The 113,388-nt window shown below is 68.9% G+C and carries 105 protein-coding genes and 2 pseudogenes (2 of these 107 running past the window's edge); 71 read left to right on the forward strand and 36 right to left on the reverse strand.

The features are described 5' to 3' along the window. From QF046_RS13965 to QF046_RS14030, 14 genes are all read left to right on the forward strand, one after another. Positions 1-51: the 3' end of an ABC transporter substrate-binding protein gene (locus QF046_RS13965; RefSeq protein WP_307370874.1), read on the forward strand. Its footprint begins 1,245 nt before the window's first position; only the last 51 of its 1,296 coding nucleotides appear in the window; its start codon lies off the left edge, out of view; its stop codon occupies positions 49-51. A gap of 7 nt (positions 52-58) precedes the next feature. Then, positions 59-1,075, forward strand: a complete 1,017-nt coding sequence (locus QF046_RS13970; RefSeq protein ID WP_307370876.1) for a carbohydrate ABC transporter permease — start codon at positions 59-61, stop codon at positions 1,073-1,075. A 29-nt stretch (positions 1,076-1,104) separates the two neighbouring features. After that, positions 1,105-1,968, forward strand: a complete 864-nt coding sequence (locus tag QF046_RS13975) for a carbohydrate ABC transporter permease (RefSeq protein ID WP_307372857.1) — start codon at positions 1,105-1,107, stop codon at positions 1,966-1,968. Beyond that, positions 1,965-4,388: a glycoside hydrolase family 3 N-terminal domain-containing protein gene (locus QF046_RS13980; protein WP_307370878.1), complete on the forward strand. Its 2,424-nt coding sequence runs from the start codon at positions 1,965-1,967 to the stop codon at positions 4,386-4,388. The genes QF046_RS13975 and QF046_RS13980 overlap by 4 nt, the downstream gene beginning before the upstream one ends. Before the next feature lie 66 nt (positions 4,389-4,454). Further along, positions 4,455-5,612, forward strand: a complete 1,158-nt coding sequence (locus tag QF046_RS13985; RefSeq protein ID WP_307370881.1) for an ROK family transcriptional regulator — start codon at positions 4,455-4,457, stop codon at positions 5,610-5,612. A 51-nt stretch (positions 5,613-5,663) separates the two neighbouring features. After that, entirely contained in the window at positions 5,664-6,638 is a 975-nt protein-coding gene (locus QF046_RS13990; protein WP_307370883.1) for an aldose 1-epimerase family protein, read from the forward strand. A 48-nt stretch (positions 6,639-6,686) separates the two neighbouring features. Further along, positions 6,687-7,865, forward strand: coding sequence for a thiolase family protein (locus tag QF046_RS13995; protein ID WP_307370885.1), 1,179 nt, complete (start codon positions 6,687-6,689; stop codon positions 7,863-7,865). Between the two features lie 193 nt (positions 7,866-8,058). Next, positions 8,059-9,150, forward strand: coding sequence for a ScyD/ScyE family protein (locus QF046_RS14000; RefSeq protein WP_307370887.1), 1,092 nt, complete (start codon positions 8,059-8,061; stop codon positions 9,148-9,150). A 298-nt stretch (positions 9,151-9,448) separates the two neighbouring features. Continuing rightward, complete coding sequence (locus QF046_RS14005; protein WP_307370889.1) at positions 9,449-9,892, forward strand: hypothetical protein; 444 nt, start codon at positions 9,449-9,451, stop codon at positions 9,890-9,892. 98 nt (positions 9,893-9,990) lie between these two features. Further along, a complete protein-coding gene (locus QF046_RS14010; protein WP_307370892.1) occupies positions 9,991-11,523 on the forward strand; it encodes a CoA-acylating methylmalonate-semialdehyde dehydrogenase in 1,533 nt (510 codons plus the stop codon). Then, positions 11,523-12,728 (forward strand): acyl-CoA dehydrogenase family protein, encoded by a 1,206-nt coding sequence (locus QF046_RS14015; protein WP_307370895.1) that lies wholly within the window; start codon positions 11,523-11,525, stop codon positions 12,726-12,728. The genes QF046_RS14010 and QF046_RS14015 overlap by 1 nt, the downstream gene beginning before the upstream one ends. Continuing rightward, positions 12,725-13,630 (forward strand): 3-hydroxyisobutyrate dehydrogenase, encoded by a 906-nt coding sequence (mmsB, locus tag QF046_RS14020; RefSeq protein ID WP_307370897.1) that lies wholly within the window; start codon positions 12,725-12,727, stop codon positions 13,628-13,630. Before QF046_RS14015 ends, mmsB begins: the two co-directional genes overlap by 4 nt. An 80-nt stretch (positions 13,631-13,710) precedes the next feature. Further along, a complete protein-coding gene (locus QF046_RS14025) occupies positions 13,711-14,487 on the forward strand; it encodes an enoyl-CoA hydratase-related protein (protein WP_307370898.1) in 777 nt (258 codons plus the stop codon). An 8-nt stretch (positions 14,488-14,495) separates the two neighbouring features. After that, positions 14,496-14,933 (forward strand): putative immunity protein, encoded by a 438-nt coding sequence (locus QF046_RS14030; protein WP_373425760.1) that lies wholly within the window; start codon positions 14,496-14,498, stop codon positions 14,931-14,933. 77 nt (positions 14,934-15,010) lie between these two features. Here the strand turns inward: QF046_RS14030 and QF046_RS14035 are convergent, their stop codons facing one another. Further along, positions 15,011-15,454 (reverse strand): YdeI/OmpD-associated family protein, encoded by a 444-nt coding sequence (locus QF046_RS14035; RefSeq protein WP_307370901.1) that lies wholly within the window; start codon positions 15,452-15,454, stop codon positions 15,011-15,013. A gap of 151 nt (positions 15,455-15,605) precedes the next feature. On the opposite strand from QF046_RS14035, the gene QF046_RS14040 reads away from it, so the two are divergent. Next, the gene (locus QF046_RS14040) at positions 15,606-16,595 is read left to right on the forward strand and encodes a 1-phosphofructokinase family hexose kinase (protein WP_307370903.1); all 990 of its coding nucleotides are present in this window, start codon (positions 15,606-15,608) and stop codon (positions 16,593-16,595) included. Continuing rightward, positions 16,592-17,350 carry a 5'/3'-nucleotidase SurE gene (gene surE / locus QF046_RS14045; protein WP_307370904.1) on the forward strand — a complete coding sequence of 253 codons (759 nt, stop codon included), beginning with the start codon at positions 16,592-16,594 and terminating at the stop codon, positions 17,348-17,350. Before QF046_RS14040 ends, surE begins: the two co-directional genes overlap by 4 nt. Positions 17,351-17,357: 7 nt before the next feature. On the opposite strand, the gene QF046_RS14050 is transcribed toward surE, so the two are convergent. The 4 genes from QF046_RS14050 to QF046_RS14065 form a co-directional block, all read right to left on the reverse strand. Next, entirely contained in the window at positions 17,358-17,804 is a 447-nt protein-coding gene (locus tag QF046_RS14050; RefSeq protein ID WP_307370906.1) for an SRPBCC family protein, read from the reverse strand. Further along, positions 17,804-18,340, reverse strand: a complete 537-nt coding sequence (locus QF046_RS14055) for a MarR family winged helix-turn-helix transcriptional regulator (RefSeq protein WP_307370908.1) — start codon at positions 18,338-18,340, stop codon at positions 17,804-17,806. The genes QF046_RS14050 and QF046_RS14055 overlap by 1 nt, the downstream gene beginning before the upstream one ends. A 69-nt stretch (positions 18,341-18,409) precedes the next feature. Further along, positions 18,410-18,847, reverse strand: a complete 438-nt coding sequence (locus QF046_RS14060) for a cupin domain-containing protein (protein WP_307370910.1) — start codon at positions 18,845-18,847, stop codon at positions 18,410-18,412. A 21-nt stretch (positions 18,848-18,868) separates the two neighbouring features. Further along, complete coding sequence (locus QF046_RS14065; RefSeq protein ID WP_307370913.1) at positions 18,869-19,717, reverse strand: fumarylacetoacetate hydrolase family protein; 849 nt, start codon at positions 19,715-19,717, stop codon at positions 18,869-18,871. A 96-nt stretch (positions 19,718-19,813) separates the two neighbouring features. On the opposite strand from QF046_RS14065, the gene QF046_RS14070 reads away from it, so the two are divergent. From QF046_RS14070 to QF046_RS14115, 10 genes and pseudogenes are all read left to right on the forward strand, one after another. Further along, positions 19,814-20,908: an NADH:flavin oxidoreductase/NADH oxidase gene (locus QF046_RS14070; protein WP_307370917.1), complete on the forward strand. Its 1,095-nt coding sequence runs from the start codon at positions 19,814-19,816 to the stop codon at positions 20,906-20,908. 30 nt (positions 20,909-20,938) lie between these two features. Continuing rightward, positions 20,939-21,622 (forward strand): TetR/AcrR family transcriptional regulator, encoded by a 684-nt coding sequence (locus tag QF046_RS14075; RefSeq protein ID WP_307370920.1) that lies wholly within the window; start codon positions 20,939-20,941, stop codon positions 21,620-21,622. Positions 21,623-21,718: 96 nt separating this feature from the next. Further along, positions 21,719-23,260, forward strand: a complete 1,542-nt coding sequence (locus tag QF046_RS14080; protein WP_307370921.1) for a class I adenylate-forming enzyme family protein — start codon at positions 21,719-21,721, stop codon at positions 23,258-23,260. A 29-nt stretch (positions 23,261-23,289) separates the two neighbouring features. Then, positions 23,290-25,041 carry an acetyl-CoA carboxylase biotin carboxylase subunit gene (locus QF046_RS14085; RefSeq protein ID WP_307370923.1) on the forward strand — a complete coding sequence of 584 codons (1,752 nt, stop codon included), beginning with the start codon at positions 23,290-23,292 and terminating at the stop codon, positions 25,039-25,041. Next, positions 25,041-25,145 (forward strand): annotated as a pseudogene (locus tag QF046_RS14090) (CoA ester lyase); the annotation flags it as partial. The gene QF046_RS14085 and the pseudogene QF046_RS14090, both read left to right, overlap by 1 nt. Next, complete coding sequence (locus tag QF046_RS14095; protein WP_307370925.1) at positions 25,144-25,932, forward strand: CoA ester lyase; 789 nt, start codon at positions 25,144-25,146, stop codon at positions 25,930-25,932. The pseudogene QF046_RS14090 and the gene QF046_RS14095, both read left to right, overlap by 2 nt. A 13-nt stretch (positions 25,933-25,945) precedes the next feature. Then, positions 25,946-26,407 (forward strand): MaoC family dehydratase, encoded by a 462-nt coding sequence (locus tag QF046_RS14100; RefSeq protein WP_307370928.1) that lies wholly within the window; start codon positions 25,946-25,948, stop codon positions 26,405-26,407. Between the two features lie 11 nt (positions 26,408-26,418). After that, positions 26,419-27,594, forward strand: a complete 1,176-nt coding sequence (locus QF046_RS14105) for an acyl-CoA dehydrogenase family protein (RefSeq protein ID WP_307370930.1) — start codon at positions 26,419-26,421, stop codon at positions 27,592-27,594. A 32-nt stretch (positions 27,595-27,626) separates the two neighbouring features. Then, complete coding sequence (locus QF046_RS14110) at positions 27,627-28,376, forward strand: SDR family NAD(P)-dependent oxidoreductase (protein WP_307370932.1); 750 nt, start codon at positions 27,627-27,629, stop codon at positions 28,374-28,376. Then, positions 28,373-29,293: a DMT family transporter gene (locus QF046_RS14115; protein ID WP_307370935.1), complete on the forward strand. Its 921-nt coding sequence runs from the start codon at positions 28,373-28,375 to the stop codon at positions 29,291-29,293. Before QF046_RS14110 ends, QF046_RS14115 begins: the two co-directional genes overlap by 4 nt. 27 nt (positions 29,294-29,320) lie before the next feature. On the opposite strand, the gene QF046_RS14120 is transcribed toward QF046_RS14115, so the two are convergent. Together QF046_RS14120 and QF046_RS14125 are read right to left on the reverse strand one after the other, a co-directional pair. After that, the gene (locus QF046_RS14120; protein WP_307370938.1) at positions 29,321-29,830 is read right to left on the reverse strand and encodes a nuclear transport factor 2 family protein; all 510 of its coding nucleotides are present in this window, start codon (positions 29,828-29,830) and stop codon (positions 29,321-29,323) included. A 73-nt stretch (positions 29,831-29,903) separates the two neighbouring features. Next, positions 29,904-31,154, reverse strand: coding sequence for an ABC transporter substrate-binding protein (locus tag QF046_RS14125; RefSeq protein ID WP_307370940.1), 1,251 nt, complete (start codon positions 31,152-31,154; stop codon positions 29,904-29,906). A gap of 195 nt (positions 31,155-31,349) precedes the next feature. On the opposite strand from QF046_RS14125, the gene QF046_RS14130 reads away from it, so the two are divergent. From QF046_RS14130 to QF046_RS14145, 4 genes are read left to right on the forward strand one after another with little or no spacing between them, the layout of a single operon-like run. Beyond that, positions 31,350-32,219, forward strand: coding sequence for a branched-chain amino acid ABC transporter permease (locus QF046_RS14130; protein WP_307370943.1), 870 nt, complete (start codon positions 31,350-31,352; stop codon positions 32,217-32,219). Then, on the forward strand, positions 32,212-34,167 hold the full coding sequence (locus QF046_RS14135) for a branched-chain amino acid ABC transporter ATP-binding protein/permease (RefSeq protein WP_307370948.1): 1,956 nt from the start codon (positions 32,212-32,214) through the stop codon (positions 34,165-34,167). Before QF046_RS14130 ends, QF046_RS14135 begins: the two co-directional genes overlap by 8 nt. After that, positions 34,164-34,937: an ABC transporter ATP-binding protein gene (locus QF046_RS14140; protein WP_307370950.1), complete on the forward strand. Its 774-nt coding sequence runs from the start codon at positions 34,164-34,166 to the stop codon at positions 34,935-34,937. The genes QF046_RS14135 and QF046_RS14140 overlap by 4 nt, the downstream gene beginning before the upstream one ends. A 2-nt stretch (positions 34,938-34,939) precedes the next feature. After that, entirely contained in the window at positions 34,940-35,941 is a 1,002-nt protein-coding gene (locus tag QF046_RS14145; protein WP_307370952.1) for an MBL fold metallo-hydrolase, read from the forward strand. Between the two features lie 29 nt (positions 35,942-35,970). Here the strand turns inward: QF046_RS14145 and QF046_RS14150 are convergent, their stop codons facing one another. Then, a complete protein-coding gene (locus QF046_RS14150; RefSeq protein WP_307370955.1) occupies positions 35,971-36,456 on the reverse strand; it encodes a MaoC/PaaZ C-terminal domain-containing protein in 486 nt (161 codons plus the stop codon). A gap of 105 nt (positions 36,457-36,561) precedes the next feature. On the opposite strand from QF046_RS14150, the gene QF046_RS14155 reads away from it, so the two are divergent. The 8 genes from QF046_RS14155 (at position 36,562) to pntB (ending at position 45,810) form a co-directional block, all read left to right on the forward strand. Then, positions 36,562-38,142: an acyl-CoA carboxylase subunit beta gene (locus QF046_RS14155; protein WP_307370957.1), complete on the forward strand. Its 1,581-nt coding sequence runs from the start codon at positions 36,562-36,564 to the stop codon at positions 38,140-38,142. Further along, a complete protein-coding gene (locus QF046_RS14160; protein ID WP_307370959.1) occupies positions 38,142-38,486 on the forward strand; it encodes an EthD family reductase in 345 nt (114 codons plus the stop codon). Before QF046_RS14155 ends, QF046_RS14160 begins: the two co-directional genes overlap by 1 nt. A gap of 2 nt (positions 38,487-38,488) precedes the next feature. Then, complete coding sequence (locus QF046_RS14165) at positions 38,489-39,121, forward strand: EthD domain-containing protein (protein WP_307370961.1); 633 nt, start codon at positions 38,489-38,491, stop codon at positions 39,119-39,121. Between the two features lie 84 nt (positions 39,122-39,205). Continuing rightward, positions 39,206-39,982, forward strand: a complete 777-nt coding sequence (locus tag QF046_RS14170; RefSeq protein WP_307370964.1) for an electron transfer flavoprotein subunit beta/FixA family protein — start codon at positions 39,206-39,208, stop codon at positions 39,980-39,982. A gap of 2 nt (positions 39,983-39,984) precedes the next feature. Further along, the gene (locus QF046_RS14175) at positions 39,985-40,968 is read left to right on the forward strand and encodes an electron transfer flavoprotein subunit alpha/FixB family protein (RefSeq protein ID WP_307370966.1); all 984 of its coding nucleotides are present in this window, start codon (positions 39,985-39,987) and stop codon (positions 40,966-40,968) included. Positions 40,969-40,970: 2 nt separating this feature from the next. Beyond that, positions 40,971-42,743, forward strand: a complete 1,773-nt coding sequence (locus QF046_RS14180; RefSeq protein WP_307370968.1) for a cytochrome b/b6 domain-containing protein — start codon at positions 40,971-40,973, stop codon at positions 42,741-42,743. Positions 42,744-42,874: 131 nt separating this feature from the next. Continuing rightward, positions 42,875-44,413, forward strand: coding sequence for a Re/Si-specific NAD(P)(+) transhydrogenase subunit alpha (locus tag QF046_RS14185; protein WP_307370970.1), 1,539 nt, complete (start codon positions 42,875-42,877; stop codon positions 44,411-44,413). Then, positions 44,410-45,810, forward strand: coding sequence for a Re/Si-specific NAD(P)(+) transhydrogenase subunit beta (gene pntB, locus QF046_RS14190; RefSeq protein WP_307370972.1), 1,401 nt, complete (start codon positions 44,410-44,412; stop codon positions 45,808-45,810). The genes QF046_RS14185 and pntB overlap by 4 nt, the downstream gene beginning before the upstream one ends. A 91-nt stretch (positions 45,811-45,901) precedes the next feature. On the opposite strand, the gene QF046_RS14195 is transcribed toward pntB, so the two are convergent. Further along, on the reverse strand, positions 45,902-46,408 hold the full coding sequence (locus QF046_RS14195) for a GNAT family N-acetyltransferase (RefSeq protein ID WP_307370974.1): 507 nt from the start codon (positions 46,406-46,408) through the stop codon (positions 45,902-45,904). A gap of 119 nt (positions 46,409-46,527) precedes the next feature. On the opposite strand from QF046_RS14195, the gene QF046_RS14200 reads away from it, so the two are divergent. Together QF046_RS14200 and QF046_RS14205 are read left to right on the forward strand one after the other, a co-directional pair. Beyond that, positions 46,528-47,088: a thioesterase family protein gene (locus QF046_RS14200; RefSeq protein WP_307370977.1), complete on the forward strand. Its 561-nt coding sequence runs from the start codon at positions 46,528-46,530 to the stop codon at positions 47,086-47,088. Between the two features lie 44 nt (positions 47,089-47,132). Further along, positions 47,133-47,732: a hypothetical protein gene (locus QF046_RS14205; RefSeq protein ID WP_307370979.1), complete on the forward strand. Its 600-nt coding sequence runs from the start codon at positions 47,133-47,135 to the stop codon at positions 47,730-47,732. A 219-nt stretch (positions 47,733-47,951) separates the two neighbouring features. Here the strand turns inward: QF046_RS14205 and QF046_RS14210 are convergent, their stop codons facing one another. From QF046_RS14210 to QF046_RS14230, 5 genes are all read right to left on the reverse strand, one after another. Further along, on the reverse strand, positions 47,952-48,956 hold the full coding sequence (locus QF046_RS14210) for a LacI family DNA-binding transcriptional regulator (protein ID WP_307370981.1): 1,005 nt from the start codon (positions 48,954-48,956) through the stop codon (positions 47,952-47,954). 17 nt (positions 48,957-48,973) lie between these two features. Continuing rightward, entirely contained in the window at positions 48,974-49,510 is a 537-nt protein-coding gene (locus tag QF046_RS14215; protein ID WP_307370983.1) for a 2'-5' RNA ligase family protein, read from the reverse strand. An 89-nt stretch (positions 49,511-49,599) separates the two neighbouring features. Beyond that, entirely contained in the window at positions 49,600-50,754 is a 1,155-nt protein-coding gene (locus tag QF046_RS14220; RefSeq protein WP_307370985.1) for an ABC transporter ATP-binding protein, read from the reverse strand. Continuing rightward, positions 50,751-52,487 carry an iron ABC transporter permease gene (locus QF046_RS14225; protein WP_307370987.1) on the reverse strand — a complete coding sequence of 579 codons (1,737 nt, stop codon included), beginning with the start codon at positions 52,485-52,487 and terminating at the stop codon, positions 50,751-50,753. The genes QF046_RS14220 and QF046_RS14225 overlap by 4 nt, the downstream gene beginning before the upstream one ends. A 59-nt stretch (positions 52,488-52,546) precedes the next feature. Beyond that, on the reverse strand, positions 52,547-53,602 hold the full coding sequence (locus QF046_RS14230) for an ABC transporter substrate-binding protein (protein ID WP_307370988.1): 1,056 nt from the start codon (positions 53,600-53,602) through the stop codon (positions 52,547-52,549). 298 nt (positions 53,603-53,900) lie between these two features. Between QF046_RS14230 and QF046_RS14235 the strand changes: the two genes are divergently transcribed. Beyond that, the gene (locus QF046_RS14235; RefSeq protein WP_307370991.1) at positions 53,901-55,253 is read left to right on the forward strand and encodes a glycerophosphodiester phosphodiesterase family protein; all 1,353 of its coding nucleotides are present in this window, start codon (positions 53,901-53,903) and stop codon (positions 55,251-55,253) included. 261 nt (positions 55,254-55,514) lie between these two features. Further along, positions 55,515-56,963: a hypothetical protein gene (locus QF046_RS14240; protein WP_307370994.1), complete on the forward strand. Its 1,449-nt coding sequence runs from the start codon at positions 55,515-55,517 to the stop codon at positions 56,961-56,963. On the opposite strand, the gene QF046_RS14245 is transcribed toward QF046_RS14240, so the two are convergent. Genes QF046_RS14245 through QF046_RS14255 form a run of 3 tightly spaced genes read right to left on the reverse strand, consistent with a single transcriptional unit; the run spans position 56,852 to position 58,727 of the window. After that, a complete protein-coding gene (locus QF046_RS14245; RefSeq protein WP_307370998.1) occupies positions 56,852-57,457 on the reverse strand; it encodes a hypothetical protein in 606 nt (201 codons plus the stop codon). The two genes, QF046_RS14240 and QF046_RS14245, sit on opposite strands and share 112 nt — an antisense overlap. Continuing rightward, positions 57,454-58,062, reverse strand: a complete 609-nt coding sequence (locus tag QF046_RS14250) for a hypothetical protein (protein WP_307370999.1) — start codon at positions 58,060-58,062, stop codon at positions 57,454-57,456. The genes QF046_RS14245 and QF046_RS14250 overlap by 4 nt, the downstream gene beginning before the upstream one ends. Next, positions 58,059-58,727: a hypothetical protein gene (locus QF046_RS14255; protein ID WP_307371001.1), complete on the reverse strand. Its 669-nt coding sequence runs from the start codon at positions 58,725-58,727 to the stop codon at positions 58,059-58,061. The genes QF046_RS14250 and QF046_RS14255 overlap by 4 nt, the downstream gene beginning before the upstream one ends. A gap of 79 nt (positions 58,728-58,806) precedes the next feature. On the opposite strand from QF046_RS14255, the gene QF046_RS14260 reads away from it, so the two are divergent. The 5 genes from QF046_RS14260 to ddaH all read left to right on the forward strand — a co-directional run bounded on the left by QF046_RS14260 (position 58,807) and on the right by ddaH (position 65,319). Then, a complete protein-coding gene (locus QF046_RS14260) occupies positions 58,807-62,478 on the forward strand; it encodes a bifunctional proline dehydrogenase/L-glutamate gamma-semialdehyde dehydrogenase (protein ID WP_307371004.1) in 3,672 nt (1,223 codons plus the stop codon). 203 nt (positions 62,479-62,681) lie between these two features. Beyond that, a complete protein-coding gene (locus tag QF046_RS14265; protein WP_307371008.1) occupies positions 62,682-63,092 on the forward strand; it encodes a hypothetical protein in 411 nt (136 codons plus the stop codon). Then, on the forward strand, positions 63,092-63,307 hold the full coding sequence (locus QF046_RS14270) for a helix-turn-helix transcriptional regulator (RefSeq protein WP_307371011.1): 216 nt from the start codon (positions 63,092-63,094) through the stop codon (positions 63,305-63,307). Before QF046_RS14265 ends, QF046_RS14270 begins: the two co-directional genes overlap by 1 nt. A gap of 1 nt (position 63,308) precedes the next feature. Beyond that, a complete protein-coding gene (locus tag QF046_RS14275) occupies positions 63,309-64,304 on the forward strand; it encodes an NAD(P)-dependent alcohol dehydrogenase (protein ID WP_307371014.1) in 996 nt (331 codons plus the stop codon). 151 nt (positions 64,305-64,455) lie between these two features. Further along, positions 64,456-65,319 carry a dimethylargininase gene (gene ddaH, locus QF046_RS14280; protein WP_307371017.1) on the forward strand — a complete coding sequence of 288 codons (864 nt, stop codon included), beginning with the start codon at positions 64,456-64,458 and terminating at the stop codon, positions 65,317-65,319. 12 nt (positions 65,320-65,331) lie between these two features. On the opposite strand, the gene QF046_RS14285 is transcribed toward ddaH, so the two are convergent. After that, positions 65,332-65,499 carry a hypothetical protein gene (locus tag QF046_RS14285; protein ID WP_307371019.1) on the reverse strand — a complete coding sequence of 56 codons (168 nt, stop codon included), beginning with the start codon at positions 65,497-65,499 and terminating at the stop codon, positions 65,332-65,334. Between the two features lie 83 nt (positions 65,500-65,582). Next, positions 65,583-67,415, reverse strand: a complete 1,833-nt coding sequence (locus tag QF046_RS14290; RefSeq protein ID WP_307372860.1) for a BCCT family transporter — start codon at positions 67,413-67,415, stop codon at positions 65,583-65,585. A gap of 229 nt (positions 67,416-67,644) precedes the next feature. Between QF046_RS14290 and QF046_RS14295 the strand changes: the two genes are divergently transcribed. Continuing rightward, positions 67,645-68,175 (forward strand): hypothetical protein, encoded by a 531-nt coding sequence (locus QF046_RS14295; RefSeq protein WP_307371021.1) that lies wholly within the window; start codon positions 67,645-67,647, stop codon positions 68,173-68,175. A 12-nt stretch (positions 68,176-68,187) separates the two neighbouring features. On the opposite strand, the gene QF046_RS14300 is transcribed toward QF046_RS14295, so the two are convergent. The 4 genes from QF046_RS14300 to QF046_RS14315 all read right to left on the reverse strand — a co-directional run bounded on the left by QF046_RS14300 (position 68,188) and on the right by QF046_RS14315 (position 72,065). Then, positions 68,188-69,741, reverse strand: a complete 1,554-nt coding sequence (locus tag QF046_RS14300) for a molybdopterin-dependent oxidoreductase (RefSeq protein WP_307371024.1) — start codon at positions 69,739-69,741, stop codon at positions 68,188-68,190. A gap of 189 nt (positions 69,742-69,930) precedes the next feature. Continuing rightward, the gene (locus tag QF046_RS14305) at positions 69,931-70,233 is read right to left on the reverse strand and encodes a hypothetical protein (RefSeq protein WP_307371026.1); all 303 of its coding nucleotides are present in this window, start codon (positions 70,231-70,233) and stop codon (positions 69,931-69,933) included. A 48-nt stretch (positions 70,234-70,281) separates the two neighbouring features. After that, positions 70,282-71,628, reverse strand: a complete 1,347-nt coding sequence (locus QF046_RS14310) for an MFS transporter (RefSeq protein ID WP_307372862.1) — start codon at positions 71,626-71,628, stop codon at positions 70,282-70,284. Positions 71,629-71,633: 5 nt separating this feature from the next. Next, complete coding sequence (locus tag QF046_RS14315) at positions 71,634-72,065, reverse strand: MarR family winged helix-turn-helix transcriptional regulator (protein WP_307371028.1); 432 nt, start codon at positions 72,063-72,065, stop codon at positions 71,634-71,636. A 97-nt stretch (positions 72,066-72,162) separates the two neighbouring features. On the opposite strand from QF046_RS14315, the gene QF046_RS14320 reads away from it, so the two are divergent. The 4 genes and pseudogenes from QF046_RS14320 to QF046_RS14335 all read left to right on the forward strand — a co-directional run bounded on the left by QF046_RS14320 (position 72,163) and on the right by QF046_RS14335 (position 75,904). After that, positions 72,163-72,909, forward strand: a complete 747-nt coding sequence (locus QF046_RS14320; protein WP_307371029.1) for a copper homeostasis protein CutC — start codon at positions 72,163-72,165, stop codon at positions 72,907-72,909. A 33-nt stretch (positions 72,910-72,942) separates the two neighbouring features. Next, positions 72,943-73,816: pseudogene (locus tag QF046_RS14325) on the forward strand (alpha/beta fold hydrolase). Positions 73,817-73,825: 9 nt separating this feature from the next. Continuing rightward, the gene (locus QF046_RS14330) at positions 73,826-74,875 is read left to right on the forward strand and encodes a lipoate--protein ligase family protein (protein ID WP_307371031.1); all 1,050 of its coding nucleotides are present in this window, start codon (positions 73,826-73,828) and stop codon (positions 74,873-74,875) included. Positions 74,876-75,061: 186 nt separating this feature from the next. Continuing rightward, positions 75,062-75,904: a site-specific DNA-methyltransferase gene (locus QF046_RS14335; protein ID WP_373425761.1), complete on the forward strand. Its 843-nt coding sequence runs from the start codon at positions 75,062-75,064 to the stop codon at positions 75,902-75,904. A gap of 89 nt (positions 75,905-75,993) precedes the next feature. Here the strand turns inward: QF046_RS14335 and QF046_RS14340 are convergent, their stop codons facing one another. Continuing rightward, positions 75,994-76,887, reverse strand: coding sequence for a LysR family transcriptional regulator (locus QF046_RS14340; RefSeq protein WP_307371033.1), 894 nt, complete (start codon positions 76,885-76,887; stop codon positions 75,994-75,996). Positions 76,888-76,977: 90 nt separating this feature from the next. Here QF046_RS14340 and QF046_RS14345 point away from each other — a divergent pair, with 90 nt between their 5' ends. Beyond that, a complete protein-coding gene (locus QF046_RS14345) occupies positions 76,978-80,433 on the forward strand; it encodes a bifunctional proline dehydrogenase/L-glutamate gamma-semialdehyde dehydrogenase (RefSeq protein WP_307371036.1) in 3,456 nt (1,151 codons plus the stop codon). A 208-nt stretch (positions 80,434-80,641) separates the two neighbouring features. Here QF046_RS14345 and QF046_RS14350 read toward each other — a convergent pair whose 3' ends face one another. From QF046_RS14350 to galT, 6 genes are all read right to left on the reverse strand, one after another. Then, positions 80,642-82,123: a carboxylesterase/lipase family protein gene (locus QF046_RS14350; RefSeq protein WP_307371038.1), complete on the reverse strand. Its 1,482-nt coding sequence runs from the start codon at positions 82,121-82,123 to the stop codon at positions 80,642-80,644. Between the two features lie 57 nt (positions 82,124-82,180). After that, positions 82,181-82,606, reverse strand: coding sequence for a VOC family protein (locus tag QF046_RS14355; RefSeq protein WP_307371041.1), 426 nt, complete (start codon positions 82,604-82,606; stop codon positions 82,181-82,183). A gap of 182 nt (positions 82,607-82,788) precedes the next feature. Beyond that, a complete protein-coding gene (locus tag QF046_RS14360; protein WP_307371043.1) occupies positions 82,789-83,319 on the reverse strand; it encodes a GNAT family N-acetyltransferase in 531 nt (176 codons plus the stop codon). 4 nt (positions 83,320-83,323) lie between these two features. After that, positions 83,324-84,301: a UDP-glucose 4-epimerase GalE gene (gene galE, locus QF046_RS14365; protein WP_307371045.1), complete on the reverse strand. Its 978-nt coding sequence runs from the start codon at positions 84,299-84,301 to the stop codon at positions 83,324-83,326. A gap of 159 nt (positions 84,302-84,460) precedes the next feature. After that, a complete protein-coding gene (galK, locus tag QF046_RS14370) occupies positions 84,461-85,642 on the reverse strand; it encodes a galactokinase (RefSeq protein ID WP_307371047.1) in 1,182 nt (393 codons plus the stop codon). Positions 85,643-85,756: 114 nt separating this feature from the next. Next, positions 85,757-86,935 carry a galactose-1-phosphate uridylyltransferase gene (gene galT, locus QF046_RS14375; RefSeq protein WP_307372867.1) on the reverse strand — a complete coding sequence of 393 codons (1,179 nt, stop codon included), beginning with the start codon at positions 86,933-86,935 and terminating at the stop codon, positions 85,757-85,759. Positions 86,936-87,068: 133 nt separating this feature from the next. Between galT and QF046_RS14380 the strand changes: the two genes are divergently transcribed. The 6 genes from QF046_RS14380 (at position 87,069) to QF046_RS14405 (ending at position 94,243) form a co-directional block, all read left to right on the forward strand. Further along, positions 87,069-88,049: a LacI family DNA-binding transcriptional regulator gene (locus QF046_RS14380; protein ID WP_307371049.1), complete on the forward strand. Its 981-nt coding sequence runs from the start codon at positions 87,069-87,071 to the stop codon at positions 88,047-88,049. A gap of 270 nt (positions 88,050-88,319) precedes the next feature. Continuing rightward, entirely contained in the window at positions 88,320-90,269 is a 1,950-nt protein-coding gene (locus tag QF046_RS14385; RefSeq protein WP_307371052.1) for a DUF2264 domain-containing protein, read from the forward strand. Positions 90,270-90,350: 81 nt separating this feature from the next. After that, the gene (locus tag QF046_RS14390; protein ID WP_307371055.1) at positions 90,351-91,625 is read left to right on the forward strand and encodes an ABC transporter substrate-binding protein; all 1,275 of its coding nucleotides are present in this window, start codon (positions 90,351-90,353) and stop codon (positions 91,623-91,625) included. Between the two features lie 90 nt (positions 91,626-91,715). Beyond that, the gene (locus QF046_RS14395) at positions 91,716-92,642 is read left to right on the forward strand and encodes a carbohydrate ABC transporter permease (RefSeq protein WP_307371057.1); all 927 of its coding nucleotides are present in this window, start codon (positions 91,716-91,718) and stop codon (positions 92,640-92,642) included. Then, positions 92,642-93,556: a carbohydrate ABC transporter permease gene (locus QF046_RS14400; protein ID WP_307371060.1), complete on the forward strand. Its 915-nt coding sequence runs from the start codon at positions 92,642-92,644 to the stop codon at positions 93,554-93,556. Before QF046_RS14395 ends, QF046_RS14400 begins: the two co-directional genes overlap by 1 nt. A 3-nt stretch (positions 93,557-93,559) precedes the next feature. After that, positions 93,560-94,243: a DUF624 domain-containing protein gene (locus tag QF046_RS14405; RefSeq protein ID WP_307371062.1), complete on the forward strand. Its 684-nt coding sequence runs from the start codon at positions 93,560-93,562 to the stop codon at positions 94,241-94,243. 115 nt (positions 94,244-94,358) lie between these two features. On the opposite strand, the gene QF046_RS14410 is transcribed toward QF046_RS14405, so the two are convergent. Next, positions 94,359-95,342 (reverse strand): hydroxyacid dehydrogenase, encoded by a 984-nt coding sequence (locus tag QF046_RS14410; protein ID WP_307371064.1) that lies wholly within the window; start codon positions 95,340-95,342, stop codon positions 94,359-94,361. A 174-nt stretch (positions 95,343-95,516) separates the two neighbouring features. On the opposite strand from QF046_RS14410, the gene QF046_RS14415 reads away from it, so the two are divergent. The 5 genes from QF046_RS14415 to QF046_RS14435 all read left to right on the forward strand — a co-directional run bounded on the left by QF046_RS14415 (position 95,517) and on the right by QF046_RS14435 (position 101,246). Further along, positions 95,517-97,370 carry a heparinase II/III family protein gene (locus tag QF046_RS14415; RefSeq protein ID WP_307371066.1) on the forward strand — a complete coding sequence of 618 codons (1,854 nt, stop codon included), beginning with the start codon at positions 95,517-95,519 and terminating at the stop codon, positions 97,368-97,370. Beyond that, positions 97,367-98,467 carry a substrate-binding domain-containing protein gene (locus QF046_RS14420; protein WP_307371068.1) on the forward strand — a complete coding sequence of 367 codons (1,101 nt, stop codon included), beginning with the start codon at positions 97,367-97,369 and terminating at the stop codon, positions 98,465-98,467. The genes QF046_RS14415 and QF046_RS14420 overlap by 4 nt, the downstream gene beginning before the upstream one ends. 100 nt (positions 98,468-98,567) lie before the next feature. Further along, entirely contained in the window at positions 98,568-100,247 is a 1,680-nt protein-coding gene (locus QF046_RS14425) for an MDR family MFS transporter (protein ID WP_307371071.1), read from the forward strand. Between the two features lies 1 nt (position 100,248). Next, entirely contained in the window at positions 100,249-100,686 is a 438-nt protein-coding gene (locus QF046_RS14430) for a MarR family winged helix-turn-helix transcriptional regulator (RefSeq protein ID WP_307371073.1), read from the forward strand. A gap of 80 nt (positions 100,687-100,766) precedes the next feature. Further along, a complete protein-coding gene (locus QF046_RS14435) occupies positions 100,767-101,246 on the forward strand; it encodes a MarR family winged helix-turn-helix transcriptional regulator (protein WP_307371077.1) in 480 nt (159 codons plus the stop codon). A 19-nt stretch (positions 101,247-101,265) separates the two neighbouring features. On the opposite strand, the gene QF046_RS14440 is transcribed toward QF046_RS14435, so the two are convergent. Together QF046_RS14440 and QF046_RS14445 are read right to left on the reverse strand one after the other, a co-directional pair. Then, a complete protein-coding gene (locus tag QF046_RS14440; protein WP_307371079.1) occupies positions 101,266-101,661 on the reverse strand; it encodes a type II toxin-antitoxin system VapC family toxin in 396 nt (131 codons plus the stop codon). Between the two features lie 2 nt (positions 101,662-101,663). After that, positions 101,664-101,927: a type II toxin-antitoxin system Phd/YefM family antitoxin gene (locus tag QF046_RS14445; RefSeq protein WP_307371080.1), complete on the reverse strand. Its 264-nt coding sequence runs from the start codon at positions 101,925-101,927 to the stop codon at positions 101,664-101,666. A gap of 125 nt (positions 101,928-102,052) precedes the next feature. Between QF046_RS14445 and QF046_RS14450 the strand changes: the two genes are divergently transcribed. The 6 genes from QF046_RS14450 to QF046_RS14475 all read left to right on the forward strand — a co-directional run bounded on the left by QF046_RS14450 (position 102,053) and on the right by QF046_RS14475 (position 108,458). Then, positions 102,053-103,207: a Gfo/Idh/MocA family protein gene (locus QF046_RS14450; protein WP_307371083.1), complete on the forward strand. Its 1,155-nt coding sequence runs from the start codon at positions 102,053-102,055 to the stop codon at positions 103,205-103,207. Beyond that, a complete protein-coding gene (locus QF046_RS14455; RefSeq protein ID WP_307371085.1) occupies positions 103,204-104,463 on the forward strand; it encodes a dihydrodipicolinate synthase family protein in 1,260 nt (419 codons plus the stop codon). Before QF046_RS14450 ends, QF046_RS14455 begins: the two co-directional genes overlap by 4 nt. Beyond that, positions 104,460-105,341 carry a sugar phosphate isomerase/epimerase gene (locus QF046_RS14460; RefSeq protein WP_307371087.1) on the forward strand — a complete coding sequence of 294 codons (882 nt, stop codon included), beginning with the start codon at positions 104,460-104,462 and terminating at the stop codon, positions 105,339-105,341. The genes QF046_RS14455 and QF046_RS14460 overlap by 4 nt, the downstream gene beginning before the upstream one ends. A 101-nt stretch (positions 105,342-105,442) precedes the next feature. Next, the gene (locus QF046_RS14465; RefSeq protein ID WP_307371089.1) at positions 105,443-106,195 is read left to right on the forward strand and encodes a sugar phosphate isomerase/epimerase; all 753 of its coding nucleotides are present in this window, start codon (positions 105,443-105,445) and stop codon (positions 106,193-106,195) included. 140 nt (positions 106,196-106,335) lie between these two features. Beyond that, the gene (locus tag QF046_RS14470; protein ID WP_307371092.1) at positions 106,336-107,355 is read left to right on the forward strand and encodes a LacI family DNA-binding transcriptional regulator; all 1,020 of its coding nucleotides are present in this window, start codon (positions 106,336-106,338) and stop codon (positions 107,353-107,355) included. Further along, positions 107,355-108,458: a glycerate kinase gene (locus tag QF046_RS14475; protein WP_307372869.1), complete on the forward strand. Its 1,104-nt coding sequence runs from the start codon at positions 107,355-107,357 to the stop codon at positions 108,456-108,458. Before QF046_RS14470 ends, QF046_RS14475 begins: the two co-directional genes overlap by 1 nt. Before the next feature lie 113 nt (positions 108,459-108,571). Here the strand turns inward: QF046_RS14475 and QF046_RS14480 are convergent, their stop codons facing one another. Both QF046_RS14480 and pgm read right to left on the reverse strand, forming a co-directional pair. Beyond that, positions 108,572-109,564: a hypothetical protein gene (locus tag QF046_RS14480; protein ID WP_307371094.1), complete on the reverse strand. Its 993-nt coding sequence runs from the start codon at positions 109,562-109,564 to the stop codon at positions 108,572-108,574. A gap of 135 nt (positions 109,565-109,699) precedes the next feature. Further along, positions 109,700-111,343 carry a phosphoglucomutase (alpha-D-glucose-1,6-bisphosphate-dependent) gene (gene pgm, locus QF046_RS14485; protein WP_307371096.1) on the reverse strand — a complete coding sequence of 548 codons (1,644 nt, stop codon included), beginning with the start codon at positions 111,341-111,343 and terminating at the stop codon, positions 109,700-109,702. 107 nt (positions 111,344-111,450) lie between these two features. Here pgm and pheA point away from each other — a divergent pair, with 107 nt between their 5' ends. Continuing rightward, positions 111,451-112,395 (forward strand): prephenate dehydratase, encoded by a 945-nt coding sequence (gene pheA / locus QF046_RS14490; RefSeq protein WP_307371098.1) that lies wholly within the window; start codon positions 111,451-111,453, stop codon positions 112,393-112,395. Between the two features lie 172 nt (positions 112,396-112,567). Here the strand turns inward: pheA and QF046_RS14495 are convergent, their stop codons facing one another. Then, positions 112,568-113,388, reverse strand: partial view of an endonuclease domain-containing protein gene (locus tag QF046_RS14495; RefSeq protein WP_307371100.1) — the 3' portion only. 106 nt of this gene lie beyond the right edge of the window; the window shows 821 of its 927 coding nt (coding positions 107-927); the start codon falls outside the window, past its right edge; the stop codon is at positions 112,568-112,570.

Consider the following 113,388-nt stretch of genomic DNA (forward strand, 5'->3'; position numbering starts at 1 on the left):
ACCCCTGAGAAGCTCGTCGAGACGGTCACCAAGGCGCAGGCGAGGGGCTGACCGGAACATGCACGACACCCAGGCATTGAACAGCACCTCGGTGCCTGAGAGGGACACCGTCTCCGGGGCGGGCGCACAGCCCGCCCCGGAGCGGCGTTCGCCGCGGCCCGACTGGCGCAAGCGCGGCGAGATCGCGCTCCTCTCGGGACCCGCGCTGATCATGTTCGTCGGCTTCGTCATCTGCCTGCCGGTGGCGATGGCCGCGTTCTACGGCTTCTTCAAATGGAACGGCTTCGGCTGGCCCACCGAGTTCATCGGACTCGACAACTACGTCATGATCTGGGAGGACGAGACCTTCCGCGAGGCCGTCCTGCACAACGGCATGATCGTGGTCCTGTCGCTGCTGCTGCAGGGCCCCGTCGCGATCCTGTTCGCGCTGCTGATGAATCAGAAGATCCGCGGCCGCTCGGTCATCCGCATCCTGATCTTCGTCCCCTACGTCATCTCCGAGGTGATCGTCGGCATCGGGTGGAGCCTGATGCTGCAGGACACCGGGGCGCTGAACTCCCTGCTGGAGAAGTGGGGCATGGGCGCCCTCGCGCAGTCCTGGATCGCCGACCCCGCGTTCGCGATGACCTCGCTGATGATCATCATCACCTGGAAGTACCTCGGCTTCGCCGTGATCCTCATGCTCGCGGGCATGCAGTCGATCCCCGAGGAGCTCTACGAGGCCGCCGCCATCGACGGCGCGGGCTTCTGGAAGATCCAGTGGACGATCACCGTCCCGCTGCTCGGCCCGACCATCCGGATCTGGGCGTTCCTGTCGATCATCGGCTCGCTGCAGCTCTTCGACCTGGTCAACATCATCTGGGGTCAGTACATCGCCGCCACGGCGGGCACCTCCACGATGGCGACCTACATGTACCAGAACGGCCACCTGGCCGGCAGCTACGGATTCGGCAACGCCGTCGCCGTGATGCTGTTCATCATCACCCTCATCGTCGCGCTCTTCTACCAGCGCTTCGTTCTGCGCCGCGACACCGAGGGCGCATTGACCGGCGACGGCGGAAGGAAGCGCAAGTGAGCGTCGAGAGCCTGAACACGCGGGTCGCCATCCAGGCGATCTCCCCCAAGGGCCGGCGCCGTGTGCGCGAGTCGGGGGTCAAGTGGGGCAGCCCCGCGGTGTACCTCGCCGCGGTGGTGCTGATCACCATCTGCATCACGCCGGTGCTCTACATCATCATCGGCGGCTTCCGCACGAACTCGCAGATCACCCTCGACCCGTCCGGATGGCCGGCTCCCTGGCAGCTCGCCAACTACGGCGACGTGCTGGCGAGCTCGCAGTTCTGGGTGGCGATGCTGAACTCGACCATCTCGGCGGTGGGCACCACTGCCGGTGCCGTCATCCTGGGGCTGATGGCCAGTTATGTGATCGCACGCTACGACTTCGGCGGACGCGGCGTGATGTACTCGCTGTTCGCTGCGGGACTGATGTTCCCCGTCACGGTCGCCATCACCCCGCTGTACATCCTGATCCGCAACCTCGGACTGGTGAACAGCCTGGCCGGCATCATCCTGCCGCAGATCGCCTTCGCGCTGCCCATGACGATCATCATCCTCGTGCCCTTCCTGCGAGCGATCCCGAAGGAGCTCGAGGAGGCGGCGTCGATCGACGGGGCCTCCCGGCTCGGCTTCTTCTGGCGCATGGTCCTTCCGCTCAGCCTGCCCGGGGTGATCACGGTCGGCATCCTGGCCTTCGTCGGCGCCTGGAACGGATACATGCTCCCGCTGTTCATCCTGAACGACCAGGACCTGTTCACCCTTCCCCTGGGTGTGCAGAACTTCGCCTCGCAGTACTCGGTCGACACGGCCCGCGTGCTCGCGTACACCTCGCTGTCGATGCTCCCGGCACTCGTCTTCTTCAGCCTGTTCGAGCGTCGCATCGTCGGCGGTCTGACCGGGGCGGTGAAGGGATGACCCTCGACGTCTCCACGACCTCCGACATTCCGGCCTTCCCGATCGCCTCCGATCGCGTCGGTGCGCTGCTCGCGCAGATGACGCTCGAGGAGAAGGCCGCGCAGCTGGTCGGCTACTGGCTGGACCAGGGCGGCGACGTGGTCGCCCCGATGCAGAACGAGATGGGCTCGTCGCGGTCCTCCGGAGCGCTCGCCGAGATCACCAGGCACGGCATCGGGCACTTCACCCGGGTCTACGGCACGCGTCCGGTCGATCCGGTCGAGCGCGCCGCCTGGCTGTGGGGCGAGCAGCGCAGGATCAAGCGCGAGACGCGCCTGGGCATCCCCGCCCTCGTGCACGAGGAGTGCCTCACCGGTCTCGCCGCGTGGAAGGCCGCGACCTTCCCCACGCCGCTGGCATGGGGCGCGTCGTTCGATCCCGCGCTGGTCGCGGAGATGGGCGCGCTGATCGGCGAGTCGATGCGTCAGCTCGGCATCCACCAGGGCCTGGCCCCGGTGCTCGATGTAGTGCGCGATCCCCGTTGGGGCCGGGTCGACGAGTGCATCGGCGAGGACCCCTACCTGGTGGGAACGGTCGGCACCGCCTACGTGCAGGGCCTGCAGTCCGCCGGCGTGCACGCCACGCTCAAGCACTTCCTGGGCTACTCGGGCTCGCGCGCCGGACGCAACCACGCGCCCGTGTCCGCCGGCCCGCGCGAGGTGGCGGACGTGTTCCTGCCGCCGTTCGAGATGGCGATCCGCGACGGCGGCGTGCGCAGCGTGATGAACAGCTACACCGAGATCGACGGGGTGCCGGTGGCATCCGATCCCGCACTGCTGACCGGCATCCTCCGCGAGGATCTCGGATTCGACGGGGTGGTCGTCGCCGACTACTTCGCGGTCGCGTTCCTCGAAGTCATGCACCAGGTGGCCGCCGATCGCGGCGACGCCGCGGCCCAGGCGCTGACGGCCGGAATCGACGTGGAGCTGCCCTCCGGCGACGCCTACCTGGCGCCCCTCATCGAACGCGTGCGCGACGGTCGGTTCGACGAGGGCTATCTGGATCGCGCCGTGATCCGCGTGCTCACGCAGAAGGAGCAGCTCGGGCTGCTCGACGCCGGCGCGTTCGAGGACGAGCCGCCCGCGCAGATCGATCTCGACACCCCGCGTCACCGCGAGGTGGCACGCCGACTGGCGGCCGAGTCGCTCGTACTGCTCTCCAACGACGGGGTGCTGCCGCTGGCGGCGACGGTCGGAAGCGCACAGGCCCCGAGCATCGCGCTGATCGGGCCGAACTCCGACCGCACCGCGGCGCTGCAGGGATGCTATTCGTTCGCCAACCACGTTCTGGCGCACCACCCGGATCACGAGCTGGGCTTCGCGATCCCGACGGTGCGCGAGGCGCTGGAGGCAGCCCTGCCCGACGCGCGGATCGCGCACGTCGTCGGCTGCGAGGTCGAGGGCACCGATCGGTCCGGGTTCGACGCGGCCGTCGCCGCGGCGAAGGATGCCGAGGTCGCGGTCGTCGTGGTCGGTGACCAGGCCGGGCTGTTCGGCCGCGGCACGGTCGGTGAGGGCAATGACGTCGAGTCGCTGGACCTGCCGGGCGTGCAGCGCGAGCTGGTCGAGCAGCTGGTCGCGACGGGAACACCGGTCGTCATGGTGCTCGTCACCGGCCGCCCCTACGCGATCGACTGGGCGCTGGACTCCGAGACGAGCCCTGCGGCCGTGCTGCAGGCGTTCTTCCCCGGTGAGGCCGGCGGCACCGCGATCGCCGAGGTCATCATCGGGGCGGTCTCGCCGTCCGGGCGGATGCCGGTGAGCCTGCCGCGCTCCTCGGGATCGCAGCCGTACAGCTACCTGCATCCGGTGCTCGGCGGCCCGTCGGACGTGACGTCCACGGATCCGACGCCGCTGCGTCCGTTCGGGTTCGGCCTGTCGTACTCGACCTTCGCCTACGAGGATCTCGAGGTGTCGGCGGATGCCCCCACGGACGGTCGCTTCACGGCATCCGTCCTGGTGCGCAACACCGGAGACCGCAAGGCCGCCGAGATCGTGCAGCTGTACGGCCGCGACCCGATCGCCAGCGTCACCAGGCCGGTCGCGCAGCTGCTCGGCTACGCGCGGATCGAGCTCGCCGCGGGCGCCGCGCAACGGGTGCGATTCGACGTACCCGTCGCCCGCTTCGCGTTCAGCGACCGTCGGATGAAGCGCGTCGTCGAGCCCGGCGACGTGCTGGTCTGGGCGGCATCGCACGCCGAGGCGTCGGCGGCGTCTCCGGGGCTCGCCCAGACCACGGGTGGTGCGATCTCGAACGCGAAGTCGCGCGCCGACCGCGTGCTGCCCGGAACGGCCACCGCTCCCGCCACGGTCGTGATCACCGGCGACGTGCACGAGGTCACGGCCGCCGATGACCGCCTCGTGAGGGTCTCGATCAGATGATGGTCTCGACCAGGTGAAGGTGTGGTGTCGGCCGGGTCAGGCCGTCGGGATCGGTAGCCTGGGGCGATGAGCGAACGCGCGACGACCGTGGAGGGTGTTCGGCGCACGAACCTCGGCGAGGTGCTGCGCCTGGTGCACCAGGGCGGGCCTCGGTCGCGCTCGGTGATCACCACCGAGACGGGCCTCAACCGCTCGACGGTCTCCGACCTCGTCTCGCGGCTGGTGGATGCCGACCTCGTGCAGGAGTACGGGCCCGACCCCACCCGACGCGTCGGACGTCCCTCGCCGATCGTCGCCCCGAGCCCGGACGTGGTCGCCATCGGGGTGAACCCCGAGATCGACGCCGTCGAGATCGGTGCGGTATCGCTGGGCGGCGCCGTGCGCGTGCGCGCGCGGATCGACGTGGAGAATCCCGACGTCTCCGAGGTCGTCGACATCGTCGCGCACACGCTGGCCGCTTGGGGTGAGGACGAGCTCAGCGGATGCCGCATCGTCGGCGTCGGCGTGGCCGTGCCGGGCCTGGTCCGCACCGAGGACGGGCTCGTGCGTCTCGCGCCGCACCTGCGCTGGCGCGACGCCGACATCGCCGGTCCGCTGCATGCGGCGCTGGGGCTGCAGATCGTCGTCGGCAATGACGCCTCCTACGGCGCCAGGGCGGAGCGGGTGTTCGGCGCCGCCCGCGAGCACGAGGACATCGTCTACCTCAACGGCGGCGCCAGCGGCATCGGCGGCGGCCTCATCCTGCACGGCATGCTCATCGGCGGTGCGGGCGGGTACGCGGGGGAGTGGGGGCAGACCGCCGCCAGCCTCACGGATGCCGCCGACCGCCGCGCGCACGGCGGGGTTCTCGAGGACGAGGTCAACCGGGCGCGACTGGTGAGTGCCACCACTCTCACCTCCCCCGACGAGGCCATGCTGGCGGAGGCGCTCACCAGCGCCACCCCGGCCGTCACCGAGGAGGTCGCCCGACAGCGGCGCATCCTCGCCGCGACGCTCAGCAATGCCGTCAACGTGCTCAACCCGTCGATGATCGTGCTGGGCGGCTTCCTCGGCGGACTGCGCGACGTCGACCGCGAGGCCTTCGACGACGAGGTGCGCGCGCGCTCGCTCTCGGCATCCGCGGAGGACCTGCAGCTGGCATCCGCCGCTCTCGGCGCCGACCGCCTGCTGATCGGCGCAGCGGATGCCGCGATGGAACGGCTGCTGGCCGACCCGCTGGGCTGAGAACCCGTCACAGAAGAGGCATGCACCGACATGATCCCTAGACTCGAGACGATGTCTGAAAACGATTCCCGCCAGGCTGGGCGGCACGACTCCACTCCCCGTTCCGGACGGCAGCTGCGCATCACGAGCGGCGGCTACGAGGCCGTCGTCGCGAGCATCGGCGCCACGCTGCGGACGCTGCGCCACGACGGCCGCGACCTCGTCGTGCCCTTCGGCGCCGATGAGGTGCGTCCCGGCCACCGCGGCGCCACCCTCGCGCCGTGGCCGAACCGCGTCGTCGACGGCCGCTACTCCTTCGCCGGCGTCGAGCGCCGGCTCGCGCTCACCGAGCCCGCGCGCGGCCACGCCCTGCATGGGCTGCTGGTCTGGGCGGAGTTCGCCGACCGCGTCGTGGAGTCCGATCGCGTCGTGCTCGCCGCGGTCATCGAGCCGAGCCTCGGCTACCCGTTCCGCGTCGAGGTGGAGACCGAGTACCGTCTGAGCGCCGACGGCCTCGAGCAGACCGTCACCGCCCGCAACCTGGGTTCGGACGCCGCCCCGTGGGGCACCGGTCCGCACCCGTACCTCGTGGCAGGGGACCCTTCGACGGGCTCAGGGACCCGGCGTGTGGATGACTGGACGCTGACCCTCCCGGCATCCGAAGTCCTCACCGTCACCGCCGACCGGCTGAGCCCGGTCGCCGTGCACGCGGTGACCGAGCATCCCGAGTGGGATTTCCGGAGCGCTCGCCGCATCGGCGACGTCTTCATCGACCATGCCTTCACCGAGCTGGAGCGCACCGACGGCGTCGCCGAGGTGCGCCTGGTCACAGACTCGGGCACCGGTGTCGCGATGACCTGGGATGAGCGCTGCCCGTGGGTGCAGGTGCACACCGCCGACAACCCGGGTCAGGATGCCATCCACCGCATCGGCCTGGCCGTCGAGCCGATGACCTGCCCGCCCGACGCCTTCAACTCCGGCGTCGACCTGGTCACCCTCGAGCCCGGTGCGGAGCACGCGGCCTCCTGGCGGATCCGCGCGCTCTGAGCCGCCGGTCTTCGCGCCCCATCCGCCGGATGGGGTCATGATGGAGTCATGAGCAGCGAAGCCGTGATCGTCGATGTCGTCCGCACCCCGGTGGGGCGCGGGAAGCCCGGAGGGTCGCTGTCCGGCGTGCATCCGGTCGACCTCGCGGCGGGGATGCTGCAGAGCATCCTGGAACGGAACGGGCTGGAGTCCGGGCAGATCGACGACGTGCTGCTCGGGTGCGTCAGCCAGGTCGGCGACCAGGCCATGAACATCGCCCGTCAGGCGGTGCTCGCCGCCGGCTTCGACGAGCACATCCCCGGCACCACGATCGACCGGCAGTGCGGCTCCAGCCAGCAGGCCGTGCACTTCGCCGCGGCCGGGATCGCCGCGGGGGAGAACGACATCGTCATCGTCGGCGGGGTGGAGTCCATGAGCCGCGTGCCGCTCGGCTCCTCGGCAGCCGGCGGCTCGCCGATGTCGCCCCGGCTGCGCGCCCGCTACCCGCAGGGGCTGGTGAACCAGGGCGTCAGCGCCGAGCTGATCGCGCATCGCTGGGGCTTCGACCGCGCCGCGCTGGACGCCTTCTCCGCCGAATCGCACGCCCGCGCCGCGCAGGCCTGGCACGACGGGTTCTTCGACGGCACGGTCGTCGCGGTGCCCGAAGCCCCGGACGCCACCACCGACGAGACCGTGCGCGAAGGCACCACCGTCGAGAAGCTCGCAGGTCTCCCGGCCGCCTTCCGCACGGACGCCCTCGCAGAGCGCTTCCCCGACCTGGACTGGAGCATCACGCCCGGCAACTCCTCGCCGCTGACCGACGGGGCATCCGCCGCGCTGATGATGAGCGCCGACCGCGCCGAGCAACTCGGGCTCACACCTCGGGCCCGCTTCCGCGCGTTCGACGTGGTCGGCGACGACCCGCTGTTCATGCTCACCGGTCCCATCGCCGCCACCCGGCGCGTGCTCGAGCGGGCGGGCCTGGACATCTCCGACCTGGACGCCTACGAGGTCAACGAGGCGTTCGCCTCGGTTCCGCTGGCCTGGGCCGCGGAGCTCGGTGCGGATGCCGCGAAGCTGAACCCGCGCGGCGGTGCGATCGCCCTGGGACACGCGCTCGGCTCGTCGGGCACGCGACTGCTCGGCACGCTGCTCGACCACCTCGAGGCCACCGGAGGACGTCTGGGTCTGCAGACCATGTGCGAGGGCGGCGGAATGGCGAACGCCCTCATCATCGAGCGGATCTGACGCCGACCGCGCCGCTGGCGCGCTCTACGTGTTGACACGTAATTCCGCCTCGCGCTCTTGTCCTGCGAGATCTTCGGCGAGAGGATGCGCCTGGGCCGCCACTGGGGAGGTTCGTCGCATCCGGGTGCCTGGGGAGGCTCCGCTCGGTCGAACGCGGTCCGACGGGAAGTCGGGGCCGGGAATCGGAGAAGCAATGCGCAGTTCACGTGTGATCATCGCGGCCGGCGCCGCGGTGGCACTGGTCATCTCTCTGCCGACGTCCGCGTCGGCGGCATCCGGCCCTCCTGATCAGCAGGTGTGGTCGAACCAGCTCGCGGCCCCGTTCAGCCTGGCTGTCGACGGGCAGCGCGTCCTCGTCGCCGACGGCGGCACGGGCACAATCGGGCAGCTGCAGCCCGACGGCAGCGTCGCACCTGTCGTCCAGGGCGTTCCGGGTCTGGCCGGTCTCGCGACCCGCGGGGCGTGGATGGCTTACGGCTCCACGGTCAGCGAGGATCCCACGCAGGAGGAATCGCCGATCCTGGAGAGCGGACTGAACATCCGCACCCCGGGAGGCGACACGATCTATGCGGATCTGCACGCCTATGAGGAGGAGCACAACTCCGATGGCGACAACGCCTACGGCATCACTGATCCCGAATCCTGCGTCGCGAGCTTCCCAGGCGCGACCTACACCGGCCTGATCGACTCCCACGCCTACAGCGTGGCCTCGTACCAGGGCGGGTGGCTGGTGGCGGATGCCGGTGCCAACGCGATCATGAAGGTCACCGACAGCGGACAGATCAGCACCCTCGCCGTGCTGCCTCCCGTGCCCGTCACGATCACTCCGCAGGTCGCCGGGCTGCTCGGCGGTCTGCCGGGCTGCGCACTGGGCGGCACGTTCTACTCGGAGCCGGTGCCCACGGGCGTCGCGATCGGGCAGGGCGGCGCGATCTATGTGAGCACCCTTCCCGGATTCCCCGGAATGTTCGCCTCGAAGGGCGCGGTGTGGAAGATCGATTCTGCGACGGGCGCGGCCACGCAGCTGGCCTCGGGTTTCTCGCAGTCGACGAGCATCGCCGTGTCGGGCGACAGCATCTACATCGCGGAGCTCGCCGGTGCCGGAGTCTCGGTACTGAAGGGCGAAGAGGTGTCCTCGTACGCCGCACTGCCGGGGGCGCTCTCGGTCGCGACCGCGCCGAACGGAACGGTGTGGGCTGCGACGATGGCATCCGAGGCGGGGCCAGGCACGATCGTCAGCATCTCGAACGGGAAGGTGAAGGTGCAGGGGCACGTGAACCGCTGAACCGCTGAACGCAGAAGAGACCCCCGCCGACCCGATTCGGCGGGGGTCTCGCGGTCTGAGACCGCGGCGGGAGCAGCAGACGCGCTCACCGCGGCGCGGAGTGGTCGCACCCGATCCGGTCTGATCCACAGGCCACGCAGGGACAGTTGTACGCGTCCCTGGTGACGCACCGGTGAACGGGCCGGGAACATCCGGAGCAGCATCCGATCTCCCTCCACAATCCGGGATCCTCGCGAACTTATGCACATCGGGCCGATCCGGCCCCGCGAGGGTGCGCATGCGGGCCAGGGTGGAGCGCATGAACGATGACACCTCCCTCCGGGACCGCATCCTGCACACCGATGACCAGCTGCGCGATCTGATCGACCTGCTGCTGCAGCATCCGAACCAGAGACAGTTCTGGCTCCTCTTCATCGACGAGCGCGGCTGCCTCGGCGACCCGCTGATGCCGATGGCCGGCTATCCCAACGATCCCCTCGAGACGGTGCGCGTCGACGACCTGGGTGAGGTCACGCATTCCCGCCTGCTGATGCATCGGATCGGCATGGCGCGCGAGATGACCGGCAACGCACAGGTCGTGCTGGTGTGGGAGCAGCCCGGCGTGGAGACGGTGCAGGATGCCGATCGGAGCTGGGCACGGGCGATGGCCGCGCAGGCCGCCGAACTCGATGTCCCGCTGCGCGCGCAGTTCACCCTGTACGAGCGCGGCGTGCGCCAGCTGCACGCGGACGATTACGTGTGAGCCGGCGCTCCGCCAAGTAGTAGGGAGCCCTAGTAATTCGCCTGTGGGCCGACTACCCTGGTCAGTGTGCCAATGACGGCCCAGAGGAGTGTCACACAATGACCCGTTTCATCCCCCATTTCGTAGGCGGAAAGTCGCTCGAGCCGACCGGAGGCCGCGTGGCCGACGTGTTCGACCCCAGCACCGGCGCGGTGCAGGCCCGCGTGCCGCTCGCCACCGCCGCCGAGGTCCGCGCCGTCATCGAGAACGCCGCGGCCGCGCAGCCGGCCTGGGCTGCCACCAGCCCCCAGAAGCGCGCCCGGGTGATGATGCGCTTCGTCGAGCTCGCCCACCAGAACATGGACGAGCTGGCCGGCCTGCTCTCCAGCGAGCACGGGAAGACCATCGAGGATGCCAAGGGTGATGTCATGCGGGGCCTCGACGTGATCGAGTTCTGCATCGGCGCCCCGCACCTGCTCAAGGGCGAGTACGCCAGCGAGGCCGGCAGCGGCATCGACGTGTACTCGATGCGCCAGCCGCTCGGCGTCGTGGCAGGCATCACCCCGTTCAACTTCCCCGCCATGATCCCGCTGTGGAAGGCGGGTCCCGCGCTCGCCAGCGGCAACGCCTTCGTGCTCAAGCCCTCCGAGCGCGACCCCTCCGTGCCGGTGCGCCTGGCCGAGCTGTTCGTCGAGGCGGGCCTGCCCGCCGGCATCCTCAACGTCGTGCACGGTGACAAGGAGGCCGTCGATGCGATCCTCACCGACCCGGACATCCGAGCCGTCGGCTTCGTCGGCTCCACGCCGATCGCCGAGTACATCTACGCCACCGCCACCGCGAACGGCAAGCGCGCCCAGTGCTTCGGCGGCGCGAAGAACCATCTCGTGATCATGCCGGATGCCGACCTCGATCAAGCCGCAGACGCCCTGATCGGCGCGGGCTTCGGCTCGGCCGGCGAGCGCTGCATGGCCATATCGGTCGCTGTCCCGGTCGGTCAGGAGACCGCCGATGCCCTGGTCGCCAAGCTCACCGAGCGCATCGGATCCCTGAAGGTCGGCCCGGGTGCGCAGGACGGCGTCGACTACGGGCCGCTCGTCAGCGCGGCCGCGAAGGCGCGTGTCGAAGGACTCATCCAGGAGGGCGCGGATGCCGGTGCCACCCTCGTCACCGACGGCCGCGGTCTGGTCGTGGAGGGCCACGAGGACGGCTACTACCTCGGCGCCACCCTGTTCGACCACGTCACCACCGACATGTCGATCTACCGCGAGGAGGTCTTCGGGCCGGTGCTCTCGGTCGTGCGCGCCGCCGACTACGAAGAGGCGCTGGCGCTGGCATCCGACAACCCCTACGGCAACGGCGTCGGCATCTTCACCCGCGACGGCGACACCGCGCGCGACTTCGCGGCCCGCGTGAACGTCGGCATGGTCGGCGTGAACATCCCGATCCCGGTGCCGATCGCGTCCTTCACGTTCGGCGGCTGGAAGGCCTCCGGCTTCGGCGACCTCAACCAGCACGGCACCGACGGGTTCCGCTTCTACACGAAGACCAAGACCGTCACGAGCCGCTGGCCCTCGGGCATCCTTCGACAGGCTCAGGGACCCAGTTCCGGACCGAGCTTCGTGATGCCCGCCACGACCGGAGAGGGCCACTGATGACCATGGTCGACCCCACCCCTGTCGTCGCCGCGATCTCCGCCGAGGAGCGCGAGGCGATCCTCGAAGCCGTGCGCGACTTCGCCGACACCGAGCTCGCCCCGTTCGCCGCGGAGCGCGACGAGAAGCACCTCTTCCCCCGCGAGTCGCTGAACAAGGCCGGCGAGCTGGGGCTGGGCGGCATCTACGTGCGCGAGGAGTTCGGCGGCACGGGCCTGGGCCGCGTAGACACCGTCGCGATCTTCGAGGAGCTCGCCAAGGGCGACCCGGCCGTCGCCGCCTACATCTCGATCCACAACATGGTGGTCTGGATGATCGACAGCTACGGCGACGACGCGCAGCGCGGAGCCTGGCTGCCGCAGCTGACCGCCATGTCGGCGTTCGGCGGCTACTGCCTGACCGAGCCGGGCGCCGGCTCGGATGCCGCGAACATCGCCACCAGCGCCGTCCGCGATGGCGACGACTACCTGCTCACGGGTGTCAAGCAGTTCATCTCGGGTGCCGGCGAAGCGGGCGTCTACGTCGTCATGGCGCGTACCGGCGGCACGGGTTCCGGAGCGAAGGGAATCAGCGCGTTCCTGGTCCCCGGCGACGCCGAGGGGCTCAGCTTCGGTGCACCCGAGAAGAAGATGGGCTGGCACGCTCAGCCCACTCGTCAGGTGATCTTCGACGGGCTGCGCGTGCCGGCATCCGCCATGCTCGGCGAGGAGGGCCAGGGCTTCGCCATCGCCATGTCGGCGCTCAACGGCGGGCGGCTGAACATCGCCGCCTGCTCGCTGGGAGGTGCGCAATGGGCGCTGGAGAAGGCCGTGCAGTACGTGCACGAGCGCGTCGCGTTCGGCGAGCCGCTCGCCGAGAAGCAGTCGATCCTGTTCACGATCGCCGACATGCGCACCGAGTTGCAGGCCGCACGACTGATGGTGCAGGACGGTGCGCGCGCCGTCGACGAGAAGGCGCCGGATGCCACGATGCGCTGCGCCATGGCGAAGAGGTTCGCCACGGATGCCGGGTTCGACATCGCGAACCGGGCCCTTCAGCTGCACGGCGGCTACGGGTACCTTCAGGACTACGGGATCGAGAAGGTCGTGCGCGATCTGCGCGTGCATCAGATCCTGGAAGGGACGAACGAGATCATGCGACTCATCGTCGGGCGCGAGATGCTGCGCCCCGCCGGCTCCAGCCAGGCGCGGAGCGCGGCATCATGACTGCGTCGTCCTCCAAAGCGGCCATCGCGTTCCTCGGCCTGGGCCACATGGGCCTGCCGATGGCCGTGAACCTGGTGAAGGCCGGTCACGAGGTGCATGGCTTCGACCTGGTGCCCGCCGCGATCGAGGCGGCCACGGCCGCCGGCATCCCGATCGCCGCGAACGGGGCGGATGCCGTGCGCGACGCCGACGTCGTGATCACCATGTTCCCGGCCGGCCGGCACGTCATCGCGGCCTATCAGGACGAGCTGCTGGCGGCGGCGAAGCCGGGCACCCTGTTCATCGAGTCCTCGACCATCGCCGTCGACGAGGCGCGCACCGCGCACCAGCTGGCGATCGACGCCGGACACCGCAACGTCGACGCGCCCGTCTCGGGCGGAGTCGTCGGCGCCGAGGCCGGCACCCTGGCGTTCATGGTCGGCGGATCGGACGAGGACTTCGAGACCGCCCGGCCGCTGCTGGAGGTCATGGGCAAGCGCATCGTGCACTGCGGAGGACCCGGCCTCGGGCAGGCCGCGAAGGTGTGCAACAACATGATCCTCGGCATCTCGCAGATCGCCGTCGCCGAGGCGTTCGTGCTGGCCGAGCGACTCGGGCTCGAGCATCAGGCCATGTACGACGTGGTGTCGCAGGCGTCCGGTCAGTGCTGGGCGCTGACCACGAACTGCCCCGTGCCCGGCCCCGTGCCGACCAGCCCCGCGAACCGCGACTATCAGCCCGGTTTCGCGGGCGCGCTGATGGCCAAGGACCTCGGGCTCGCGCTGCAGGCGATCGAGGGAACCGGGACGGATGCCAGGATGGGCCGTCTCGCCCAGGAGATCTACGCGGCCTTCGCGGCCGGTGAGGGAGCGGGACGGGACTTCTCGGGCATCATCACCGACATCCGCGCCGGCGAGGTCTGACACCTCCCGTTCAGGAACCGGAAAGGTTCTCACCTGGGATACTGGAGACGTCGCAGAGTCGCGACTGAAGGGGGCGGCACATGGCCGAGTACGAGACGATCCTCGTCGAACAGCGAGGACGGGTGGGCTGGATCACCCTCAACAGGCCGCAGGCGCTCAACGCCCTGAACGCCCAGGTCTCCGTCGAGGTCGCGGCAGCGGCATCGGCCTTCGACGACGACGAGGGCGTGGGCGCGATCGTCGTGACCGGCTCCGAGAAGGCCTTCGCGGCCGGCGCCGACATCAAGGAGATGGAGTCCAAGACCGGCTCCGAGATGCTCGATACCGATCACTTCGGCGCGTGGACGCGCTTCGCGGGCGTGCGCACCCCGGTCATCGCGGCCGTCTCCGGCTACGCGCTGGGCGGCGGATGCGAGCTGGCGATGATGTGCGACATCATCCTCGCCGCCGACAACGCCACATTCGGACAGCCCGAGATCAACCTCGGCGTGATTCCAGGCATGGGCGGCACGCAGCGCCTCATCCGTGCGGTCGGCTACTACAAGGCCGCCGAGCTCGTGCTCTCCGGGCGACTGATCAGGGCCGATGAGGCCGAGCGCATCGGACTCGTCTCGCGCGTCGTCCCGGCATCCGATCTGCTGGATGAGGCCACGAAGCTGGCCGAGACCATCGCATCCAAGTCGCTGCCCTCGCTGTACGCGGCGAAGGCGACACTGGACGCCGCGATGGAGACCACTCTCGCCGACGGCCTGGCCGTCGAGAAGCGCGCATTCGCCGCCCTGTTCGACACCGCCGACCAGAAGGAGGGGATGGCCGCCTTCCGCGAGAAGCGCCCCCCTCACTTCCAGCACCGATGAGCAGCGTGATGGAAGTGCTTCCGGACGACGCCGATCTTCAGCTCTCTGAGACCGACCGCCGCGAGCTCGTGGAATGGACCATCGCCTGTGCGGAGCGGATGCTGCCGCTCTTCCTCGCCGAACGCCCCGACGACGAGCGTCCTCGCGAGGCGCTCGATGCCGCCCAGGCGTTCATGCGCGGCGAGATGGACATCGAGGCCGTGCGCGAGAAGGCGTTCGCCTGCCACGCCGCCGCCCGTGAAGCGAGCGACCCGGCGGCCCTGGCGGCCGCACGCGTGTGCGGTCAGGCCGCGGCCGTCGCGCACATGGCAGGGCATGCACGGCAGGTGCCGCGCTATACGTCGAAGGCGTTCCCCGGCGACCGTTCGCGGCGCGACGAGGAGCTCGCCTGGCAGCGGATGCAGGTGCCCGACCGCTTCGACAGATACGTGTACGAAGGCGACTAGAACCCGTCTATATGGCGCGAACCGCCCCGAATCGTCGCGTCAGAGGGCGCTTTGCGCCAGACAGACGGGTCGTGGGGTCAGCTGTGCAGCTCGTCGAGGGTCTTCGCGACGCGGCGCTCGCGGGTGGCGTCCTGCTTCGCGTCCGCGATCGAGCGGGCCATCTCCTTGCGCCGCGAGTACGAGAGCGCGTCGAACGCCGCACGCGCGACGGGGTCGGATGCGAGCGCCGCGGCCAGGGCCTCCGGGATCTCGACCGTGCGCTCAGCGGTGTCGGCGGAGATGACGGCGTCGAACTCGTCGCCGAGCTCGACGGCCATCTCGGCTCGGACGGCCTTGCTGAACCCGATCAGGTTCTTCCCGCCCATCCGCGCCAGGCGCAGCGGGGCGGAGCGGTCGCCGATGGTCACGACCACGGGGAAGGCCTTTGCCGTGCTCAGCAGCGCCACCTCGTCGTCGTCGAGAACGATCGCCCCCGCGGGACCCATCGGCTCGAGCACGGCGTGCTTCCTCAGTTCGCTCATGGGGTCAGCCTAATTCGGCATCCGTCGGGCCGCGAGACTTCTCGTCCTGCATGAGACAGCCCGCCCGGCGTCCTGTCCCATGCCGCAGCACACGTCTCGACGGAAGGGCAAGGGGGTCGCAGGACGCACGCGCGGCCGTTAGCGTCTCGGCATGAGCGACGTGACGATCTTCGCCCCCTCGCCGACACTGACGGTGACTGTCGAGAACTCGGGCGATGCCGACGAGATCCACATCCACGCCGGCGGGCAGGGCGTATGGCAGGCGCGGATGCTGTGCAGGCTCGGCGTCTCGGTGACCATGTGCTGCACGCTGGCCGGCGAGGTCGGCCAGGTCATCCGTCATCTGCTCGAGGACGACGGTGTGGAAGTAGTCGGCATCGATCGGCCCGGCAGAGCCTCTGCCTATGTGCAGGACCGCAGGGGAGGAGAGCGTGAGGAGATCGGCGCCGAGGTCGGCGATCCGATCGCGCGCCACGAGCTCGACGAACTGTACGGCGCCGTCATCCGGGAGGGGATGCGGTCCCGTGTCGTGATCCTCAGCGGTCCGGCGGCCGACGATGTGCTCCCACCGGACACCTACCGGCGTCTGGCCGCCGATCTGCGCGCCTCCGGATGCACGGTCGTGGTGGATCTCGCCGGCGACCGTCTGGATGCTGCGCTGGAGGGCGGCGTCGACGTGCTGAAGGTGAGCGACGAGGAGATGCGCGCGCACGGTCTCGACGACGAGTCGCCGCAGACGATCGCCGCGGCCATGAGGTCGCTGCGCTCCCGCGGTGCTGGGGTCGTGATCGTGACGCGCGCCGAGGAGCCGCTGCTTCTGCTGGACGGCGAAGGGCTGGCCGAGATCACCCCGCCGAAACTGGAGGTCGCCGACAGCCGCGGCGCGGGTGATTCGCTCACGGCGGGCGTCGTCGCGGGGATGGTCCGCGGTGAGACACCGCGCGGTGCGATCACGCTCGGCGCGGCGGCTGGGGCGATGAACGTCACCCGTCACGGGCTCGGGACGGGGGATGCCGAGGCGATCGCCGAGCTGCGCAAGCGGGTGCGGATCGCCCCCGTGGCCGGAGACGACGGCACCTCGAGCGCTCGAGTCAGCCCGGACGGGCTCGCCTCGCTGGCCGAGACGGAGGAGGAACGATGACCCGGCTGCTGGTCACCAACGACGACGGCATCGACTCCCCGGGTCTGCACGCGCTGGCACTCGCGCTGCAGGGGAGGGGCCTGGACGTCACGATCGCGGCACCCGTCACGCAGTCCAGCGGATCGAGTGCCTCGATCATGGCCGAGAACGCCGATGGGCGCATCCGCGTGGACAAGCGCACCCTCGACGGTCTCGAGGAGATCCCCGCCTTCGCCGTGCACGGCGGGCCCGGGCTCATCGCGCTGATCGCCGCGCGCGGGGCCTTCGGCGACCCCAGCGACCTCGTCGCCTCCGGCGTGAATCACGGCGCCAACGTCGGGCGGGCCATCCTGCACTCCGGGACGGTCGGAGCCGCACTCACCGGCGGACTGAACGGCGCATGGGGCATGGCGGTCTCGTTGGACGTGGGACTGGACCCGACGACGTTCCACTGGGCGGCGGCCGCCGATGCGGCGGCCGACCTCGTGCCGGCTCTGCTGCAGCATCCGCGGGGCACCGTCATCAACGTCAACGTGCCCAATGCGAGCGAGTTCCGGGGAGTGGTGGAAGCCGAGCTCGCCCCGTTCGGAATCGTTCAGACGACGCTCACCCAGCAGGACGAGCACGACGTGCGGCTCGCCGTGGAGGACCTGCCGCGAGACCCGGCACCGGGCAGCGACGCCGCGCATCTCGCCGCAGGCTGGATCACCGTGAGCGGGCTCGACCCCGTGTCGCACGTGCCGCTGGGCATCGTGGCCGATGCCAGGGCGAGCTGACGCGATCTCAGGCGAAGTGTGCGCTGATGGCGTCGTTGCGCTCGGTGATCACGCCGATCAGATGCCGGCGCATGACGACGGCATCCACCAGGCGGCCCAGCGGGCCGAACGGCGAGTGGAACCCGATCGTGTCGCGCATGAGCGTCCCGCCCTCGGTCGGTTCGAACTCGTGCGTGTGCCGGAATGCCCCGAACGGCCCCGTCGTCTGCCGATCGCGGAACAGGCGGGGCCGATCGACGTCGAAGACGATCGACGTCATCCGGAAGCGGATGCCGAAGTGCCGGGCGCTCCAGGTGATCTGATCGCCCTCGCCGAGCGTGCCGGAGGCCACTGCACCGACCGCGCGCTCGCCGCGGGAGCTCTGCGATGCCAGGTGCAGCCCGACGTCGAGGGAGAGATCGAACACCGCCTCGGGGGAGGCCGGGATGATCCGCTCCAGGACGAAGGATGCCATCAGAGTGGATCGGGTACCGGACGCGGGTCCGTGAAGTCGCCCGCGTTCTTGCGCATGCGGGCGACGATGCCGACCAGCGCGTTGGCGTCCTCGGCATCGATCCCCGGGCTGCGGAACACGTCGGTGTTCAGTGCGCGTGTGGCCCGCTCGACCAGGTCGCGGCCCGTCTCGGTGAGCGTGAGCAGAGCGGCCCGACCGTCGTGCGGGTGCGGCTCGCGCAGTACCAGGCCGTCGCGCACGAGGCGCTCGGCGGTGCTCGTCACGCTCGTCGCGTGCACCTGCAGACGTGCCACGACACTGGACAGGGGCAGGGTGCCCGACCGGCTGAAGGCCAGCAGACGCAGCACCTCGTAGCGGGCGAACGTGACTCCGAAAGGCTTCAGCGTGGCATCCACCCTCGCCAGCAGGAGCTGCTGCGCGCGCATCACCGAGGTGACCACGGCCATGCCCTCGGCGGCATCCGGCCAGCCGTGCGCCACCCACTGCCGCTTGGCTTCGGCGAGCGGATCGATCGAGAGAGGGCGTGGGCGTGCCATGCGTCAACGGTATCGGGTGCGGATGCCGTTCAATGGCATCCGCATCCGGGACTTCAGCGGCGGGAGTCGTCAGTCGACGTAGGCGATGTCGATGTCCGCAACATCCTGATCGTGGAGGTTCACCACGATGTTGTCCGGCGTGCGGGTCGTCATCCAGATGAGCTCCTCGGTGTGGCTGAGGTTGCCTTCGATGTGCGGCACGAACGGCGGTACATAGACGAAGTCGCCCTCGGACATGTAGAGGATGTCTTCGTAGCGCTCGCCGAAGCGGATGAAGCCGTTGCCCTTGTACACGTACCCGCCGGTCTCAGCCTCGCCGTGGTGGTGCGGGTCGGAGACCTCTCCCGGGCCGGTGTAGACCTTGCCGAACCAGAGGCCCTCGACCTCGGTGTTCTCGACGGCGACTCCCGAATAGCGACGGGCGTTCGATGTTTGCCCCGGGGCCATGGGTAGCTCGTCCTTGCGCTGAACCGAGAGCTTCTTCAGCTGCTGTGATGCATCAGTCATGGTCGTTCCTTTCTGTGGTGGTCAGGCTTCTTCGATGACGGATGTCGTGAGCGCGCCCAATCCGTCGATGGAGATCTCGATGACGTCCCCGGGGGAGAGCCAGAGCGCCGGGTCGCGGCCGTCTCCCACGCCACCGGGCGTTCCCGTGGCGATGATGTCGCCAGGTCGCAGCGTCGTCCACTCCGAGCAGTACGACACGAGGCTGGCCACGTCGAACACGAGCTGGTCGAGCGTCGAGTCCTGCACGAGCTGCCCGTTGATCCGGGTCCGGATGCGCTGCGACCCGACTGCTCCGAACTCGTCGGCGGTGACGATCGCCGGCCCCAGACTGCCGCTGCGCGGGAAGTTCTTGCCCGGTGCGAACTGGGACGTGTGGCGTTGGTAGTCGCGTATCGAACCGTCGTTCATGATGGTGTAGCCGAGCACATGATCGAGCGCGTCCGCTTCGTCGACGTGCCGCGCTTCGCGCCCGATGACCACGGCGAACTCGCCCTCGTAGTCGAAGGACGTGCTGTTCCCCGGCGCCACGAGGGCTTCGCCGTCCCCCACGAGCGAGTCGGCGAACCGGGTGAAGATCACCGGCTTCTCGGGTGTTGCGCGCTTCATCTCGGCGATGTGGTCGGCGTAGTTCAGGCCGACGCAGATGATCTTCTGCGCGTCGGGCACGGGGGGGAGGAGTTGTACGTCGTCGGAGCGGAGCGGAACGGCATCGCCTGCATGCGCGGCGATGCCGGCGAGGTCGCCATCGCGAAGGACCTCACCGAGTCGACGGCCGGCCGCGATCTCGAGTGCGCCGAGGTCGCGTATGGTGTCGCCGTCCAGCGCCCCCCACGATCCACGTCCTGCATGGGTGAACGACACAAGCTTCACGTTTCCTCCTCGAACAGGTCCCGCGGTCGAGCGCAGGATCGGAATCAGTGTAAACTAACGAGCAACCGTTCGCTAGTTTACGGAGAGGTGACATCGATGCCGAAGTCCCAGGCGCCCCCACGGCTGTTCGAGCCGATCCAGCTCCGCTCGCTCGCCGTCGCGCACCGGCTGTGGGTCGCGGCGATGTGTCAGTACTCAGCGATCCGTGGCGTCGTCCAACCCTGGCACCTCGTGCACCTCGGTTCGTTCGCGATCGGACGAGCCGGCCTGATCGTCACCGAGGCGACCGCAGTGAGTCCCGAGGGCAGGATCAGCTCCGGCGATGCGGGGATCTGGACGGAAGAGCAGGCCAAGGCGTGGGAGCCGGTGGTCGAGTTCGTCCACCAACAGGAGACGCCGATCGCCGTGCAGCTGGCGCATGCGGGGCGCAAGGCGTCGACCCGCCCGCCATTCCAGGGGCGCGGCTATCTCCCCGCCGATGAGGGTGGCTGGGCGACCGTGGGCCCGTCGACCGTCCCGTTCGGAGAATTGCCTGACCCGACGGCGCTGACGACGGCCGACATCGCGGGCGTCATAGACGACTTCGCATGTGCCGCATCCCGCGCGGTCGCGTCGGGATTCGACGCAGTCGAGATACACGCCGCGCACGGCTACCTGCAGCATCAGTTCCTGTCCTCGCTCTCGAACCGACGCGAGGATGACTACGGCGGCAGTTATGAGAATCGCACGCGAATCGTCCGCGAGACCGTGGTTGCGGTGCGTGGGGTCATCCCAGACACGATGCCGCTGTTCATCAGACTGTCCGCCACTGACTGGGTCGAAGGCGGCTGGTCACTGGAGGACACCAAGCGCCTGGTGCCCGTGCTGCGTGCACTCGGAGTCGACTTCGTGTCGATCTCCTCGGCGGGCAATGATCACCGCCAGGAGATCCCGGTTGGTCCGGGCTACCAACTACCTCTCGCTCGCGCGGTCCGGGAGAGCGCGGGCATCCCCGTCGGTGCCGCAGGGCTGATCACGGAGCCGCGACAGGCCGAGACCGCACTCGTGGATGGCGGAGCGGATGTGATCTTCGCCGCGCGTCAGTTCCTCCGCGAACCGGGGTTCGCCCTCCGTGCCGCGGCGGAGCTCGGGGGGTTCCTGGAGTGGCCACGGCAGTACCGGATGGCCCGATTCGAGGGGAGCATTCCGTGATCAGCGCGCCAGCACCTGGTAGAAGTGAAGTTGGGCCGCCCAGCGGGTGGTCATCGTGAGCGCTCGACAGGAGTACGGGTAATGGCGGGAATCACTGCAGGAGGACAGCAGACGGCGGCGGCGATCCGGCGCGAGGCGGCGGCGAGCTTCGTGCAGCACGGGTACGAGGCGACGAGCCTGCGCAACATCGCGGCTGCCGTCGGGATCAAAGTCGGCAGCCTGTACAACCACATCACGAGCAAGGAGGATCTCCTTCTTTCCGTGATGGGCGGCACGATGGATGACCTGAACTCCTTGATGGACGAGGCGCTCGACGGGCCGATCGATCCGGTGGACCGCCTCATCGCCTTCGTCGAGTGTCACATCCGCTTCCACGCCGAGCGGGCGCAGGAAGTGTTCATCGGCAACACGGAACTGCGCTCGCTGCACGCGGAAGCGCGGGCCGAGCTGTCCGAAAAGCGCCGTGAGTATCGCAAGCTCCTCGAATCGCTGATCGTCGCTGTCGGCGAAGCCGACGAAGCCGACATCCTCAATGCCCGTCTGCACGCATTCAGCATCGTCGCGATCGGCACTCACGTCGCCGGCTGGTATCGCGAGGACGGCGGACTGCCGCTGGACGAGATCATCGAGATCTACACAACGATGGTTCTGCGCAGCCTTCGAGTCGATGGCGCAGACGAGCGCGTGCGGACGCAACTGGCCGCCGGCCGCTGACCCGAGACGCGGTATCCGTCGCGTGGTGGGCACATGCGCTACACTCACACATAGACAAACGCTTGTACGTTTGTTTGACGACATGGAGAAGCAAAGATGCGCACCATCGGCGACTGGACTCGACTCAACGCCCGAAGGCATCCCGACCGGGAAGCCTTCGTCGGCGTCGATGGCCGCGTCACCTTCGGCCAGGTCGCCGAGCGCGCGTGGAAGCTGGCGCGAGGTCTGCGAGCAGCCGGTGTGCGCCCGGGCGACACCGTAGGAGTGCTCGCCGGCAACACGGTCTTCAACGCCGAGACGTTCATCGGAACGGCGATCAGCGCGGGGATCTACACGGCCTACAACTGGCGGTGGGCTGCCGAGGAGCTCGCAGCGGGTGTCCGCGAGAGCGGAGCCGCGATCGTCATCGTCGAAGATCGATTCCGCTCGCTTCTGAACGACGCCCTCGACATCATCTCCGCACGCGATGACACAGTCGCGCTGCCCCGCGTGATCGAGCAGGGCGAGGTCGAGACGCTGCGCATCGGCGACGGAGAGGCCCCCGACGTCGTCGCTCCCGACGATCCGCTCTGCCTGATCTACACCGGGGGCAGCACGGGCACGTCGAAGGCCGTGGTGCTGTCGCATCGGGCCGCGACCGCAAACGCGCTCAACGAGTACATCGATCTCGGCATCGGAGCTCTCCCCGAGGAGCGCGGGTTGATGGTGACGCCGATGTTCCACTCGGCCGGGCTGCTCACCTGGCTGGTCACGCACTTCGTGGCGGGCAAGACCACGGTGCTCGTCGACAAGTTCGACGAGCAGGAGTTCGTCGAGTGGGTCGGTCGCGAGCGTGCGACGAACAGCTTCATGATTCCGAACATGATGCGGCGGCTCATGCAGGCCGGCGCATTCGAGGCGCCGGAGGTGCAGCAGCACTTCAAGGCCATGCACACGGGTGCAGGTCTGCTGCGCATGCCGAACAAGGTCGAGTTCATCGAGACCATGCCGAACGCGAAGCTGTTCTTCCGCTATGGACTCTCCGAGGCCGGGCCCATGGTCACGCGCCTGCACCATGACGACATGCTCGACATCGACGTCGACGGATCGATCGGCCAGGAGTACACGCTCGTCGAATCCAAGCTGATGAGTATCGACGGGGAGGATCGCGAGATCGAGCCGGGCGAGCTCGGGGAGATCTGCGTTCGCGGCCCCAGCATCATGACCGGATACCACCGGCGCCCGGAAGCCACCGCTGAGACGATCGTCGACGGGTGGTTGCACACCGGCGACCTCGCGACTCGGGACGAGCGCGGCTACTACTTCTTCAAGGACCGCCTGAAGGAGATGATCAAATCCGGCGGCGAGAACGTGTACTGCGTCGAGATCGAGCAGGCCCTGTACCTGCATCCCGCTGTGCTCGAGGCGGCTGTCGTCGGCGTCGCCAACGAGACCTGGGGCGAGGAGGTGCGCGCGGTCGTATCGCTGCGCGACGGCCGTACCGCCGATGCGCAGGAACTGTCCGCATTCCTGCGCACACAGCTCGCCGGATACAAGATCCCCAAGGAGTTCGCCTTCATGGCGGCGACGGATCTGCCGCGCTCGGGCGCAGGCAAGCTCGTCAAAGAACAGCTGAAGACCAAGCTCGGCTGGAACTGATCCGCCGAAGAACAGCAGGAGAGACTGAGATGTTCGAGAAGATCCTGATCGCCAACCGTGGCGAGATCGCCGTTCGCGTCATGCGCACGGCGAAGCGCCTCGGCATCGCGACTGTCGCGGTGTACTCCGAGGCGGATGCCGACGCGCTGCATGTGCGCGCCGCCGATGAGGCCTTTGCCCTCGGTGACGGGCCGGCGAGCGAGAACTACCTCAACGTCGCGAAGATCGTCGAGGCGGCCAAGCGCACCGGCGCCCAGGCGGTGCACCCGGGCTACGGCTTCCTCGCGGAGAACGCATCCTTCTCCCAGGCGGTCAGCGATGCTGGGATCGCGTTCATCGGACCCTCGGCCGAGGCGATCACCACGATGGGCGAGAAGGTCGCGGCGCGAGCGGTGGCCGTGGCGGCAGAGGTACCCCTCGCACCCGGATCCGACGGTCCGATCACATCCGCAGACGAGGTCATCGCGTTCGGAGACGTGCACGGATACCCGGTCCTGGTCAAAGCCGCTTACGGCGGCGGCGGGCGTGGCATGCGCGAGATCCGTTCCGCCGACGAGGCCCCCGAAGCATTCGCCGCCGCCGTGCGCGAGGCCACGGCGGCGTTCGGCAACGGTCAGGTGTACTGCGAGCGCTATCTGGTCAACGCTCGTCACGTCGAAGTGCAGGTCTTCGGCGACAGCCAGGGGAACATCGTCTACCTGGGCGACCGTGACTGCTCCGTGCAGCGCCGCCACCAGAAGCTCATCGAAGAGGCGCCCGCCCCGGGGCTGAGCGACGAGCTCCGCGCCGCCATGGGGGCCGCGGCAGTACGCCTGGCCGGTCATGTCGGCTACGTGGGTGCGGGCACCGTCGAATTCCTCGTGGAGGACGGTTCGTTCTTCTTCCTCGAGATGAACACGCGCATCCAGGTGGAGCATCCAGTGACCGAGGCGGTCACCGGACTCGATCTGGTCGAGCTTCAGTTGCGCGTCGCCGACGGAGCGCCGCTCGGGATGACGCAGGCCGACGTGCGCGTCGCCGGTGCAGCGATCGAGGCGCGCATCAACGCCGAGGATGCCTCCGGGGGGCTGTTCCGCCCCGATCCCGGTCTCGTCACCGCTCTGGAGGCACCCGCGGGAGACGGCCTGCGGTGGGATGCGGGGTACGAGAGCGGTGATGAGGTGCTGCCCCTCTACGACAGCCTGATCGGAAAGCTGATCGCCACCGCGCCCACGCGAGCCGAGGCGATCGACAGGCTGCGCGACGGCCTGGCCCGGCTGTCGATCGAGGGCATCGCGACGACGGCGCCCGCCGCCAGACACATCATCGGGCTCGACGCCTTCCGGACGATGGGCATCAACACCCTCTGGCTCGAATCCGACGTCGAGTTCCCCGACTTCGATGAGGAGCCGGAGGACCGATTCGAGGTGGAGGTCGGCGGTCGCTGGTACCGCATTCCGTACTTCCCCGAGGGCGTCGTCCCCGGACCGAGCACGGCTGCGCCCGCGACCGAGCCAGCTGCGGCCCGTGCAGCCGGGCCCCGTGCAGCGGGCGGCCGATCCCGCAAGAAGGCGGGAGACGGCACGGTCAAGGCGCCGATGCAGGGCACGATCGTGAAAGTGAATGTGGCCCCGGGAGACGAGGTCGCGACGGGAACCGTGCTGTTCGTGCTCGAGGCCATGAAGATGGAGAATCCGATCCAGGCGCAGCAGGACGGCGTCATCGCCGCAGTCCACGCCGAGGTCGGGCAGTCCACGCCCTCGGGAACCCTGCTCGCCGAGTTCGCCAAGGCGGACGCCTGATGCGTGCGCTCCGCTCGGTGCTGTTCGTCCCCGGCCACAAGGCCGACTGGATCCAGAAGGCACTCGCCTCACCCGCGGACGGCATCATCATCGACCTCGAGGATGCCGTCCCCGAGGCCGACAAGGCGCTCGCGAGAGAGAACGCGCGCGCAGCGATCAGCGAATATCCGGGGGACAAGACCGTCCTCGTCCCGGGTCAACGGCCTCGAGACGCCGCACTTCGGGGAGGATGCGCGCGCGGTCGCTGTCGACGGCATCGGCGGGCTGCTCCTGCCCATGCTCCGTCACCGTGACGACCTCGTGGCGTTCGATGGGGTGATCACCGCCGCCGAGATCTTCAACGGCCTCCCGCGCGGGACCGTCGAGGTGCTGCCGTCCTTCGAGACCGCCGAATCGATCGGGAATGTCGAGAGCATCCTCACCGCCCCGCGCGTGGGAGGCGTCATGGCCGCGGCCGCCAAGGATGCCGACATCTCGCGATCAGTGGGATTCAGCTGGACCGCTCAGGGACTGGAGACGCTTTACCTGCGCAGTCGGATTCTGCTCGCGGCGCGAGCCGCCGGACTGGAGATGATCGTGCTCGGCCTCTGGCAGGACGTGCGCGACCTCGACGGGATGCGGGTCTTCGCCCGCGACAATGCTGCTCTGGGCTACACCGGTCAGGTCATCATCCACCCCACGCACGCAGAGATCGCCAACGAGGAGTACGCGCTCTCCGAAGAGCGCATCGACTACTACCGGCGACTGGTGCTGGCCTTCGAGGCCGGCATTCAGGAGGGCAACGGCGCGGTCAGCTTCGAGGGCGAGCACATCGATCTCGCTCACGCCAACAATGCGCGCGAGTTGCTGCGCCGCGCCGGACATCCCGTCGGTCTCCCGACGGCAGAATGAACAAGGAGCATCCATGTCCATGTACTTCGAGGACTTCGTCGTCGGCGATGTCATCCGCCATGCGGTCACACGCACCGTCACCGAGACGGACAACCTGCTCTTCACGACTCTCACCATGAACGTGCAGCCGCTGCATCTGGATTCCGAGTTCGCGGCGAAGAGCATGTACGGCCAGCGCATCGTGAACAGCGTGTTCACACTCGGCGTGGCCACCGGCATCCCCGTTCAGGAGACGACTCTCGGCACGACGCTGGGCAATCTCGGGTTCCGCGAGATCGAGTTCCCCAAGCCCGTGTTCATCGGCGACACGTTGCGCGTGGAGACCGAGGCACTGGACGCGCGCGTCTCGAAGTCGCGACCCACGACGGGGATCGTCGGCATCGAGCACCGTGCGTACAACCAGCGCGATGAACTGGTCTGCGTGGTCCGTCGCACGGCGCTCATGATGCGTCGCGGTGAGAACGTGGCGAGCTGAGGGCGGCGGTTATGAGCGACTTCACCCCGCTGCCGGTCGAGCAGACCGAGGATCAGGCCGATCTGAGGGCGATGGTGCGCGAGCTCCTTGCCGACCTGGCCACTCCGGAGAGGTTGTCCGACCACGATGAGCGGGAGGCGTTCGACGAGGACCTCTACCGTGCGCTCGCGGAGGCGGGACTGGTCCAGTTGGAGGGTGAGGTCGGCGGCGACGCTCCCAGCCATGCCGGGCAGGCCATCGTTCTGGAGGAGCTGGGCGCGACGGCGACATCCATCGGCGTATCGCTTGTCGTGCAGTTCATGGCGGTGACGCTCCTCTCGCAGCACGGAACCGCCGAGCAACGCGAGCGGTACCTGTCGGCGCTCTACGACGGTTCGCAGCGCGCGGCATTCGCGCTGACCGAGCCGAGCGGCGGCACCGATGTGGCTCGAGCCATGCAGACGAAGGCGGTCCAGCGCCCCGACGGCGGCTGGGTGATCAACGGCGCCAAGATGTGGATCTCCGGAGCGTCGGACTGCGGATTCATGATCGTTCTCGCCCGCACCTCTCCGATCGAGCGGTCGGCCGTCAGTGGCATCACGATGTTCCTCGTTCCGGCGGACACCCCAGGGATGACCGTGAGCGAGATGGACACGGTCGCCATTCACGGGCTCTCGACCTGCGAGGTCGGTTTCGCCGACGTCGTCGTTCCTGAGGAAGCTGTGCTCGGCGATGTGGACCGAGGCTTCCGGCAGGTCATCGCGACCCTCAACGGAGAGCGGCTCAACGCTGCAGCCGTCGCCCTCGGAATCGCCCGGGGGGCACAGGATGCGGCCCTGGACTACGTTCAGAGCCGTCACGCGTTCGGCAGGCCGATCGGTGGATTCCAGATCCTGCAGCATCGGCTGGTCGACGGGGCCGTGAAGATCGAGGCCGCACGAGGACTCCTCCAGCGAGCGGCGCGAGTCGCGGATGAAGGAGGCGACGCCGAGACGCTCTCCGCGATGGCCAAGCTCGCCTCATCTGACGCGGCAACCACGGTGACCGAGCACGGCATGCGGGCGCTGGGCGGGTCGGGCCTCAGCCGGGAGTACTCGATGCAGCGCTTCTGGCGCGATGCGCGGCTGTACACCTTCGCGCCGCTCACCGACGAGATGATGCACAACTTCATCGGCGAGTTCTACCTCAAACTCCCGCGCTCGTTCTGAGCCGCGGATCCGCATCGAAGGAGATCAGGACCATGCAGAAACAGCGGACAGTGCTTGTCACGGGAGCGGCCGGCGGTATGTGCCGCGGGATCAACGCGCGGCTCGGGGCCGGCGGGCATCGCGTGATCTGCACCGACCTCGACCCGGATGCCGCCGAGCGCGCAGCGCAGGCGGTGCGCGACGCGGGCGGGATGGCCGATGCCTTCGCCGTGGACGTGTCGGATCCCGGCAGTGTGAGAGCTCTCGCCGGCGACGTTCGGGAGCGCGTCGGCGAGGTCGATGTGCTGATCAACGCCGCGGGAATCCTCGATCGCAAGTACCTCGCCGATCACGACGACCGCTCGTTCGAGCGGACGATCGACGTGAACCTGGTCGGACCGTTCCGCATGATCCAGACGTTCGCTCCCGCGATGGTCGAACGGGGCTGGGGGCGCATCATCAACGTCTCCTCGATCGCCGGCGTGACCGGCTACCCGTATCCCAGTTACGCCGCGTCCAAAGCAGGGCTGTCGAATCTCGCCCGCTCGCTCGTCATCGACTTCTGGGGCACCGGTGTGACGGTGAACTCGATCTGCCCGGGTGTCGTCGACACTCCGATGGTCATCCAGGAGGTGCGCGACCAGGTGCCGCGGAAGGTTCCCACGGGGAAGATCGTCGACCCCGACGAGATCGGCGGGGTGGCGCTGTTCCTGATCGGGGAGGATGCGAAGAACATCAATGGCGCCGACATCCTCGTCGACGGCGGCGCGACGCGTTACTTCCAGCTCTTCGATCGGCCGTGAATCGATCGGGCGATCGCCGCACGATCGTCATCTTCCTTCTCACGGGGTTCATCTGGGGCTCCGGCTTCCTGTTCATCCGGGTCGCCGTCGCCGAACTCTCACCCGTGGAATTCGTGTTCGCGAGGACCGCGCTCGCCTGCGCGGTTCTCGCCCTCGTGATGCTCGTGACGCGGCGGCACTGGCCGACGGGTTTCGATGTCTGGCGCCGCATCGCCACCCTCGGCATCGTGGGATGCGCGGTGCCGTTCCTCTTCTACGCCTGGGCCGGGCAGCGCATCCCGAGCGGACTGTCGAGCATCTACAACGCCGCCGTGCCCGTCGCCACCGCGCTGGTCACACTGATCGCAATGCGCCAGGAGCGACTGGGCGGGCGCAAGCTTCTCGCGATCGCGGTCGGCGCGATCGGGATCGTCGTGGTCCTGCAGCCCTGGCGACTCGACGCGTCGGATTTCGACCTGGGGGGTCAGCTGGCCTGCATCGGTGCGGTGCTCGGCCTTGGATTCGCCTTCTCGTACACGCGCAAGGCGATCAGCCCGCTCGGCCTCGACCCGATCGGGGTGGCGATGGGGCAGATGCTGGTCTGCGCTGTCGTGGTGGGCGGGGTGGTCCCGTTCACCAGTACGGGCGTTCCCGCGGTGTCTCCGGCAGCCATCGGCAGCGTGCTCGCCAGTGGCGTCTTCGCCACCGGCATCGCCTACATCTGGAACTTCCAGATCATCGAGCGCTGGGGCGCAGCATCCGCCTCCATGGTCACCTACGTGACGACCCTCGTCGGCGTCGCCGCAGGGATCATCGTGCTGCACGAGCCGATGGCCATCCACCATCTGATCGGTGCAGCGATCGTGCTGATCGGGGTGGGGATCGGGGTGCAGGGCTCTCGCGGCACGGTCGGGCTGGGTCCGGCTGCTCCGGGGTGACTTCAGCTCGTCGGCCCGGAGCAGCCGTCAGACGCCGTCGATCCAGTCGAGCGTCGGGGCAGGAGTGTCGTACCGCGGGGTGGGGGTCTTCAGATCGACCAGCGGATCGATGCGCACTCGCGTGAGCCGCATGAAGCCGATGCGCCATCCCGCACCGGTGCGCACGTACTCCTCTTCGTAGTACCCGTATCCGTACAGACCGTACATGCCGGGGATCTCGATCCCGCGGTAGACCTTCGTGTCGGCTTCCCAGGTCAGGTGGTCGGTCATCGACCAGATCCCGCGCACGCGATCGTCGGCGACCTGGCGGAATCGCGGGTTCGTTCCGCGATGCTGCGACACTACGCCGGTGAAGAATGCCCGCAGCCCGGCCACCCAGCCGTCCGGGCCGGCCATCTCGAACGGGAATCCCTCGAAACGCGCCTCCTCGGTGAAGATGCGTCGCAGCGCGTCCCACTGCTTGTTGTCCATCCAGTAGAAGTACTGCGCCTTCAGCTCCTGGATCTCCTGAAGGTCCTGCCAGGTCAGCTCCTGCATCGCTCCTGCTCCTCGTGATACGCCACGGGGGTGTCCGGTCGGAACCGGACACCCCCGTGATCTCTGTGGTCGATCAGTACGTCTTCACGACTTCGAACTTGCCACTGGTGACTCGCAGCACGGCGAGACCCTCGAGAGAGGTCGAACCGTGGAACTCCGGGGTGTAGGTGTAGATGCCGTTGACGCCCACGACAGACTTGGTGTCGTTCTCAAGCGCGTCGCGGATCGCGTCGCGCGTGCCCTGCAGGTCGGACGGGTCGGGGTTGCCGGCATTCTTGATCGCGTTCACGAGGAGAGTCGCGCCGTCCCAGCCGTTGGCGGCGTACTGGCCGGCCGTCTCGCCGTATGCCTTCTGGTAGCCGTCGACCAGTGCGTGGGTGACTTCGTACTGGGGGCTGTCCTTCGTCAGGGATTCAGGAGCCAGCACGACCGAGCCCTGCAGGTACGTGCCGTCTCCGGCCGAACCGGCATTCTCGATGTAGGCCGCGGAGCCGGCGCCGGGGGAGTTGAACAGTGCCGGCTTGAAGCCGATCGATGCCGCACTCTTGGCGACGATCGCGTTCGCGGGGTTCACTGCCCAGACCAGGACTGCGTCGGGGTCGCCCTTCTCGAGGTTCGCCAGCTGGGCGGTGACCTCGGTGGCGGTCGCGTCGAATGCCTCGTTGCCTGTCACCTTGATGCCGTAGTCGGCGGCGACGTCATCGATGCGCTTCGCAGGGTCCTGGCCGTAGCCGTCGTTGGTGTGCAGCAGACCGATCTTGGTCCAGCCTTCGGACTTGGCGAACTCGAACTGAGCCTTCAGCGATTCGTTGGTGCCGGAGTACTGCTTGAAGATGTATTTCGCGTTCTCCGCCGGCTCGACGATCGCGCTCGACGAGGCCAGTGCGATCGTCGGGGTCGTCAGATCCTTCGAGAACGTCTGCAGGGCGATCGACTCGCCGGAGGACGACGGACCGAGGATGGCGTGCACGTTCTCCTCGATCGCGAGCTTGCGGAACTGGTTCACCGCGGTGCTCTCGCTGCTGCCGCTGTCGACCGTGATGAGCTCGACGGGGTGTCCGTCGATGCCGCCGTCGGCGTTGAGCTGCTTGAAGTACAGTTCGATCGCCTTGTTCTCGGGCTCGCCGAGCGCGGCGTAGCTGCCGGTCAGGCCGACGAGCACGCCGACCTTGTACGGCGCGGTGTCGCCGCTCTTGCCGCCGTCGGATCCACTGCCGGGTTCTGCGCCACCGGAGCAGGCGGCGAGGGTGAGCGCGAGAGCAGCAGCGCCCGCCGTGAGTGCGGTGCGGCGCCAGATGCCTGACGCTGTGGAGAGCTTCTTCATTGAGCTGATCCTTCTCTATTCGGGTGACTTCTTCGCTGAACGTCGGAGATCGGAGTCCGCGATCAGCTGGATGCTGACGTTTGACGCGGAGCGACATGGCGTCTACTCTGATTCAAGCGAACGTGCGTTCGTATGTCAATATTGGACCTACGATGTGACGGATTCGTGATCCAGATCTGAATCAAGGAGGCTTCAGTGGACGTGGTCATGCAACTGCTTCTCACGGCCGTAGCCACGGGTGCCCTCTATGGCGCGATTGGCATCGGCTACGTGATCGTGCACAGACTGACGGGGATGGTCAACTTCGCCATGGGCGACATCGCCGTCGCCGGTGCTTTCGGTGCCGTGGTGGCGTCGTCCGTGATGCCGCCCTTCTTCGCGATCCTCACCGGTGCCGTCGTCGGAGCCGCTGTCAGCGTCGCGATGTATCACCTGGCGATCCACCCGCTCCGCAAGGAGAGCCTCATGGTGCAGACGATCGTCACGCTCGGCATCGGCATCGCATTGCGATCGGTGCTGCAGCTGATCTTCGGCAGCGGGCCCCGGCAGTTCGACCCGATCACAGGCGGTGGTTCGATCAAGATCCTGGGCGGATCCATCCCCCCGCAGTCGTTGTGGCTCATCGGCATCGCCGTCGTCGGCTACATCGGACTCGCGCTCTTCTTCGATCGCACACTGGCGGGCAAGGCCCTCAGTGCTTTCTCGATCAACGCGTACGCCGCAGGAATCGTCGGAATCGGCCTGACGGGTATGGCGACGATCGCGTTCGCGCTGTCGGGCGCGATCGCCGGCGGCGTGCTCGCGGCGCAGACGCCGACGTCGTTCATCGCCGCGGGTGCAGGTCTCGCACTCGGCCTCAAGGGTTTCATCGCCGCGATCCTCGGGGGCTTCGACAAGCTGGGGCTCACGCTCCTCGGCGGGATGCTCGTCGCCTTCGTGGAGATCGCGTTCGCCCGATTCGTGGATGCCGCACAGGCGCAGACCGTGATGTTCGCGCTGCTGATCGTGCTGCTCATCGTCCGCCCGCAGGGCCTTACCCGAAAGGTGGCGGCAGATCGTGTCTGAGACAACCGAGCGCTCGCTGCACATGCTCACCTGGAAGCACGCCGTCGGCATCGTGGCGTGGATAGCGGTGGTGGTGCTGTTCGCCACGACATCGAACGCCTATTACGCCGGCCTCGGAGCATCCGTCGGAATCCTGGCCCTGCTGGGACTCGGCATGATCCTGGTCACGGGATACGCCGGGCAGTTCTCCCTCGCCGTAGGAGCGTTCTACGGGATCGGCGCCTACGGCTCCACTATCCTGACCGTGAAGTTCGGGTGGTACGGACTGCTGGCGCTGGTCGTGGCGGCGGCCATCGCGTCCGCGATCGGCTTCGCTCTCGCCCGACCGCTCTTCCGGCTTCGTGGGCACTTCCTCGCGATGGCCACTCTCGCCCTCACCGAGGTGTTCTTCCTGCTGGTGAACAACTCGTCCTACACCGGCGGATCGACGGGGATGGGCGGGCTGCGGCCACTGGATGTGCTCGGCTTCGCCTTCACCTCCAGTCAGAGCCACATGATCCTCAACTGGCTCGTCGTGGGCGCCGTCCTCTGGGGTGCACTGATGCTGCGCAAGGGTCGTGAGGGGCGCGCGCTGCTCGCGATCCGCGGGCACGAGGCTGCGGCGGCTTCGGCGGGCATCAACATCGCATCGTCCAAGGCGCGGGTGTTCACCGCCTCCGCAGTGATCAGTGCGATCGGCGGCTCGCTCTACGCCCACCAGATGCTCTACATCAACCCGCCTCCGTTCGGGCTGGAGATCGCCATCGAGGTTCTGATGATCGCGGTCCTCGGAGGCATGCGAAGCCCTTGGGGCGCGATCATCGGCGCCATCGTTCTGGAGTTCCTGAACCAGGCGATCGAGGCCATCCTGCCGGGCCTGCTCGGAAGCGGCGCCGTGGGCGCGGGGCAGCAGCTGGTCGTCGGACTGCTCCTCGTCGTGATCCTCGTCGTCCGGCCCGACGGTGTGGTGGGTGCGCTGGGTGCGCTGTTCACCGTTCTGCGGCGAGTGATCGATCAGCGTCACCATCCGGATGCCGCGTCCGATCGGGTTCCGGAGAACGCCGAGGAGTCGGACGGCAGTTCGACGGACATGGCCGCCCTGCGTCGGGCAGAGGATGCCGATGCGCCCGAGCGCGAGCCAGGTGACGTCGTGCTCGAAGCAACCGGCCTCGTCAAGCGGTTCGGCGGCGTCAAGGCTGTGAGTGAGGTCTCGCTGCAGCTGCACGCCGGCGAGGTTCTCGCCGTCATCGGTCCGAATGGCGCCGGAAAGTCGACGCTGGTCAATCTGCTCTCAGGCAACCTGTCGCCCACTGCCGGCCGAGTGCACCTCGGCGGAGAGGATACGACCGACCTCAAGGCGTTCCAGGTGGCGCGTCACGGGCTGTCCCGGACGTTCCAGACCCCGTGCCTGTTCGAGGGGATGGATGTCGAGGCCACGGTGAAGGTGGGGGCGCACCTGCGCGGATCGGTCGGGATGCTGCGGTCGTCCGTTCCGACCATCGGTGCCCTCAAGGAGGAGCGTCAGCTCGCGGCGGAGACCACCGAGGTGCTCGCGCGGCTCGGCTTGGCCGAGCTGGCGCACCGTGATGCCAAGGCACTCTCGCTCGGTCAGCAGAAGCAGGTCGAGATCGCGCGTGCTCTCGTCTCGCATCCGAAGGCACTGCTGCTCGACGAACCCTGCGCCGGACTGAACAAGCAGGAGAAGGCATCGCTGATGCAGCTGCTGAGAGCGCTCGGACGGGAGGGGCTCGCCGTACTGGTCATCGAGCACGACATGGAGTTCGTGATGGCCAGCGCCGACCGGGTGCAGGTGTTGAACTTCGGCGCCACGCTCCGCGTGGGAACGCCGGAGGAGGTGCAGAGCGACCAGGCCGTGATCGACGCCTACCTCGGCGTCTCGCACGAGAATGAGCCGGTCACGACCACGACCATGGCGGTCGTCCAGAAGAAGGCGTGGTGGAAGCGATGAGCACAGCACTCGACATCTCCGACGTGAGTTTCTCCTATGGCCGCGCGCAGGTCCTTCGGGATGTCTCCTTCACCGCCGATGCCGGTGAGATCATCACGGTCATCGGACCGAACGGGGCGGGAAAGTCGACTCTGCTCAATGTGATCGCGCGCAGCCACAGGCTGCGTCGTGGATCGGTCACGGTGATGGGCAATGACACCCGATCGATGCGGCAGGCGCAGGTGGTCAAGGCGGGTTGCGTTCTCGTTCCCGAGGGTCGGCAGGTGTTCTCCACGCTGTCGGTGGAGGACAACCTTCAGCTCGGCGGATACACCCGGCGCCGCGACTACAAGCGGCTCCTGGATGAGGTCTACGGCTACTTTCCTCGGCTCCTCGAGCGTCGCGATCAGCTCGCCGGGACGCTGTCCGGTGGCGAGCAGCAGATGCTCGCGGTCGGTCGCGCCTACATGAGCGAACCCAGCGTGATGCTGCTGGATGAGCCCAGCCTCGGGCTGTCGCCGCAGATGACCGCACAGGTGATGGCGGTGCTCGGAAAGCTCCGCCGCGATCGCGGTCTCACGATCGTGCTGGTCGAGCAGAACGCGCATGCCGCCCTCGGGCTCGCCGATCGCGGCTACGTGCTCAGCGGCGGCGAAGTTCTGCTCGAGGGATCCGCTGACGAGTTGCGTGCCAACCCGATGATCCAGCACATCTATCTCGGCGGCGGTGCGTCGGCCGCGGCCCTCGACCCGACGGTCGAGGCGGCGCTCAACGACAAACTCGAGGAGTAGCGGTGGGTGTCGCGACCGTCGTGGCGGCGACGAGTCCGCAGCAGCAGGACGTCTGGTCGCGTCGACAGGTCCCTGCGATCGAGCAGGTCGCCGAGGGAGTGTGGGCGCTGCCGGTGCCCGTGACGCGCAATCCGATCAGGTTCACGTATGCCTATGTGATCCGGGCCGCTTCGGATGTCGTGCTGATCGACCCGGGCGCGACCAGCGCCGAGGGGGAGCAGGCGCTCGTCGACGGCTTCCGAGACATCGGCATCCCGCTTCACTCGCTGACCGGCATCGTCATCACGCACTACCATTTCGACCATTGGGAGGCCGCCGACGCGCTGGCGCGGCGGACCGGCGCCTGGATGGCGATCGGCTTCGAGGAGCAGGCCTGGATCGATCGCCTCACCGATGCGGACGTGAGCTCATCGGCCGCAGCTCAGCGCTTCCGTGCCCACGGTGTGCCGCACTCGCGGGCAGCGGAGTTCGCAGCGGTCGAGGACTACCGGTACACGAGAGAGCATGTTCGGCCGGACATCATGCTGCACGATGGGGACCTGCTGCCGGTGGCGGGCGCTTCCCTTCGCGTGCTGTCCACACCCGGGCACAGTCCGGGTCACGTGTGCATCCACGACGAGGCGCGGGAGCTGGTCTTCAGCGGCGACCACATCCTTCCCGGCATCACTCCTCACATCGCGCTCAATCCGTTCGGGGGCGGGGATCCGCTGAGGCAGTACCTGCAGTCGCTCGATGTCGTGGATCGCCTCGGCGACATCGAAGTGCTGCCGGCGCACGAGTTCCGCTTCTCAGGCCTTGGTGCGAGAACCCGCGAACTGCGTATCGACGTCGCAGATCGCCTGCACGAGGTCGTCGATGCGCTCGAGAGATGCCCCGGCGCCACCGTGTGGGAAGTCGCGTCGACGCTGACCTGGTCGCGCGCCTGGGCGCAGTTCGGTGTGGAGGCGCAGCGGATGGCGGTCGTCGAGACGGCCGCCTACCTCGCACACGTCCGGTCTGTCTGACGATCGTGATCGCAGGTCTGCAGGTCAGGTCACGTGGTGCGTCGTCGCACCAGGAAACTGGACGTGAACGTCATCACGACGTCGCCGTGCTGATTGCGGGTGGAGTAGTCGAGGGTCCAGATGCCGTTCTCAGGCTTCGATGTGGCCCGCGCCTCGCGCACGGTGGCTCGCACCGAGATGGTGTCGCCGATGAGCACCGGCCTGCTGGCCCTGACGCCGTCGAGCCCGAGCCACGCGATCACATTCCCCATGTACCCGAGCTGCGTGACCAGGCCGAGCGAGATCGACAGAGTGAGCGGGCCGTGCGCGATGCGCTCGCCGAACGGCGTGCTCGCCGCGTAGTCGGCGTCGATGTGGAACTGCACGATGTCGCCTGTGAGGCCGGCCCAGTTCACCAGGTGCGCCTCGGTGATCGTGATGCCGGTCGAGCGCAGCTCGTCGCCGGTGACGAGATCTTCCCAAAAGCGCTGGTGCGGCGCTATCACCGTTCCACTCGTCGCTGTCGGCTCGGTCATGAGGGCCTCCTTGCTCTCCGGAAAGCCTGCCAGATGGGCCACGGCTTCCGTTCTCAGTTAGACTAGCGTACGCTCGTTTGTAGTTCCACCCCACTCTGGAGGTCAATGATGACGAACGCTGTGACCACGACGGAGTCCGAGGACGGCGAGGCTCGGGCGACGACGGTGCACGACACCCTGGCGGCGCACACCGCCGCGGCCAAGCTCGGCGGCTCGCAGAAGAATCGCGACAAGATCAAGGCGTCCGGCAAGATGCTCGTGCGCGAGCGCCTCGCCTATCTCTTCGACGACGACGAGTTCATCGAGGATGGGCTGTTCGCGCGGTTCTCCGAGGGTCTCCCGGGTGATGCGGTCGTCTGCGCCTACGGCCGGATCGATGGCCGCGAGGTCTGTGTGATCGCGAACGACTACAGCGTCAAGGCCGGCACGTGGGGCTACCGCACGTTCGAGAAGATCACCTTCGCGCAGGAGACGGCATCCGCTGCCGGTATCCCGATCGTGTACCTCTTCGACTCCGCGGGGGCGCGCATCGACGAGCAGCTCGACAGCTTTGCCGGGCGCCACGCGTGGGGGAACATCTTCTACAACCAGGTGCAGATCTCCGGCCGCGTGCCGCAGGTGTGCGCGCTCTTCGGCCCGTCGCCGGCGGGTTCGGCCTACGTCCCTGCGCTGTGCGATCTGACGATCATGGTGCGCGGCCACGCGACCGCGTACCTGGGCTCCCCGCGTCTTGCCGAGATGGTCACGGGCGAGAAGGTGACGCTCGAGGAGATGGGCGGCGCGGAGATGCACTGCACCGTCTCGGGTCTGGGTGACGTTCTGGTCGAGGACGACATCGAGGCGCTCAACGCGATCCGCGTCTGGCTCGGCTTCCTGCCGGCGAACTGGGAGGCCCCAGCGCCGATGGCGCCGGCCGCGGAACCGCGCGAGGGCCGCAAGCTCAGCGACATCGTTCCGCTGCGCGAGGCCGAGGTCTTCGACATGGAGGAATTCGTCGAATCACTCGTCGACGAGGGCAGCTACTTCCCGTACAAGGAGCTCTTCGCGCCGGAGATGCTCACCGGCTTCGCCCGCATCAACGGTCAGCCCGTCGGCCTGGTCGCGAATCAGCCCAAGCACATGGGCGGCACGATCTTCCCGGACTCGTCCGACAAGGCCGCCCGGTTCATCTGGATCTGCAACGCCTACAACATCCCCATCCTCTTCCTGGTCGACATCGCCGGGTACATGATCGGCTCGGCCGTCGAGCGGCAGGGCATCATCCGTCACGGTGCGAAGATGATCTTCGCCGTGTCGGAATGCCGCGTTCCGCGCATCACCGTGCTCGTGCGCAAGGCCTACGGGGGCGGTTACCTCGCGATGTCCGGCGCCCCGATGCACCCCGATGCGATCATCGCCCTGCCGACGGCGCGTCCCGCGCTGATGGGTCCGGATGCCGCCGTCAACGGCGTCTACTACAACCAGATCCACGCGATCGAGGACCCGCAGGAACGAGCGGAGTTCGTCGCCGAGAAGACCGCAGAGTATGCCGAGGGTATCGACGTGTTCAAGATCGCCGACGCGAACGCGGTCGAGGCTGTCGTGCCCACGGATGAGCTTCGCGGCGAGCTGACCAAACGACTGCGGCTGTACAAGAAGCGGGATGCGGTGCCGGTTTCTCGGCGGCAGGCAGTGACGCCGGTCTGATGTTCCGCGTGATCGTCGTCATCCGCCGCAAGGAGGGGATGAGTCGCGAGGAGTTCTTGCGCCACTGGACGCAGGAGCATCCCGCCTTCGTGCGGAGACTGCCCGGCCTGCGCGGATATCGACAGAGCCCGGCTATCGAGCATCGCAAGGAGTGGCCGTACGACGGCATGGCCGAGCTCTTCTTCGACTCCGTGGCGGCTGTCGCCCGCGCGTTCGATGGCGTGCCGGCGGCCGAGCTCTTCGCCCACGAGGACGACTTCCTCGAGGATGTCACCTGGTTCATCGCCGATGAGCCGGTCGACGTGCCAGTGACGGCTGTCCCGGGCGCCGTGAACGGAGTGTGAGCATGCCCAAGCGAATCACCTATCTCACCAAGCGCGACGATCTCACTCGTGAGCAGTTTCGTGCGCACTGGGCGACACCGCATGCTGCGATCGCCGTCGACCTGCCGGGTGTCGTGTCGTACCGTCAGAACCACGTCGTGTCGGAGGGCGCTTCTCGGTACGACATCGACGGGATAGTCGAGCTGTGGTTCGCCAGCGACGACGCTGTCGGCGCGGGTCTGGACTCCGACGTCGCCGACCGGCTGATCGAAGACGAGCAGAGATTCCTCAGCGGGATCGTGGGAGGCACCGTGCTGTCGGGCGCCCCCACACCGCACTGGCCTTACAAGGTCTGGGTTCTCGTACGCACCCTCGCACCGTGGGCGGGAGACGGCGTTTCCGTCTGGGTGGACGACACTGCGACGTCGGTCGGCGCGCTGGGCCACGCGGTGAACGTCGCCGACGATGACGGACCCCGCCTCGTCCGCGAACGGCTTCGTGTGAGCCCCGAACCGCCCCGGGTGAGCGTGTGCTTCGGGTTCGAGAACATTGCCGCGGCGACCGGCGCCTGCGACGACATCGCCCGCGCGAGTCGTGACCTCGACGGTGTGATCGATGCGGATGTGCTCCTGGCGGAGGAGCTGGTCATCATCTGACCGCTGAAACTGGATATCATCAATACTGAAACCCAATTCCATCGTCGTGCGCGGGTAGGATCGGTACCGGCGCGAGGAGGTTCGATGAAGATCTACGTACTGGTGAAGGAAGTTCCCGACACCTATGGTGACCGCAAGCTCGATCTCGAGACGGGGTTGGCCGATCGTGCGGCCGGTGATGTGGTGCTCGATGAGATCACTGAGCGTGCTCTCGAGGTCGCACTGACATTCGCCGACAAGAACGAGGGCACCGAGGTGGTCGCCCTGTCGATGTCGCCCGAGTCCTCGACGGCATCGGTCCGGCGTTCGTTGGCGATCGGTGCGGGATCTGCCGTGCATGTCGTCGACGAGCAGCTGCGCGGTGCCGACCTCGGCCTCACCGCCGCGACTCTGGCCGCCGCGATCCGACGTGGCGAGCCCGATCTGGTGATCACTGGCAATCTCTCCACTGATGGTTCCGGTGGTGTGATCCCGGCGATGCTGGCCGAGCACCTGGGTTTCGCGCAGGCCACCGCGCTCAGCGCGGTCGAGATCTCCGCGGACGGTGTCTCCGGTACTCGTGCCGCGGATGCCGGGGCGCAGCAGGTGTCGGCATCGTTCCCGGCGGTGATCTCGATCACTGAGGCTCTGCCCGATGCGCGTTTCCCGAACTTCAAGGGCATCATGGCCGCGAAGAAGAAGCCCCTCGAGGTGCTCTCGCTCGCCGATCTCGGCGTCTCCGCCGACCCGGCCGAGGCCCCGCACACGATCATGACGACGGTGTCCGAGAAGCCGCCGCGCGCCGCCGGTGTGAAGATCACCGACGAGGGCGATGCGGCAGCTCAGCTCGTCGAATTCCTCGCGCAGAACAGGCTGGTGTGAGCATGGCTGGTGCAAACGGGGGCTACCCCGAGAACTCGATCCTCGTCGTCGCCGATCTCGGCCCTGACGGGGAGATTCTGACCAGTACTGCCGGGCTCATCGGCGCGGCAGCTGCGATCGGATCACCGGTCGCGCTCCTCGTCGGAGGGCTGCCTGCCGCGGCCAAAGCCGCCTCGGCGATGGGCGCGGAGGTCGTGCTCACGGCCCCCGGCGACGCGGGCTCGCTGACTGTGCCCTCTGTCGACGCGCTGCAGGCCGCGTATGAGCGGGTGCGTCCCGATGCGGTCCTGCTCTCGAACTCGATTGCCGGACGCGACATCGCAGGCCGTTTCGCCGTGCGCGCCAAGCTCGCCCTCTCGGTCGATGCGATCGGTGTCTCGCGCGACGAGGAGGGTGTCGTCGCCCACCACTCCGTATACGGCGGGGCGTACCTCACGCAGTCGGCGCCCACGTTCGGCGCACCCGTGATCACGGTGCGCATCGGCGCGATCGATGCGCGAGCAGATGCTGCCACCGAGGTCATCGAGGAGTTGGCGGTCACGGCATCCGGTGCCGTCGCCGCGACCGCCGGCGAGATCGCGGCGGTCGAGAAGACCTCTTCGCGTCCCGAGCTGCGCGGTGCGGCGAAGGTCGTCTCGGGTGGTCGCGGACTGGGCTCGAAGGAGCAGTTCGCGCTCGTCGAGCAGCTCGCGGATGCGTTGGGTGCCGCGGTTGGCGCCTCGCGTGCAGCCGTCGACGCCGGATACATCCCCTACGCGCATCAGGTCGGTCAGACCGGTGTCTCGGTGTCGCCGCAGTTGTACATCGCGCTGGGCATCTCGGGTGCGATCCAGCATCGTGCCGGTATGCAGACCGCCAAGACGATCGTCGCGATCAACAAGGACGGCGAGGCGCCGATCTTCGACGTCGCCGACTTCGGCATCGTCGGTGACGTGTTCACCATCGTGCCGCAGCTGATCGAGGCGATCGAAGCCCGGAAGAAGTAGCCATGGCCACCAGGATGCTGCGCCGCGGCCTGCCGCGGGTGAAGGGCGGCGAGGCCTGGCCTCCCGCCATCGAGATCGATGGCACCGTCGTGCTTGCTGCCGCGTCGGACGCTGCGGCGTCGAGTGCACGGGATCTCGCCGAGAGCACGGGTACGTCGCGCGAGGAAGCTGTGCGGTCGGCGACGTCCCGTGCTGTCGACGAAACGGCCGGTGCGGTGGCGGAGGCTCCCGCGGTGCAGGACACCGTTGCGCCCGTGGCCGCGGCGTCCGCGCCCGCGGCATCCGGGACGGCACTGCGCCGTGGACTTCCCCGCGTCGCCGGCGGAGACCCCTGGCCTCCCGCTTCCGCTTCCGCTTCCGCTTCCGCTTCCGCTCCTGCGGCGGCGCCGAGTGCACGGGATCTCGCCGAGAGCACGGGCACTTCACGTGAAGAAGCCGTGCCATCGGCGACGTCCCGTGCTGTCGACGCTCAGCCGGTGGCTGCACCCACTGCGGCCCCCGCAGCCCCAGCAGTTGCCGCTGCCGCAACCGCGGACGGCGTCGCGCTGCGGCGCGGGCTGCCGCGTGCGGCCGGCGGTGACCCGTGGCCTCCTGCCGGCACGTCCCGCGTTAGCGCCGCACCCGCGGCATCCGCTGTGCCCGAGCCCACCGTGCTCGAGACTGCACCCGCGGTCGCGACTCCCGCCGCCCAGGCGGGACCGGCGCCCGCCGCCGCATCGACCACGGTCGCGGTGGCATCCGCCCTTCGACAGGCTCAGGGGCCCAGCCCGGATGTCTCCACGCCGCTGCCGTTCGCGCGCACCGTCTGGCAGGGCACGACCCCGCGCCACGCGGCCGAGCCGGAGCGCGAGCCGTCGCGGTTGCGTCCGCCGTGGCCGCAGGCCATCGGCGGGCTGCTGGGCCTGGCCGCTCTGGGGCTGATCGCCGTCGCCGGCGTGTTCCTGATCCGCGCGTTCCTCAGCCTGTCGTTCATGCAGGACTTCCTGACGACCTACCCGGGCGAGTACCACCCGGCCGTCGACGTGAACCCCGGGTTTGCGCCGTGGGTGGGCTGGCAGCATTTCTTCAACATGTTCCTGATGGTGCTGATCATCCGCTCGGGTCTGCGGGTGCGGTCCGAGAAGCGGCCGACCGCATTCTGGACGGCCCGCGGCAAGGCCAAGACCAAGATCAGTCTCACGCTGTGGTTCCACCAGTCGCTGGATCTGCTGTGGATCATCAACGGCGTCATCTTCGTCGTGCTGATCATCACCACCGGCCACTGGGCGCGCATCGTGCCCACCAGCTGGGAGGTGTTCCCGAACGCACTGTCGGCGGGTCTGCAGTACGTCTCCTTCGACTGGCCGCTCGACAACGGCTGGGTGAATTACAACAGCCTGCAGCAGCTGGCCTACTTCACGACCGTGTTCCTCGCCGCCCCGCTGGCGGTGGTGACCGGGTTCCGGATGTCGGGGCTGTGGCCGACGAAGGCCGAGAAGCTGTCGAAGGCGTACCCGGTCGAATGGGCGCGGGCTCTGCACTTCCCGACCATGCTCTACTTCGTCGCGTTCATCATCGTGCACGTCGCGCTCGTGTTCCTCACCGGGGCGCTGCGCAACCTGAACCACATGTTCGCCTCGCTCGGCTCGGTCGACGGCGTGCAGTACGCCGCGAACTGGACCGGCTTCGGGATCTTCGTCCTCGCCATGATCGTGATCGCGGGCGGCTGGTTCGCCGCACGCCCACTCGTCCTCGCCCCCATCGCGAAACTGTTCGGGCAGGTCTCCGGGCGCTGAGCGGCCGGTCTTTCCGTTTCGGCAAGAACCTCGAATGTTGAGACGTCACGGAGCGGAGATCGTGGCGATCCTTCGCACCCGGTCAGTAGTCTGAGCGAGGCCGGCACGGATGCCGGGATGGAAGGATCGCGATGACGCAGATCGGAATCGTACGGGAAGGGCCGGATGAGGCGCGGGTCGCCGCGACCCCGGCCACCGTGCAGACCCTGGTGAAGCTCGGCTATGAAGTGGCCGTGGAAGAGGGCGCTGGAGCGCGCTCGTCGTACCCCGATGAGGAATACCGGCAGGCGGGTGCGCAACTGGTCCCGAGGGCGGATGCCTGGGCCAGCACGGTCGTGCTGAAGGTGATTCCGCCGACGGATGCCGAGATCGCCGCGCTGTCGGACGGGGCGACCCTCATCGCCCTGCTGTCTCCGGCGCTGCGGCCCGACCTGGTCGAGAAGCTCGCGCAGCGCGGCATCACCGCCCTGGCACTGGACGCCGTGCCGCGTATCTCGCGGGCGCAGTCCATGGACGTGCTCAGCTCGATGGCGAACATCGCGGGATACCGTGCCGTGGTCGAGGCCGCCAATGAGTTCGGACGCTTCTTCACCGGGCAGGTGACGGCTGCGGGCAAGGTTCCACCGGCCAAGGTGCTCATCGCCGGCGCCGGTGTCGCTGGCCTCGCCGCGATCGGTGCGGCTTCCAGCCTCGGTGCCATCGTGCGCGCCACCGACCCGCGCGCGGAGGTGGCCGACCAGGTGCATTCCGTCGGCGGCACATATCTGCCCGTCGACGTCGAGGTCGCGGCATCCTCCGACGGCTATGCCAAGGTCACCAGTGCGGACTACGACCGCAGGGCTGCGGAGATCTACTCCGAGCAGGCCGCGGATGTCGACATCATCATCACCACCGCGCTCATCCCCGGGCGCCCGGCGCCCCGGCTGATCACGGCATCCGACGTCGCGGCCATGAAGCCCGGCAGCGTGATCGTCGACATGGCGGCAGCTCAGGGCGGCAACGTCGAGGGCTCGGTCGCGGGGGAGCGGGTGGTCAGCGCCAACGGGGTGATCATCCTCGGCTACACCGACCTCGCCTCGCGGCTGGCGGCACAGGCTTCGCAGCTGTACGGCACGAACGTCGCCAACCTCGTCGCACTGCTGACGCCCGAGAAAGACGGGGTGCTCACGATCGACTTCGACGATGTCGTTCAGCGCTCCGTCACCGTCGTGCGCGACGGCGAGGTCACCTGGCCGCCGCCGGCCGTGCAGGTCGCGGCCGCGCCACCGGCATCCGCACCCGTCGCTGTCGTGCCCGTCGCGGCGAAGCAGCCGATGTCGACGGCCAGGAAGGTCGGCCTGATCGTCGTCGGCATCGCCGCGCTGTTCCTGGTCAACCTCTTCGCGCCCGCTCCGCTGCCCGAGCACTTCACCGTGCTGATGCTGTCGGTCGTGATCGGCTTCTACGTGATCGGCAAGGTGCACCACGCGCTGCACACGCCGCTCATGTCGGTGACCAACGCCATCTCCGGCGTGATCATCGTCGGCGCGATGCTGCAGATCACCGACGCGAACCCGCTCGTGCAGGTGATCGCGGCGGTCGCGGTGCTCCTGGCCAGCATCAACATCTTCGGAGGCTTCGCGGTGACCCGCCGAATGCTCAGCATGTTCACGAAAGGCGGCCGCAAGTGAGCGTCGACGCACTCGCCGGGGCCGCGTACATCGTCGCCGCGCTGCTGTTCATCCTGAGCCTCGCCGGGCTCAGCCGCCACGAATCCGCCCGTGCGGGCGTGATCTACGGCATGGTCGGCATGGCCATCGCGCTGCTGTCCACCCTGACCCTGACCCTCGCGGATGCCTGGGGCGCAGCCGGCTCGACGTTCGGACTCATCCTGCTCGGCGTCGGGGTGCTGATCGGCGCCGCGATCGGTCTGTGGCGGGCCCGGGTCGTGCAGATGACCGAGATGCCCGAGCTGATCGCCCTGCTGCACAGCTTCGTCGGACTCGCCGCCGTGCTGGTCGGCTGGAACGGTCACCTCGCCCACGCTCCGATCGCGGCCGAGCTGGTCGGAATCCACAACGCCGAGGTCTTCATCGGCGTCTTCATCGGCGGTGTGACCTTCACCGGCTCGATCGTGGCGTACCTGAAGCTGTCGGCGAAGATGTCCTCGCGTCCGCTCGTGCTGCCTGGCAAGAACGTGCTGAACGTCGGCGCGCTGGTGGCGTTCGTCGCCCTCACCGTGTGGTTCGTGGCCGACCAGCAGCTCTGGCTGCTGATCGCCGTGACCGTGCTGTCGTTCGCGCTCGGCTGGCACCTGGTGGCATCCATCGGCGGCGGCGACATGCCCGTGGTCGTCTCGATGCTCAACAGCTACTCCGGCTGGGCGGCCGCCGCGGCCGGCTTCCTGCTGAACAACGACCTGCTGATCGTGACCGGTGCGCTGGTGGGATCCTCGGGTGCGTACCTGTCGTACATCATGTGCAAGGCGATGAACCGGTCCTTCCTGTCGGTGATCGCCGGCGGCTTCGGCATCGTCGCATCCTCGTCGGGCGATGAGGAGATGGGCGAGTACCGCGAGACGACGGCGGATGCTGTCGCCACCCGCCTCGCCGAGGCGCAGAGCGTGATCATCACGCCGGGCTACGGCATGGCCGTGGCGCAGGCGCAGTACCCCGTCGCCGACCTGGTCTCCCGGCTCCGCGATCGAGGGGTCGATGTGCGCTTCGGCATCCATCCGGTCGCAGGGCGCCTGCCCGGGCACATGAATGTGCTGTTGGCCGAGGCTAAGGTGCCGTACGACATCGTGCTCGGCATGGACGAGATCAACGACGACTTCGCATCCACGAGCGTCGTGCTGGTGATCGGGGCGAACGACACCGTGAACCCCGCGGCAGCGGAGGACCCCGGCAGCCCCATCGCGGGGATGCCGGTGCTGCACGTCTGGGATGCCGAGAACGTCATCGTGTTCAAGCGCTCGATGGCCGCCGGTTACGCGGGCGTGCAGAACCCGCTGTTCTTCCGCGAGAACACGCAGATGCTGTTCGGGGATGCCAAGGAGCGCGTCGAGGACATCGTGCACGCGCTCTGACCCACGCAGAAGCCCGTCTATTTGTGCCGTACGCACGCTCCGGATGCCGGAAACCGTGCGTTACGCACAAACAGACGGGCTCTGTGGTGTCTCAGCGGACGAAGCGGACCTCGGTCAGAGTCTCTCCGAGGAACGGCTCGGTGTGGCTGGCGCCGTCCAGGGCGAAGCCGTTGCGCACGTAGAAGCGGTGCGCGCGCGGGTTGTCCTCGGCGACCCACAGGTACACCGGCTCGCCGGCGTCGACGGCGGCATCGAACAGCTGCTGGCCGAGACCCGTGCCCTGGTACTGCGCCAGCAGATAGATGAAGTACAGCTCGCGCAGCGACGGGGCGTCCTTGTCGCGGGCAGGACCCGAGCCGACGAAGCCGACGATCTCGCCGTCGACGAGAGCCGCGCTCATACGGAAGTCCTCGCCCTGATGAGCCCAGTTGGTCCACAGCTCGGCCATGCGGCGGGGCGAGATCCGCTCGAGTGCGGCCTTGCTGATCAGGTGGTCGTAGGTCTCGTGCCACGTCTGCGCGTGCACGCGACCCAGAGCCTCCGCGTCCACATCGCGGACCGGACGAACGATGATGTCAGGCTGGGCTTCGGCGCTCATGCCGCGACTCTACGCGCGCTGGCGCGACAGGTGAAATCGACGGACGACGCATGACGGCGTCTGTAGCATCCTGCCAACGAACTTGGGGGATCCGTCGAGGATCACTACTATCGGCGGTTGTGAATGTGATCTGGCGCACCCTCCTCGTGATCTTCCGTGCCCGCCTCCGGAATCGCCGAGGGCGCCGTATGGATGTCACCGACATCGGCCGCATCCGACTCACCACCCTCCCCACGGATCTCGACATCCTGCGGCACATGAACAATGGCCGCTACCTGTCGCTGTTCGACCTCGGACGCTGGGACCTGCTCATCCGCACCGGGCTGTTCGATGTCATGAAGGATCGCGGCTGGTACGCCGTCGTCTCCAGCGAGACGGTCACGTTCCGCAAGTCACTGCAGCTCTGGCAGCGCTTCGACATCGAATCGCGTTTCATCGGGCACGATGACAGGGCACTCTTCCTCGAGCATCGCGCGGTCGTCGACGGCGAGGTCTACGCCCGCGTCATCATGCGGGCACGGATGCTGCGCCGCAACGGCGGACTCGTCCATCACGATGAACTGTTCGCCACCGTCGGCCGGCCGGAGGGCGTGCCCGAGATCGACGACTGGATCCACGACTGGGTGTCCGCATCCGCCCTGCCGTCGACCCGGGTGCCCGCCCCCAGCGTCTGGAGCTGAGCGGCCCCGCCCCCTAGGCTGGATGCGTTCGCAAGGGGGACCACATGACGTACGAACCGCCGAGCGCCGGATCGCAGCCGCCGCGCTTCGACCCGACTGTGCCACCGCAGCCGATCGTGCCTCCGGCTGAACCGGTCGCGGATGCCGTGCCTGCGGCCCCCGGATACGCACCGCCGCCCGCGGCACCCGGGTATGCGCAGCACCCGCCGCCGGCGTACCAGCCGCCCGCGTACCAGCCGCCCGGGGCGTACCGGCAGCCATCGTCTCAGTCGCCGGCGTACCAGCCTCCGCCCCAGCCGCCGTACGCGGCACAGATGCGGCAGCCCGGATACGGCCCGCAGGGGTACCCCGTTGTCGCGTCGTACCCGGGGTACGGCGGAGCCCCCGGACCGTACTCCGCGGCACCGGGCGTCGGTGGTCTCGCGATCGCCGCGATCATCGTGTCCGGCGTCGCGTTCCTCGCCGGATGGATGCCGTTCATCGGCGCGATCCTGGGCATCGCCGGTCTCGTGCTCAGCATCCTGACCATGCGCCGAGGGCGGGGCCGCGTGCTCGGCATCATCGGCACCATCTTGTCGTCCCTCGCCCTGATCACCGGCGTACTGATGACGTTGGGATTCATCGCCTCCGTGCTCGGGGGGTAGGTGCGGAGCCACTGGACGCCGGGGCGACATCGCGCTCCATCATGGCGATCAGCTGCCTTCTGGGCATTCGGCCGAGGGCGTCTGGCGCTGAACTGCATGCCGGCGGTGCCTGACGCAGCCGAGTGAAGCCCCACCATCCGGCGAGCCTGGTTGCCTGCCGTCCGCGCTCGCCCACTGGCGGCGCACTCGCGAGGGCTGGGCTGGACGCGGGCAGAGACGCTAGGAGGGGGAGCGGCCGAGCGTGCGGCCGGGCACGAATCGGCCCGGCACACGCAAATCGACTGCGGGGCCTACGAAGCCGTCAAGTCTCTCTTGCACAAGTTCAACGGCGTGCCGCGCGAGCTCCTCCACAGGCTGCGCCACCGTCGTGAGCCCAAGGACCGACGAGAGATAGGGGCCCACGCCGTCGAAGCCCGTAACTGAGACGTCGTCGGGGCAGCGGATGCCCCATTCTTGTAGGTACTCGAGCACGCGGAGTGCCATCGCGTCGTCACCTGTCATGATCGCGGTCGCACCGGAATCGATCGCCGTGCGGAGTGCGTCACGGATCTGGGTGCCCCAGCGGCTGGGGCCCGCCGTTACCGTCGTCTGCGCACCCCGCACCACGAGTTGTGTAATGAACGAGGCGGTTCGCGCGTGCAAAGTGAACGCGTCGGGGTCCTGGGACGCCGTGACCGCCACGTGCCGGTGGCCCGCATCGGCAACGCGGTCGGCCAGCTCCGTCTCGCTCGCGTGCGCGATGTTGACGGCATCGAACTTCGGTCGAGTCAGCCCGAGCGAGATCGTCACCGTCGGAACGAAGCCAGCGGCGTACTCGACCGCGCGCTCAGAGGCTCGACCGCTCGCTATCAGAATGCCGCCCGCCCCGTGCCCGAGGAGGGTATTGATGGCCTGGATCTGAGCAGTCTCGCCGCCTGCCGCACCCACAATGAGCAGATCGATATCGAGACGTCCGGTCTGGCGTTGGATCGCAGCCGCGAGCTCTCCGTAAAATGAACGCTCGGCGCCACGGATGAGCAGACCCAACGTGGTTCTGCGCGCACTCGCGAGATCGGCGGCGCGTAAGTCGCGCACGTACCCGAGACGCTCTGCGGCAGCCTCGACGGCACGACGGGTCGCTTCGCTCACGCGCGGCGCCCCGCTGAGCGCTCTGCTCGCGGTCGCCTGCGACACACCGGCCGCGCGAGCGACCTCGGTCATGCTGACACGCTCACGGCGTTCCATTTCGGGTCCTCCGGCTCTCACGTGCGGGCCGCCGGCGACCCGACGAGCGTCCAGCGCTCGATTGTTTCAAACGTAAAGATACCGAGGTCCGGGCGTTGATCGACAGCCACGAGTGACACCTCTTTCACGGAACATGTCGTCGATCGGGCCATCTCGGAGAGCACCTTGTCCGCTGAGCCGTCACTGGTTTCAGACACACAGTAGGCCAGAGAGTAGTGGGGCGCATGCTGGGGTGAGGGAACCTCATCCGCCAACCCGGATGCTCGCGACACGTCCCGTATGACCCGCACGAGCTCTCCCCACCCGGCGGACTCCGCACTCGTCGCCTCGATGGCACGCTCACGCACCGCGGCGGGCGCGAACGAGAGCTCGAAGGCCGGTGTGCGAGTGAGCGCCTCGCCGATGCGCGTGAGGGCGTATGCGAAGTCGGTATCCGAGAACTCGTCGGCGTAGCTCTCGAGCCGCTGCACCGTGAGGTGCACGTATTCGAGCGGTTGCACGGCGATCCCCGGGGTGGTGCGCAGCGCATTCGAGAGCTCGGCCGCGTGCGCCATCAGCGCAGCCTCGCCCGTGAGCTCGACATAGAAGTGCAGAGCGCCCGAAAGCCGTCGCCACCTGGTATCGGGGCGATCGAAGAAGGGTTTCACCGTGCGGCCGTTTCACCTGACGCGACAACCCACATCGCCTCGGAGTCGATCGTGAGCGCGACCTCGTCGCCCACGGCCCGCAATACGCTCGACCCCGGTGCCTGGGATCTCATGCGCCCGGCGTCGGTCTCGATGTCGTAGTTCACGATGCTGCCGTCGAACGCCACCGCGACGACCCGGCCGCTGATCTCAGATGGACCGCCCACCGAGATGTCTTCCGCGCGCATCACGATGCTCACGGTGTCGCCCTCAGCGGATCCGGCAACGCCGCGCGAGGTGAAGGTGCCGAAGACGGTCTCTACGCTGTACACCGCGACGCCGTCGCTCTCCTCGCGTACTGACCGCAACGTGCCATCGACGAAGTTGCTCGTGCCGAGGAACGACGCCACGAAGCGGCTGTGCGGGCGCCGGTAGATCTCGGTGGGTGCACCCACTTGCTCGATGCGTCCCGCGTTCATCACGACGATGATGTCGGACATCGTGAGAGCTTCCGACTGGTCGTGCGTCACGAAGACCGCGGTCAGCCCGAGACGCTGCTGCAACGCGCGGATCTCGGCGCGCATCCGCACACGAAGCGATGCATCCAGGTTCGAGAGCGGTTCGTCGAAGAGCACGATCTTCGGCTCCATGACCAGCGCACGCGCAAGGGCGACGCGCTGCTGCTGGCCGCCCGAGAGCTGGTGTGGGTAGCGGTCGGCGTACTGCTCGATGCCCATGAGCTGCAGGCCCTCGTCCACCTTCGCCTGGCGTGCGCGCCGGTCGAGCTGCTTGAGCTTGAGGCCGAACGCCACGTTGTCGCGCACGCTCAAGTGCGGGAACAGCGCGTACGACTGGAACACCATGGACATGGGGCGCTTGTCGGGCGTCGTGCCGAGCATGCTCACGCCATCGAGCAGGATGTCGCCGGATGTCGGCCGCTCGAATCCGGCGATCATGCGCAACGTCGTTGTCTTGCCGCACCCCGAGGGGCCGAGGAGCGTCACGAAACTGCCCGCGGGGATGTCGAGGCTGATGGAGTCGACGGCGGCCTGCGTCGTCTTCTTCGCGTGGAAGAGCTTGGTGACGCCTTCGAGACGCACGGCTCCGCCGGTGGCGGTCGCGGCATCCGGGGTCGTCTGGGTCGTGTCGGTGAGCACGGGCACGGTATTCATCGCCGGACCCCCTTCTGTGAACGGTTGAGCAGTTGGAGGAGCGACGTCGCGATGATGAGGATGACGAACACCATCCCGATGAGGATCGTGCTGTAGGCGAATGCGTTGCCGAACCGGCCAGCGTCGACCTCGTCGAGGATCTGCGACGTCATGACCTTCGTCTGCGGCGTCGTGATGAAGATGATGGCCGTGATCGTGGTCATGGACTTCGTGATTGCGTACGTGATGGCCGTGACGACCGCGCCGCTCACGAGCGGGATGGTCACCTTGCGGAAGGTGGTCACCGCGTTGGCGCCGAGGGATGACGCAGCCTCCTCGACCTGCGGATTGATTTGCGCGAGGGCCGCGATCGAGGCCTGCTGGCCGGTCGGCACACCGCGCGCGACATACACCATAATGATCGCGATCATCCCGGAGCCGACCGCGAGCCCACCGGCGAGGGCCGGCAGAACCTGCACGCCCAGGAACCACGTGGGCTGGGAGTAGGCGAGGGCGAACCCGAGACCGAGGACGGTTCCCGGGATCGCCGCTCCGAGCATCCCGACGAAGTCGAGCACCTTGCCGGCCCGGGGAAGGTGCCTTACGACGAGCCACCCGATGGTGACCGATGTGAGCGCTGCGATGGGCGCCGCGATGAGGGTCATCGTGAGCGTCGTGCCGATCGCCGTCGAACCGAGGCGCTGCACGAACTCGTAGTGCGCGAGCGTCAGCGTGTTGTCGACGCCGAGGATCTTCACGAAGCCGCCGACGATGATCGTCGAGTACACGAGCACGACGAAAACGCTCCATGCTCCCGCGAGGATGCCGATGGGAATGACGATGCGCTTCGACGTGACGGGCTGCACGACGCCCGTGGGCTTGCCCGTGACCGTGATGACTGATTTGCGGCTCGCCCAGTACTTCTGCACGACGAACACCGAGAGTGCGGGCGCGAGCAGCACGAGGGCAATGCCTGCGGCGGATGCGATGTCGCCGCTTCCGGCGACGGCGAAGTAGATCTGGCTCGCGAGCACACGGTAGTCGCCGCCGATCACGAGTGGGTTCGCGAGGTCCGCAATTCCCTCCACGAAGAGCACGAGGAATGACGCGAGAAGGGCGGGCACGACCATCGGGATCGTGACGATGAACAGGGTGCGCAATTGCGTCGCGCCGAGCGTCGACGCCGCCTCGAACAGCGATGGGTCGAGGTTCTGGAACATGCCCTTGATGTTCATGTACGCGACGGGGGCGAAGGTCAGCGACAATACCATCACGAGTCCGGGGAGGCCGTAGACGTTGAGTTCGAGGCCGAACAGTTGGTACGAGACGATGCCGCGCTTGCCGAAGAGTGTGACGATCGCGGTCGCCGCCGCGAACGGCGGCGAGATGGTGGGCAGCAGCGTGATCCAGTGCAGGATGCGCTTGCCCCGGAAGTCGAGGAACACCTGCGCGTATGCGCACACGAAGCCGATCGCGGTGCCGACGACGCCGACGAGCAGGCCGAGCAGGATCGTGTTCCGAAGCGGCACGGAGTTGCCCGTGATCGCGGCGATCATCGCGGCGAGGCCGTCTTCCGAGAATCCGGCGCCGATGAGCTTGGCGACCGGGAGCCCGAGGATGAGCATGAGGCCCGCGATCACGACGAGCAAGACGATCGTGACGGTCGGGTCGTTGCGTGCGCGGCGATCCTGCGTGCGGATACGAATGCGGCCGCGTGCGCGCGTGGCGGTGTCGAAGTTCTGTTGGAGAAGCATGTGTCCCTCGGGTCGGGCAGGCCGGGCTGGGGCTGGGTGACCCAGCCCGGCCTGTGAACTTAGACGGCGTCGTTCGACGAGGCGATGCGCGACTCGAACGCGTCGATGTACGTCGAGCGGCTGTCCGCCGCGACGCGGATGTCCCAATCGACCTGGTTCACAGTGTCCTGGCGCGGCACGTCGGGACCGATGGAGGCCTCAGGGTGCGTGGGCGCGGCGAAGGAGGGAACATCAGCGTAGAGGCCCTGCGCGGCCGGCGTGAGGAGCCAGTCGAAGAACTTCTCGGCGTTGGCTTTGTTGGCTGCGTTCGAGAGGATCGAGACCGCGCCGACCTCGTATCCGGTGCCCTCTTCCGGATAGCTCGTAACGAGATCTGCGAAGCCCGCCTTGATCGCCTTCTCGCAGTCGGAGTCGATCGCGATCGCGACGGCGACCTCACCGCGTCCGGCCTGCTCGGTACCCGTGGCGGCCGATTTGGAGTACTGCATGACGTTCGCGTTGAGCTTCGTGAAGTAGTCGATCGTGGCCTCTTCGTCGCCATCGTTGAGTGTCGCCACAGTGAACATCGCCATGTAGCCGACCCCCGCGGTCGCGGGGTGCGGCATCGCGACGCTGCCCGCGAGTTCGGGTACCAGGAGATCATCCCACGACGTGGGCGCCTCGAGTCCCAAGCTCTCGAGCTCCTTCTGGTTCGAGCAGAAGGCCACCGAGTCGGTGTAGAAGCCCGACCAGACGCCGGACTCGTCGTTGTAGTGGGCCGGCAGCTCGCTTGCGTTCGGCGAGACGTGGAGCTCGACGTGACCGCGGTCGTCGGCGAGAAGATGATTCTCGGCCTGGCCGCCCGACCACACGTCGAACTCGCCGGGGGTCGTGTCGAGACGCGCGAGCACCTCGCCAGCGCCCAGGCGCACGTACGTCGTCGTGATGCCAGTCTCTTCTTCGAAGGCGGCCGTGATCGCCTGGCAGAAGTCTTCCTGTTGGGAACATGCGACGTTGAGCATATCGGTGTCGCCGGTCTGAGGTGCGGGCGATGAGCCCTCGGGAGCAGCACACGCCGTGAGGCCCATTAGCGCTGAGAGGCTTCCGACGAGAAGGAGGGAGGAGCGTTTGCGCATCAGAGATGCCTTCCTGTCTTGGTTTGGGATGGGTGGATACGTATCCACCTTTGGTCGGCTTCGTTGCCACCAACCAGAACTCCAGTAAAGACAGGCAACGCGGCCGATGTCAATACCGCATGGCGACTTCTTGAGCTATGGATGCGTATCCGCTAGTGTCGAATCGGCGCGGACGTACCAACAGGGGTGCATCCTCACGGCCGAACGACCACTGGAGGTCATCTCGATGTTGAGAGCATTCAGCACGGCGAGCATGATCGATGGCTCCGTGCGACGACGCAGCCGTCGGATCATTGGGGTGACCACGGTGCTCGCTCTCCTCGCAGGAGCAGGCGTCGCCACCGGCGCGGCACACGCGGCCCCCGCCGACGACCACCGCGCGTCGCTTCAGCAGAAGGGCTTCGGCCTCGCTGTGATGGCCGTCGCGCACCTCGGCGACTGGCGCAACGCCCCCGAGAACTCGATCCCGGCGATTGAGCAGGCGGCAGACCTCGGTGCAGAGATCGTCGAGATCGACATCCGGCGCACGAGCGACGGACACCTCGTAGTGATGCACGACAACGACCTCTCCCGCACCACCAATGGAACCGGCACTGTCAGCGCACGAACTCTCAGCTACGTCGAGGGCCTCTGGCTGCGTGAATATCGCGGCGGCGCGGCCGCGGAACTCACGAACCATCGGGTGCCGACCTTCACGCAAGCGCTCGCCGCGGCCGGAAACGACGTGCTCATCAACGTCGACAAGGCGTGGGCGCATCGCGAGCAGATCTGGGCGGAAGCCACTGCCGCGGGCATGAACGACCAGGTTCTCTTCAAGAGCAACGGCACGGCATCCGAGGTCAACGACTTCCTCAACGCCCACCCCGACGCGCTCTATTGCCACGTCATCGACGCGACCAACTACACCATCGTGTCGTCGTTCGCGCGTGACCTCGACTGCTACGAGGTCGTGTGGGCGGACGCGGCCGAGCCGCACGTCTCGCCGGCCTTCCTCGCCGACCTCCAGACCAGGGGCCGCGTTTGGATGAACTCGCTGTGGAAGAACCTCGCAGGCACCCACACCGACGAGGGCGCGCTGCGCGATGTCGGGGGATGGGGTGAGCTCGTCGCGATGGGGGCGTCGATCATCCAGACCGACGAACCTGCCGCGCTGCGGTACTGGGCCGAGGGCGGCCGCGCATCCACGTACGGACTTCCCGAGGGCGGCGTGCGTGTTCAGGCCGAGAACTACGCGCTCGGGGGAGCGGGCATCGCGTACCTCGACAATGACGCGACCAACCAGGGTGCGGACGTTCACCGCCCCGATGAGGGCGTGGATGTGTGCGAGAGCGAGAACGCCCTGTACGTGTGTTGGATTCGCGGCGGCGAATGGATCAGTTATACGGTGACGGTTCCCGTCACCGATACATATCGCATCACGGCACGAGTCTCGAGCCCGCACCGGCCCGCTGGTCGCATCTCGCTCGACTTCGGCACGTTTACGGCACCGGCGATCGACATCATGACGACGACCGGTCACAAATACTTCCTCACGCAGGAGATCCACCCGGGGGTGAGCCTCACCGCGGGCACCCACACGTTCACGATGCACGTGCCAACAGGAACCAACCAGAATTTCAACCTTGACTACTGGCAATTCGAACCCGTGTAAGCCATTGAACGACTTAGGTTTGGTGTCGAAATGACCAGCGCGCCTCACCCGCTGCTCCTTATCGCGTCGTCATGCCCCGCTCCGACCACCGGTGGCACTCGCGCCGCCCCTTCGTAGTACCCGGCGGCGCCCGTCGGCGGACTCGCTATCGCCGCGATCATCGTGTCCGACGTCGCGTTCCTCGCCGAATGGATGCCGTTCGGCGTCATCAACGCGATCATGACCGGATAGGCGACGGCGCGTGCGCGGTATTGTGATGCCGTGCTGACGATCCTGCGCACGGTGGGCCGTGTGCTCCTGCGCCACTGGCCTGCGATGCTGGCGTGGTACCTCGGCGGTATCGCGGTGCACTACCTGTTCGTGCAGGTCGCGGGAGTGATCGGCGCGCATTCGGCCACCGTCGGATTCCTCATCCTGCCGGTCGCCATCCTCGCGCGACTGGTCAGCTACGTCGCGATGTTCCTCGTGCTGCGCGACGGTCTGCGTGAGCTGAACGACCTCGCTGCGCTGCCGGAATCGGCGGCCGAACGACGCCGCACCTTCTTGTCGGCGCTGCTCGCCGGCATCCTTCCGTTCTTCGCCGTCTACTGGGGGCAGGGGCTGCTGGGCGAAGACGTGGTCGCCTACTCCGCCCGTGCGCTGCGCGAGCGGACCGACATGATCTGGGCGAACGTGTCCGAGACGGGGACGCCGCTGGCTGACAGCGACAGTGTGCTGAATCTGCCGTTGACCGTGTGGACGGTGCTGATCATCGTCATCGCCTTCGCGGCTCGTTGGGCGTGGACGAAATGGCAGCAGCGCATCCCCGGCTGGGTGTCGCCGATCGCGGTCTACCTCGAGGTGGTCTGGGTGTTCTTCTCGGTGATCGTGATCGGCGATCTCACCGACAGGGCGAAGGGCTGGATCGACTCGCGTGCGGCGATGGCATGGTGGGAGCAGATCCGCGACGGTGTGCTGGCGGCGGTCGCGCCGCTGCGCTGGCTGTGGGACGGCGTCGTCTGGACGCTCGGCGAGGCCGGACCCATCCTCCTGGCGCCCCTCGCCTGGCTCACGGTCGGCGGTGTCGTCTACGGACAGGCGATCGTCGCCGAGAAGCTGCGCATCGAGAATGAGGTGCTCACCTCCCTGCGCGAGCACGCGGCGGTGGTCCCCAATCCGGTCCTGCGCAGGCTGAAGGACCTGCGCGATGAGCTGAGCTCCCGCTTCGTGCCGATCGGGCGTGCGCTGCTGCTGATGTGGCGGGCGGGACCCGTGCTGATCGCGTCGTACGCGCTGCTGCATGTCGCTGTGAAGACGCTCGAAACCTACCTGCAGTTCGGTGCGACTCGGCTGGTCGGCCCGCACGACTTGACCTTCTGGGGCATCGCGCTGCCCCTGGTCTCGCTGATCCCGCTGCTGATCACGGAGCCGCTGCGCATCGCCGTGATCGCCGGCGCGTACGACGCGACGCTCGGCACGCTGCGCACGCGACAGCAGCAGCGTGCCGAGGCGGGCGACATCCCCCGCGGCGAAGCGGACGTGCGGGCGGTGGCGGATGCCGCAGGCGTGATGCCGGATGCCGTGCTCGAGGCCGGTCGGAAGTCTGAGACCACGGGCGGTCAGGGATCGATCGAGAACCTCACGAACCGGTCGTCTCCGACCGGGTCCACCTCGACCCAGAACGGGCCCTCCACGTCCTCGGGGACGACGAAGGCCACGACCAGCGAATAGGGCTGCGCCGAGTTCGGGTCGTTCTCGTCGGCCAGATCGCTGATGCAGGTGGACGGCTCGTCATCGCTGTACGGGATGCCGATCTCGGAGCGCATCGGCGTCCACTCCCGCCCGGTGCTCTGTTGCACGAGCACCGGTGCGGCGCACGCCACGGCCGCGCCGTCGGGCTCGACAGGGATGACCGCCGCCAGCAGGCGCGTTCCCGCGGGCATGTCCATACCACTGACATCGGCGATCTCGCCGCTGCGGACGGGGCCCCAGGTCGCGCCGTTCAGCTCGGTCGTGCCCTTGTCCGGAGCCACGACCGCGTTCACCTTGCGGGCGCCGTACCCGTAGGCGTAGTGCCACTCGTTCCAGCCGACTCCGATGCCGACCACGGGGATCAGCACGAGCAGGGCGAGTAGCGGCAGCCGGTTGGTGCGCCACCAGCCCGCCCGCTGCGGGCTCTGGGTCGGTGCGGGTTCCGGCGTCTGCGGAGGCGTCGGAATCGTCATCCGTGGGTCCATCCCGTCTCCGCGAGGATGATCGATTCTTCGACGGGCAGATCCTCCAACGTGATCAGGGTCTCGATGATCCCGTCGTACCGGACATCGGAGGGGACGCCCAGCCGCAGTGTCGCCGTGCCCTTCAGCGCCTCGCCTTCGATCACATCGTCCGGCAGTTCGAAGGCGAGACTTCCGCTTCGCGGTACGCCTGTGACCAGGCGCTGACGGAAGAAGGTCTCGCCGCGCTCGGTTGCCCCGAATGTGCGATCGCCGATCGTCAGTTCGGCGAAGCTCAGCGACGCCGCGTACTGCGACTGGACCGAGGCCGCGTCCAGGTCGACGACCAGCCAGGTGCCCTGCGTCTTCTCGAACCCGGCCGACCAGCCCTGCGGGTCGGTGATGGTGCGGGCAGCCCGCACATCGGTCACGGTGAGCTCCAGGTTGCGGGTCGCGGCGGGCTCGCCGATCGTGGTGCGCGTGGCGAAGCTCGCCTCCGAGGAGCCGTCGGGCAGCGCAACCGTGTTCAGTGCCCACGCACCCGCGAGCAGCACGACGGTGAGCGTCCAAGGGGTGATCTTCGCGGCCCATCGGCGCTCCGCGGCGACGGAGGTCATGGTGCGCCTCCTTCATCGCCGGCCGGGATCTCGCGGACCGTGGTGGTCAGCACCGCGCCCACGACCACGTCATCCCACATGTCCACTCCGCGCTGCACGTTGGTGCCCACCCTGTGGGTGGAATCGGGCAGGGTGAGCGTCACCTCGTCGCCGTCCTTCAGATCGTCCGGGCCCACGATCCAGGCCAGCACGAGCTGCGCCGGCACGTCGGGCTGCAGGAACGTGCCGCCGCTGCCATCCGCCCGCGACACCTCGGGCTTGGCGTCGAGGCCGTCGACCCGGATGCCGTCGACCACCGGCGAGACCTCGCCCAGGGCCGTGGCGAGCCGCGGCTTGTCGAACGTGTTCATGACCTCGACGATCACCGCCAGCACCCGCTCGTCCTTCTCCGCATCCGGGTACACCGCTGCGTTTCCGCGCTCCGTGCGCAGCTCGACGCCCTGCACGGTCAGCTGCAGATCCGAGCCCGCATACTGCTCTCCCGCTTCCACCGTCGGAACGGGTGGGGGCGGCACCTCCTCGAGCCCGCCGAAGGCCGCCGTCGCGGCCAGCAGCACGCCGCCGCTCGCCGTGAGGAGCCACCCCGTCGGGATCAGGCTCGCCATGCGTCGCACCCGGGTGAGCAGAGTGCGCTCAGAGGGTGGCGAGGGCGGTGCGGCGGTCACGGGATCAGCATAGGACGACTTCGCGCGCCACCACCGGGATCATCTGCCCTCGCGCGCACTCGAGACCTACGCTGGGAGCATGCCTGAGCAGCAGTCGAACTCGCCCGGGACGCGTCTCGCCGACGCGGCCGTCGAACTCGCCCATCGGTGGGTGCACGAGGCGGCCTCCGTCCCCGTGGATCCGGCCGCCGAGCGACTGACCGGCGTCCTCCACGACCCGAACGGGCTGCCCTTCACTCTTGGCTTCGTCGACGGCGTGATGCGTCCCGAGAGCCTGAGCGCGGCCGCATCCAATCTGCATCGGGTTGCGCCGCTCGCGCCCGGCTTCCTGCCCTGGTACCTGCGCGGTGCGGTGCGGCTCGGCGGCGGCATCGCGCCCACGCTTCCGCTGCCGACCGTCCCCATCGCCCGACGGGTCCTGCGTGAGATGGTCGGCCACCTCATCGTCGACGCGCGGCCCGAGAAGCTCGGTGCAGCGCTGCAGCGCATCCGACGCCACGACGCCTCCGGGGTCGCGGCCGTCCCGCGACTGAACCTGAACCTGCTGGGGGAGGCGGTGCTCGGCGAGGCCGAGGCGAAGCGCCGCCTGCAGGGCATCCATGACCTCATCCGCCGCGACGACGTCGACTACGTGTCGGTCAAGGTCTCGGCCATCATGAGTCGCATCTCGATGTGGGCCTTCGACGACGTGGTCGACGCGGTCGTCGAACGGCTGATGCCTCTGTACCTGACGGCCGCCTCGAACCGGACCTTCATCAATCTCGACATGGAGGAGTACAAGGACCTCGACCTGACGATCGCGGTGTTCACGCGGATCCTCGAGGACCCCCGGCTCAAGCGCTGCGAGGCCGGCATCGTGCTGCAGACCTACCTGCCGGATGCCCTGCCTGCCCTGCGTGAGCTGACCGCCTGGGCGCGCGACCGCGTGGAACACGGCGGAGCACCCATCAAGGTGCGCCTCGTCAAGGGTGCGAACCTCGCCATGGAGAAGGTGGATGCCGTGATGCACGGCTGGACCCAGGCTCCCTACGGCTCCAAGCTCGACACCGACGCGAACTACCTGCGGTGCCTGGATGAGGCCTTCCAGCCGCGCAACGCCGCAGTTGTGCGCATCGGCGTCGCCGGGCACAACCTCTTCGACATCGCATACGCCTGGCTGCTCGCGGGCGAGCGCGACGTGCGAGACGCGATCGAGTTCGAGATGCTGCTGGGCATGGCCCAGGGGCAGGTCACCGCCGTCTCGCGGATGGTCGGGCCGGTGCTGCTGTACGTGCCGGTCGTGCACCCGCACGAGTTCGATGTCGCGATCAGCTATCTCGTCCGCCGGCTGGAGGAGAACGCGTCCACCTCGAACTTTCTCTCCGCGGCGTTCCACCTGGCCGACGACTCCTCACTCTTCGAACGCGAGCGCCTGAGGTTCGTCGATTCCGTGCGCCGCGCCGGCGACCATTCGCTGCTGACCGGCGCCCGGCGCGTGCAGAACCGCTCCGCCCCGCTGAACGAGTCCGTGCGTCCGCAGCGTCAGGCCCCGGCGCGGGATGAGGACCTCACCGGTGTCGTGCTCGGCATCGCCAGGGGAGCGGATGCCGACGGCGACGGCGACCCTTTCCTGCAGACCGCCGTCTACTCTCGGCAGGAGTTGGCGGGTTCGGCATCCGGTGCGCCCGGCTTCAGCAACGTCGCCGACAGCGATCCCTCGCTCGCCGCGAACCGCGACTGGGCGCGCGAGGTGTTCGCGCGGATCTCGCAGCCGGAAGCATCCGTGCTCGGCCTCGCGACGCTGAAGGCCGGGAGGATCGACGACGAGCGGATGCTGTCGCAGACCGTCACCCGCGTCCGGGAGGCCGCATCGGCCTGGGGCACCCGGCCGGCGTCCGAGCGCAGCGAGGTGCTGCTGAGGGCGGCCGCCGCGCTCGCCGAACGCCGCGCGGATCTGATCGAGGTCGCCGCGATCGAGACCGGCAAGGTGTTCGCCGAGGCCGACATCGAGGTCAGTGAGGCGGTCGACTTCGCCAGGTACTACGCGGCCACCTGTCGCGAGCTCGACGGCGTCGCAGGCGCGCGGTTCGCGCCTGCGCGCGTGACCGTCGTCACACCGCCGTGGAACTTCCCGCTCGCGATCCCGGCAGGCGGCGTGCTGGCCGCGCTCGCCGCGGGCTCCGGCGTCCTCTTCAAACCCGCACCGCAGGCGCGACGCTGCGCGGCCGTCATCGCCGAGGCGCTCTGGCAGGCCGGTGTCCCCCGCGACGTGCTCGTGCTCGCCGACGTCGAGGAGGGCGCGCTGGGGCAGCAGCTCATCACGCATCCGGACGTCGACCGCGTGATCCTCACCGGCTCCTGGGACACGGCCGCGCTGTTCCGCTCCTGGCGGCCGGATCTGCCGCTGCTTGCCGAGACGAGTGGCAAGAACGCCATCATCGTCGCGCCCACCGCCGATCTCGATCTGGCCGTCGCCGACCTCGTGCACAGCGCGTTCGGGCATGCCGGGCAGAAGTGCTCCGCGGCATCTCTGGCGATCCTCGTCGGACCCGTCGGGCGCTCCAAGCGGTTCGCCCGCCAGCTGGTGGATGCCGTGCGGTCGCTGCGCGTGGCCTGGCCCGGCGACCCGCAGGCGGAGGTCGGTCCGGTCATCGAGAAGCCGCAGGGCAAGCTGGCCTGGGCGCTGAGCACGCTGGAAGACGACGAGAAGTGGCTGGTCGCGCCGCGGTCGCTGGACGACAGCGGACGGCTGTGGAGCCCCGGCATCCGCGTCGGCGTGCGACCCGGATCGCGCACCCATCTCGAGGAGTTCTTCGGTCCGATGCTGGGCATCATGCACGCACCGTCGATCACCGCGGCGGTCGAGCTGCAGAACGCGGTCGCCTACGGGCTGACCGCAGGGCTGCACACCCAGGACCCGGACGATCTGGAACTCTGGCTCGAGAAGGTGCAGGCCGGCAACCTGTACGTGAACCGCGGCATCACCGGGGCGATCGTGCAGCGTCAGCCTTTCGGCGGCTGGAAGCGCTCCTCGGTCGGGCCGGGCGCGAAGGCCGGCGGACCGAACTATCTGATCGGGCTGGGCACCTGGCGCTCGCAGCCGCGCGGAAAGGCGTCGAGCACCCTGCACCTGCGCGGGCTCGACGCGCGCATCTCCGGGTTGATCGAATCGGCGCAGTCGTCGCTGGACTTCGAGGCGTTCGAATGGCTGCGGCAGGCGGCGCTGTCGGATGCCGTGGCCTGGGACCGCGAGTTCGGGCAGGTTCGCGACGTCTCGCAGCTGGGTGTCGAGCGCAACCTGTTCCGGTATCGGCCGACACCCGTCGTCGTGCGGGCGACCGCGGATGCCGGGCTGCAGGAGGTGCTGCGAGTGGTGATCGCCGGCATCCGCTCCGGTGCGGGCATGTTCGTCTCGGTGCCCGACGGGGTTCCCGCCGGGGTGCGCGCAGAGCTGAGTGCATTGCATATCCTCGTCGCCGTCGAGAGCGACGACCAATGGATCCAGCGGATGCTGAGCCGCGAAGACCCGGAGGAGGACGGCAGGATTCCGGCACGCGGCCGCGTGCGCCTGATCGGCGGACGCGAATCGATCGCCACCCTGCACGAGGCGCTGTCGGAGGCCGTCCAAGGTCACCCGGATCTCGCCGTCTACGCGGGCGAGGTCACCTCGGCGGGTCGCATCGAGCTGCTGCCGTTCCTGCACGAGCAGGCCATCGCCATCACCGCCCACCGCTTCGGCAACCCCGATTCCTGGAGCGCCTCGGTCATTTGAACCGCCGGAGCCGCTGGACCCGCCTGCCCCCGACCCGCCTGCCCCCGACGTCCAGGTCGCAACGGATGCCGCTATTGCGGCGTCTAAGCGGCATCGATTGCGACCTGGAGCGCGTCATGAGGCTGTGTGTAAAAGATTCTTGACATTCTGGCCACGGTCCGCGTACGCTCCGATGTAAATAATCTTTTACATCGGAGGAAGTCATGGTCTATCACGAGCGGGCCGCGTGGGCGGGACTGATCGCGTCGTTCGTCACGGTCGGCGTCTACCTCGGACTGGTGCGAGGGGCGGATGCCTGGATCTGGCCCATGGTGTGGGCCATCGGCATCGGCATCGCCCTGAGTATTCTCATCACGATCGTCTGGGGGATCGTCGCCGGCATCCGCGACAAGGAGGATGCCACGGCATCCGACCTGCGCGACCGCGACATCAGCCGTATGGGCGGCCGGGTGGAGCAGGCCTTCCTCGTCATCGCCGGGCTCGCGGTGATCGTGCTGTGCGCCCTCGACGTCGATCTTTTCTGGATCGCGAACACGATGTTCGCCGGCTTCGTGGTCGCCTCCATCGTCGGCGGCATCGCCCGCGTGATCGCGTACCGCCGAGGACTGATCTGATGGTCAAGCCCACCCGGGTGACCAACAGCATCCGCTCCCACCGTGAGGCGCAGGGCATCACGCAGGCCGAGCTCGCACGCCGCATCGGCGTCACACGGCAGACGCTGCTCGCCATCGAGGGGGAGAAGTACTCGCCGACCCTCGAACTCGCCTTTCAGATCGCCCGCGAATTCGGCGTCGCACTCGACGACGTCTTCCAGTACCCGGAGGCCTGACATGACCATCACCGCCCAGACCATGCCCGCATGGGTGCAGGCCGGGTACGGCCCGGCATCCGCCACCCGTCTCGCCGAGCGCGACGTCCCGGCACCCGGGGCGGGCGAAGTGCTGCTGAGGGTGCGTGCCACGGCGCTGAACTCCGGCGACATCCGCCTGATGCGCGGCGAGCCGGGACTCGTGCGCCTCGCCTTCGGCCTGACCCGACCCCGCATTCCCGTCCGGGGCATGGACGTGGCGGCCACCGTCATCGCCCTCGGTGATGGGGTGACGGATGCCGCCGTCGGCGACGAGGTCGTCGTAGAGCTCCCCGGCGGGGGCGGCCTCGCACCATTCGTCGTCGCACCCGCCGAGCGTCTGGTCGCCAGGCCCGCCTCCGTCGACCCGGATCGCGCCGCGTGCCTGCCGATCGCCGCCGGTACGGCCTGGCAGGCATTGGAGCTCTCCGGCCTCCGTGAAGGCGGCAGGGTGCTGATCCTCGGAGCATCGGGCGGCGTCGGCACCTTCATCGTGCAGCTGGCCGCCCACCGCGGTGCAGAGGTGCACGCGACCTGCGGCGACCGCAACCGTGCGCTGGTCGCTCGGCTCGGCGCCACGCGCGTCCTGGCCCGCGACCAGCCCGTGCACGAGCTCGCCGAGGGCTCCTATGACGCGGTGATCGACCTCGCCAGCACCGCGCGACTGCGCGACCTGCAACGCGCGACTCGCAACGGCGGCACCATCGTGCTCGTCGGAGGCGACGGCACCCGGGTGCTCGGCCCGATCGGTCGGATGCTGCGCGCCGTCGTCCTCTCGATCGGCTCCCGCCGCCGCATCCGCCCGCTGGCCGCGGTCGCCAAGCCGGATGTACTGCGCGAACTGCTCACCCTCGTCGCCGCGGGATCGATCGACCCGGTGATCCAGCAGACGTACCCGTTCGGCGAGGCAGGCGCCGCTCTCGCGCACGTCGAAGCCGGGCACACCGTCGGCAAAGTCGTCGTGCGTGTGGCATCCTGAGCATTCGCACTGGCATCAATGGCCTCCGGGATGTAAAAATGTAGGTGGTGTGCCTGTGTCGCATCTTCCCCGCGCCTCGCAGAGGCGGTCGGGTCGAACTTCCGCCAGGCCCATGGACAGCGTCCGCCGCACCTTCACACGAGGAGCACTCATGTCCACGCCTGAAACCGCGATCGCACCCACCACGACCCGGGTCGCCCACCACCGCCGCTACCTGATGTGCAAGCCGTCGCACTTCACGGTCGAGTACAAGATCAATCCGTGGATGGAGCCTGCCACGCCCACCGACACGGCCAAGGCCGTCGCCCAGTGGCAGGACCTCTACGACATGTACGTGAAGCTGGGCCACGAGGTCGAGCTGATCGAGCCGCTCGCCGGGTACCCCGACATGGTCTACACGGCCAACGGCGGCTTCACCATCGACGGGCGCGCGTATGTGCCCGCGTTCTACTACGAGCAGCGCCAGGGCGAGTCGCCCGCGTTCGCCGAATGGTTCCGCACCCACGGCTTCGACACCGTGATGCCGAAGGAGATCAACGAGGGCGAAGGCGACTTCCTGCTCGCCGGCGACATCATCCTCGCCGGCACCGGCTTCCGCTCCGCGGGTGACAGCCACCGCGAGGTGCACGAGGTGTTCGACCGCGAGGTCGTCACGCTCACCCTCGTCGACCCGCGCTTCTACCACCTCGACACCGCGCTGACAGTGCTGGACCCCGTGGTCGAGGAGGGCCGGACGGCCGGCATCGCCTACCTGCCCGGCGCCTTCGACGAGGCCTCGCGGAGGATCCTCGAGGAGCGGTTCCCCGACGCGATCCTCGTCGCCGACGAGGACGGCGCCGTCTTCGGCCTGAACTCGTCCAGCGACGGATACAACGTCATCATCTCCCCGCGCGCCACCGGATTCGAGAAGCAGCTGCGCGAGCGCGGCTACAACCCGATCATGGTCGACCTGTCCGAGCTGCTGCTCGGCGGCGGCGGCATCAAGTGCTGCACGCTGGAGCTCCGGGGCGCATGATCGCCTCCCGGCTCAGGTCGGGAGTGCCGCATCCGGACCGGGCTGCCCGTCAGGGGCGGTGTTGTGCTCGGGGATGTCCTCCGGGGCGCCGGTGTGCGGACCGGGGATCTCCGGCAGCTCTTCTTCGGGGATGTGCGGATGCTGTGCTGCATCCTGTTCGCTGTCATACCGCTCGTTCATGTTCCCGATGGTAGATCTCCCGGGCGCGGGGAGCGAGGGCTTGACTTCGGGCAGCGCAACAGGCATGCCCTCGCGCCTCCCGATCAGTCCTTCAGGAAGGGCCCGGCATCCTGTTCGTGCACATCGGGGTCGTCGAGGCCCGCGAGCTCGTCCTCGACCACCAGGGCGTCGACGTCGAGAGTGGACGGCGACGCATCGCCGTGGCTCTCGACAGACAGCGCCGACGGGGTCACCCGGATCGGGGCCGTCGGGGCCACGACCAGGCCGAACTGGCGCTGAAGTCGCCGCATCCACCGCGGCTGCGCGCCGAACACCCCCGTCGCGTCATGCGATTCGACCTCGAGGCCGTAGTATTCGCCGATCCGGTCGATGAACTGCGCCCGTTCGGCCTTCGCGTACGCGCGCCGCTCACGGGTGAAGGCGACGACCGTCGACCAGCACATCAGCAGCATCACGATGCTGAACGGCAGGGCGATCGTGATCGCCGCGGTCTGCAGCGCGGTCAATCCGCCCGACAGCAGCAACGCGATCGCGAGGAGCGCCGTGATCACCACGAAGAAGGTGCGGACCCAGCGCTGGGGATTCGGCTTGCCGCCGGTGGCGATCATGCCCATCACGAGCGCGCCGGAGTCGGCGGAGGTGACGAAGAAGATGGCGAGCAGCACGATGGCGCCCACGCTCACGACCGCGGCGCCGGGCACGTTGTTCAGCATCGCGAACAGGGCACCCTGCAGATCGACCGACCCGTCGGCGGCGGTGAGGGCGCCCGGATCGGCCAGCTCCATGGCCAGCGCCGAGCCGCCGAGCACCGAGAACCACAGCACGCCGATGAGCGTCGGCACGAGGATGACGCCGATCACGAACTCGCGAACCGTGCGGCCCTTCGACACCCGGGCGATGAAGATGCCCACGAACGGCGCCCACGAGATCCACCAGCCCCAGTAGAACGACGTCCACGTGGCCTGCCATTTCTCGCCGTCGGCGCCCTGGAACGCGCTGACGTTGAACGAGAGCCCGACGAAGTTCTGGATGTAATAGCCCAGTGACTGCACGAACTCGCGCAGCAGGAACTCCGTGGGACCCACCGCGAGCAGGTAGATCAGGAGCAGCCCGGCGAGCACCAGGTTGATGTTCGACAGCCACTTCATGCCCTTGGTCACACCCGACAGCACCGAAAGCAGCACGAACACCGAGATGATGAGGATGAGCACCACCTGCGTCGTCTCGTTCGGGTCGGCGATCCCCGCGGAGTGCAGTCCGGCGCTCATCTGCAACACGCCCAGACCCAGCGAGGTGGCCACGCCGAACAGCGTTCCCACCAGGGCGATCACATCGATCGCATGGCCCCAGCCGCCCTCCACGCGCTTGCCAAGCAGCGGCTCGAGAGTCCATCGGATCGAGACCGGGCGGCGCCGGCGATGGATCGCGTAGGCGAGGGCTAGTCCGATCACGACGTAGATCGACCAGGCGTGCACGCCCCAGTGCAGATAGGTCTGACCGAGCGCCGCCTGGGCGAGCTGCTCGGGGGTGCCGGACACCCCCGGGCGCGGTGAGGTGAAGTGCGAGAGCGGCTCGCTGACGCCGTAGAAGACCAGCCCGATCCCCATGCCGGCTGCGAACAGCAGCGAGAACCAGCTCATCAGCGAGAACTCGGGTTCCTCGTCGTCGCGCCCGAGCTTGATGTCGCCGAACCGGCTGAAGCCGAGGAACAGGCAGAACGCGACGAAGAACGCCGCGATCAGCACGTAGTACCAGTTGAAGGCGTTCACGATCGTGGTCTGGATGCCTGTGAAGAGCGCTTCGGCGATGTGCGGTGCCAGCAGGGCGAAGCCGGCGAACGCCACGACGATCGCTGCCGCGGGCCAGAACACCCATCTGAGGACCTGCGGCTCACGCTTCTGCGGGGCGTCCTCCATACCCGGGGCGACTGACTTCGGATCCGGCTCGCTGCGGTTTCCGCTCATGCGTCCCACGGTAGCCACCGCCGGGCGTGGGCGACAGAGGCTGCCCCGCGCGCCCTCGCTGCGGCATCCGCTGCGCCATGATCCGTGGAGAGTGTGAAGCAGGTTCTCCGGCTGGTCGCTGTCACGGCATCCGTGCCTAGGATCGATACGGGCCGCGTCGCGGTGCGAGAGGGAGATCACGGTGGCTGCAGCGTTCAACCCGATGAAGGAGACCCCCGAGACGGTGGGCACGACGTTCCGCCCGATGCGGGAGGAATCCGCGACGGATGCCGCAGCGGGGGCGGTCCGCCGGCCGCGCGATCTGGTCGACCGGCCCGAGATGTTCGGGCTGTGGGGCAAGCCGATGCGGGCCGCGCCAGGGGTCGATCCGACGGATGCCGCGTTCATCGCCGCCAACGTGCAGCACTGGGTCGCCAACGCCATCCGCGAAGAGGTCGCGATGAGCCTGTCGAACCTCGCGACGCTGCTGCCGAGCCTGGATCCGACTTCGCCCGACATGACCTTCGATCACATCGCGCAGTTCCGCCGCGGCGAGATCCCGATGACCCTCACCGACCTGCTGGTGTGGTCGCGGCGGTTCGAGGCCGTGCGCGACATCGTCACCTCCACCCTCGCCGACCGCCCGCACGCCGGTACGCGGATGACCCCGCCGGCGGACGGCGGCATGGGCCCGGTCATCACCACCGGGCGAGGGAAGGCAGCCGAGGGCTGACCCGGCGCCCGGTCAGCCGACCGTCGTCGTGATCGTGTGCCAGCCGCTCGCGCCGTTCGGAGCCGGCGCGGCGTACTGATCGGTCTGCGTGGACGCGTCCCCGCCGATCGCACGGCAGCGGATCTGATGCTGCCCGGGCTGCGCCTGCCACGGCATCCGCCACTGCACCCAGGTGTCGGCGGAGATCGCCGCGGCGATCTCCGCCTTCTGCCATGGGCCGTCGTCGACCTGCACCTCAACGCCGGAGATGCCGGTGCGCGGCTGCCAGGCCACCCCGGCGATCACCGACTCGCCCGCTTCGACATCCCGGCCATGGCGGGGCACGTCGATGCGCGACTGCAGCTTGATCGGTCCGCGTTCCGACCAGCCGCGGTCGGTCCAATAGGCGCGCGCATTGTCGAAGCGGGTGACCTCCAGCTCGGTGACCCACTTCGTCGCCGACACGTACCCGTAGAGCCCCGGCACCACCATCCGCACCGGGAATCCGTGGGCGAGGGGGAGGGGCTCGCCGTTCATGCCGATCGCCAGCAGGGCGTCGCGGTCATCGGTTAGCGCCTCGATCGGGGTGCCCGCCGTGAAGCCGTCGATCGAGGTGGACAGCACCATGTCGGCGTCCGCGGTCGGCTGCGCCTTCGCGAGCAGCTCGCGGATCGGGTAACCCAGCCAGACGGCGTTGCCGACGAGATCGCCGCCGACCGGGTTCGACACGCACGACAGCGTCACCGCGCTCTCGGTCAGAGGCAGGGCGAGCAGTTCGTCCCAGGTCAGGGTCACCTCCTGGGCGACCATCCCATGGATGCGCAGCTTCCAGTCCGCGGGATCCACCGAGGGCACGAGCAGGGCAGTGTCGATGCGGTAGAACTCGTCGTTCGGGGTGATCAGCGGGGCGAGTCCCGGGACGTCGAGCGCTGCACCGGCCGGCACGGCGGGAGCCGGCTTCGCGGCCCGCGGCAGGCGGATCGCGTCGCGCACGGATGCCACGACGGTGGATCCGGCGCGCGCGACCGAGCCGGCGAGAGCCATCGCCACGCCCACCGCGGCCGTGCCGCCCGCCCAGACGAGGAACTGGCGGCGCGACGGCGCCCCGGCGTGGGCTGAGGTTTCCGGCGGCGCGGCTCTGCTCACCAGCATCCGCACGGCGATCGCCGCCACGGCACCTGCGGCGACCGATGGAAGCCAGGACAGCATCCCGGCTTCCGGCCGGGTGAGGGCGAGGATGCCGACGCCTGCGCCGATGACGACGAACCCGATCACGCCGGAGCGCGGCCAGCGCGCCTCGCAGATGCCCGCGGCGGCCGCAGCCAGCAGCAGCACGATGCCGATGCCGATGATCAGCGCCACCTTGTCGGAGGTGCCGAACCAGGCGATCGCGGTGTCCTTCGCCCAGGCGGGCGCCGCATCGATCAGGGCGCCGCCGACGACGGCGAACGGGCTGGAAGCGGGGGCCAGCAGCGCGCCGACGAGTTCTCCGGCGCCCGCGCCGACCACGGCCGCGGCGACTCCGGCGAACGCAGCGGTCAGCGGTGTCGCGACGACCGCCCGGTCATGACGGGCGGAAACGATCATGATGCCCAGGCTACGAGCATTCATCCCCGTCGCGGTCGTCGGGCGGCGACTCTCGGGCGACGCACAGAGATGGGGCTGTCTCGTCATTCGCGTCCGCGAGGTGCCGGGCGGCGTGTCGACGCCGGACACGCCGCCGAAACGACGAAGGCCACCGGGCGGCGACACGGACTGCAGAAGCAGCGGTCGCTGTCAGGCGGGACTGTCGTCCGGATCGAGCGCCTTCAGAGCGTCCTCCTCGACGGCGGTGTCTGCCTGGAGACGGTCCTCGGTGCTCTGATCGCCGCCGAGCGGCGCGTCGTCCTCGCCGTCCTCGTCGTCAGACCGGCCATCGCGCGGCTCGCGCTGCGATTCCGGCTCCACCGGGGCGCGACCCTGGGCGTCCTGCGGGTCGCTCGGAAGGGCATCGCGATCGCGTGGCAGCCCGCTCCCCTGCGGATCCTGGCCGGGGGTGTGCGGGTGCTGACGGGAATCCTGCGGCTCTCGAGCGTTCATGATCCGAACGTACGACGCCCGCGCGCGGCGCCCCAGGCCATTGACAAGTCAGTGCCGGGGGTCGTCCTTGCGCGGATGCGGCACCCGGATCGGCATCGTCGACGTGGTGCGGTCGTCGAGGGACACCGGATCCATGGCGCGGATGACCGACAGCGGCCGCGTCTCGTCCAGCGTGAGCAGGAACCGGGTGCGCTCGTGCCGGTGCAGGCGGCCGGACCACAGCATCCATCCGAGCCCGATCGCTCCGGCGAGCACGCCCGCGATGCCGCCGACCATGATGGATGCGCGCGGGCCGAATTCGTCGACGATCCAGCCGGCGATCGGCGCACCGATCGGGGTCGAGCCCATCACCACCGCCATGTACAGCGCGAGCACGCGGCCGCGCAGCGCGGCATCCGTCGTGGTCTGCACGTATCCGTTGGCCGTGGTGAGCATCGTCACGGTGGAGAACCCGACGAGGATCAGCACGGCGGCGTACGACCAGTACGAGGGCATCAGGGCGGAGACGAGGGATGCCACGCCGAACCCCGCCGCCGAGATCACGATCACCCGCACACGGGCGCGGTCGCGCCGAGCGGCGAGGAGGGCACCGGCCAGCGAGCCGATCGCCAGTACCGAGCTGAGCAGGCCGTAACCATCGGCTCCCTGACCGAACTCCAGGGCCATGGTCGACGCGTAGATCGGGAAGTTCATGCCGAAGGCGCCGATCAGGAACACCATCACGAACACGACCAGCAGGTCGGGCCGAGTGAGCACGTAGCGGAATCCGGCCGCGAGCCCGCCATTGTTCTTACCGCCCTTGATCCGCGGGATCAGCTCGTTCCTGCGGATCAGCAGCAGGGCGATCAGCATCGCCAGGAACGTCACGGCGTTGGCGACGAACACCCAGCCGGAGCCGAGAGCGACGATGGCCAGACCGCCCACGGCCGGGCCGATCAGGCGCGCCATGTTGAACGACGCCGAGTTCAGCGCCACGGCGTTGGAGGTGTCCTCCCTGCTGACCATGTCGGACACGAACGCCTGCCGCGCGGGGGCGTCGAACGCGTTCGTCACGCCGAAGGCCGCAGCGAAGCAGAACATCAGCGGCAGGGTCATGACGCCGGTGAGCAGCAGCGCGGCGACGCCCAGGGCGAGGGCCATCAGTACGGACTGCGTGGTCAGCAGCACCTTCCGCCGGTCGAACCGGTCGGCCACCCAGCCGGTCAGACTCACCAGCACCAGGGGCGGCCCGAACTGCAGCGCCATGGTGGCGCCCATCGCCGCGGCGTCGTTGTCCGTCAGCTCGGTGAGCACCACCCAGTCCTGGGCCGTGGCCTGCATCCAGCCACCGATGTTGGAGATGACGGCGCCGACGAACCAGGTGCGGTAGTTGAAGGTGCGGAACGATCGGAACATCGCGCTCATGCGCCGGCCACCTTCCTCAGCACCGCGGCCGCCTCGCGCAGCACCGACAGCTCGTGCGGGTCGAGGTCGACGTCGGTGATCATGTCGGCCAGCACCTCGTCGCGGCGGTGGATGGTCTCGGCGACGACCTTCTCGCCCTGTTCGGTGATCTCGACGTACACGCGTCGTCGGTCATCCTCATCCGGAACGCGCACCACAAGTCCCAGCTCGGCGAGACCGTTGACGGTCGCGCTCATGGTGGGGGCGGTCACCCGCTCGTGCTCGGCGAGCCCCGAGATCGTGCGCCGGCCGTGCGCGCGCAGTGCCCCGAGGGCGGCCAGATGCGCGTCGCTCATCGCGTCGACAGCGCGCACGCGGCGCAGCAGGCGGGTGAGTCGGAAGAGGGCGAAGCGGAGTTCGGATGCGGTGGCGGAGAGTTCTTCGGTCATTACTTAGTTAGTCTAACTAAGTTATCGATCGGATGCTCCTATGAAAAGAATGTTCACGATGTAGGGATTTCGCGCGCAGGGTGAGAAAATCATTCTCATGTCGCCGGAGTTCGAACTCGCCGTCCAGAACGTCGCGGGCATGCGCATCGCGCGCGACCTCGGCGCGGCGCGGGTCGAGCTCGCGCAAGCGCTCGCGCTGGGTGGACTGACGCCGTCGCGAGGAACGCTGGAGAGCGTGCTGGAGGAGGCGGAGGGCAGCAGCACCGAGGTGCACGTCCTCGTCCGTCCGCGTGCCGGCGACTTCCAGTACGACTCGGATGAGATCGACGTGGTCGCGCGCGACGTGCGTCGCGTCCTCGCGGCGGGTGCGCGAGGTGTCGTGGTCGGATGCCAGGATGCGTCCGGCTCTCTCGACACGGATGGTCTCGCCCGCATCATGGCGGCCGCGGGCGGAGCATCCGTCACGCTGCACCGCGTCATCGACGTGACTCCCGCCCCGCTCGCGACGCTGCGGACGGCACGGGAGCTCGGAGTGCGCCGGGTGCTCAGCTCTGGAGGCGCATCCTGCGCGTTCGACGGACGGGACGTGCTGCGTGCGCTCGTCACCGAGGCCGACGGGGCGATCGAGGTCATGGCCGGCGGAGGCATCGACGCCTCCGTCGTCGCCGCCATCGCGGCATCCGGAGTCGACGCGGTGCACTTCTCCGCGAAGCGCGCGATCCCCTCCGCGGGCAGCGTGCGGATGGGATCGGCGAGCGAGGGGATCGGCTGCCACGAGGTCACCGATCGCGAGACGGCCGAAGCGATCGTCGCGGCCCTGCGTCACTCGGAGTCAGTGGCCTGACGGCTGCACTGCTGCCTCCGTAGACTCGTCGACATGACCAGAACAGCGGAGTTGCTCGATGCCCACGGGATCGCCATCGTCTACGACGTGCACGAGGCGGCGGGCGAGGCGCGCGGGGTCGTGCAACTGCTGCACGGGGTCGGCGAGCACGCCGGCCGCTACGGCGCGCTGATCGAGGCGCTCACCGGCGCGGGCTTCCACGTCTACGCCGACGACCACCGCGGGCATGGCCGCACCGGCATCCGTCAGCACGGCGGACCGGAGAAGCTCGGACGGCTCGGGCGCGGCGGCATGCGTGCCGCGATCGATGGATGCCGGCAGGTGACCGAGGTCGCCCGTGCTGAGCATCCCGACCTGCCACTGGTGCTTCTCGGACACTCCTGGGGATCGTTCCTCGCGCAGAAGCTGCTGAATCAGCATCCCGAGGCCTACGACGCCGTCATCCTCAGCGGGTCGGCGTACCTCACCCCGACCGACCTCAACGCCGCGCCGCTGAACGCGCGGTGGAAGGGGCCGGATGCCGACGGGCTGGAGTGGCTCTCGCGCGACGCCGCCGTGTGGCAGGCGTTCCACGACGACCCGCTCACCACCGAGGTGCCGCTGCTGAAGCTGTTCGGACCCATCGAGGCGGCGCGGCTGTACGGGCGGCCCGCCAAGGATCTCGGTCACGACGTTCCGCTGCTGCTGCTCGTCGGACGCGACGACCCGGTCGGCGGGCCGCGCAGCGTGCACAAGCTCGCCGACGCGTACCGCACTCGCTCCGGCCTGACCGACGTGACCACCCTGGTCTACGCCGACGCACGGCACGAGATCTTCAACGAGTTGGCAGCAGGACGAGGTGCGCGCCGACGTGCTCGCCTGGCTCGACAAGCACGTGCCCGCGCGGGACCGAGGCGCGCGCGGTTAAGCTGGAGCCGTGCATGGTGAGTACAAGGTTCCCGGTGGAAAGCTCGTCGTCGTCGATCTCGAGGTGCAGGACGGTCTGATCCGAGACTTCCGTCTCGCGGGCGACTTCTTCCTCGAGCCGGACACGGCTCTCGAGGCGATCAACGCCGCGGTCGAGGGGATGCCGGTGGAAGCCGACGCATCCACCATCGCCGCCGCCGTGCGCGGAGCCCTGCCCGACGGGGCGCAGCTGCTGGGCTTCACGCCCGAAGCGGTCGGCACCGTGGTGCGACGAGCCCTGGTGACCGCGCCGGGCTGGCGCGACTTCGACTGGGAGATCGTGCACGAGAAGGCCGTCTCGCCGCAGCTGAACCTGGCGCTGGACGAGGTGCTCACCGATCGGGTCGGTCGCGGTCTGCGCCGCCCCACGCTGCGCATCTGGGAATGGGACCAGTCCGCCGTGGTGATCGGCTCGTTCCAGTCGTACCGGAATGAAGTCGACCCCGAAGGCGCCGCTCGTCACGGATTCGACGTGGTCCGCCGCATCTCCGGCGGCGGCGCGATGATGATGGCCGCAGGTCAGATCATCACCTACTCGCTGTACGTGCCGGGGGCCCTCGTGCAGGGCATGACCTTCGCCGACTCGTACGCGTTCCTGGACGACTGGGTACTGCAGGCGCTGCGCTCGATCGGCATCGACGCGACTTATCAGCCGCTCAACGACATCGCCTCGCCGACCGGCAAGATCGGCGGTGCCGCGCAGAAGCGACTCGCCAACGGCGGAGTGCTGCATCACGCCACCATCTCGTACGACATCGACGGTCAGACAATGACCGAGGTGCTGCGCATCGGCCGTGAGAAGCTCAGCGACAAGGGCACGGTGTCCGCCGCGAAGCGGGTCGACCCGCTGCGCACCCAGACCGGCATGGAGCGCAGCGAGATCATCGAGCGCTTCAAGGAGACGTTCCGCGGGCTGACCGGCGCGGTGGACGGTGCGATCACCGCCGACGAGTATGCGGATGCCGAGGCGCTGGTCGAATCGAAGTTCTCGACCGACGCCTGGCTGCACCGTGTTCCTTGATCGCCGTGTGCCGTGACTACTGAGTCCCCCGAGTCGCTCCTGTCCGGGCCGGGCGCCGTCGCCGCGCGCCAGTCGCGGGAGACTGCGCCTGCCGCGGAGGAATCCGCGGATTCCGCCCGCGCGCAGCGCATTTCTCCGCGCGGAGCCCCGAGCGCGGATGGGGCCACGAAGCCGGGCGCCGTCGAGATCATCGAGGGCGACAACCTCGAGGTCGCGGCATCCCTGGCATCCGGATCCTTCACCCTCGTCTACCTGGACCCGCCGTTCAACACCGGCCGCACGCAGGAGCGGCAGGTGGTCACCGCGCGGCGCAGCGGCGCCGAGTCCACCGATCGCGAATCCGCACGCGAGGTGCGGCACGGCTTCCACGGGCACGCCTACGAGCGGGTGCGGGGGATGCTTCGCACGTACGACGACCGCTTCGACGACTACGGCGAGTTCCTCATGCCCCGCCTCGAGGAGGCGTGGCGGCTGCTGGCCGATGACGGAACCCTGTACCTGCACCTGGACTACCGTGAGGCGCACTACGCCAAGGTCATGATGGATGCCGTGTTCGGGCGGGACTCGTTCCTGAATGAGCTGATCTGGGCGTACGACTACGGCGCGAAGTCCCGCAGTCGCTGGCCCACCAAGCACGACACGATCCTGGTGTACGTGAAGAATCCGCGGGAGTACTTCTTCGATTCGGATGCCGTGGATCGCGAACCGTACATGGCGCCGGGGCTCGTGACGCCCGAGAAGGCCGCCCGCGGCAAGCTGCCCACCGATGTCTGGTGGCACACGATCGTGCCGACGTCCGGGCGCGAGAAGACCGGCTACCCGACGCAGAAGCCCGAGGGCATTCTGCGGCGCATCGTGCAGGCATCCAGCCGGCCCGGCGATCGGGTGCTCGACCTGTTCGCCGGATCCGGGACGACCGGCGCCGTGGCATCCGCCCTGGGCCGCGACGCGGTGCTGGTCGACTCGAGTCCGGAGGCCGTCCGGGTGATGCGCGAGCGGATCCCGCACGCGACCGTCCGCACCCCCTGACCCCCGACCCCTACCCCAAGCCCGTCTATGTGGCGCGAACTGCCCTGTTTCGCGCGTTTTCAGGGCAGTTTGCGCCATATACACGGGCTCTACGGGGCGACGCGGCGGTGGGCGGCGAACGCGTCGCGCAGTGCCGTGCGCACCAGGGACACGGATTCGTCGGCTCGGGATGACGCGCGCACGGCGGTGAACACCTCGCGCACCGGCGAGCCGGGCAGGTCGGCGACCGTCAGCGGGCTGGGCTCCTCGCCCCAGATCAGGTCGGGGAGCATCCCGACGGCATGACCGGATGCCACCAGCCGCACATGCGCGGTCAGATCGGTGGCCTCGAAGCGCACGTCGGGCTCGAAGCCGGCCGCCCGGCACTGCTGCACCGCCCACTGCCGCGCCGCCGTCCCCTCGGGCTCCATCACCCAGGCGCGGTCGTGCAGGTTCCGAAGCGCTGAAGCCTGCTCCGCCGGAGGCAGGGCGATGCGGATGGGGTCCTCGCCGAGCAGCTCGTGCTCCACGCCGTCGCGGCGTTCGCGGGTGTGCCCGGGGTACTGCTCGGCGATCACCAGGTCGAAGCGCCGCGCCCATAGTTCGAACAGGCTCTCCTCGGGAGGCATCTCCGTCAGTTCGACCCGCAGTTCGGGAAACGACTCGGCCAGCATCGTCAGTGCCGCGGGAACGATGGTCTGCGCCGCGGTCGGCATCGCCGACACGCGCACCGGCTCCCATCCGGGTGTGCCGACGAGCTCGGCGCGCGCAGCCTCATCGAGCTCCAGCGCCCGGGCCGCGTGCTGCGCCAGCATCCGCCCCTGCGGGGTCAGCCGCACCCTCCTGCCGTCCGGTTCCAGCAGCGTCACCCCGGCTTCGCGCTCCAGCAGGGACAGCTGCTGGGACACCGTCGAGGGGGAGTAGGACAGGGACGCGGCGACCTCGGCGATGGTGCCGCGCAGCGCCAGCTCGTGCAGCAATCGCAGCCGTCTCAGCTCGAACATCGGGTCTCCTCGATTCATTCGGTTCCAACGAACATTATCCTTCACAAAACATCGCTTTTCATAGTGAGTTCGGGGAGGCATCCTGAGAACATGACCACCCCCGTGCGCGCCACCGACGCCGTTCTCTCCGACCTCACCGAACTGGCCGACGACGCCGTCGCGCTGGTCAAGAAGTGGCTGGTCGACAGCCGCGCCGTGCCGGTGGATGCCGCCGGCGAGCGCCTCGCGGGCGTGCTGCGCGACCCCAACGGTCTGGACTTCACGGTCGGCTTCGTCGACGGCGTCGTGCGCCCCGAGGACCTGAAGGTCGCCGCTGCCAAGCTCAAGGAGCTCGTGCCGCTGACCCCCGCGTTCCTGCCCGCGATCATGCGCGGCGCGATCGGACTCGGCGGCGCCACCGCCGGCATGCTCCCCGGCATCGTGGTCCCCTCGGCCCGCGCCGTTCTGCGCCAGATGGTGCGCCACCTGATCGTCGATGCCCGCGACGAGAAGCTCGGCGCCGCGATCAAGCACATCCGCGACACGCAGGGAGTCAATCTCAACATCAACCTGCTCGGCGAGGCCATCCTCGGCAAGGACGAGGCTGAGCGCCGCCTGGAGGGCACCCGTCGTCTGCTGCTGCGCGACGACGTGGACTACGTCTCCATCAAGGTGTCCTCCACCGTCGCCCCGCACAGCCCGTGGGCTTTCGAGCAGGCCGTCGCCGAGGCATCCGAGGCACTGCACCCGCTGTACGAGATCGCCGCCCGCCCCGCGAGCGGGGCGAAGAAGTTCATCAACCTCGACATGGAGGAGTACAAGGACCTCGACCTCACGATCGCGGTCTTCACCAGCATCCTCGACCGTCCGGAGTTCCACGATCTCGAGGCCGGCATCGTGCTGCAGGCCTACCTGCCCGACGCCCTCTCCGCCATGATCCGCCTGCAGGAGTGGGCGGCGAAGCGCGTCGCCGACGGCGGCGCGCCCATCAAGGTGCGCGTCGTCAAGGGCGCCAACCTGCCCATGGAGACCGTGGATGCCGAGACCCACGGCTGGGAGCTGGCGACCTGGTCGAGCAAGCAGGAGTCGGACTCCTCGTACAAGGCCGTGCTCGAGTACGCGCTGCGCCCCGACCACATCGGCAACGTGCGCATCGGCGTCGCCGGCCACAACCTCTTCGACATCGCCCTGGCCTGGCTGCTCGCCTCCAAGCGCGGCGTCCAGGACGGCATCGAGTTCGAGATGCTGCTGGGCATGGCGTCCGCGCAGGCCGAGGTCGTCAAGCGCACCGTCGGGTCGCTGCTGCTCTACACGCCCGTCGTGCACCCTGACGAGTTCGACGTCGCGATCGCCTACCTGATCCGCCGTCTCGAAGAGGGCGCGAGCCACGAGAACTTCATGTCGGCCGTCTTCGACCTCGACGCCGACCCGGCGCTGTTCGACCGCGAGAAGCAGCGCTTCCTGGCATCCGTCGCCGGCATCCCCGCCGAGGTCCCCGGCCCCAACCGCACCCAGAACCGCCAGCTGCCGCCCGCACCCGCGCAGCGCGACGGCTTCACGAACACCCCCGACACGGACCCGTCGCTGGCCGCCAACCGCGTGTGGGCCGACGCGATCCGCTCGCGGATGGTCGCCTCGACGCTCGGTGACGACACGGTCGCGACGAACACCCTCTCGACCGCCGACGAGGTCTCCGAGCGCATCGCCGCCGGCGTCGCGGCGGGCGAGGCCTGGCGCGCACTGGGCGCCGCCGGTCGCGCCGAGATCCTGCACCGCGCGGGCGACGTGCTCGAGGCGCGCCGTGCCGACCTGCTCGAGGTGATGGGCTCCGAGGCGGGCAAGGTCATCGAGCAGGGCGACCCCGAGGTCTCCGAGGCCATCGACTTCGCGCACTACTACGCCGAGAGCGCCAAGAAGCTCGCCGACGTCGACGGTGCGGTCATGAGCCCGGTCGGGCTGACCGTCGTCACCCCGCCGTGGAACTTCCCCGTCGCGATCCCCGCCGGCTCCACTCTGGCGGCTCTCGCCACCGGCTCTCCGGTGATCATCAAGCCCGCCCGCCAGGCACGCCGCTCCGGCGCCGTCATGATCGAGGCCCTCTGGGAGGCCGGCGTGCCGCGCGATGTGCTGCAGTACGTGCAGCTCGACGGACGCGACCTGGGCACCCAGCTGGTCAGCGACCCGGCCGTCGGCCGCGTCATCCTCACCGGCGGCTTCGAGACCGCCGAGCTGTTCCGCGGCTTCCGCCAGGACCTGCCGCTGCTCGCCGAGACCAGCGGCAAGAATGCCATCATCGTCACCCCCTCGGCCGACCTCGACCTCGCCGCGAAGGACGTCGCCTACTCGGCGTTCGGTCACGCCGGACAGAAGTGCTCGGCCGCATCGCTCGTGGTGCTGGTCGGCTCGGCCGCGAAGTCGGAGCGCTTCCGCCGTCAGCTCGTCGACGCCGTGCGCTCCTACGAGGTCGGTGCTCCCGAGGACGGCTCGACCCGCATCGGTCCGCTGATCGGCCCCGCTTCCGGGAAGCTCCTGGGTGCGCTCACCGAGCTGCACCCGGGTCAGTCCTGGATGCTGAAGCCCGAGAAGCTCGACGAGGACGGGCAGCTGTGGGCCCCCGGCATCCGCGAGGGCGTCGCCCGTGGCAGCGAGTTCCACCGCGTCGAGTACTTCGGCCCCGTGCTGGGCGTCATGACCGCCGAGACGCTGACCGAGGCCATCGACATCGTCAACGACATCGATTACGGGTTGACCAGCGGCATCCATTCGCTGGACGAGGACGAGGTCCAGCAGTGGCTGGCGAACGTCCAGGCCGGGAACGTGTACGTCAACCGCGGCACCACCGGTGCGATCGTGCAGCGCCAGCCGTTCGGCGGCTGGAAGAAGGCCGCCGTAGGCGCCGGGTCAAAGGCCGGCGGCCCGAACTACCTCGTCGGCCTCTCGGATTGGACGGATGCCGCGACCACGACCACCCGCCCGCTGGATGAGCTGGGCCTCTCGGCCGCGGCCATGGTGACCGAGGGTGAGGATGCCGCCTGGTTGCGCGGCGCGCTCGCCACGGACATCGACGCCTGGGGCTCGGAATTCGGAGTCGTCCGCGATGCCACGGGCCTGGTCACCGAGCAGAACGCGCTGCGCTACCAGGCGCTGCCCGTCACGCTCCGTTACGAGGGCGCCCGGGTCGCCGAGCTGATCCGCGTCGCAGCGGCCGGCGTGCGCGCGCGCTCACGGGTGACCGTGAGCGCGGCATCCGCCCTGCCCGCCGCGATCGTCACCTGGCTGGGAGCGCACGACGTGACCGTGGTGACCGAGGATGCCACGGCCTGGGCCGTGCACGCCCGCCGCCTGGCCGCCGCCGGGTCGCGCGTGCGCCTGATCGGAACGGATGCCGCTGCCACAGCATCCGCCGTCGACGGCTCCCCGAGCCTGGCGATCTACGCGAACCCGGTCGTCTCGGCCGGCCGCGTGGAGCTGCTGACATTCCTGCGCGAGCAGGCCGTGTCGATCACCGCGCACCGCTTCGGCACCCCGCACCGCCACGAGATCCCGCTGCTGACGCCCGTGCGCTGAGCGCGGGGCTTGCCCTCGCGCTTCGCAGGGCGCGTATGGTCGCATCCCGGCGTGGGTTGCGGCGTGTTGCGCCCTGCGAAGGCGGGTGGGATGCCGTGGGCGCCGCGTGCCTCGCGCTTCGCAGGGCGCGTAGGGTCGCATCCCGGCGTGGGTTGCGGCGTGTTGTGACCTGCGAACGTGGGCTGGGGGATGCCGCCGCGCGACCGCCTCAGACCAGGGGCAGCGCGTCGTCGTAGGCCGAGCGCGACAGCGCGGGTTGGTCGCCGAACACGCGCGTGATGCCGGGTTCGGTGCGCCATGCGGGCCATCCCGGATCACCGCCCTGCACGAAGGCGACCGCGGCAGCGTGCATATCATCGGCCAGTCCCGCAGGAGGATCGTCGCCCGCGATGTCGGCCACGCGCTCGGCATCCAGGCAGTCGAACCAGAACGGCACGTCCAGGCAGTGATGGGACCAGCCGTTCACCGGAGACACCCACGCGAACCGGTACGTCCAGGTGCCGGCATCCCGTCGCGCCTCCGCGGCGCGAACGACCACGGACCGGAAGATCCGGTCGGCCACGAACCGCCCCAGCACCGGCACCAGTCCGCGGCGGGCCCGATTCGCCTTCAGCCAGCTGCGGCGCAGGGCTCCGGTCCTCTCCAGAACGCGCAGCGCGAGTCGCGCAGGCACCCAGCGCAGCATCCGCGGCACGGATTCGAAGCCCATCGTGAACTCGTCGTCGGTGGCTCCGAGCAGCAGCGGCTTGTCGGCGCCGACGCCGGCGGCGTACGAGTGGATGGTGGGCCTGGTGATCAGCTCGCCGTCGATCACGGGACCCCACGGCAGTCCGTCGACGAGCGGCGCCGTCGCCTCGGCCAGCCGCGACTTGCCCAGCAATGACGCCTCGTACTGGTGACGCGTCAGCTGCCGCTCCTTCACCGCGCGGTACCCGTCCAGGGTCGGCGGGGTTCCGACGAGCTCGGCGAGACGGATGCTGCGCTGCCGCACCAGTTCCCGCGGCAGGTCTCCGAGGGCTCCGCTGAACGACATCCCCGCGTGGAACAGGTGCTGCGCCGCCGGCATCCCCAACAGCGTCAGCACCGCCCCGCCGCCGGCGGAGTGCCCCGCGATCGTGACCCGATCCGGGTCGCCGCCGAAGGAAGCGATGTTGCGCTGCACCCACTCGAGTGCTGCGATCCAGTCGCGCACGCCGCGGTTGTCCGGCACGCCGTCGATCACGCCGAAACCGTCGAAGCCGAGCCGGTACGAGATCGAGACGGTCACGATTCCTTCGCGCGTGAAGGGGCCCCCGTCGTACCAGGGACTCGCGATCGAGCCCGAGGAATATCCGCCGCCGTGGATCCACACCATCACCGGCCGCGAGCCGTCGAGCCCGGGCGTGAAGACGTTGAGATTCAGGGTCTCCGCGCCGGCGATGCTCGGCTCGGGGATGATCGCTGCCGTCTCCTCGCGGCGCTGCGGCGTCGCACCGAACTGCGCGGCGTCGCGGGGCTCAGTCCACGGGGCGACCGGCTGCGGAGGCAGGTAGCGGCGCTTGCCGGTGGGCGGTGCGGCATAAGGGATGCCGAGGAACACGCTCGACCCGTCGTCGCGCCGGATGCCGCGCACCGGTCCCTCTGCGGTCTGCGCGATCGGTGGCTCTGCGTTCCGCTGCTCGTCCTGATCGTGCGCACCTCGTCCGGCCATGCATCCAGGCTACTTGCGGTGCGCCGGCAGCCGCGCGATGTCGTTGTGCGTCCGGAATCAGCCGGCCAGGTGCATCCTCTGCATGATCATGTCCCGCATCGCGGCGTCGGGTTGAGCGATCGACATGATGTTGCCCTCGCTGTCGCTGAACCACGCGGCACGCTCGTCGCCCAGTTCCGCGATTCCGTCGACGGTCTTGAGCCCCGGCATGTCGTAGTCATGGAAGACCACCCCGTGCGTGCGCAGCGCTGTGGCGTCGCGGTCGAGATTGTCGGTCACGAAGTTGAACGCCGTGTTCTGTGCAGTGCCGGCGAAATCGGTCTTGTACACGAGCACCACACAGCCGCTGACGTCGTAGAACAGGTTGCCGCTCTCGGCTTCGGTGTGGATCGGGTCACGACCGAGGACGTCGTGCCACCACTTCTTCGCGCGGTCGAGATCCGTTGCAGGAAGAACGGCCGTCGCCATCAGTTTTTCGAACATGTTGAGCCTCAGCTCTGGGGGTTGTCATCCTCGCGTCGGCCCAGCACAACGCCACGCCGCTCAGGCGCGCGGATGAGGTCCCTGCGCTGAGTGTAACTCCGCACTCGTCGCGTCGGAAGGGGTTGTGCCCGAAGCCTGCGTCGACCGTTCTGGACTGTTCGGGCCGGCGTCGAGCGGATGCCTCACGCCAGCCGCTTCACGTGCCGGCGCTCGCGCAGCACCAGCCCCGGGCGTCGGTCGACCTTCTCGCCGCCGTCGGATGCCCAGCCGTGCCGCTCGTAGAACGCGGCGGCGCGGTCGTTGCCCTCCAGCACCCACAGGTACGCGACAGCGTGGCCCTCGGCGCGCAGCGCATCTTCGACGGCGCCGATCAGGAGGTGACCCACGCCGCGCGACCACGCCGAAGGATGCGCGTAGATGCCCCACAGTTCGCCGCTGCCCACGGCATCCTCATCCCTGGCGGCACCGTAGCCGGCCCAGCCGACGATCTCGCCGTCGCGCTCGACCACCAGGGTGCGGGAGCTGCGCTCGGAATCCGCCATGAACCGCGCCCAGTTCGCCTCTCGCTCGGCGATCGACAGGTTGTCGAGCACGTCCTGCGGCATCAGGCCGCGGTAGGCCTCCTGCCATGACCGCACGTGCACGACCGCCAGTCCATGGGCGTCTTCCACCGTGGCGTTGCGGATCAGCATCCGCTCGCCGTCGTCAGGCATCCGCTCAGCCCGCGTTGCGCCGGGCCTCCCAGCCCGAGCGCACCATCTCGTCGACCGTGTGGCGCATGGTCCAGTCCAGGTCGCGCGCGGCGAGGGTGCCCGCCGCGACGATCCGGTCGGGGTCGCCCGCGCGGCGCGGTGCGATGGTCGGCTCGAAGTCGATGCCGGTGACGCGCACCATGGCGTCCATGATCTGCTTCACGCTCAGTCCCTCGCCGGAGCCGAGGTTGTACGCGGGCTCGATGGGCTCGCCGGCCGCGAGGCGCTTCGCGGCCTCGACGTGTGCCGCGGCGATGTCACCGACGTGCACGTAGTCGCGCACGTTGGTGCCGTCGGGGGTGGCGTAGTCGTCGCCGTTGATGCGCGGCGTCTCGCCGGCCAGCAGCGCCTCGAACACGATCGGGAAGAGGTTGTGCGGGCTGACGTCGTAGACCGACGGGTCGGCGGAGCCCACGACGTTGAAGTAGCGCAGCGAGGTGTGACGAAGGGGAGTCTCGGATGCCGCGGTCGCGACGGCCTCGTCGCGCAGCAGCCACTCGCCGATCAGCTTGGACTCGCCGTACGGGCTCGCCGGGTTCTTGGCGGTGTCCTCGGTGACGAGGTCGACGTCGGGGGTGCCGAAGACGGCGGCGCTGGAGGAGAAGACGATGTTGGCGACGTCAGCGGCCTGCATGGCCTCGAGGATCACCCGGGTGCCCTCGACGTTCTGCGCATAGGTGTGCAGCGGTCGCTGCACCGAGACACCGGCGTACTTGAACCCGGCCACGTGGATCACGCCCTCCACGGCATGCTCGCGCAGAGTGCTCTCGACGAGCTCGCGATCGAGGATGCTGCCCTCGACGAGCGTCACGTCCCCCGGCACGAAGGACGGGCGCCCGCTGGAGAGGTCGTCCAGCACGACCGGGGTCAGCCCCGCGGCTGCCAGGGCTCGCACCACGTGCGCTCCGATGTAGCCGGCACCGCCGGTGACAAGCCAGGACATGGGACTCCTTCCGCTGCGCTCTTGCGCAGTGTTCATTCTGTCAACGTCGGGCGGCCATGTGTGCCACATGGTCGGTTCGGCGGGCTCTCGGGCGGCCATGTGTGCCACATGACCGCTCAGGCGTCGCAGGCTCGGGCGTCGCAGGCCTCGCGTCACGGGTCAGGCGTCCCGGCGCGGACCCGCCGATGGGGAGACCGGGAAGATGTGCGGGGCGGTGAAGCCGGCATCCGCGAACGCCCGCTCGACGGCATCCGTCACCCGCTCGACGGCGTCGTGCTCGACCAGCGCGATCGCCGAGCCGCCGAAGCCGCCGCCGGTCATCCGGGCGCCGATCGCGCCCGCGGCCAGCGCGGTGTCGACGGCGACGTCGAGTTCGACCGCCGAGATCTCGAAGTCGTCGCGCATCGACGCGTGCGAGGCCACCAGCAGGTCGCCGATCGCCCGCGGACCCTGCGCGGTGAGCGCGTCGACCGTGTCGAGCACGCGCTGGTTCTCTGTGAGGATGTGGCGCACCCGTCGGAAGGTCACGTCGTCCATCAGTTCAGCGGCGCGCGGCAGATCGTCGATGCCGGCGTCGCGCAGCGCGCGGATGCCGAGCAGCTCGGCCCCGCGCTCGCAGGACTCCCGGCGCTCGCGGTAGCCGCCCGTGGAGTGGGCGTGCGAGACGCGGGTGTCGATCACGAGCAGCTCGAGATGCGCGGCGGTGAAGCCGGTCGGGATGGAGCGGGTCTCGAGCGTGCGGCAGTCCAGGAAGGTCGCAGCGTCGGGCTGCCCGAGCATCGACGCCATCTGATCCATGATGCCGGTGGGTGCGCCGACCGCCTCGTTCTCCGCCTTGCGGCCCACCTGCGCCAGAGTGACCGGGTCCAGGCCCAGATCCCACAGCTCGTTCAGGGCGGATGCCACCGAGCCCTCGATCGCCGCGGAGGACGACAGGCCCGCGCCGACCGGTACGTCGGAGGCGATCGCGATGTCGACTCCGGGAGCGGGAGCATCGGGCCTCAGCATCCGCAGCGCCCAGGCTATGCCGAGCACGTACGCCGACCACTCCGGGACGGCCGGCGTCTCACCGGCGGGGGTCGGGAAGAGTCCGTCCAGATCGCTGAGATGCGCGACCACCTGGCTGTCGGAGAAGGTCGATTCGACGCGGATGTCGTCGGTGCCGTTCAGCGCGACCGCCGCGCAGGTGCGGTGCTGGATCGCGAACGGCAGCACGTAGCCCTCGTTGTAGTCGGTGTGCTCGCCGATCAGGTTCACCCGGCCGGGTGCCGACCAGATGCCCTCCGGCTCGCGGCCGTAGGACGCGGCGAACTGCTCGCGGGCGGCGGTCGATGCGGTCATGCGATGTCTCCTGGGGTGGTGTGAATGGCAGATCTTCGGAGATCTGCAGGATCTCGGACGCGGATGCCGGAAGCTCTCCGAAGTTGTGCAGATCTCCGCGAATGTGCGTGGGGGTCAGACGGCGGGGACCGAGTCGATCGCGGCGCGCAGGCGCTCGGCGGCGACCTCGGGGAGGATCTCGGCGGTCCAGGCGCTCATCGCGGCCTCGGAGCCGGCGAGGAACTTCAGCTTGTCGGCGGCGCGGCGTGGGCTGGTCAGCTCCAGACGCATCCGCACGGTGTCGCGACCCGTGTGCACGGGGGCCTGGTGCCAGGCGGCGATGTACGGCGTCGGGCTCTCGTACAGGGCATCCACGCCGCGCAGCAGGCGCAGGTAGAGCGGCGCGAGCTCGTCCCGCTCGGTGTCGGTCAGTGCGGCGAAGTCGGGCACGTGACGGTGCGGCATGAGCTGCACCTCCAGGGGCCAGCGGGCCGCGAACGGCACGAACGCCGTCCAGTGCTCGCCCTGCAGCACGACCCGCTCCGAGGCGCGCTCGGAGTCGAGCACGCGGGTCATCAGGTCGGGAGCGGTGCGGTGGATGCTGTCCAGCAGCAGCTGCGTGCGCGGGGTCACATAGGGATAGGCGTAGATCTGGCCGTGCGGATGCGGCAGCGTGACGCCGATGGCCTCGCCCCGGTTCTCGAACGGGAAGACCTGCTCGATGCCGGACAGCGCCGACAGTGCCGCGGTGCGGTCCGCCCAGGCCTCGATCACGGTGCGCGCGCGGGTGACGGACTGCGTGCCGAAGGATCCGGCCTGCTCGGGGCTGAAGCAGACGACCTCGCAGCGGCCGATGCTGGTGCGGGTGCGGCCGATGCCGAGCTCGGCGAGATCGTCGAGACCGCGGGTCGGGTTGACGGCGGCGGGGACTCCGCCGGTGGCCTCGTTGAGGGCGGGGCCGAAGGAGGGGGAGCGGTTCTCGAACACGGCGACGTCGTACAGCGACGGCACCTCCGACGGGTTCGTCGCGGTCTGCGGTGCCAGGGGATCGGCGTCGGCGCCGGGCATCATGACCCGGTTCTGCCGCTTGGTCGCGAAGGTGATCCAGTCGCCGCTGAGGATGTCCTGCCGCATGGTCGCCGTCTCGGGGCGCTCATCGAGCTCGCGGGTGTCGGCGCTGCGCTCGTCGCCGAGAGTCGTGCCCGGATCGTCGAAGTAGAACAGTTCGCGTCCGTCGGCCAGCAGGGTGCTGCGCTTGGTCACACCCGCGCCGAGCTGCACGGCATCCATCTCATCGGCATCCGCCTCATGCATGTTCACGTCAACACGGTACCGCGCCTCGCGTGATAGCGTCAACATTCAGCCCGTCTGTTTGTGCGTAACGCACGGGAATCCGTGCGAGAGCCTGCGTTTGGCACAAACAGACGGGCTTCAGAGAGGAGGGCGGATGCCGCAGGCGAAGCGTGTGTCGATGGCGATGGTCGCAGCACGGGCCGGCGTGTCCGGGCAGACCGTGTCGCGGGTGGCGAACGGCAGTCCGAAGGTCGATCCGGACACCCGACTCCGCGTGGAGCAGGCGATGGCCGATCTCGGTTACCGTCCGAACCGCGCCGCCCGCGCGCTGCGCACCGGCCGCACGCACACTCTGGGTCTGGTGGCGCAGACGCTCGCGACGGTCGGCAACTCCCGGATGCTGCAGGCGGTCGCCGAATCCGCGGCATCCCGCGGCTACGCCCTCACCGTCGTGACGCTCGGCGCCGACGGCGACATCTCCGAAGCCTTCGACCGGCTGCGCGACCAGGGCGTGGACGGCGCGATCGTGCTGAACGAGGCCACCGCTCTCGCCCGCGACGCTGCCGCGGCGGAGTTGCGGCTGGTCGTCGTCGACTCCCCGCCCGACGAGCGCTTCACCGTGATCGGCACCGATCACGCCGCCGGCGCGCGCACCGCCACCGAGCACCTGCTCTCGGCGGGCCATCGCACCGTGCACCATCTGGCCGGACCCGTCGACTCCTTCGCGGCATCCGAACGCGAGCGCGGCTGGCGTGACGCGCTCGCCGCTGCCGGCGCATCCGCTCCGGAGGTCGCACGTGGAGACTGGACCTCGGCATCGGGCGGTCGTGAGGCGCACCGGATGCTGGAGACCGGCGAGGTCACGGCGATCTTCGCCGCCAACGATCAGATGGCCCTCGGTGCGCTGCGCGCGGTCGCCGAGTCCGGTCGCCACGTCCCGGGCGACGTCGCCGTGGTCGGCTTCGACGACATCGCCGATGCGGCCGAGTTCCAGCCGCCCCTGACCACCGTGCGGCAGGACTTCGACGCCCTGGGCGAGCAGGCGGTGCACAGCCTGGTCTCCCGGATCGAGGGCGGAGCGGATGCCGCACCGGACCTCCTGTCGCCGGCGCTCGTGCTCCGCGCGAGCGCCTGAACCATCCGCGCCCGCCTGCTCGCGAGAAACCACATTCTCCGTGAGACTCACCTGCACCCGTGCTGTCTCATGCGCGAAATGGTTTCTCGCGAAAGTGCGGCCCCGGTCGATCCTGGCAAGCGTTTACCGAGAAACGCGCAACAGATCAGGATGAACGATCAGAACCGTTCAGAATAGAACGCAAAACTTCTTGATGTGATCAAAATGCGTTGCTAATCTCCTGAATCAGTCGCCCTTATCGGCGACCGCTCACAGCTCGAAGGAGAACCCGTGACCCGCACATCGGATCCCTCGCCACGCAGCACTCTGCGCGACGAGTCGCGTGAGGCGCTGGTCGCCTTCGCCGATCGGATGCTGAGCGGCGCCGCAGCCTGGGCCTCACCGGGCTTCGCCCGCATCACCCCTCCCGGAGCACCGGGCGGCTACGGCACCGCCGTGGACGGGCTCGAAGGCTTCGCGCGCACCTTCCTGCTGGCCGGCTTCCGCATCGCCGGCGCCCGCGGCGAAGGCGTCGACCGGCTGATCCACGACTACTCCCGCGGGATCGTCACCGGCGTCGACCCCTCCTCCGAGGAGCGCTGGGTGCGCCTGGACGAGCACCCGCAGGCCAAGGTCGAGGCGGCATCCATCGCTCTCATCCTGGACATGACCCGCCCCTGGATCTGGGATCGCCTGGACGCGATCACGCAGCAGCGCCTGATCGACTACCTCGCGCCCGCCGTGGGCGATGACAGCTACCCCCGCAACAACTGGGCGTGGTTCCGCATCGTCGTCCAGACCTTCCTGCGCTCGGTCGGCGGTCCCTGGTCGGCCGACGACATCGCCGCCGATCTCGCTCTGCACGACTCCTTCACCCGCGAGGGCGGCTGGCTCTCGGACGGCGACGACCGCAACTACGACCACTACGTCGGCTGGGCGCTGCACCTGTATCCGGTGCTGTGGTCGCGCATGCAGGGCGCAGCGGATCTCGGCGCCGACCGGCTCACCGGCGACGTCGCGGCTCTCGATCGCTTCCTGCAGGATGCCGTGCACCTGGTCGGCGGCGACGGCGCCCCGCTTCTGCAGGGTCGCAGCCTGATCTACCGCTTCGCGGCCGCCGCACCGTTCTGGGTGGGCGCGCTGGCCGGCGTGCCGTCCACGGACCTCGGCACGCTGCGGCACGCGGCCATGGGCATCGTCGCGCACTTCGACGAGCACGGCGCACCCGACCAGGACGATCTGCTGACCATGGGGTGGCACGGCGAATGGCGGCGGCTCGCGCAGAACTACTCCGGTCCGTCCTCGCCCTACTGGGCGGCGAAGGGGAAGCTGGGGATCGCACTGCCCGCCGATCACCCGGTCTGGACCGCGCCCGCGCCCGTTCCCGCCACTGCCGCCACCAGCGACGAGCTGCGCACGATCGTCTCGCCCGGGTGGATCGTCTCGGGCACGGCATCCGACGGCATCGTCCGCGTGATCAACCACGGCACCGATCACTCCCTCCCCGACGTGCTGGTCGGCGACGCCCCGCTCTATGCGCGGCTGGGATACTCCACCGCGACCTCGCCCCTGCTGAACGGCGACGCCTGGGCCGAACCGCTCGAGCAGTCCGTCGCCCTGGTGGACGCCGCCGGGCGCGCCACGCATCGCGCCGGGCTGACGCTCCTCGACATCCGCGGCGACGGCGAGACCGCCACGGCCGGCTCCATCAGCCGCGTGCACTGGATCGATCCCGCGCCGGTGCAGATCCGCCACGGCGCGGGCATCACCGGCGAGACGACGGTCGCCGGCCGGATCACGACCTGGTCGCTGGTCCGCGGCGCGTGGGAGGTGCGGATCATCCGCTTCGACGAACTCGAGGACGCCGGCCGCGCCGCGCACCTGCGGATCGGCGGCTGGGCGCTCGCCGGCGAGCCCGGCGAGGTCGAGACCATGAGCTCCGAGTCGTCGGCATCCGCCCGCCTCGGCGACCTGACCAGCACGGTCGTGCCGCTCACACCGGGCTTCGGCGCCAGCGTCGAGCGTCGGACGGATGCCAGCCCGCTCGGCCCCGACGCGGCCGTGCCCGTCGCCGTGGCCACCCCGCACGAGGGCGACCTGGTCGCCGTCGCTGTGCTCCTCAGTGCAGACGCGGCGCAGTCGGCATCCGCCCCCGCCCTCGAGACCCACGCCGACCGGGCGGATGTCGTCTGGCCGGACGGCCTGCGCACCACCCACGCGCTCGCACCCTCCGCCGCCTAACACCGACGAGCGCACCTGATCTCCGACCCGACCGAAACCCGACCAGCGGACCCACCGCAATCACGAAGGAGCACGAACAGCATGAACAGAAAGATCCTCGCCGCAGGCAGCATCGCCGCTGTCGCCGCACTCGTCCTGACCGGCTGCAGCGGAGGCGGCGACACTCCGGCCGAGTCGTCCGGTCCGGTCTCGCTGTCGCTGTCGGGATGGAGCCTGGACACGACGCCGGAGTTCCAGGCGCTCGCCGACGCGTTCCACGAGAAGAACCCCGACATCACGGTCACGCTCAAGGAGTACGACCCGACCGAGTACAACACGCTCGTCACCGCCGACCTCGCCGCCGGTTCCGGCCCCGACATCATCACCCAGAAGGAGGTCAAGTACCTGACCACCTTCCAGGAGGGCGGTCAGCTGCTCGACGTCTCCGACGTGAAGCTGCCCGACGGCATCGGCGGCGCCGACTCCTACAAGGTCGACGGCAAGGCCTACGCGGTGCCGTACCGCCAGGACGCCTGGGTGCTCTACTACAACAAGGCTCTGTTCGATGCCGCGGGCGTCGACTACCCCGACGGCTCGTGGACGTGGGACGACTACGACGCCGCGGCGAAGGAGCTCACCGTCGGTACCGCCAAGGGCAGCTACATGCACCGCTGGCAGTCGGTCGTGCAGGGCTTCGCCAACGCGCAGAGCGGCGCCGACATCCTCAAGGGCGAGTACGACCACATGAAGCCGTACTACGAGCGGGTCCTGAAGCTGCAGGACGACGGCGCCCAGGTCGACTTCAACACCTCCAGCGCCAACCAGCTCACCTACCAGGGCGAGTTCGGCAAGCAGAAGGCGGCGATGCTGCCCATGGGCAGCTGGTACACCGCCACGCTGATCGCGCAGCAGGCATCCGGTGAGGCGGACGCCTTCGAGTGGGGCATCGCTCCGGCTCCGCAGCTGGACTCGTCCACCGCGGGCACCGACAAGACCCCGGTCACCTTCGGCGACCCGACCGGCTTCGGCGCCAACGCGGCTCTGAGCGGGAACAAGGCCGCCGCGGCGAAGAAGTTCCTCGAATTCGCCGCCAGCGAGGATGCCGCACAGGTGCTCGCCGGCATCGGCATCACGCCGGCCCTGACCAGCGACGCCGTCACCGAGACGTACTTCGGCGTCAAGGGCGCACCGACCGATGACCTGTCCAAGTTCGCCTGGTCGACCCACGAGGTTCTGCCCGAGAACCCGACCTCCAACACGACCGCAGCCATCCAGGGCATCCTGGGCGACATGCACACCGCGATCATGTCCGGCTCGACCGGTGTCGACGACGCCATCAAGGAGGCGCAGGACCGCGTCGCCAACGAGGTCGGCTGACCCGATCCTCGGGGCCGGTCCGTCCGGCCCTCGGGGGCCGGTCCGCGAGGGCCGGCCCCATCCCCTTGACCGCACCACCGAGAGAACCCCATGACAGCGACAGTCACGCCGGATGCCGGGAAGACGGCACCGCCCAGGCGCCGATCGGCGCTCCGCCGCCGGAACACCCTGATCGGCTGGACGTTCATCCTGCCGAACTTCGCCGGGTTCGCGGCGTTCACGCTCGTGCCCGTCGTGATCCTGTTCTACATGGCGTTCACGAACTGGAACATCTTCGGCAAGGCCGACTGGGTCGGCTTCGCGAACTTCCAGCGCCTGTTCGGCGACGGCAGCTTCCGCAACGCGTTCTGGAACACGCTCTACTACTCGGTGATGCACATCCCGCTCACCATCGTCGTCTCGCTCGGGCTCGCACTGCTGCTGAACAACAAGCTGCGCGGGGTGGCGTTCTTCCGCACGGCCGCGTTCTTCCCCTACATCACCTCGATCGTCGCGATCGCAGTGGTCTGGAACCTGCTCTTCAGCCCCGACTACGGCCCCATCAACGCGATGCTGCGCTTCATCGGCATCGAGAACCCACCCGGATGGCTGACCTCGAAGGACTGGGCGATGCCCGCGGTCGTCATCGTCAGCACCTGGCGGGACATGGGCTACTACATGATCCTGTTCCTCGCGGGGCTGCAGACGATCCCTCCCGAGCTGCATGAGGCGGCGCGCGTGGACGGCGCGAACGTCTGGCAGCGCTTCGTCAACGTGACCCTGCCGTCCCTGCGGCCGACGATGTTCTTCGTCACCGTCATGCTCACGATCAACTCGCTCAAGGTCTTCGACCTGATCCTCGTCATGACCGACGGCGGCCCGGGGCAGGCGACCATGGTGCTGTCCCAGTTCATCTACCGCAAGGGCTTCGAGGAGTCCCAGTTCGGGTACGCATCGGCTGCGGCGGTCGCGCTGTTCTTCCTGTGCATCATCGTCACCATCGCCCAGTTCCTCTGGAACAAGAGGAGGAGCGTCTGATGACTCAGACCGAGCTCATGGTCACCGGCGAGCAGAAGCTGCGCCGGCTCTCCGACCCCGCGACGCATCGCCGTGCGGGGGAGTCCTCCTCGCTGCGCCGCGTCGGGCGCATCGTCGGCTACATCGGCCTGGGCGTGTTCGCGATCGGCCTGCTCGCGCCGTTCGCATGGATGCTGCTCAGCTCGCTGAAGACCGCCAACGAGGTGTTCTCCGTGCCGGTGGTGTGGTGGCCCGAGACGTTCGTCTGGCAGAACTACATCGACATCTGGGCCAAGGCCGACATGCTCACCTGGATCCGCAACACGCTGCTGCTGGCCGTGGTGGTCACCTTCCTGCAGGTGCTCACCGGATCCTTCGCGGCGTACGGCTTCTCCCGCATCCGCTTCCCCGGACGCGACGTGCTCTTCCTCGCCTACATCGGCACGATCGCCGTGCCGTGGCAGTCGTACATGATCCCGCAGTTCATCCTGCTGTCCAACCTCAAGGTGTCCAACACCCTGTGGGCGATCATCCTCATCCAGGCGTTCGGTGCCTTCGGCGTCTTCCTGATGAAGCAGTACTACGAGACCATCCCCGAGGAGCTCAGCGAGGCCGCCCGTCTGGACGGGCTCAGCGAGTACGGCATCTGGCGCCGGATCATGGTGCCGCTGTCGGTCCCCGCGATCGCGAGCCTGACGCTGCTGACCTTCGTCAACACCTGGAACGACTACCTCGGGCCGCTCATCTATCTGCGAAACCCCGACCTCTGGACGATCCAGCTCGGGCTGAAGAGCTTCGTGTCCAACCTGTTCGACACGAACTACGCCCTGCTGTTCGCCGGCCTGTGCCTCTCGGTCGTGCCGATCGCGATCATCTTCATGCTCGGACAGAAGTACTTCGTCGAGGGCATCGCCACCAGCGGGATGAAGGGCTGAGCCGTGAAGCGCGTCGCGCACGACACCTGGGCCTCGATCCTGGGCGTGCTGTATCTCGGACTGATGGTGAACCTGCTCGTGCTGGTGGCGGCATCCCCGCTGGTGGTGCTGCTGATCACGACGGACCCGATGCACTCCTGGCCGCTGCTGGCCGTGGTCGCACCGTTCGCCGCGCCCGCACTGACCGCCGCGTTCGGCACCTTCCGTGCGCACGGCGAGGGCGAGACGCAGGTGGTGCGCGCGTTCCTGCAGGTGTGGCGCAGGACGCTGCGCGGCTCGCTGCTGCTGGGCGTGATCGTCGTGGGCTTCGCGGTCGTGCTGCTGGTCGACGTGCGCGCCCTGTCGGACACCGCCGCCTCGGTGGTGATCGTGCCGGTGCTGCTGCTCCTGGTCGTGCTGGCCGCCATCACGGGCCTGCTGGGTGCCGTCGCGCTCGCCGAGGTGCCGACCGCGCGGCTGCGCGACGTGCTGCGCTCGAGCCTGTACCTGGGCGTGCGCCGGTGGTACTTCCAGGTGCTGTCACTGGCCGTGCTCGGCGTGCAGGTCGGCGTCTTCGCGACCATGCCCGCCGTCGCGATCGGCATCACCGCCGCGCCGGCGCTGTATGTCGTCTGGGCCAACGGCCGCTACTGCCTGCGCCCGGTGCTGGACGTGCCGATGCGGGGCGAGAAACCACATCCTGCATGAGACGCACGTGCACACGTGGTTTCTCAAGCGGGAAGTGGTTTCTCGCGCGGGCCGCGGGGGTCGCGGAGGCCGTGGGGATCGCGGGGGTCGCGGGGCTACCGGGCCGCGGGCCGGCTCAGGCGCTGCGGCCGAGCGAGAGCGCGTCCATCGGATGCCGCAGCGGCTCGCCCGCCGCGTACGCAGCCAGCTCGTCGAGTGCGGAATCGGTCAGCCGGCGCGTCTCGGTGCCGAGCGACCCGGCCAGGTGCGGCGTGATGGCCACGTTCGTCAGCGCGAGCAGCTCCGATGACGCGGGAAGCGGCTCGGGGTCCGTCACGTCGAGGACCGCGTCGAGGCGCCCGATGCGGCATTCCGCCAACAGGGCGTCGTGGTCGAGCAGCGCGCCGCGGGCGGTGTTGATCACGGTCGCGCCGTCCGGCAGGGCGGCAAGCTCGGCGGTGGAGATCATGTGGTGCGTCGAGGGCAGCGCAGGGGCGTGCAGCGAGAGCACGGCGACCCGGGGGAGCATCTCATGCAGAGGCATGAGTTCGGCGCCGGCCGCGGCCACCTCGGCCGGATCGGCGAAGGGGTCGGCGACCAGTACGCGCAGACCGTTGAAGGGCCGCAGCAGGTCCACGACGCGTCGGCCGATGCGTGAGAAGCCCACGATGCCGACCGTGCGGTCGAGGTTGCCGAGGGCGTGCGAGCGCAGGTTGCCGTCCCACACCTCCTGCGTCACCGAGGGGGTGCGCAGCTGCACGAGTGCGCGCTTTCCCGCCAGCAGGATCGCGGCGAGGGTGAACTCGGCGACGGGCACGGCATTGGCATCCGCCGCCGTGGTGATGCGGATGCCGCGGTCCCAGAACTCCGCCGAGACGTGGTTGCGGATGCTGCCCGCGGCGTGGAACACGGCGCGCAGCCGCGGCATCCGATCCAGTAGCGGCGCCTCGAAGCGCGGCGCGCCCCACGAGGTCACCAGCACCTCGGTCTCGGCGAGCAGCCCGTCCAGAGCGGGATCGGCGAGGTCGGTGATGTGCATCGGCGTGCGCACATCGGCCAGCTCGGCGAAGCGCTGTCGGCGGGCATCGTCGAAGAGTAGATCGAATGCCTCGGTCGACATGACCGCGTGTGCCCGGGGGCGGGATGGGGGCATCTGTGTCTCCGTCGAAGTTCGCGTCGGGATTCGCGTGGCTGACCGCTTGCGTGACGCGGCCATCCCAGTGAAGACTGATCATCCATTCATTCGCAACCCATTCGAAGCTGAAAATGCTTACTCGAACATAAAGGTTCAACCATGATGACTGGCGACAAGCTCACCCCACGAGGCGCGCTGCGCGATCTCTGGGCACGGGCCGGAGACGCGGATGCCGGCATCCCGATCTCCACGGCCGCCGATCGCGGCTTCTGGGACAGTCTGGATACGCGCCCGCGCGAGGCGATCCTCGCCGAAGCCGACCGGCTGCACGGCACGGACTGGCCGCAGCCGCGGCTGTCGGACTGGGCCTCCTACGCTCGAACCGGCGACCGCTCGGCCTACGAGCGCGCGCTGTTCCTGCGCAACCGGCGCACGCGTCTCGCCGTGCTCGCGGCCGCTCTCGACCCGTCCGAGGAACGGCTGCTCGAGGCCGCCGACGGGCTCTGGCTGAAGGTCGAGCAGAGCACCTGGTGCTGGCCCGCGCACGATGACGTGTTCTCGCGCGGGATGCGGGTGCCCGATGATCGGCATCCGTTCGTCGATCTCGGCGCGGGGGAGGACGTCGCACTCGTCGCGTGGGCCGCCCTGCTGCTCGGCGACGACCTGGAGCGGATCGCGCCCGGCCTGCGTGCGCGGCTCGGTGCCGAGGCGCGGGGGCGGGTGCTGGAGCCGTTCGTGAGCCGCGACTGGCACTGGGAGGGCACCGAGGACCACGTGCACAACTGGGCACCGTGGATTCACGGGAACCTGCTCCCCGCGGCTGTCGCCTTCGCCGAGCCCGAACTGCGTGAGCGGGTCATCTCCCGGTGCGTGGACGGCCTGGACCGCTACCTCGCGCAGCTGCCCGCCGACGGCGCCATCGACGAGGGCTTCGCGTACTGGTGGCAGGGAGCGGGGCGGGCGTTCGACGCGCTGGGGCTGCTGGACGAGCTGGCCGGCGGCGCTGTCACGGCCGCGGTCCGCGGCGGCGGGCTGCAGGGGCTCGCGGAGCTCGCGCGCTTCCCGCAGCGCATGCAGGTCGGTCCGGGCTGGTTCGCGAGCTTCTCGGATGCCGAGGCACGGGCGGATGCCGGCATCCCCTGGCACGTGCTCTTCCGTGCGGCGACCCTGTGCGCGCTGCCCGACACAGCCGACTTCGCTCGCACCGAGCAGGGCGACCGTGCCCTGTGCGGATTCGACGATGGCGTGCACGCCGGCCTCGGGCGGATGCTCGCCGAGTTGCGCGACATCCGCTCCGGCGTGCTGACGCACACCGTGCCCACGGCATCCGTCCGTGAGGACGTCTTCCTCCCCTCGATCGGGATCGGCATCCGCGAGCGGGCCGGCCTCGGCGTCGTCGTCAAGAGCGGCCACAACGGGGAGAACCACAATCACAACGACCTGGGTTCGATCGCGATCGCCGTCGACGGCGTGCCGCTGCTGCCCGACCTCGGCCGCGCGACCTACCGGTCCGAGACCTTCTCGGACCGGCGCTACGAGCTGTGGAACATGCGCAGCGACTGGCACTCGACGCCGCTGCCGCGCGGTGCCGTGCAGCTGCCCGGGGCACAGTGGCGTTCCGAGATCGTGGCGATCGACGACGGGTGGCGGGTCGACCTGACCGCCGCGTACCCGGGTGGCGACCGGTGGCTGCGCACCGTGCGGCTGACGGATGCCGGCATCCGCGTGCTCGACGAATCCGATGCCCTGACCGATCCCGTCACCCGGATCGTGGTGGTGTGCACGGGTGTTCCCGTCCGCCAGGACGACGGCGGCGTGCTGGTGCCGGGCAGGCACGGATCGCGCGGGCTGCTGCTCGCGTTCGATCGCGCCGAGGTGGAGTTCGAGACCGTCGAGGTCGACGACCCGTACCTGAGGCATTCGTGGGGTGACCGGGTGACGCGGATGCTGTTCGCACCGGCATCCGCGTTGACCGGAGCAGGCAGCTGGGAACTGAGAGGAGAGGCATCATGACCGATTCGGAGAACCGCCCGGTGTTCGGGATCGCCCGTCGCGAGCGGATCATGGATCAGCTGCGCACCGCGGGCGCCGTACGAGTGGCGGACCTGGCGCGCGAGTTCGCCGTCTCGGAACTGACGGTACGGCGCGATATCGGCGAGCTCGCCGATCGCGGGCTGGTGACGAGAGTGCACGGCGGTGCGACTCTGCGCAGCCGGTTGGACACCACGGTCGCGCCGCGGGCTTCTTCGGCGGGGCCCCGCTACCGCGTGGGGATGGTGGTGCCCTCGCTGAGCTACTACTGGCCCCAGATCGTGATCGGGGCGCGCGCTGCGGCCACCGAGCTCGGCGTGCAGCTGGTGCTGCGCGGTGCGAGCTACGAGCCCGCCGACCAGCGCCGGCAGATCAGCTCGCTCATCGACTCCGGCGGCTTCCACGGCCTGATCGTGGCGCCCGAGAATCAGGGCCCTGACGGGCACGCGCTGCTGAGCTGGCTCGAGCAGCTGCCTGTTCCCGCGGTGCTCGTGGAGCGCCAGGCGCCGTCGTCTCTCGCCCTCACCCGGCTGGAGTGGGTGACCACCGACCATGTGTTCGGCGGCTACCAGGCGGCGTCGCACCTGGCCGCTCTGGGGCACCGGACGGTCGGTCTGCTCACCTCGTCGCAGTCGCCGACCTCGGGTCAGCTTCGGCGGGGCTGGGGGAGGGCCGTCGAGGAGCTGGGGCTGGTGCAGACCGTCGATCTGAACGCGTCGCTGGATTCCCGGGAGGGTGACGAGCGCGCGGACTTCATCGACCGGATGCTCGATCGGCTGCGCGAGACCGGCACCACGGCGATGATGATCCATTCGGATCCCCAGGCGCTCCTGGTGCAGCAGCACGCTATCGATCGCGGCTGGTCGCTTCCCGATGAGCTCTCGATCATCGCGTACGACGACGAGGTCGCCGAGAACGGCGCCCCGCCGATAACCGCGCTGCGTCCGCCGAAGCAGCATGTCGGCCGTCGGGCGGTGGAGATGATGCTGGCGCGTCTGGTGGAGGGGCCCTCCCGGCCGGTCGAGCGCGTTCAGGTCGTGCCGGTGCTGCATCCGCGGGAGTCGACCGTCGCGATGTGAGGGCCCTGTGGAATAGTTGATCAACGGCAATGGTTGAGGAACATCAACTAATGCTGTATCGTTGATGTTGATCAACCATTATCTGCAGGAGACCCCTCTTTTGAACTCCACCACATCTTCCTCGGCCGAGACCGTGCGCTCAGCCCGCGAGGTCTTCACCGCGATCTCCGGCCTCATCGTCGGCATGTTCGTCGCCGTGCTCTCGGGCACGGTGGTCTCGACCTCGCTCCCCGTCATCATCGCCGAGCTCGGCGGAACCCAGGCGCAGTACACCTGGGTCATCACCGCCAGCCTTCTGGCCACAGCCGTCACCACCCCGATCTGGGGCAAGCTGTCCGACCTCGTCGACCGCAAGGTGCTCGTCCAGATCTCACTGATCCTGTTCACCGTCGGCACAGTCATCGCCGGCTTCTCCACCGACACCAACATGCTGATCGCCGTGCGCGTGATCCAGGGCGTCGGCGTCGGCGGGCTCATGTCGCTCGTGATGGTCGCCGTCGCGCTGATCATCTCGCCGCGCGAGCGCGGCAAGTACATGGGCGTCGTCGGCGGCATCATGGCCCTCGCCACGATCGGCGGCCCGCTGCTCGGCGGGTTCCTCACCGACACGCTGGGATGGCGCTCCAACTTCTTCGTCGGTGTGCCGTTCGCGATCGTCGCCCTCATCCTGCTGCAGTTCACCCTGCATCTGCCCAAGCCGCAGAACGTCAAGGTGTCGATCGACTATCTCGGCATCGTGCTGCTGATGGTCGGCGTCTCGGGTCTGCTGATCTGGGTGTCGATGGGCGGCAGCCAGTTCGAGTGGGACTCCGTCACCAGCTACGCGCTGGGCATCGGTTCGGCCGTCGCCATCGTGGCCTTCGTGATCGTCGAGATGCTCGTCAAGGAGCCGATCATCCCGATGACGCTGTTCCGCAACCGCACCTTCACACTGTCGGTGCTCGCCTCGATCGCCATCGGCGTCTCGATGTTCGCGACCTCCGTCTTCCTGGCGCAGTACTTCCAGCTTGCCCGTGGCGCGACGCCGACCGAGTCGGGCCTGATGACCATCCCGATGATCATCGGTCAGATGGGCGCCTCGATCATCATCGGGCAGCTGGTCAGCCGCTACGGCAAGTGGAAGGGCTGGATGATGCTGGGCTCGGTGCTCGCCCTCATCGGCGTGACACTGATGGCGACGCTGCGCTACGACACCCCGTTCCCGCTCGTCGCGGTCTACATGTTCGTGCTCGGTGCGGGCCTCGGCATGGTCATGCAGAACCTCACCCTGATCGTGCAGAACGACACCCCGCCGCAGCAGCTGGGCGCGGCATCCTCGGGCGTCAACTTCTTCCGCACGATCGCCGGCACCATCGGCGTCACGATCATGGGCTCGATTCTCGCGACCAACGTCGCGACGTACATGAAGGACGGTCTGGGCAAGTTCGTGCCGAAGTCGCCTGATGAGATCGACGCGCTCAAGCACCTGGCCACCGGCGACGTGCCCAACATGGGCAGTCTGCCGGACAGCATCCGCACCGTCGTCGAGTCGTCCTACGGGCACGGCATCGCGGACGCGTTCCTGATCGCCATCCCGCTCGCCGTGATCGGCGTGATCGCGATCGCCTTCATCCGGAACAAGCCGCTCTCGACGAAGAACTCCGCGGAGCAGCTGCGCGAGAACGCCGAGGAGTCCGCGATCGAGGTCGCGGGTGCCGAGGTGGGAGCCGCCACCGGCAGCATCCGCGTCATCTCCGAGGACGACGATCGTGTTCGCGACGTGCAGGAGCCGGTGCGCTGACATGGACACCGACACCATCGACGACGTGATGGCGGATTTTCAGGGGCATCTGAACCTGATCTTCGCCCGCGCGCGCACGATGTGGAAGGAGTCCGCGGCACGGATGCACCCCGAGCTGCAGCCCGCAGGCTACAAGCTGCTCTCGTTCATCTCGCGGACGGGCCCCACCAACGCCCATCAGCTCGCCGAGCGGTTCGAGATGGACAAGTCGATGGTCAGCAGGCAGATCCGGATGCTGGAGGAGTTCGACCTCCTCGAATCGCGCCCGGACGAGCACGACGGCAGGCTGCGGGTGCTCACCGCGACGCCCGAAGCCTGCCGCATGCTGGCCGAGTTGCGCGGTGAGCACGCCGAGCGGATGCGGACGGTTCTCGCCGGGCTCACGCCGGACGAGGTGAAGGCCGCTTCCAAGGCCTTCAGCCTGCTCTCCGAGGTGTGAGGTCCTGACATCCGGCGCCCTGGCGTCTCCGAAGGCCCGCTGTCGAATCGACAGCGGGCCTTCGCCGTACACTGACGGCTATGACTGCCCTGCCCGAGAATCCCGACGCGCCTGCCTCGGACGGACTCGTCGATGCAGAGCTGGACGAAGCGATCGTGCGCGTCGAGCGGGAACTCGGGCGGCTGTTCGCCCGCATCCGGGTCAGCTGGCGAGAGGCCGCCGCCACCGTGCATCCGGATCTGCAGCCGCTGGGGTACCAGGTGCTGGTCTCGATCCTCGGCGGCGAGGCGACCACGGCCGGCGCGATCGTGGAGCGCCTGCAGACGGACAAATCCGCGGTGAGCCGTCAGGTGCGCCAGCTGACCGAGCTTGGGCTGGTGGAGAGCGTCCGCGATCCGGACGACCGGCGCGCCAAGCGCATGGTGGCCACCGATCTCGCGAAGGAGCGGGTGGCGATCGCCCGTGCCGCGTACCACGGCCGCATCGGCGAGCGGCTGCGCGCCTGGACGGCGGCGGACCTCGACCATTTCGCCGACCTGCTGGACGAGCTCGGTCGCTGAAGCCGGCAAGCCCGGGGCGTCACGGGGTCGGGGCGAGCACGGCGAATCCCTGCGCGCGTGCGGCCTCGGCCAGACGGTCGTCATAGGTCAGGAACCCCTCGAGATCGTCGCCGAGGTCGATGGCTGCGGCGAGGTGGAGGGCATCGAGCGAGCGCAGTCCGACCGGGTCGAGACGGCCTGCGGTCTCGAACATCGTCGTCGTCACCCGCAGCAGCACCAGCGAGTCGAGCACGACGCGCACCCGCGGGGCGCGATCCGGGCTGACGCGCCGCACGGCGCGCATCAGTTCCGTACGTGCCAGATCCGACGCCACGAGCGTGGGTTCGGCATCCGCGATCCATGCCAGCAGAGCCGTGGATTCCGCCTCTGCGGTGACCAGCTTCACGAGTGCGGACGTGTCGATGTAATGCGCCACGATCAGTACCGCTCCGACTCGCGCGCACGGAGCAGATCTTCGGAGAGAGGGGGGCCTGGCTCCGGCGCGGTGAGGGACAGGATGCTGAGGCGCGCAGGCCGGGCGAGACCGGTCTCGAGAAGATTCTCGAGACCGGATCGGTCCATCGGTGTGATGCGGGCGACCGGCCTGCCCCGATCGGTGACCGTGATCGTCTCGCCGGCGGCCACTTCCGCGACCACGGCCGAGGCGTTCTGCTTCAGTGCTCGGATCCCGACTTCAGTCATGTGCTCCATTGTAGAACATTGACGGTGCTTGCGCTCCGCATCCCGACCTGATCTAATATGGGAAAGCGCTTACCGCTATACGGGACGCGCGACAGCTTCTCGACAGAACGACAGAACGGATCACCATGGCGAACGTGCGCGAGATCGGCATCATCATGAACGGCGTCTCCGGACGCATGGGCTACCGGCAGCACCTGGTGCGCTCCATCCTCGCGATCCGCGACCAGGGCGGCATCGAGCTCTCCGACGGCTCGAAGGTCACCGTCAAGCCGATCCTCGTGGGCCGCAGCGCCGAGAAGCTCGCCGAGCTCGCAGCCCTGCACGGCATCGAGGACTACACGACCGATCTGGATGCCGCACTCGCCGACCCGCAGTGGGAGATCTACGCCGACTTCCTGGTGACCAAGGCGCGCGCCAGCGCGATCCGCAAGGCCATCGCAGCAGGCAAGGCCATTTACACCGAGAAGCCCACCGCCGAGTCGCTCGAGGAGGCCCTGGAGCTCGCGAACCTGGCACGTGAGGCCGGGGTCAAGACCGGTGTCGTGCACGACAAGCTCTACCTGCCCGGCCTGCAGAAGCTCAAGCGCCTGATCGACTCCGGCTTCTTCGGCCGCATCCTCTCCGTCCGAGGCGAGTTCGGCTACTGGGTGTTCGAGGGCGACTGGCAGCCCGCGCAGCGCCCCAGCTGGAACTACCGCACCGAGGACGGCGGCGGCATCATCACCGACATGTTCCCGCACTGGAACTACGTGCTCGAGAACCTGTTCGGCGAGGTGCGCTCGGTCTACGCCCAGGCAGCGGTGCACATCGCCGACCGATGGGACGAGAAGGGCGAGCACTACGACGCCACGGCCGAAGACGCCGCCTACGGCATCTTCGAGCTCGAAGGCGGCATCATCGCCGAGATCAACTCCTCGTGGACCGTGCGCGTGAACCGCGACGAGCTCGTCGAGTTCCAGGTCGACGGCACGCACGGCTCGGCCGTCGTCGGTCTGTTCGGCGCCAAGATCCAGCCGCGCAACGCCACCCCGAAGCCGGTGTGGAACCCCGACCTCGAGGACACCCACGACTACGACGCCGACTGGCAGGACGTGCCCACCAACGACGTGTTCCTGAACGGGTTCCGTCAGCAGTGGGAGGAGTACCTGGAGTCGTACGTGCTCGGCACCGACTACGCCTTCGACCTGCTGGCCGGCGCCCGCGGCGTGCAGTTCGCCGAGGCGGGTCTGGCCTCCAGCGCCGAGGGTCGCAAGATCGTCATCGAGAGGCTGTCGCTGTGACCACGCTGCGCCTGCTCTCGGCTGATGGACGGCTCTCGGATGCCGAGCTGAACGACTCCGGCGTCTACGCCCGCCCGACCTCCCCGCTGCGCTCCCGCGTCGCGTACGCGGCCGCGCACGTCGTGCCGGTCGTCTGGGGCGACAACACCCCGGGCCGGCCCGCCGACATCGACTGGGATTCGACGCTCGCGTTCCGCCGCAACGTGTATTCCTGGGGTCTGGGAGTGGCGGATGCCATGGACACCGCGCAGCGGAACATGGGTCTGGATGCCGCCGCCACCCGCGAGCTCATCTCGCGCAGCGCCGAGGTGGCGCGCGAAGAGGGCGGCTCGGTCGTCGTCGGCGTCAACACCGACCACATCGATGAGCAGGTGATCTCGGTGGATGCCGTGATCGACGCCTACCGCTCGCAGTTGGAGTTCACCGAGGAGCAGGGCGCAGGACCGGTGCTGATGGCATCCCGTCACCTCGCCCGCGTCGCGACCGGCGCCGACGACTACCGCCGCGTCTACCGCGAGGTGCTGCAGTCGGCGACCGTCCCGGTCGTGCTGCACTGGCTGGGCACCGCCTTCGACCCGGAACTGGCCGGGTATTTCGGGGCAGACGACTGGCAGACGGCATCCGCAGTGCTGCTGGACATCATCGCCGAGAACCCCGGCAAGGTCGTGGGCGTGAAGATGAGCCTGCTGAACGCCGAGAGCGAGATCTCGGTGCGCTCGCGGCTCCCCGAGGGCGTGCGGATGTTCACCGGCGACGACTTCAACTACGTCTCGCTGATCGGCGGCTCCGATGCGACCTCGGCGTCGACAGCACGGGATCTCGCCGAGAGCGCGGGTTCTCCGCGCGAAGAGGCCGTGCACTCGACAGCATCCGGTGCACTCGACGGCAACCGCACCCATTCGGACGCGCTGCTCGGCGCCTTCGCGGCGATCACCCCGGTGGCATCCGCCGCGATCCAGGCGCTCGATGCCGGCGACGCGGCGGCCTACCAGCGCATCCTCGGTCCGACCGAGGAGCTGAGCCGCCAGGTGTTCGCCGCGCCCACCTTCTACTACAAGACCGGTGTCGCGTTCCTGGCCTGGCTGAACGGACACCAGCCCGCGTTCCAGATGGTCGGCGGCCTGCACTCCGCGCGCAGCCTGCCGCACCTGTCCCGGATCGTCGAGCTGGCCAACGCCTCGCTCGCCCTGGAGAACCCCGAGCTCGCGCGCGAGCGCTGGCACGGGATGCTGCGCCTGAACGGACTCGACGCATGACCCTTCGACAAGCTCAGGGACCGGACCCCCGTCTCTCCATCAACCAGGCGACCATCAAGTACGCGGACCTCGCGACCGCGCTGAGGGTGACGGCGGATGCCGGTGTGCAGTCGATCGGGCTGTGGCGTGAGCCCGTGAACGAGGTCGGTCTCGACGTCGCCGCACGGATGCTGGCGGACTCCGGACTGCGCTTCTCGTCGCACTGCCGTGGCGGATTCTTCACTCTGCCGGTCGGACCGGAGCGCGAGGCCGCACTGGACGAGAATCGCCGGGCGATCGAGGAGACCGCGACGCTCGCCGCCGCGGGCGCCGAGGGCTCCGCCGCCGTGCTCGTGCTCGTCGCGGGCGGCCTGCCCGCTGGATCGCGCGACCTGATCGGCGCCCGTGAGCGCGTGCGCGATGCGATCGGCGCGCTGGCCGACGACGCGAAGGCCGCCGGAGTCACGCTGGCCCTGGAACCGCTGCATCCCATGTACGCGTCCGACCGGGCCGTCGTCTCGACACTGGGCCAGGCCCTGGACATCGCCGCCGACTTCGACTCCGCGGTCGTCGGCGCGGCCGTCGACACCTTCCACATCTGGTGGGATCCGCAGGTGCTCGAGCAGATCGCCCGCGCCGGCCGTGAGGGGCGCATCGCCACCTATCAGGTGTGCGACTGGAAGACGCCGCTCGCCGAGGACGTGCTGCTGAGCCGGCATTACATGGACGAGGGCGTCATCGATTTCGGTTCGCTCACGCGGGCCGTGATCGAGACCGGCTACAACCGCGACATCGAGGTCGAGCTGTTCAATGCCGACATCTGGGCCGACGACCCCGCGCACGTCGTCGCGCGCACCGTGGAGTCCTTCGGCACCGCAGTCTCCCCGCACCTCCCCTGAAAGCCCGTCTATATGGCGCAAACCGCCCCCGTCAGTCCGAAACCAGGGCGGTATGCGCCATATAGACGGGTACGGGGAGACGGGGCGGGCAGGATGAAGGGATGATCATGCGACCAGGACTGTGCTCGGTGACGTTCCGGCAGCTCACCCCCGAGCAGATCGTCGTGCGCGCGGCGGAGGCCGAGCTCGAGGTGATCGAGTGGGGCGGCGACGTGCATGTGCCCGCCGGTGATCCGGAGCGGGCGGCGCAGGTCGCTCAGGCGACGGTGGATGCCGGGCTCGCGGTGTGCTCGTACGGCTCCTACTTCCGCGCGGGAGCGGACGAGGCGCTCACGCCCATCCTCGACAGCGCCGAGGCGCTCGGCGCCGACCGGGTGCGCATCTGGGCGGGTCGGGTCGACTCCGCGGATGCCACGCCCGCCCAGTACGCACAGGTGGTCAGCCGGCTTCGGGATGCTGCCGCCGAAGCATCCGACCGCGGCATCGGGCTTGCGCTGGAGTACCACCGGGGGACGGTCGCCGACAACCCGGATGCCGTGCTCCGCCTGCTCGCCGACGTCGCCAACCCCGTCCTGTCGACGTACTGGCAGCCCTCGGTGGGAGCTGCGGACGCCGTCGCCCTGGCCGAGTTCGACGCACTGGCCGCGCAGACCAGCGCAGTGCACGTGTTCTCGTGGTGGCCCGAGGCCCAGCGGCTGAGGCTGCACGAGCGCGCCGAGCTGTGGCAGGCGCTGTGCGCCGCGGCATCCGCTCTTCCCGTCCCTCCGCGCGACGCCCTGCTGGAGTTCGTCCCCGACGACGACCCCGCGCTGCTCGCGGCCGAGGCGGCGACCCTGCGCGGCTGGCTCGCCTGATGTCCAGGTCGCAATGGATGCCGTTCCTCGCCGCCCGAAGCGGCATCGATTGCGACCCGGACGCGTCCGCGACCCGCGGCCTGCACGGGGTCCGCGACCCGCGTCCCGGACGCGCCCGATGACATGGATAGGCTCATCGCATGAGTGCTGAAGCCACGCGCGCGAGCGCACCGACGCTGCATGACGTCGCCCGGGTCGCGGGGGTGTCGTTGGCGACCGCCTCGCGGGTGCTCAACGGCTCCGACCGGAAGGTCGCGGAATCGTTCCGCGAGAAGGTCGAGCAGGCCGCCGGCGAGCTGGGCTACATCCCCAACGTCTCGGCGCAGGCGATCGCCCGCGGCACATCGCAGGTCATCGCACTGCTGGTCGCGGACATCGCCGACCCGTTCTTCGGTCTGATCGCCTCGGGCGTCGCGCGCGGCGCCGACGAGGACGGTCTGATCGTCACCGTCGCGATCACCGAGCGGGAGTCCCAGCGGGAAGCGCGCGTGCTGCACGCCCTGCGCGGGCAGCGGCCCCGCGGTGTGATCCTCGCGGCGTCGCGTGCCGGCTCCGGCGATCCCGCCATCGTCGAGGAGCTGCGGGCGTTCGGTGCGCTCGGCAGCCGCACGGTCACCTTCGGCGACGGCGGAGATCGCAGCATCCGCATCGACAACCGCGGCGGCGCGGAGCAGCTGGGCGCCGCGATGGCGCAGCTCGGGTACCGACGCGCGATCGCGATCGGCGCGGCGGAGGGCGTGCGCACCTCCGACGACCGTCTCGCCGGCTTCACGGCCGGGTTCGCTGCGGGCGGTGGCGAGGTCTCCCGGGTGTACCGCGGCACCTTCGAGCGCGAGTCCGGCGCGGACTCGATGGCTGAGGCCCTTAATGACGGCGTCGACGAGGGAACTCTCGTGTTCGCGCTCAGCGACGTGGTGGCGATCGGCGCGATGACCGCGATCCGGGATGCCGGTCGGACGGTGGGTGCTGATATCGCCGTCTGCGGATTCGATGACGTGCCGGTCAGCCGTGACGTCACCCCGCAGCTCTCCACCGTGCACGTGCCGCTCAGCGACGTGGGCTACCAGGCGTTCCGCGCGACCGTGGATGCCGAGTGGGAGCAGCCCGCGATCGAGCTCGAGGTGCGCGTGCGCGCGAGTACCCCCGGCGTGAGCGCGTGATGCGGATCGTCTTCGCCCCCGACAGCTTCAAGGGAACGATCACGGCGGCGGATGCCGCGCAGATGCTCGCCGACGCATGGCTCACCGTCGACCCCGCGGCAGAGGTCGTGCTGCGGCCGATGGCCGACGGGGGAGAGGGAACCGTCGCGGCGTTCGCCGCCGCCGTTCCCGGAGCGGCGCGGATGCCCGTGACGGTGGACGGCCCCGCGGCAGCACCGGTCGAGACGTCGTGGCTGCTGCTGCCGGCATCCGACGATGCCCCGAACGGCACGGCCGTGATCGACCTCGCGTCGACCTCGGGGATCGAGCTTCTCGACGAGCTGCGCCCCTGGGATGCCGACTCGTCCGGCTTCGGACAGGCCATCGCCGCCGCGCTGGATCGCGGCGTCTCTCGGCTGGTGGTCGGCATCGGCTCGAGCGCGTCGACCGACGGCGGCACGGGGATGCTGCGTGCCCTCGGTGCCCGGTTCCTGGACGCCTCCGGCGGCGCGGTCGCCACGGGTGCGCGCGGGCTCGCCGCGCTGTCGCGAGCGGATCTCTCGGGGCTGCGGGCCGCGCCCGAGGTGCTCGTGCTCACCGACGTGACGAACCCGTTCACCGGCCCCCGCGGTGCCGCAGAGGTGTTCGGCCCGCAGAAGGGGCTCACGGATGCCGTTGATCGGGCAGCCGTGGACGCCGATCTGGTCCGTCTCGCGGGCCTGCTCGATCTGGACGTCTCCGTTCCCGGTGCGGGGGCGGCCGGCGGCGTCGGCGGTGCCCTCGTGGCCTGGGGTGCGCGGCTGCTGCCGGGTGCGGAAGAAGTGGCGCGGCTGATCGGACTCGCGGATGCCGTCGCCGACGCGGACGTCGTCGTCACCGGCGAGGGCGCCTACGACGGACAGTCCGGAGCGGGCAAGGTCCCATCGTTCGTGGCGTCGCTCGCGGCGGACGCCGGTGCGCGGACCGCCCTGGTGGCGGGACGGATCGATGAAGATGCCGATACCGGCATATTCACCGCGACCGCGTCGCTGAGCGAGCTCGCCGGCTCATCGGCATCCGCTCTCGCCGAGCCCGCGCGCTGGCTGCGCGAGGCCGGAACCGTGCTCGCCCGGCAACTGGCCTGACCGGTACAGGTGCACGATTCGGGAACGCCCGCACGACGGATGCCGTGATCTGATCGTGCACGTGTGCCCGAATCGTGCGGGTGCACCGGATGCCGGGGAGGGGTGTGCGGACCTCAGATGAAGGGCCGCACATCGACGATCGACCGCAGCGAGAACGCGCCGGTGTCGATCGAGTCGGGAAGGCGCGTCGCGAGTTCGGCCACCAGTCCCACGCGCGCCTGGACGGCGTGCAGATCGCCGTCCGTGGCGTCCGGAGACGAAAGCGCGGTGGCGGCTCGGTCGGCGAGCGCCGTGCATGCGGAAGTGACCTCCGAGGTCCGGTGGCCGGAACGGGCCGAGCGCCCTACCGAATAGACCCAGTCGAGCTGGCGGAATCCCCAGGCGTCCACCGGGTCGTCCTCGGCAGGAAGCACGCTTTCACCGTGCTGCAGCAGTCGCATCCCCGCATCGACGACGCGATCCGGATGCGGCCAACCGCGCCCGAGCCACTCGTAGAGGAAATGCATGTGGAAACTGCATCCCATGTTGCCGAACAGCCCGGGGTCCTCATCGAGCGAACCCATCCGATCGCGCAACCACAGCCCGGTCTCGTCATCGGCATGAGCGTCCAGCCAGCCCAGATACTCCGCGATCCATCGTGACCTCGCACCGTCTGTGTCGTCAGCGCAGACGAGTCCGATGGCCAGCAGTCCAGCTGCGTCGTGGGAGGTGAGCCACGGCTCATCCCAGTCGAGGCCGGCGAGGAACGGTGCGGCCGCATCCGCGTGCAGCAGCCCCTGCAGCGGGATGGGCACGGATGGCGATTCCCCGAGGACCATCAGCGTCGTCACGGCGGTGGCGGCACGGTGGATCCTGCCGTGCGTCGGATCGTCGAACATGCCATCCGGGGCGGCGAACGAATGCACGGTGCGGCGCAACTCGTCCGCCTCGTGACCCACGGGACGATCGCCCAGCGCGATCCGGATTCCGACAGCCGCCGCCGTTCCGTACAGGTCCGGGTGCTCGCCGTCGGGCAGACGGGTATAGCCGTCCGCCCGACGGCTCTCCGACACGCGCTCGAGGGCGCGTTCCAGGAAGCCTCTGAAGCTCGATCGATGAATCGTCACCCTTTGAGCGAACCACTGATCAGGTCGAGCTTCCAATACCGCTGCAACACGATGAACACCGCGATGAGCGGGATGATCGACCGGTCTGCACGGCGGCTGACCGCACCCTGCGAAAACGGGAGAGCGAACCGCACGTCAGCCCTCGAGCGCCGCTGACACCACGGCGCGAGCCTCCTCCTGCACCTGCGCGAGGTGCTCCGGGCCGCGCAGGCTCTCGGCGTACAGCTTGTAGACGTCCTCGGTGCCGGAGGGGCGGGCGGCAAACCAGGCGTGCTCGGTCTGCACCTTCAGACCGCCTATGGCCGCACCGTTGCCCGGGGCGTGCGAGAGCTTTGCGGTGATCTGCTCGCCGGCGAGCTCGGTCGCCGATACCGCCGACGGGGCGAGCTTGCCGAGCGTCGCCTTCTGCTCAGGAGTCGCGGGGGCGTCAACGCGCTGGTACGCGGATGCTCCGAAGGCCGCTTCCAGCTCGCGGTACCGCTCCGAGGGCGACTTGGCGGTGACGGCGATGATCTCGGCGGCCAGCAGGCACAGCAGGATGCCGTCCTTGTCCGTCGACCACACGCTGCCGTCGCGGCGCAGGAACGAGGCTCCGGCCGACTCCTCTCCGCCGAACGCCACGCTGCCGTCGAGCAGCCCGGGGACGAACCACTTGAACCCGACGGGCACTTCGAGCAGTCGGCGGCCGAGCGACTCGGCGACCCTGTCGATGATCATCGACGACACGAGCGTCTTGCCGATCGCGGCATCCCGGGGCCATTCGGTGCGGTGCGAGAACAGATAGTCGATCGCAACGGCCAGGTAGTGGTTCGGGTTCATCAGCCCGGCATCCGAAGTCACGATGCCGTGCCGGTCGGCATCCGCGTCGTTGCCGGTGAGGACGTCGAAGTCGCCCTTCTTCGCCACCAGCGAGGCCATCGCGCTCGGCGAGGACGGATCCATGCGGATCTTCTCGTCCCAGTCCAGCGTCATGAAGCGCCAGGTCGGGTCGACCTCGGGGTTCACGACGGTGAGATCCAGGCCGTGCACCTCGGCGATCAGGGCCCAGTACTCCACCGATGCCCCGCCCAGCGGGTCGGCGCCGATGCGCACGCCCGCCTTCTTGATGGCGTCGATGTCGATGATCGTGGACAGATCCCGCACATATGCGTCGCGGAAGTCGTAGTCGCCGACCGTGTCGCCGTCGATGTCGGCGTAGCGGATGCGCTGGACGCCCTCGAGTCCCGCCTCGATGAGCTCATTGGCCCGCTGGGCGATCCAGCCCGTGGCATCCGTATCGGCAGGACCGCCGTGCGGCGGGTTGTACTTGAACCCGCCGTCGCGGGGCGGATTGTGCGACGGGGTGACGACGATCCCGTCGGCGCGACCCGCATCGGATGCCGCGCGACCGTGGTTGTAGGTGAGGATGGCGTGACTGAGCGCGGGGGTCGGCACCCAGGCATCGCGGGAGTCCACGCGCACGTCCACGCCGTTGGCGATCAGCACCTCGATGGCGCTGCGCTCGGCGGGACGGGAGAGGGCGTGCGTGTCGCGGCCGAGGAACAGCGGGCCCTCGATGCCCTGCCCGCGCCGGTAGTCGACGATCGCCTGCGTGGTCGCCAGGATGTGGTCCTCGTTGAAGCTGCTCGACAGCGAGGAGCCCCGGTGCCCGCTCGTGCCGAACACGACGCGCTGCGCCGCGATCTTCGGGTCGGGATGCCGGTCGTAGTACGCGGCGATCAGCTCGTCGACATCGATGAGGTCCTTGTCCTCCGCGGGGAGGCCTGCACGGCTCGTCATGTCCTTAGTCTGCCCCGCGCATGCCGCTCGCGCATCCTCGGCGTCGTGATGCGTCACCGGATGCGGGGCCCCGTAACCGGTCGGATGCTCAGCACTAGGCTTGCGTGGTGACCGATCGCCGCACGTACAGCTACCTGGGCCCTGCTGGAACCTTCACCGAGGCGGCGCTGGATCAGGTGCCCGAGGCCCGCGGCCATGACTGGCGTCCGGTGCACAACGTGGGTGAGGCTCTGGCCGATGTGCTCGAGGGCCGCAGTCACGCGGCGATGATCGCCATCGAGAATTCGATCGAGGGCGGCGTCTCCACCACGCAGGACGCACTGGCGAACAACCCGGGGCTGCGGATCATCGGGGAGTACCTGGTCAAGGTCAACTTCGTGCTGGTCGCCCCGCCCGGGACGAAGCTCGAGGACGTGCAGGTCATCGCCGCGCATCCGGTCGCGTACGCGCAGTGCCACAGCTGGCTGGATGCCAATCTGCCGCAGCACGCCCATGTTCCGGCGGCGAGCAACGTGGCATCCGCTCTCGGCGTCCTCGACGGCTCTCTGCCCGCGCAGGCCGCGATCGCGGCTCCCGGAGTCGTGCGGCATCAGGACGTCGAGGTGCTGGCAGAGCAGATCGGCGACAACATCAACGCCGTGACCCGGTTCGTACTGGTGTCGCGGACCGTCGTCGCCGGCGAGCCGACCGGCGCCGACAAGACCTCGCTCATCGTCGAGCTGCCCGATGACCACCCCGGTGCGCTGCTGGAGATGCTCGAGCAGTTCTCCACCCGCGGCATCAACCTGTCGCTGATCGAGTCCCGACCCATCGGCGACGAGCTGGGCCGCTACCGCTTCGTGCTCGACGCCGACGGGCACATCCACGACGAGCGCATGGCGGACGCGCTGCTCGGCATCCGCCGCTACAGCCCTCGCGTGGTCTTCCTCGGGTCGTACCCGCGCGCCGACCGCCGCATCGTGCAGTACCCCGATCGCTACGCCGATGAGATCTTCGTCGAGGCCCGCGACTGGCTCCGCGCCCTCATCGCCGGCGAGCCCGACGACGCGTAGGCCGCGGGGACGGTCTCGCCCCGCCCGCCCGTCCCGCAGATGGAAAACGTCGGTTCCCGGGCCCTCCTGCCTGCGTTTTCCATCCCGCTTGCGGTGTCGCGGATGGAAAGTGCTGGTTCCGGGGTATCCGTACCGACGTTTTCCATCTCGCTGAAGGCGTCGCGTCGGCCGCTCACGCAGTACGTGCGAGGATCGCGCGGCGGATGCGGGTGAGGAACGCCGCCGACCCGCTTCCGAGATCCTGCTGGGTGAGGCGAATGACGATCCACCCACGGTCCTCCAGGTCGCGCTGACGCTGGATGTCGCGGCGCCACTGCTCCTTGCTCGTGCGGTGCCCGTCGCCCTCGTACTCGATCGCGATCTTCAGTTCCGGGTACGCGAGGTCGACCCGTGCGATGAAGCGGCGCCGGTCGTACACCTCGTGCTGCACCGCGGGTTCGGGCAGCCCGGCACCCAGCATGAGCAGTCGGGTCTCCGTCTCCTTCGGCGACTCGACGTTCGCGCGGGCCAGGGGAAGCGCAGCTCTGATGGTCCGAGAACCGGGGAAGGCGCGCCAGATGTCGAGTCGCTCCGAGATCTCCGCCGCGCTCACGAGGGGCAGTCCGGGACGCCGATCGGGGTAGTCGGATGCCGAGGTCAGCAGCGCATCGATCATGATCACTGCCTCATCGACGGTCAGGGTATCCGCGCAGGTGAACAGCGCCGCCACGGGGTCGATGACCGAGACGCCGTCGAGCTTCCATGTCTGGGCGCGGTCCAGGGACAGCCGTCGTCCCTTCACCCCGGTGGTCTTCGGCGGCGTGTGGTCGAGGGGCACCGCGACCTCCACGGGATCCTTCCCCGACCACGCCTTCGGATACGGCAGTCCCCAGAGCCGCGCAGCGGTCCGTCCCACGTATCGCTGGTGCTCCTTCAGTCTCGGCCGATGGCACGCCATCGTCTCGGCGAAGGTCAGGGGAGCGCTCGCCGAGCGGATGCCGTGGAAAGGTCGAT

Source organism: Microbacterium sp. W4I4, assembly GCF_030816235.1.
Lineage (GTDB): Bacteria > Actinomycetota > Actinomycetes > Actinomycetales > Microbacteriaceae > Microbacterium.

What these genes read in the sequence shown, in the direction of transcription:
- QF046_RS13970 (WP_307370876.1), top strand. Translation starts at nt 59, where the DNA reads ATGCACGACACCCAGGCATTGAACAGCACCTCGGTGCCTGAGAGGGAC.
- QF046_RS13980 (WP_307370878.1), top strand. Translation starts at nt 1,965, where the DNA reads ATGACCCTCGACGTCTCCACGACCTCCGACATTCCGGCCTTCCCGATC.
- QF046_RS13985 (WP_307370881.1), top strand. Translation starts at nt 4,455, where the DNA reads ATGAGCGAACGCGCGACGACCGTGGAGGGTGTTCGGCGCACGAACCTC.
- QF046_RS13990 (WP_307370883.1), top strand. Translation starts at nt 5,664, where the DNA reads ATGTCTGAAAACGATTCCCGCCAGGCTGGGCGGCACGACTCCACTCCC.
- QF046_RS13995 (WP_307370885.1), top strand. Translation starts at nt 6,687, where the DNA reads ATGAGCAGCGAAGCCGTGATCGTCGATGTCGTCCGCACCCCGGTGGGG.
- QF046_RS14000 (WP_307370887.1), top strand. Translation starts at nt 8,059, where the DNA reads ATGCGCAGTTCACGTGTGATCATCGCGGCCGGCGCCGCGGTGGCACTG.
- QF046_RS14005 (WP_307370889.1), top strand. Translation starts at nt 9,449, where the DNA reads ATGAACGATGACACCTCCCTCCGGGACCGCATCCTGCACACCGATGAC.
- QF046_RS14010 (WP_307370892.1), top strand. Translation starts at nt 9,991, where the DNA reads ATGACCCGTTTCATCCCCCATTTCGTAGGCGGAAAGTCGCTCGAGCCG.
- QF046_RS14015 (WP_307370895.1), top strand. Translation starts at nt 11,523, where the DNA reads ATGACCATGGTCGACCCCACCCCTGTCGTCGCCGCGATCTCCGCCGAG.
- mmsB (WP_307370897.1), top strand. Translation starts at nt 12,725, where the DNA reads ATGACTGCGTCGTCCTCCAAAGCGGCCATCGCGTTCCTCGGCCTGGGC.
- QF046_RS14025 (WP_307370898.1), top strand. Translation starts at nt 13,711, where the DNA reads ATGGCCGAGTACGAGACGATCCTCGTCGAACAGCGAGGACGGGTGGGC.
- QF046_RS14030 (WP_373425760.1), top strand. Translation starts at nt 14,496, where the DNA reads ATGGAAGTGCTTCCGGACGACGCCGATCTTCAGCTCTCTGAGACCGAC.
- QF046_RS14035 (WP_307370901.1), bottom strand. Translation starts at nt 15,454, where the DNA reads ATGAGCGAACTGAGGAAGCACGCCGTGCTCGAGCCGATGGGTCCCGCG.
- QF046_RS14040 (WP_307370903.1), top strand. Translation starts at nt 15,606, where the DNA reads ATGAGCGACGTGACGATCTTCGCCCCCTCGCCGACACTGACGGTGACT.
- surE (WP_307370904.1), top strand. Translation starts at nt 16,592, where the DNA reads ATGACCCGGCTGCTGGTCACCAACGACGACGGCATCGACTCCCCGGGT.
- QF046_RS14050 (WP_307370906.1), bottom strand. Translation starts at nt 17,804, where the DNA reads ATGGCATCCTTCGTCCTGGAGCGGATCATCCCGGCCTCCCCCGAGGCG.
- QF046_RS14055 (WP_307370908.1), bottom strand. Translation starts at nt 18,340, where the DNA reads ATGGCACGCCCACGCCCTCTCTCGATCGATCCGCTCGCCGAAGCCAAG.
- QF046_RS14060 (WP_307370910.1), bottom strand. Translation starts at nt 18,847, where the DNA reads ATGACTGATGCATCACAGCAGCTGAAGAAGCTCTCGGTTCAGCGCAAG.
- QF046_RS14070 (WP_307370917.1), top strand. Translation starts at nt 19,814, where the DNA reads ATGCCGAAGTCCCAGGCGCCCCCACGGCTGTTCGAGCCGATCCAGCTC.
- QF046_RS14080 (WP_307370921.1), top strand. Translation starts at nt 21,719, where the DNA reads ATGCGCACCATCGGCGACTGGACTCGACTCAACGCCCGAAGGCATCCC.
- QF046_RS14085 (WP_307370923.1), top strand. Translation starts at nt 23,290, where the DNA reads ATGTTCGAGAAGATCCTGATCGCCAACCGTGGCGAGATCGCCGTTCGC.
- QF046_RS14095 (WP_307370925.1), top strand. Translation starts at nt 25,144, where the DNA reads ATGCCGTCCCCGAGGCCGACAAGGCGCTCGCGAGAGAGAACGCGCGCG.
- QF046_RS14100 (WP_307370928.1), top strand. Translation starts at nt 25,946, where the DNA reads ATGTCCATGTACTTCGAGGACTTCGTCGTCGGCGATGTCATCCGCCAT.
- QF046_RS14105 (WP_307370930.1), top strand. Translation starts at nt 26,419, where the DNA reads ATGAGCGACTTCACCCCGCTGCCGGTCGAGCAGACCGAGGATCAGGCC.
- QF046_RS14110 (WP_307370932.1), top strand. Translation starts at nt 27,627, where the DNA reads ATGCAGAAACAGCGGACAGTGCTTGTCACGGGAGCGGCCGGCGGTATG.
- QF046_RS14120 (WP_307370938.1), bottom strand. Translation starts at nt 29,830, where the DNA reads ATGCAGGAGCTGACCTGGCAGGACCTTCAGGAGATCCAGGAGCTGAAG.
- QF046_RS14125 (WP_307370940.1), bottom strand. Translation starts at nt 31,154, where the DNA reads ATGAAGAAGCTCTCCACAGCGTCAGGCATCTGGCGCCGCACCGCACTC.
- QF046_RS14140 (WP_307370950.1), top strand. Translation starts at nt 34,164, where the DNA reads ATGAGCACAGCACTCGACATCTCCGACGTGAGTTTCTCCTATGGCCGC.
- QF046_RS14150 (WP_307370955.1), bottom strand. Translation starts at nt 36,456, where the DNA reads ATGACCGAGCCGACAGCGACGAGTGGAACGGTGATAGCGCCGCACCAG.
- QF046_RS14155 (WP_307370957.1), top strand. Translation starts at nt 36,562, where the DNA reads ATGATGACGAACGCTGTGACCACGACGGAGTCCGAGGACGGCGAGGCT.
- QF046_RS14160 (WP_307370959.1), top strand. Translation starts at nt 38,142, where the DNA reads ATGTTCCGCGTGATCGTCGTCATCCGCCGCAAGGAGGGGATGAGTCGC.
- QF046_RS14165 (WP_307370961.1), top strand. Translation starts at nt 38,489, where the DNA reads ATGCCCAAGCGAATCACCTATCTCACCAAGCGCGACGATCTCACTCGT.
- QF046_RS14170 (WP_307370964.1), top strand. Translation starts at nt 39,206, where the DNA reads ATGAAGATCTACGTACTGGTGAAGGAAGTTCCCGACACCTATGGTGAC.
- QF046_RS14175 (WP_307370966.1), top strand. Translation starts at nt 39,985, where the DNA reads ATGGCTGGTGCAAACGGGGGCTACCCCGAGAACTCGATCCTCGTCGTC.
- QF046_RS14180 (WP_307370968.1), top strand. Translation starts at nt 40,971, where the DNA reads ATGGCCACCAGGATGCTGCGCCGCGGCCTGCCGCGGGTGAAGGGCGGC.
- QF046_RS14185 (WP_307370970.1), top strand. Translation starts at nt 42,875, where the DNA reads ATGACGCAGATCGGAATCGTACGGGAAGGGCCGGATGAGGCGCGGGTC.
- QF046_RS14195 (WP_307370974.1), bottom strand. Translation starts at nt 46,408, where the DNA reads ATGAGCGCCGAAGCCCAGCCTGACATCATCGTTCGTCCGGTCCGCGAT.
- QF046_RS14205 (WP_307370979.1), top strand. Translation starts at nt 47,133, where the DNA reads ATGACGTACGAACCGCCGAGCGCCGGATCGCAGCCGCCGCGCTTCGAC.
- QF046_RS14210 (WP_307370981.1), bottom strand. Translation starts at nt 48,956, where the DNA reads ATGGAACGCCGTGAGCGTGTCAGCATGACCGAGGTCGCTCGCGCGGCC.
- QF046_RS14215 (WP_307370983.1), bottom strand. Translation starts at nt 49,510, where the DNA reads ATGGCGCACGCGGCCGAGCTCTCGAATGCGCTGCGCACCACCCCGGGG.
- QF046_RS14220 (WP_307370985.1), bottom strand. Translation starts at nt 50,754, where the DNA reads ATGAATACCGTGCCCGTGCTCACCGACACGACCCAGACGACCCCGGAT.
- QF046_RS14225 (WP_307370987.1), bottom strand. Translation starts at nt 52,487, where the DNA reads ATGCTTCTCCAACAGAACTTCGACACCGCCACGCGCGCACGCGGCCGC.
- QF046_RS14230 (WP_307370988.1), bottom strand. Translation starts at nt 53,602, where the DNA reads ATGCGCAAACGCTCCTCCCTCCTTCTCGTCGGAAGCCTCTCAGCGCTA.
- QF046_RS14245 (WP_307370998.1), bottom strand. Translation starts at nt 57,457, where the DNA reads ATGACGATTCCGACGCCTCCGCAGACGCCGGAACCCGCACCGACCCAG.
- QF046_RS14250 (WP_307370999.1), bottom strand. Translation starts at nt 58,062, where the DNA reads ATGACCTCCGTCGCCGCGGAGCGCCGATGGGCCGCGAAGATCACCCCT.
- QF046_RS14260 (WP_307371004.1), top strand. Translation starts at nt 58,807, where the DNA reads ATGCCTGAGCAGCAGTCGAACTCGCCCGGGACGCGTCTCGCCGACGCG.
- QF046_RS14265 (WP_307371008.1), top strand. Translation starts at nt 62,682, where the DNA reads ATGGTCTATCACGAGCGGGCCGCGTGGGCGGGACTGATCGCGTCGTTC.
- QF046_RS14270 (WP_307371011.1), top strand. Translation starts at nt 63,092, where the DNA reads ATGGTCAAGCCCACCCGGGTGACCAACAGCATCCGCTCCCACCGTGAG.
- QF046_RS14275 (WP_307371014.1), top strand. Translation starts at nt 63,309, where the DNA reads ATGACCATCACCGCCCAGACCATGCCCGCATGGGTGCAGGCCGGGTAC.
- ddaH (WP_307371017.1), top strand. Translation starts at nt 64,456, where the DNA reads ATGTCCACGCCTGAAACCGCGATCGCACCCACCACGACCCGGGTCGCC.
- QF046_RS14285 (WP_307371019.1), bottom strand. Translation starts at nt 65,499, where the DNA reads ATGAACGAGCGGTATGACAGCGAACAGGATGCAGCACAGCATCCGCAC.
- QF046_RS14290 (WP_307372860.1), bottom strand. Translation starts at nt 67,415, where the DNA reads ATGGAGGACGCCCCGCAGAAGCGTGAGCCGCAGGTCCTCAGATGGGTG.
- QF046_RS14300 (WP_307371024.1), bottom strand. Translation starts at nt 69,741, where the DNA reads ATGATCGTTTCCGCCCGTCATGACCGGGCGGTCGTCGCGACACCGCTG.
- QF046_RS14305 (WP_307371026.1), bottom strand. Translation starts at nt 70,233, where the DNA reads ATGAACGCTCGAGAGCCGCAGGATTCCCGTCAGCACCCGCACACCCCC.
- QF046_RS14310 (WP_307372862.1), bottom strand. Translation starts at nt 71,628, where the DNA reads ATGTTCCGATCGTTCCGCACCTTCAACTACCGCACCTGGTTCGTCGGC.
- QF046_RS14315 (WP_307371028.1), bottom strand. Translation starts at nt 72,065, where the DNA reads ATGACCGAAGAACTCTCCGCCACCGCATCCGAACTCCGCTTCGCCCTC.
- QF046_RS14320 (WP_307371029.1), top strand. Translation starts at nt 72,163, where the DNA reads ATGTCGCCGGAGTTCGAACTCGCCGTCCAGAACGTCGCGGGCATGCGC.
- QF046_RS14340 (WP_307371033.1), bottom strand. Translation starts at nt 76,887, where the DNA reads ATGTTCGAGCTGAGACGGCTGCGATTGCTGCACGAGCTGGCGCTGCGC.
- QF046_RS14345 (WP_307371036.1), top strand. Translation starts at nt 76,978, where the DNA reads ATGACCACCCCCGTGCGCGCCACCGACGCCGTTCTCTCCGACCTCACC.
- QF046_RS14350 (WP_307371038.1), bottom strand. Translation starts at nt 82,123, where the DNA reads ATGGCCGGACGAGGTGCGCACGATCAGGACGAGCAGCGGAACGCAGAG.
- QF046_RS14355 (WP_307371041.1), bottom strand. Translation starts at nt 82,606, where the DNA reads ATGTTCGAAAAACTGATGGCGACGGCCGTTCTTCCTGCAACGGATCTC.
- QF046_RS14360 (WP_307371043.1), bottom strand. Translation starts at nt 83,319, where the DNA reads ATGCCTGACGACGGCGAGCGGATGCTGATCCGCAACGCCACGGTGGAA.
- galE (WP_307371045.1), bottom strand. Translation starts at nt 84,301, where the DNA reads ATGTCCTGGCTTGTCACCGGCGGTGCCGGCTACATCGGAGCGCACGTG.
- galK (WP_307371047.1), bottom strand. Translation starts at nt 85,642, where the DNA reads ATGACCGCATCGACCGCCGCCCGCGAGCAGTTCGCCGCGTCCTACGGC.
- galT (WP_307372867.1), bottom strand. Translation starts at nt 86,935, where the DNA reads ATGCATGAGGCGGATGCCGATGAGATGGATGCCGTGCAGCTCGGCGCG.
- QF046_RS14380 (WP_307371049.1), top strand. Translation starts at nt 87,069, where the DNA reads ATGCCGCAGGCGAAGCGTGTGTCGATGGCGATGGTCGCAGCACGGGCC.
- QF046_RS14390 (WP_307371055.1), top strand. Translation starts at nt 90,351, where the DNA reads ATGAACAGAAAGATCCTCGCCGCAGGCAGCATCGCCGCTGTCGCCGCA.
- QF046_RS14395 (WP_307371057.1), top strand. Translation starts at nt 91,716, where the DNA reads ATGACAGCGACAGTCACGCCGGATGCCGGGAAGACGGCACCGCCCAGG.
- QF046_RS14400 (WP_307371060.1), top strand. Translation starts at nt 92,642, where the DNA reads ATGACTCAGACCGAGCTCATGGTCACCGGCGAGCAGAAGCTGCGCCGG.
- QF046_RS14410 (WP_307371064.1), bottom strand. Translation starts at nt 95,342, where the DNA reads ATGTCGACCGAGGCATTCGATCTACTCTTCGACGATGCCCGCCGACAG.
- QF046_RS14415 (WP_307371066.1), top strand. Translation starts at nt 95,517, where the DNA reads ATGATGACTGGCGACAAGCTCACCCCACGAGGCGCGCTGCGCGATCTC.
- QF046_RS14420 (WP_307371068.1), top strand. Translation starts at nt 97,367, where the DNA reads ATGACCGATTCGGAGAACCGCCCGGTGTTCGGGATCGCCCGTCGCGAG.
- QF046_RS14430 (WP_307371073.1), top strand. Translation starts at nt 100,249, where the DNA reads ATGGACACCGACACCATCGACGACGTGATGGCGGATTTTCAGGGGCAT.
- QF046_RS14435 (WP_307371077.1), top strand. Translation starts at nt 100,767, where the DNA reads ATGACTGCCCTGCCCGAGAATCCCGACGCGCCTGCCTCGGACGGACTC.
- QF046_RS14445 (WP_307371080.1), bottom strand. Translation starts at nt 101,927, where the DNA reads ATGACTGAAGTCGGGATCCGAGCACTGAAGCAGAACGCCTCGGCCGTG.
- QF046_RS14450 (WP_307371083.1), top strand. Translation starts at nt 102,053, where the DNA reads ATGGCGAACGTGCGCGAGATCGGCATCATCATGAACGGCGTCTCCGGA.
- QF046_RS14460 (WP_307371087.1), top strand. Translation starts at nt 104,460, where the DNA reads ATGACCCTTCGACAAGCTCAGGGACCGGACCCCCGTCTCTCCATCAAC.
- QF046_RS14465 (WP_307371089.1), top strand. Translation starts at nt 105,443, where the DNA reads ATGATCATGCGACCAGGACTGTGCTCGGTGACGTTCCGGCAGCTCACC.
- QF046_RS14470 (WP_307371092.1), top strand. Translation starts at nt 106,336, where the DNA reads ATGAGTGCTGAAGCCACGCGCGCGAGCGCACCGACGCTGCATGACGTC.
- QF046_RS14475 (WP_307372869.1), top strand. Translation starts at nt 107,355, where the DNA reads ATGCGGATCGTCTTCGCCCCCGACAGCTTCAAGGGAACGATCACGGCG.
- pgm (WP_307371096.1), bottom strand. Translation starts at nt 111,343, where the DNA reads ATGACGAGCCGTGCAGGCCTCCCCGCGGAGGACAAGGACCTCATCGAT.